The sequence below is a fragment of the Sandaracinaceae bacterium genome, assembly GCA_020633055.1.
Lineage (GTDB): Bacteria > Myxococcota_A > Polyangia > Polyangiales > Houyiibacteriaceae > JADJJE01.
In genome coordinates, this window is sequence record JACKEJ010000014.1 from 114,612 (window position 1) to 218,169 (window position 103,558).

Here is a 103,558-nt window from a genome sequence, read left to right on the forward strand (position 1 = left end):
GCTGCATCCTCCGGGGGGTGTCGCGCGTTGTAGGCACGGGCGGGATTGAACCGCCGACCCCTACCGTGTCAAGGTAGTGCTCTCCCACTGAGCTACGTGCCTGAGGGAGCGCGCTATCTAGCCCTGGTGCGTACGCGTGTCAAGCTCGGGTTGGGCATCTCACCTTGCCGTTTTGCGCCGCACGGACTCCCCTGGTAGGTGAGCACCGAGCGAATGACCGAGAAACGCGACGACACCCCGCTGAGGCCACTGCCCAGCGTCTCGACTCCGCTGTTGCGTGCGGACGTCGAGGCCGCCGAGCGCAAGCGGCGCATGCTGGTGCTCGTTGGCGCGGGGGCGCTCGTGGCCGGGGTCGCTGCGTTCATCCTGCTGCGACCGCCACCCGCGGACGAGCCCGCCGAGGCGCCCGAGGTGGTCCCCAACTACGTCGCTCCAGAGGGCTTGACCTGGAGCCCGGACGGCGTGCCGCCACCGCCCGAAGTGGTGGAGGTCCCCACCGAGCAGGCTCCGTCCACGGCGGTGGAGAGCGACGAGGCCCCCCTGCACGCCGCTGCCACCGTGCGCAGCGAGGCGCGCTTCGGCCGCGCCCGCGCCTTCCGCCAAGCCCTCGAGAACGCCGGGCTGGCCAACGAAGACTTCCTTGCCATCGAGGCCGCCGTGCGCGAGGTGCTGGACTTCCGGCGCTGCCGCTCGGACGACCGGCTGTACTTCGAGCGCGACGGCCAAGGACGCCTGGTGCGCTTCGAGTACCACCAGAGCCCCGAGGAGTTCGTGGTCGCGACGCGCGCGTCCGACGGCACCTGGTCGGGTCGCGTGCAGCAGCGCGAGATCGAGCGCCGGCGCATGGAGCTCGGCGGACAGGTCCGCACCACACTCGGCGAGGCCCTGACGCGCATCGGGCTCGCGTCGTCGCTGGTGGGCGTGTTCGTCGAGGTCTTCGACGGAAAGATGAACTTCTCGACGGGCGTGCGCGAGGGCGACACGCTGCGCGTGATCGTCGACGAGGAGCGCATCGACGGAGCGTTCCTACGCTACAGCACCCCGGTCGCCATCGAGTACGTCAGCGCGCGGGCGGGACGGCTGCGCGCCTTCTACTACGAACCCCGCGGCCAGCGCGCGGACTGGTACGACGAAGCCGGGCGTGGCTTCCGTGGAGGCTGGCTGCGGACGCCGCTGCAGTACGAGCGCATCTCGTCGCTGTTCGACCCGCAGCGCCTGCACCCCATCCTGCGGCGCATCGTCCCGCACAACGGCGTGGACTTCGCCGCAGCGACCGGCACCACCCTGTGGGCAGCAGCGGACGGTGAGATCACGTGGGCCGGCCCGAAGGGCCCCAACGGCAACCTCGTCTCCATCCGCCACGAGAACGGCTACGAGTCGCACTACGCCCACATGCACCGCATCCAGCGCGGCATCACCGTGGGCGCCCAGGTCACGCAGCGCCAGGTGATCGGCAGCGTCGGCACCACCGGCCGCTCCACGGGCCCGCACCTGCACTTCGGCCTCAAGCACCACGGCCGCTTCGTGGACCCCCTCCCCGTCCTCAACGGGCCCGGCCAGCTGCTGCCCCCAGGCCAGCTCGCAGGCTACCGCACCTGGGTCCGCGGCATCATCCGACGCCTCGAGCGCATCGACACGGGCGGAGACCCCGTCGTGCGCGAAGCCGTGCCCACGAGCGCCACCGCGAGCGACGAAGGCCTCGACTGACCCGCCGCAGGCGGGCGCAAAAAGCGCCCTCCGCGCCCAGCCGCGCCCCACGCGAGTTCCCGACGCGACCCCCGGACAACCCTCGCGCCCAGCTGCACCGCTCGCCCGGACAACCGGCGCGCTCCCCCCACCAGGCCCCGAGCGCACCCCACGAACAGTCGCGCTCAGCTGAGCCTTTCACGCCCCAACGCGGATCCCGCGAGTCCCACGGACCACTGTCGCGGTCGTCGAGCCGACCCGTCTCCCGCACGCGATCACGCCACCACCACCGCCACCACGCGCCCAAAGGACCCGCGAGCTCCGCCCGACGCGGGCGCTGGTGGACGACGCGCCTGTGCACGGGTAGCCTGCGCCCGCTCATGCAGTCGGCAAAACAGGAACAGGGCGTCGGCTACGCGCTCGTCGCGCTCTCGCTCTCGCTGCTCGTCGTGGGGCTCAGCTGGAGCGGCATCTGGGACCCGTGGGAGATCGACGTGGCCGAGGTCGCGCGCAGCTGGTCGGAAGGGACTGGCGCGCACGTGGACGGGTCTCCCCTCGGACCGTGGCTGACGAGCCTCGCCTTCGAGTCGCTCGGCGTGCGCGAGTGGAGCGGACGCCTGCCCCTCGCGCTGGCTGGTCTCATGACCCTGGGGCTGGTGTTCCTGCTGGGGCGCCTCGCAGGGGGGCGCGGCGTCGGCGTACTGGCCGTCGTGGTGTGCGCGACCTCGCCGCTCTTCTTGCTCAACAGCCGCATGATGCTCGGGGCCTCTCCGCACTTCGCGCTGCAGACGCTGGTGGCGCTGGCCTGCGCGTACGCCGTCTTTGCAGAGCATCGCACCGAGACGTCCCGTTGGGTGGCGACCGGCGCCGCGATGGTCGCCGTGGGGCTGGCGACGTGGGGCAGCGGCGCGCTGCTCGGCCCGCTGCCCCCGCTGCTCGGCGTCTGCGCGGCGACCCTGCTGGACCCCACGACACGCAAGCGGGTAACCGACGTCGTGCCCTTCTGGGTCGTGGCCGCGGGCATGAGCGCGCTCGTGTGGCAGGCCATCCGAGCCGACGCACCCGAGTACAGCGTCTGGTTGGGCGGTGGCGCGCGCGGCGGCGAGCCCCCCACCTTCGAGCGCGAGGTCGAGCGTCTGTTCCACAACTTCGCGCCGTGGTCGGCGCTGGTCATCCCCGCGCTCGGTGTTTTGCTCGCGCGCATGAGCGCCGCGGGGGACGACGACGTGGAGGAGAGCCGAGGCCCGGACGAAGAGGCGGTCGCGTTGGCGGCAGCTACGGATAACGAAGCCGGCGCCATCGAGCCTGCCAAGGACGACGTCGCCGAGGTCGCGTCGACGACGGCGGGAACCACGGGTCTGCTGGGGCCGTCGAGCACCGTGGTCACGCCGGGCTTCACGGTGTTCCTGATCATCTGGCTCGCCACTAGCTACGCGGTCACGACGCTCTTCGCCTCCCGCTACGGCAGCGCGCCCCTCTACGCCGTCGCGGCCGTGTCGGTCGCCGTGGCCATCACGCTCGCCGACCTGCATCGCTCGGGGCGCTCAGAGTGGCTCCTCGCGGCGCTGGCCGTGTTGTTCACGGCCCTCGTCATCCGCGACTACGCGATGTTCCCGGGCTCCCCCGTGACGGGCGTGCCTGGGACGCGCCCCAGCGTCCCCGAGGAGGGCTTCGACGCTCGCGTCCCGTGGGGTGTCGTGTGCGCCGTGTTCGCGTTGGGCGCGGCGCTGACGTTCCTCGGCGGACGCCCTTGGCCCGAGCCCTCGATCGCGAACATTCGCGCGTTCGCCCGCCGCCAGTGGCAGACCGGGGCTGCCGCGAAGACGTGGTGGTCCCTCCTGGCGTTGCTCGGGGTCGGCATCGTGGTCTTCGGCGTGTTGGTGTTCGTCGTCCCCGACCGCCTGAACTCGCTCGCGGTGCGTATCGGCCGCTATCTCTTGCTGCTCCCCCCCGTGCTCGCCGCACTGTTGTACGTGGTGCCGCGCGCGTTCAACGTCTTCGCGCGCCGACCCGCGCTGCGCCTGCTGCCCACCGTGTTCGCGGGCCTGTGCTTCGGCGCCTACTTTGCGTTCGGCTACATCCCCGAGCTCAGCCGGCACCTCTCCCCGCGCGACGTGTTCGAGACGTACAACGCGCTGCGTGGTCCCGACGACGTCCTGGGCGAGTACCAAGTGGGCGGTCGCGCGGGCTCGTACTACACGGACGGCGAAGTGGAGCCCATTCGGGACGTGCCGGGCATCGTGCGCTTCCTGACGGGCTCAGACACCGCGCGCACGTGGGCCGTGTTCCCGAGCGCCCAGCTGGTGGACGTCGACCTCCAGTTCCGTCGCGAGCGGGGCGAGCACCTGTTCGTGGCCGACGCGCGCAACGCCCGCATCATCCTCGCCACCAACCGCCCCATCGAGGGGCGCGACAACCAGAACCTGCTGGCCACGTCGGTCGTGCGCGAGCTCCCGCGCGAGCCACAGCACGTGCTCAACGTCCGCTTCGGCCAGAAGATCGAGCTCATCGGCTACGACCTCGAGCTCCCAGGCGGGACCACCGTGGGGCCCTCACAGTCCTTCGCGGTCACCTGGTACTGGCGCGCGCTCACGTCGAACATCGGCGGGTACAAGATCTTCCTGCACATCGACGGACACGGCCAACGCCTGAACGGGGACCACGACCCCGTCAGCGAGCACTACCCCGTCAGCCGCTGGCAGGAGGGCGACATCGTCATCGACCGGCAGGAGCTGGACGTGGCCGCCAACTACCCTCCGGGGGGCTACACCATTTGGATCGGCTTCTTCGCGGGCAACCACCGCCTGGAGCTGCGAGATCTGGGCGTGTGCTCGGGCCGCGTGCGCGAGCGCTGCAAAGACAGCGCGAACCGCCTGAACGCGGGAACGCTCCACGTCCGTTAGCATGGGGTACATTGTCGGGACGCCCATGCCCGCTGCCACACCTGGAACGCCCGACTCTCCCGCGGCGTGGCTGACCCACCTACCCAGCGCGAGCCCCTCGCTGCTCGCCCAACGCTCGCTCATGCAGCGTGTGGACACCAAGTTCGCGTTCCATGCGCGGGAGCTCGAGAGCGTCCTCACTGGATTGGGGGGACACTATGCGGTGGTCCGCGTGGGTACGCAGCCGATGGACCGCTACGAGACCACGTACTTCGACACGGCCGAGCTCACGCTCTTCCATCAGCACCTTCGCGATCGAAGACCGCGCTTCAAGGTGCGCGTGCGCCACTACCTTGGACGCCAGCTCAGCTATCTCGAGGTCAAACGCAAGGACGCCTCCGCGACCACCCAGAAGTGGCGCCGTCCGCTCTCGTTCGGCGAGGCCGAGTTGTCGCCCGAGAGCGCCCGCTTCCTCGGCGAGGTGTGCCCCGTCCCAGCGCACGAGCTTCGTGCGACCGCCTGCACCAACTTCGACCGGATCATGCTGGTGGGCACGGACACCCTGGAGCGCGTGACGCTCGACCTGCACGTCGACTTGGTTGCAGGAACCCGCGCGCGCCGCCTCGCAGACGTCGTCATCGGCGAGGTGAAGCAGGACCGGCAGCGCTGGCAGACACCCGTCATGGCGTGCCTGCGCGCTCACCACATCCGTCCCCTGTCCATCAGCAAGTACTGCGCGGCCACCGCGCTGCTGATCGACGGCGCGCGCGTGCAACGCTACCGCCCGCGCCTGCGTGAACTCCACCGTGTCGTTTCGAGGAGCGAGAGCCGTGCTTGACCACCTGGGCTTCCAAAGCTGGATCGACGTTGGCGACTTCGCCAAGCTGCTGTCCCGACTGGTCGTCGACGTCGTGTTCACGATGATCGTCGTGCACGGCGTCTATCGCCGCATCTACGGGCGGAACGAGTTCCCGTTCACCTACTACGCCCTGAACGTCATCACCTTCACGATCTGCTTTCTGCTGCGCAAGGTGCCCACCGACCTCGGCTTCGCGCTGGGGCTGTTCGCCGTGTTCGGCATCCTGCGCTACCGCACCGAACAGGTGGGCATCCGGGACCTGACCTACCTGTTCGTCGTGATCGGCATCGCCATCATCAACGCGACCGCCAACAAGAAGGTCAGCGTCGCCGAGCTGGGCCTCGTGAACGTCGCCATCGTCGGCATGGTGGTGGTCCTCGAGTTCGCGCCCGCGGGCAAGCGCGAGTTCACACGCCGCGTGATCTACGACAACCTCGAGCTGCTGCGCGCCGCAGACAAGCAGGCGCTGCACGCGGACCTGTCGGCCCGGCTCGGCGTGCACGTCCGGCGCGTGGGGGTGGTCCACGCCGACCTCCTGCGCGACACCGCGGAGCTGACCGTCTACTACGTGGACGACCCCCCTGCTCCCCCACCGGCGGATCAGTAGAACTTCGCCTCGTAGCCGTAAGAGAGCCCGAGGATGTGCAGCGTCGGGTCGGTGTCGTCGGAGAGCGGCACCTCGATGCGGTAGTACACGTCGAGCCCGTGTCGGCTGGTCTTGAGCTCGACCCCTAGCGTCCCGCGCCAGGCCCGCGCCACGGCACCGTCTCCGTGCCCCACGTCGGTGAACACCTCAGTGGACACGTAGGGCGTCGCGATGCTGTCGTTGCGAATGCCCACCCCGAAGAGGCCTCGTAGCGTGTGGCGCGTGGGCTGCTCATCACGCAGCGTCGCCTGGTAGCGCACGCGCGTGACCCAGGCGAAGGCGCCCACCTTGTCGGCGAAGCGCGCGTCCGCGTGCACCCGGTGCCGCAAGTCGGGGTTGTTGTCGTTCACCCACGTGAGGCGGTAGCCCAGCGACAGGCGCAGCACGTCCGTGACCCTCACGCCCAGCGTCAGCTCGGGGAGCACACGGCCTACGTGCGACACGTTGTCGTCCAAGCGCAGGCCCTGCTCGATGTCCAGCTGCACGCGCTGATGAAACCGTAGGCGTAGCTGGGCGCTGAGCCAGAGCTGGACGTCCGAGTCCGCCCTCGCGCGGGAAAGCCCGGGCCCGACGGACCACCACGAGAGACCCAACGCCAGTCCAACCAAGCACAGGCTCCGCCGCATCCTGCCGAAGCTAGCACGCGCGCGGCGCCAGCCCACATGCCAGCGCGCAGCGCACAGCGTCAGGCGCTGGTGGACGAGTCGGCCTCCTCAGCCTGGTCGATGCGTGTCACCCGCGCTCGTGGCGAACCAGCTGGACGCGGGACGTGGTAGAAACGCTGACATGACGGTCCGTCACCTGCCTTCCTGTTCCGGGGGCCGCCCGTGAACTGCATCGTCGTCGGCGGCGGGCTCGCCGGGCTCGCGTCGGCCGTCTGGCTCATCGAAGCCGGACACGAGGTCACGCTGCTCGAGCAGCGCGGCGCGCTGGGCGGTCGCACAGTGGCCATCCCGCAACCCGAGGTGGACGACATCCCAGACAATGGACAGCACGTGTTCGCCAGTGGCTACGAGCACCTGATGCGCTACCTCGAGAGCATCGGCACGCGCCAGCACGTGTGCTTTCCAGGGCAGATGTCGTTTCGCATGCCGGGCGGCGAGGTGCAGGTGTCCTCCTCGCACGGGCTCGCCGCACTGCGGCCCATGCTGGGCGACCTACCGGGCGTGACGGGCCTCGATCGCGTCCGGACCGCCATGGCGCAAGCGCGGCTCTTCTCGCAGTGCCTCCGCAAGCCGGCGGACCTCGACGACATCACGGCGGACGCGTGGTTCGACCGCCTCGGGATGCCCGCGTCGGCGCGCAAGGCCCAATGGGACGGCATCGTCATCGGGCTGACGGGCGACAAGCCCGACATCACCTCCGCCCGCGTGCCCGCCGAGCTGCTGGCCACCGGCATCCGCCGCGCGATCGCGACGCGCACGCCCGTCTCCATCGGCTATCCCACGGTCGACCTGGACACCCTCTTCCTGCGCCCCGTGCATGCGTTCTTCGACCGTCATGGAGCCGTGGTGCGTACGAGCGCTCGGGTGCAGAGCGTGGACGTCGACGGCTTCCGGATGCGTGGCGTGACACTGAGCACTGGTGAGCGTCTTGCGGCGGACGCGGTCATCTGCGCCGTCCCCGTGTGGAAGGTACGGGGCTTGTTGGACCAGGTACCAGGGCACGAGGACATCTATCGCGCGTGCGACCACCTCACCCCCGTCCCCATCGTGAGCGTGAACCTCTACCTCGACCGCTCCATCGAGATGGCCGACTGGGGCGAGATCCTGTACGGGGGCGAGGGGGTGCTGGAGCAAGTCTGGGACCGCCAGCGCATGCACGGGCGCGACCCGTCGCGGACCTGGTTCTACTCGACCACGGTGTCGGCGGCGTACGAGCTCGTGAAGCGCAGCAACGAGGAGATCGTGGACACCCAGATGGACGTGCTGCGCCGCTACTACCCGGCGGCCCGGGACGCCCGCGTGGTGCACGGCCACGTGGTGCGCATGCCCCGCTCCACGTTCGCGCAGCGGCCGGGCACGGCGGGGGTGCGCCCCTCGCAGCGCACACAGGTACGCGGACTGGCGATCGCCGGGGATTGGACCCGCACGGACTGGAGCACCACGATGGAGGGGGCCTGCCAGAGCGCGGCGCGCGCGGTCGACGCCGTGCTCGCAGACGCCGGTTGAGCGCCCCCCGCGACCAGCACCCATCGACCATTGAAGGTCGGGCCCGCCTTGCTACACCGTGGACACCCATGGCCAGCTCGCCTCCCAAGACCCGCCGCCTCCGCCGTGTCCTCGTCGGGCTGCTCGCGACCGTCGCGGTCCTGCTCGCCGCGTTCGCGGTGCTCTTCACGCGGGCGCCGCTACCACTGGGGGCGCCGCGCGGCTTCGATCTCAACCTCGTCCGCACCATCGCGCGCGGCACCGACGAAGCCCTGCCCAGCACCGTCGGCCGCTGGGTGGTCGCCAAGGCGCACTACCCGCGCGGCGCCGTGGCCGCCGGGTGGGACTACGTGACGCCCATCACGATGGTGTTCCCGGCCTTCCAGATCGCATGGGCGGACCGCTACATCGTCGTCGACGCCCCACACGAACGCGCGACGCACGACGAGCGCTTCGGCGGTGAGGACTACGATCAGGCGGCGTACGACGGTGTATCCGAAGCCTTGCTTGGCGCCGCACAGATCGTCTTCACGCACGAGCACCTCGACCACGTGCGTGGGGTCTCACGCTCGCCGCACTTCGCCGAGCTGGCCCCGCGCCTGCACCTCACCCAGCAGCAGCGCGACCACATGCCGGACGACGCGGGCTTCGACGCGCAGCAGCTGGACACTGTCGAGGGTCGAGCGCTCACGGAGCCCACACGCCTGGCGCCTGGCGTGGTCCTCATCCCCGCCCCTGGTCACACCCCCGGCAGCCTCTACGTCTACGTGGCGCTCGCCAACGGACAGGAGGTGCTGCTCGTGGGCGACGCTGTCTGGTCTCACCACAACCTCAACCGCGCCGCCGGCCGTCCTCTGGCGCTCTCCCTGTGGCTCCACGAAGACCGCGCAGCCACGCTGGACCAGGCGCGCTCGCTCATCATGCTGCGGGAGGCCCAGCGCACGCTCGCGGTGGTCCCCGCACACGACGACCTCACCGTGCAGAGCTACGTGCGCGACGGCTTCCTGCACGACGGGTTCGTCGAGGTGAGCGCGACCCCCTGAGAGGGACACGCGCTCGGGCTGGCGCGCGCGCCCGGCACGGTGCACACATGGGTCATGGCGCGGCCGGTACGACTCACCAAGCCCCTCGAGCGGGTCATCCACGAAGGGCACCCGTGGATCTACCGCGACGCGCTCGAGCCGCACGACGCGCAGCCGGGTGACACGGTCACGGTGCACGACAAGCGCGGGCGCTTCGTGTGCCGCGGACACGCCGACAGCGGTCCCATCGCGGTGCGCGTGTGGACCACCGAGGACGAGTCGCTGGCGCGTCTGTACTCCGCGCGCTTCTCCCAGGCCTTCGCGCTCCGCGAGCGGATCCGCCCCCCGGACAGCGACGCGTACCGGCTGGTTCACGGCGAGGCCGACCGCATGCCTGGCTGCGTGATCGATCGCTATGCCGACGTGGCCGTGATGCGTCTGGACGGAGACGGCGCGACGGCGCTGCGCGAGCCCCTGGTGCTGGCGGCGGAGCCGCACCTGCGCGCGCTGGGCATCCACACCTTGTTGTGGCGCGTGGGTCGGAAGCAGCAGGTGGAGGTCAACGCGGCCTTCGGTCAGCTGCCTACCGAGCACGTCATCGTGCGCGAGCGTGGCACCAAGCTGGTGGCAGACCTGCAGCACGGTCAGAAGACGGGGCTGTTCCTCGACCTGCGCGAGAGCCGCCATCGGGTCCGGCAGCTGAGCCACGGGCTGCGCGTGTTGAACCTCTACGGGTACACGGGCGGGTTCTCGGTGGCCGCCAGCCTGGGCGGCGCCGCGCACGTCACCACCGTCGACATCGCGCCCGAGGCCGTGAAGCTCACCGCCGACACGTACGCGGCCAACGACCTCGGCGGCGCGGCGCACGAGGCCGTGACCAGTGACGTCCCCCCGTACCTCGACGGGCTTCCGAGCGACGCCACCTTCGACTTGGTGGTGTGCGATCCTCCCAGCTTCGCGCCCAGCGAGCGTGCCTTGCCGGCGGCCCTCGACAGCTACCGGGGCCTGCACGAGCGCTGCATGCGACGCGTGGTGCGCGGCGGCTTGTACCTGGCCGCGTCCTGCTCCAGCCACGTGGACCGCGCGGCTTTCGAGGAGACGCTGCGCGAGGGCGCACGCCGCGCTAGGCGTGTGGTGCAGGTCCTCGAGCGCTCCGACGCGCCCGCCGACCACCCGCGCCTGCTGGGCTTCCCCGAGTTCGACTACTTGAAGGTCAGCCTGTGTCGGGTGCTCTGAGCACACGCGTCGCACCAGCCCGATGACCCGCACCGTCCAGCGCCACTACCGAGACCCCCTCGACCTCGTGTGGACCGAAGTGGCCCGCCGCGTGGGCTTCCGCGTGGAGCGCTCCGATGGCTGCTTCGCCAGCGTGGACCCGGCGGGCGTGATGACGCTGGGCTCCCCCGAGACCCTCGACGCCGACGACTGCCTGGCGCAGATGATCTTCCACGAGCTCTGCCACTCGCTCGTGCAGGGGCGCGAGGGCCTCGCACAAGTCGACTGGGGCCTCGACAACGAGAGCCCGCGGGACGTCCCGCGCGAACACGCCACGCTGCGCCTACAAGCCCACCTGGCCTCGCAGTACGGGCTGCGTCAGGTGCTCGCTCCGACGACGGACTTCCGCGCCTTCTACGACGCACTGCCGAACGACCCGTGGACGGGAGACCCCACCGAGGTCGCGCTCGCGCGCGCCGCGCTCGCCCTGGTGGACGAGGCCCCCTGGGGACCGCACCTGCGCGACGGCTTGGTCGCGACGCGCGCAATTGCAGACGCCGTCGCGCCCTTCACGGACACGACGGCGCTCTTTCACCGCGAGTGACCTACCCGCTCCCGCTCAGGGGCGCGTCGTGTCCACACGCAAGCTGTAGCTGCCCTGGTTGTTGCGGCTGAAGCCGTCCACGACGATGAAGTACGTGCCCGCGTCGAGCGTGGTCTCGATCAACGACTGACGCTGACCGTCGAAGTCGTCGTTGCAGGCCACCTCCGTGCTGGCGTCCGGGCAGTCGCGGCGGATGTGCAGCGCTCCGTCGAAGTCGGTGGTGGTCATGTGCGCGCGCACGGTCATGCGGCGTGTCAGGCGCAGCTGGTACACGCGGTCCGGGCTGGCGGCGTTGCCGGCGCAGCTGGCCTGAAAATTGTCCTGCTCACCCACGGTCGTCCCGTTCACGGTGCGGCCCGGGACGATGCGCGTGGCCGCGCGGCACATGCGCTCCATGGCGACCAGATCCTCGAGCTGCACGTCGAAGTCCGCCTGGCCGAAGCTGCTCGGATCCATGCCGTCCACCACCAGGTGGTACGTGCCCGGGGCGAGGACCGTGTCCAGGCCAGGCCCGCCAGGAGCGATCGGCTGACACGCGACCTCGCCGGTCGCGACGGCGCACTGGCCGCCCCGCACGTAGACCACCCCGTTGAACTCGCTGTTGAGCGCGTTGACGCGCAGCCGTGAGCGGGCGGCCACGTTGAGCGCCATGACGATGTCCGGCGCGCCCTGGCCGCCGCAGGTCCCCGCCAGATCGTCGGCCGCCTGGAACGTGTCCACCGCGAGGTTGCCCGTCTGCGACGGAAGCGGAGCCGCGCAGGTGTCGCCGTTCGCCTGGCCGCCGGTCAGCGGCGCGAGGTCGGCCACCAGCTCGTAGCTCCCAGCCGCCTGCGACTGACCACCGCTGTAGCCGTCGGAGAACACGAAGTACTCACCCGGCTGCAGCACCCCCGTGACCATCGACGCCGCCGTGGTGCCGTGGTCGTCGTTGCAGAGCAGCTCGGTGGACGCGGCGTCGCAGGTGGAGCGCACGTAGATGGCGCCATCGTGCCCCGGCGAAGACTGACGCAGGCGCACGCGCGAAGGCTGCGCGACGCTGAGGCGGTAGACGTTGTCGGGCGAGTGCGCGCCGCCCGCGCACGTGGCCTGGAAGTAATCGGCGCTCCCGGTCGTGTCGCCGCGCACCGGCACGCCCGGGGTCATCGGCGGGGCGGCTGCGCACACCTGGGCGACGTCCTGCATGGCGCGCGCCTGGATGGAGAGCGAGTAGGCGCCCTGGCTGGGCGACCCGTAGCCGTCGACCGCCACGTAGTAGGTCCCTGGGTCCAGCGTCACGTGCAAGCGCGAGTGGCTCGTGTCGGGGCTGTCGTCGTTGCACGCCAGCTCGTTCGAGCCGCAGTCGGTCATCAGGTACAGCGCCCCGTCGAAGGCCGACTCGAGCGCGATGTCGATCATGGCGCGCTCCGTCACGACGAAGGAGTACACGTGCTCGGGGGAGTTGCCGCTCTGCACGCAACTGCCCTGCATCATCGTGGGGCCGCCCGTGGTGTCGCCACGCACGGTCTCACCGATTCCGATGGACTGCGGGTCGGCGCACCCGCCACCGGCAGACCCGCGCTGGCCGCCGCCTCCGCTGCCACCGCGCGCGACGGCTGGCGCACCAGACCACGAGGTGAGCAGGTAGCTGCCGTGACCCGCCACCATGGTGACCACGACCTGATAGGTCCCTGCGCGATCGGGGCAGGCCTGGGCTGCCGCCTGACGGTCGTGCGTCAGGTCGCGCCCGAGCTCGTCGCCCGCCTCCGAGAGGATCTGCACACCCATGTCACGTGTGCCCGAGCCGCCGAGCGCAACGAACGTGTAGCACTGGCCACCGCTCAGCTCGACCTCGAGTCGGACCTCCTCGCCAGCGTCGAGCGAGCCCTCGCTGATGGCGCCCGTCTGCGCCAGCCCCATGGCGGTCATGGCGTTGTGGACCGCGACGTAGCGCGGCTCGAGCCCGGCCCCACCCGCGTGGCAACCCAGCGCAAGACCAGCGGACGCCAGCAGGAGCCAGCCCGGGAAAGAGCGAATGGGGCGCCTGGCTCGCGTGCGTCGCGAGGCCGTGTGGAGGAGGGTTCGGAGGGAGTGATGGTGCATGGGGGTCTTACCGGCGAGGGGTACGGAAGCTTGGTTCGCTTGGGTGCCGAGGCTCGGTCCAGACACTCGAACGAGGGCACCACGGGATTGTACGCGAACGCTCCCGAATACTCCCACCTTCCGAGACGTGCAGCCGCTGGCGCGTGCGCTATAGCCCTGCATGGTGTCCGAGCCCGTCTGCGCCGTGTGCAAGAAGCCTGTCCCTCGCCCCGAACGGGGGAAGCTCGGAGACTTCCCCTTCTGCTCGGCACGCTGCAAGGCGGTGGACCTCAGCCGCTGGCTCGACGGCGACTACGCCATCCCAGACGACGGGTGGAGCGACGCGCTCGCGTTCGAGCCCGACGAGCAGTGAAGGCCGTCGCCGGTGTGGGCGACGCGCTGCTACGCTGACCCGATGCGATACCTGCACTGCATGCTGCGCGTGCGCGATCTGGACGCGGCGCTCCGATTCTTCGTCGATCAACTGGGACTCGTCGAGGCCCGCCGCAGAGAGCACGACGCTGGTCGATTCACGCTCGTGTTCCTGCGCACGCCCGCCGACGCGAGCGCCGGTGACGAAGCGCCCGAGATCGAGTTGACCTACAACTGGGACCAAGCAGAGCCCTACGAGACAGGGCGCTTCTTCGGGCACCTCGCGTTCGAGGTCGACGACATTTACGCGACCTGCACGCGGCTGATGGACGCGGGGGTGACCCTCAACCGCCCTCCTCGAGACGGTCGTATGGCGTTCATCAAGTCACCTGACGGGCACTCGGTGGAGCTGCTGCAGCGGGGCGCAGCGCTCCCCGCGCGCGCACCGTTCGATCAGCTACCGAACGAGGGGAGCTGGTAGCGCGGCGTCGGGTTCCCGACGACGTCAGCGCGGGCGGACGCACCAAGCGTCCAAAACAATGCGCCCGCCGTCCCGGGGAGACTACCGGGAGGCGGGCGCGGCCCGCTGGGGGGAGCACCGGTCTACATCGGCGTGTACACGCGCCGAGAGCGCGACGGTGGGTTCTGCCGCTGACTCGGCTGCCGCGTCGTGGTCGTCGTGCGGGTGGTGGTCCGGGTCTGACCCGACGGAGTCTGCACCGTACGGGTCGTGGTCACCTCACGCTGGCGGGGCTGCGGCTGCGGTTGCACCACCACCGTGCGCTGACGCGGCTGCGGCTGCGGCTGCGGTTGCACCACCACCGTGCGCTGACGCGGCTGCGGCTGCGGCTGCGGCTGCACCACCACCGTGCGCTGACGTGGCTGCGGCTGCGGCTGCGGTTGCACCACCACCGTGCGCTGACGCGGCTGCGGTTGCGGCTGCACCACCACCGTGCGCTGACGCGGCTGCGGCTGCGGCTGCACCACCACCGTGCGCTGACGCGGCTGCGGCTGCGGCTGCACCACCACCGTGCGGTGCTGTGGCTGTCGTACCGTCACGCGCGTTGGCCGCTGGTAGCCCTGGACGTACACATAGGTGCTCCCGCGCTGCTCCCAGCGCGGTTGGACGTAGGTGTAGCCGGGCTGGGGTTGCACCCAGTAGCCGTCCACCCAGACGTACTGCGCGCCGTTCCACTGCCAGTGGCCGTTCACCCACACCGCGCCGGAGCGGGGCGGGCGCTGCTGGACCACCACCTGACGCGGAGGCGGAGGCGCCGTGTAGACCGTGTAGGTCGGCGCGGGCTCAGCGTAGACCGTGCCGTCTTGCGTGACGTACGTCACGGTGGAGGCCGGCTGCGCGCTGGTGTAGACCGGTGCGGTCTGAGCCTGGACCACCGTGTACTGCTGTTGCGGTGGCGCCGACGAGTACGTCACCGTCGCCTGGGAGCGCGTGGTGCTGGCGTAGCAGCCGCCGAGCCCGAGCGACACCGCGACCACCCCGCCGGACAGCAGGGCATAGCCCACTTGGCCGAGGGTCGAGCGTCGCGGCCGAGGGTGAGGAGGGGTCTTGGGCGTGGGGTCGGTCATGGTGGGTGTCTCCAGTGGCGCAGTGTGAAGGCTGGTCGAGCAGCGCTGGGCATGGTGTGACCGTGGCTTCACAGGAATCATACTCACAGTACGGTTGAGGTGGGGGAGTGCAACATGTCTGCCAATCGAGTAGAGCGAGTGTCCATGAGTGGTTCGAACGATGCTCTCGGGGATACGGACGCCCAGACCCGTGAATTTCTTCTGCGCTTCGGTTTCGATGCCGAGCGCCTCGCGGAGCTGCGAGCGCGGCTGCACGCCAGCGCGGCTCGCGCGGACAACCACGTGGTCGGCGAGCTCGAGCCCGTGGACGCCGAGGCGCTGCGGGCCCTGCCGAACCCAGGCAGCGAAGAACACCGCGAGCTGACCGAGGCTGGCGAAGCTGCGATCCGCGCAGGGCGGGTGGGCGTGCTGATGCTCGCCGGGGGAATGGCGACCCGCTTCGGCGCAGTCGTGAAGGCGCTGGCCGAGGCGTATGACGGGAAGTCGTTCCTGGACCTCAAGCTGGAAGACGCCGCCCGAGTTGCGTCTCGGCTCGACGCGCGCGTCCCCGTTCTCATCATGAGCAGCTTCGCGACCGACGAGGCGCTGCGCGCGGCGCTGGGGGACACGAACGTGGCGCTCCCGATCGAAGTGTTCGCGCAAGAGGTCTCGCTGCGCCTCACCCCGGACGGCGCCCTCCACCGCGACGCGGGGGGCGCCCTGTCCCCCTACGCGACGGGGCACGGCGACCTGACCTTCGCGCTGCGCCGTAGCGGCGCGCTGCGGCGCTTCGTCGACGCCGGCGGCGAGCTGCTGCTGATGAGCAACGTGGACAACCTCGTGGCCACCCTCGACCCGGCCGTGATCGGGGCACACCTCGTGGGCGGGAAGGTGGTGACCGCCGAGGTGGCGCCCAAGGTGCCGGGCGATCAGGGGGGCATTCCGCTTTCGGTGGACGGGGTGCCACAGGTGGTCGAGGGGTTCCGCCTGCCCCCCGGCTTCGACCAGGACAGCGTGCCCGTCTTCAACACGAACACCATGGTGCTCGACGCGCGCGCCATCGATCGGGACTTCGAGCTCGACTGGTTCGTGGTGAACAAGAAGGTGGACGGCGCACCCGTCGTGCAATTCGAGAGGCTGGTGGGACAGGTCACGGCCCACCTGCCCACCCAGTTCCTACAGGTGCCGCGTGATGGGAGCCGCTGCCGCTTCGCGCCCATCAAGGTGCCCGAGGACCTCGAGCGTCAGCGCGAGCTGATCGCGGCGGTGCTCAGGGGCTGACCAGCCGGCCGTCCGAGAAGCGGTAGCGGCGAGTGGACTCCGCCCACGGCAGCAGCAGTGGCGCGATGCCGTCGTCGGCGAAGCCGCTGAAGGGCCAGGTGGTCTGATCCCAGCCGCGGGCCTCCCCGGCCGCAATGCTCAGCGTGGCGGCGCGCCCACGTGTGCGCAGCTGCACCTGGTTGACGATGCGCTCCGCGTCGCCGTGGTAGCGCGCCACCTCCACGCGCAAGATGGGCTGGATGGAGCTCCCGCTGAATTGCAGCACGGTCAGGATGTCGCGCTGGAACTCGCCCAGGTTCTGTCGGACGGTGAAGAGGATCTCGTGCTTCCCGTCCCCCGTGAGGTCGCCGGTCTGCACGGAGAGCAGCTCGGACTCCTGGCTGGCCGCCTCGAAGTAGAAGTAGCCGCGGCCGCTCTGGAAGCCCGGGCCATAGACGACGATGGCGCCGCCCAAGGCAAGGACCTGCTCGGCTTCGCGCCCCTCGGCGACGTCGGCTCGGGTGCGGAAGCGGGGGGAGACGCTGGCGCCCACGTGGCGGTCCGCGCGGACGCGCGCGAGGATCTCGTCGTCCGACATGGTGCGCGGCGGGTCGGCCGCGGGGCGCGTCACCTGCGTGGACTGGGTCTGGGGCCTCTCGACGCCTGCAGTGGGCGGGACGTAGGCGTTGGGGTTGGGCTCGCTGGCCACCATCGCGAACCCGCTGCCGGTCCACTGATAGGTGCGCAAGCGCAGGGGCGCCCACGGCAGCAGGACGCTCTGCTCGTCGCTCGCGTCACCGCGGTAGGTGGCAGGGTCCAGGCGCTCGACACCGTCGCTGCGGACGTCGATGAACGCAGCGCCACGGCGCTGGCGGCGCAGCTCGACGCGGGCGCGGGCGATGCCCTGCCGGGTACGCTCGAAGACGGGGACGCTCAGCAGCTCGTCGATGCCCTCCCCGCGCGTCCCGAGCACCACCCAGTTGGCGCGGATGCCCGCGCGGTCGCGCTCACGCAGGCGCAGGATGATCTCGGCCTTCCCGTCGCCCGTGATGTCCTCGAGGCGCGCGCGCTGCACGTCCTCTGCGCCGCGGACCCCGAGCCGCTCGAAGTCGTAGCCGCGCCCGTCGCGATAGCCCTCGCCCACGACCACCAGCGCGCTGCCGACGATGAGCACCCGCTCCTCGCGCTCGTCCCCGGCCAGGTCGCCCCAGAACTCGAAGCGGACGGGGGCGTTGGCGAGCCCTTGGTCCCGACGAAAAGCGGCGACGGCGCTCGCCGGCCCGCTGCTGGCTTGGACCTCGGGGAGCTGGGCTGGATCGGTGACGTCACTGGGCACCGAGCTGACGGTGGCCTCGACCGTCGGGTTGGTCGCCACGTCCACGTCGACGAGACGCACGGCGGCGCGCATGGCGCTGGTGCGCGCGGGGTTGGGGACGAGCGCGAGCGGGAGGTAGGCCTCGAGCTCGTAGCCGCCGGGCACGGCCGCCTCGAGGATGCGCGCGCCGCGTGCGGGGCGCGGACGACCACCGGGCTCGGCCATGAGGGCCACGGCCGCCGAGGAGCCCTCCTCGCCCGCGTACAGCCAGAACTCCACGGCCTCGAGACCGCGCTCCCCCGGTGTGGCCAACGTGAGCACCAGCACGTCCTCGCGGTTGCCGGGGCGCCGCGTGCGGATCATTCGCTCGTCGCGCACCCGGGCGGCCACGTAGAGGCCCTCGGCGTCCTGCGCCATGGCGAACTCGAAGCTGGCGTCGTCGCCGCTGCCGAACGACTGCATGGCCACCGACGACCAGTCGCGAAGGGAGCCGTCCACACGGAACGTGTTGTGGCTGGCGCGCTGGGACTGGAGCGCGGTCTGTGCGCGGGCCGGGGCGGACGGGGACACGAGAGCGAGCGCGAGCAGCGCCGCGGCGGAACGGGAGAGAGCGCGGGGGTCCATGCGGGGCGGAGCGTAGCAGCCGGGCGGTTCGCTCGACTAGCGGGGCCCGACATGGGCAACACGAGCAGCGCACCTGGCGGGCGCGCCTCCCGTTGCTCGCAGCACCCACACGTCCTCAGCGCGCCTGGCGCTACGCGACCGGCAGCCGCCGGCGGCGGCCGTCGTCCCCGTGGTAGGCCAGCTGCCCGCACGCCGCCGCGATGTCGTCCCCGCGCGTCTTGCGCACGAACGCCGACAGGCCCCGCTCGAACAGCCGCGCGCGGAACGCCGCGACCCCGTCCTCTCGTGGGGCCGCCAGCGCGCTCTCCGCGATGGGGTTCATGGGGATCAGGTTCACCTTGGCCGGCACGCCGCGCAGCAGCTTCACGAGGGCGTCCGCGTCGCGCAGGTCGTCATTCACGCCGCGAATGAGCGTGTACTCGATGGTGATGCGACGGCGCTTCGGGAGCGGGTAGCGCTTGAGGCAGGCGACCAGGTCCGCGAGCGAGTGCTTGCGGTTGACCGGCATGATCGAGGAGCGCCGCTCGTCCGTGACGGCGTGCAAGCTGATGGCGAGCTGCACCTGCCCCTCGAAGTCCCGCGCGAGGCGGTCGATCTGTGGCACCAGCCCGCTGGTGGACAGCGTCACGCGGCGCTTGCCCAGCGCCAGGCCATCCGGGTGCGTCAGCAGCACGAGCGCGCGGGCGACGTTCTCGTAGTTGTGCAGGGGCTCGCCCATGCCCATGAGCACGATGTTGCGTAGGTGCTCGCGTTCCGTGGTCAGGCTGCGCCCCAGCAGCACCTGGCTCACGATCTCGGCGGCGCTCATGTGGCGCTTGAGCCCCATGACGCCCGACGCGCAGAACACGCAGCCCATGGCGCACCCCACCTGGCTCGAGATGCACTGCGTCACGACGGCGCCCGGCACCCAGGCAGGGCCGCCCTCCCCCGCGCCACTGACCTCGTCGTCGCCCTCCGCGTCGGGGTCGGCCTTCTCCAGCTGGGGGATGAGCACCGTCTCCACCTCCGACCCGTCGCCCATGCGCACCAGCAGCTTGCGCGTTCCGTCGCCGGACGGGTGCAGATGCGACACCGTCAGCGGCAACGCGAGCCCCTCTTCGCGCAGCCGCACCCGCAGCGACTTGGGCAGGTTGGTCATGGCGTCCGGGTCCAGCACGCCGCGCTGGTGGATCCACTGGAACACCTGTAGGCCTCGGTAGCGCGGCTCACCCCATGCGCCGAGCACCTCGGCCCACTCCTCGGGCAGACGCTCGAGGGGGTGCTGGGCGGGCACCAGGTCGGGGATGGGCAGGCTCATGCGCGTCGGGATGGCAGACGGCAGGCCCGGGGGCAACCTCCGCACGCCTGGGTCGAGGTCCCTCGGACCGCGGGCACGACTCAGACGCGTGTCGCAGTCCCGGTCGTCGGCGGCGCCTTGCCCGGGAGCACCAGGGCACACCCCAGCGCGCCCACGAGGGCGACGCCGAAGCACGTCAGCGCGCTCGTGTGGTCGTGGGCTGCTACGGCGCCCGTCGCGTCGTCGTGCAGCACGAGGCCCAGGAGGACGATGCCGAGAACACCTCCCAGGTAGCGGAGCGTCGCGAGCAAGGCGCCCGCCACGCCGCTCGACTCGCGCGGCGACGCCGTCATCGCGGAGGCCTGTGAAGGGGAAGACGACAGGCCCAGTCCGAGCCCGAGGCAGACCAGGCCGGGGATCAAGCGCGTGGTCTGGTCGACCGGCGTGACGAACAAGACGCCGAGCCCCGCGAGCGTGGAGAGGCACCCGGAGACCGCGATGGGTCGCGCGCCGAAGTGATCGGCCAACCTCCCCGCGATGGGAGACGCCACCACCATCGACACCATCAGCGCTCCCAGCAGCGGCCCGGGGTCCACCGGCTCGGGGCGGTCCAGCTTGCCGAGCATGATGGGCAGCTCGAACAGCAGCGCGTACATGGCGAGGTTCTGGAGCGCGACGACCATCCCCCCCGCCACGAACACGGGGCGCGTCAGGAGCGAGAGGTCCACGACGGGCTCGGGGTGGCGTCGCTCCCAGACGTAGAAGGCCATCACCCCGGCCCCACCGGCTGCGAGTGTGCCCCAGCGCAGAGCGCCCTCGAGGCGCGCGCCCACGACCACCGCGGTGAGCGCGGCGCCGAGCAACAACGAGCCGACACCGTCGAAGCGGAACCCGCGCAGTGAAGGCGAGGGGCCGTGGGGCGAGTGGCCGACGCGCGCCAAGCCTGCCGCGACGGGGAGGACGGCCAGGTTCACGAGGAAGGTCGCGCGCCAGCCGAAGTGCCCGGCGATGAAGCCACCGAGCGGGGGGCCGATGGCGGCCGACAACGCCATCGCGGACCCGAACATGCCGAACGCGCGACCGCGCTTGTCGGGAGGCAGCTCGAGGCGCAAGAGAGCGCTGGCGCTGGGGACGATGAGCGCGCCCCCGCTCGCCATGACCACGCGCGCGAGGCCCAGCCAGTTCTCCGAAGGGGCGATGAACGCCCCCAGCGAGCCCAGCAGGAACGCGAGCTGCCCGAGCCCGAGCGCGTGGCGGTGCCCGAGTCGGTCGCCGAGCTTCCCGCCGGGCGCCTGCATCACGATGCTGGTGATGAGGTAGCTCGTGACCAGCAGCTGGGTGAGGTAGGCGTCACCCGTATCGAACTCGCGACCGATGGGCGTCAGGACGACGCTCAGCATGGTGCTGTTGAGCGGTGACAACATGGCCGACAGCGCGAGCGCCGCGACGAGCGCACGGGGGAAGGCCCGCTCCGGTGCGTCGACCATCGCGTCAGCCACGGGTGATCGCGCGCCGCTGGAGGAGGTGCAGTAAGCCGTCCGCGAAGGCGAACTCGAGGTCCTGGGTGCCCCCGAAGACCTCCTCGCAGACCGATGTGAGCCCGTCGAGCGAGCGCAGCTGCTCGTCGCTCAGGCACAGCTGGGTCACGCGGTCACCCGCCACGTCGACCTCTTCGGTTCCCCCCGCGTCCGACCAACGGATCATGAGGTCCTTGTCGCCCGCGACGCGCTCGAGGACGTGGCCCCCACGCGCAACGCGAAACCGGTCGGGGGTCACGAGACCCTGAACCACCACCTCGCCGAGTCCCCACGCGGCCTCGATGACGCGCACGTCGGCGCCCGTGACGGGGTCGCGGCTGAACAGGACCCCGGCCGCATCGGCTCGGACGAGGCGCTGCACGACCACGCCCATGCAGCACGCGGCGTCGAGGCCCAGCTTCTCGCGGTAGGCCAACGCGGCTGGGGTCCCGGCCGAGTCGTAGACCTCGCGCAGCGCAGCGCGCATCCCATCGACGCTGCGCACCCCCAACACCGTGGCGTGCTGCCCGGCGAAGCTCGCGTCCGCGGCGTCCTCCCCCACCGCGCTCGAGCGGACGGCGACCAACCCGCCGAGCGCGTGGAGCATGTGCTCGAGGGCGGCGTCGCACGCGGGCGACGAGAAGTGCGCAGCCGCGTCGCCCGCGAGCGCGAAGCCTTGGGGAACGGGCAGCCCAGCGCGCGCCGCGGCACCGCACTGGACGGCCTTGCCGCCGAAGCGGCGCTCCTCGCGCGCATCTTCGAGCGGGACGTAGGGGTCGTTCGTCGTGGTCATGGGGGGATGCGGCTCGGGAGGTCAGTTGGGCTCGGACAGCAGGATGACCTCTCCCTTGGTCCCGTCCACCCGTACCCGCGCGCCGTCGGGGATGAGCGTGGTGGCCTCCTTGGTGCCGACCACCCCGGGGATGCCGTACTCCCGAGCGACGATGGCCGCATGACAGAGCTGCCCGCCGCGGTCCGTCACGATGGCCCCCAGGAGCGGGAGGACCACGTTGAAGTACGGGGCGGTCGCGCGGGTGACGAGCACGTCGCCCTGCTGCAGCCGGTCGAACTCGGAGGGGCTCGAGATGAGCCGCGCCGTGCCCTCGTAGACCCCCTCGTTCACGGAGAGGCCTCGCACGACGGTCGCGGTGGAGGTGGTCTCCGCTTCCTTGAACAGGTTTTGGATCACGATGTCCACCGCGCGCGCCGCACGACGGGCAGCTGGAGGGAAGACGCTCGGGTCGGGCGGCGGCGCGGGGACACCCCCGAGCGTGGGCGGCACGTCGGCGACGCTGTTGTTCGTGCGCCACGTGACGCGCGCGGCGACGTCGTCAGCGGTAGGACCTGCGTTGCCTGACAGCAGGGCAATGGCCTCGTCGAGGGCGAGATCCACGGCGTGATCGGGCGCATGCAGCGAGCCGCGCGCGACGAGTCGGCGGCCCACCTCGAGCACCGCGCGCCTCCCGATGCCGAGCGCGAAGCCGTCCGCGTAGATGCCTCGCTCGTCGCGCAGGCGGTTGATGTGGCGGGCCTCGGCGAGCAGCTCGTCGAAGTGGGCGCGGTGAGCCTCGGGCACCTTGGCGCGAATCGACGCGAGCTTGGCCGCCGCGTCCCCGGCCCCGTCGCCGACCGCGTCACCGCGCACGGCGGCGCGCACGGCGCCGACCAGCATCTCGGGCAGCTCCCCCGCCGCCTTCGAGGAGATCTCGTAGCTCAACGCGCGATGGCGAATGCCCTCGAAGAACTCTCGCGCGGCAGCCCCCGTGGCTCCGCTCAGGGCGCAGAGGGCGTCGACCACCTGCGCGGCGTCTTTCCCGGCGAGCACGTCGCGCCCCTCCTCGTCGGCCCGCAGCGCGCTCGCCAGCGCGTCGAGCTCCCCTGCGAGGATGCCTCTCGAGATGGGGGTGGTGCCACGCAGCATCGCCAAGATCGCGCCGGGCGCCTCGCCCGTCCAGTCGGACACGTGCATGAGCAGGTCGCCCACCGGCAAGATGCAGGTGACCGTGTAGTGATGGTGGAGCGCCACCATCTCCGCCACGTGGTCCACGACCGCGGCGAGGTGCTGCGAGAGCGCGTCATCGGAGAGCGTCGTCAGGTCGATGGCCAGCAACGCTTGGTGCTTGGCCAAGGCGGCGGGTTTGTCCTGCTCGTCCCAGCGCGCGAGGTCCTGACGCCAGAGCTTGTCGGCGAACGCTCGCTCCGTGGTGCGGATGCGGGCGCGCATGCCCGGGTGGAGCCGCGTCAGCAGCCACAGCACGGGGCCGGGCGGCGGGCCCTTCGCGCCCTTGGGTGCGCCGAACGCCACTGGCTGCTGGTACCAGAACCCGTTCACGAACGCCGTGTCGAAGTGGCTCAGCAGGAGCCCATAGCGCGCGGAGCTCGCGGCGAAGCCCTGCTTGAACGCCTCCTGCACGCGCTCCCGTCCGAAGTATGGAAGCGGCTTCGGGAAGTGCGCCGTCTCGGCTTCCCACGGCCCCGGTCCAGGTGCTTCCCAACGCAGCTCTCGAGTCATCGGCAACGCGCTCCCGAAAAAGATGACGATTCCGTCGCTCGCCGTGCATCACCCATGGCGGCGGTCGAACGTATCATGAGTGCGCCATCACGGACGGCCCGAAAGTGTCGAACTCGTGACCCATGCGGCATCCGGGAGTCTTTCGAGGGCGCGCACGTCACGGCTGGGTCGGCGGGAGCGCCGCGGGGTTGGGTCGAAAGGGGCTTGCGGCCACGGTGTCCGGGCCGAGGATGGGCGGATGTCGCTCAAAGGCACAGCCAAGGAGACGCTCGCGATCCTCGAGCGCGGCGAACTCGAACGGGCCGACGGCGCGCGGGTGTCGTTCGCGCGCGAGCTGCTCGCGTCGGTGAACGGTACGGAACACCTGACCCCGGCCGCGCTCGACCGCTGGCTCGCGGGTCCACCGTCTCGCGGCACGGGCGTGATGGACGTGCAGGTCACACCGGAGTCGACGCAGGTCGCGGCGCACCGTCTGGTGCATGGTGAGGGCGTCGCCGACCTCGTCCTGCTGAACTTCGCGTCGGCCAAGAACGCGGGCGGTGGGTTCCTGAACGGCGCGAAGGCGCAAGAGGAAGACCTCGCGCGGTGCTCTGCGCTCTATCCGTGTCTGCGCGCCGCGCCGGGGTACTACACGGCGAACCGCAACCCCGCCGTGTCGATGCTCTACACGGACCACATGATCTACTCCCCGCGCGTCCCGTTCTTTCGCGTGCGGAGCCGGGAGTTGCTGGACCACGTGTTCCTGGCGTCGGTCATCACGGCGCCCGCCCCCAACGCAGGCCAGCACCGCCGCCGAGAAGGCACCGAGGTCGAGATCGAGGCCGCGCTGAGGCGGCGGGCGGGGCTCGTCCTCGCCTTGGCGGAGGCTCGAGGGCATCGCTCGCTGCTGCTCGGCGCGTGGGGCTGCGGCGTCTTCCAGAACCGTGCCGCGCTGGTGGCCGACGCGTTCGGGACTTGGCTCGAGAGTGAGCGCTTCGCCCGGTCGTTCGCGCGCGTGTGTTTCGCGGTGCTCGACAAGCCGGGAGACACCCGCGCCGCGTTCGAGCAGCGCTTCGCGCGCCACGCGGGCTGAGGAGCCCGCGCTCGACGGATTGGTGTAGGGTCGCCCCCGACACCACACCCGAGATGGGAGCGAGCCATGAGTGAACAGCCGACCTCCGTGACGATCCGAGAAGCCCAAGAGGACGACGTGGTGGCCATCGCTGGCCTCTACCGGGCCTGCTACGGGGATGACTATCCGTTCGTGGAGTTCTACGATCACGCGTGGATCAAGCGTGGTGTGTACGACTCGGGGATCCGCTGGTACGTGGCGGTCGCCGACGACCTCGGGGGGCGACTGCTGGGCTCCGCGGCCATCATGCTCAACGCAGGCGATGCCGACGACCAGGTGAGCGAGATCGGCCGCTTGGTGGTGCACCCCGACGGGCGCGGGCGCGACCTGGCCACGCAGCTGGTGGAGCGGGTGGTGAGGGACGCCGACGAGCTGAGCGACTTCGCCTTCGCGGAGTGCCGCAGCGCCCACGCCGGCTCGCAGGTCATCTTCCATCGGCTGGGCTTTCACGTGGTGGGCGCGGAGCCGCTGGCGTACGAGCTGGGCGCCTACGAGACGGTGTTCTTCGTCTGCCGCCTGAGCGAGGGGGCACGCGTGCTGCGGCGAGGTGCGCCGCTGGTGGCCCCCGAGGTCTACGAGCTGGCGTGCCACGCGCTCCACAACTGCGGCATCGAGGTGGACGTGCGGGTGTCCCCCGACGCGCGCCCTCACCCGGTGGAGCGTGAGCGCGACGACCTGGTGCTGGAGGACATGCAGAGCCGCCAGCACTACCGCCTGCTGCGCATGGGACGGCAGCACTTCCTCGACCCCGACGTGTTCGGCTCGTTCCGCCTGGAGCACGGCAACCTCAAGCTCAAGCAGCACGCCGCACGCTACCTGGTGCTGCGCTCGGGCGAGGCCGTCGTGGCGGGCATCGGCTTCACGTGGGACGACGTGGACCGCAAGGTCAAAGTCTTCGAGCTGGTCGCCGCCGACGCACGCTACAAGGGCACGCTCCTCGAGCGTGCCATCGCGCACATCGAGGCCGAGCTGGACCCGCGCTACATCGCGCTCGACGTGAACGCGCACGCCACGGCCACCCAGGCCAGCCTGGTGCGCTTGGGGTTCGCGCCCTGCGTGTACGCGCCGTCGATGGTGTACGTGATGGGCGAGCGCTTCGACGTGGTGAAGATGGTGAAGCTGCGGCAAGAGCCGCGCCTCGACCACTGGGTGGTGATCGACGCCATGCGGCGCGCCGCCGTGCTGGTGAAAGACGCCGTCTGGGACACCGCGCGCGGCTCCACGGTGGACCGCATCACGCGCGAGCTCTCGCTCTTTCGCGGGCTGCGCGACGCGGACGTGCGCACATTGGGCGCGCGCTGCCGCGAGTTGAGCTACGCGCCCGGCGAGGTGGTGTTCGGCGAGGGGACCCAGGAGCAGGCCTTGTTCGTGGTCATCGAGGGCGCGGTGCAGATCGAGAGGCGCGCCGAGGACGGGTCTGCGGAGCCCGTGGCGACCATCGGCGAGCGTGGCGTGTTCGGCGAGATGGCCTTGGTGGAGCAGCTGCCGCGCAGCGCCACGGCGCGCGCCACGGCCCCCAGCCGCCTGCTGGTGCTGTCTCCTCGGGACTTCGACGCGTTCGTGCAAGAACGCCCAGAGGCGGGGGTCGTCGTGCTCCGCAACCTGGCGGTGGTGCTGAGCGAGCGCCTGCGCAAGGCGTCCGTCGCACCGCCAGCGGGCTGAAGCGCGAGCATCCATGGACCCCTCGACCAGCTGCTGCGTGCGCGGCGCTGCGAGCGGGGGGGCGTCGGTGCCGGGGCGCCACTGGACGCGGCAGCTAGGCGCGTCATCCTTGGGCCCATGGCCGACGCCCGCCGCCTCGAGAAGCTCCTCTATCGCAGCATGAAAGCGACCTGCGAGCAGTACGAGCTGCTCGCGCCGGGAGACCGCGTGATGGTGGCCATCAGCGGCGGGAAGGACAGCTACACGCTGCTGCACCTGCTGCACTTGCTGAAGCCGCGCCTGCCCTTCCCCATCGAGCTCGTCGCCGTGCACCTCGACCAGGTGCAGCCCGGCTACGACGGAGCGCCTCTCGAGGCCTGGCTCGCGGACAGCGGGTACCCGTACGAGATCCTGCGCGAGGACACGTACACGGTGGTGACCGACCGGCTGGACTCGTCACGCACGTACTGCTCGCTGTGCTCGCGCCTGCGCCGCGGCATCCTGTACACGGCGGCCGAGCGCCTCGGGTGCAACAAGATAGCGCTCGGGCACCACCGCGACGACGCGCTCGAGACCTTCCTGATGAACACGTTCTTCAGCGGGAAGCTGCAGGCGATGCCCGCGCAGTACACCACGGACGACGGACGCTTCCAGGTCATCCGCCCGCTGATCGAGTGCGCCGAGGCGCGCATCGCGGAGTTCGCGGCCGAGCAGGCCTTCCCCATCCTGCCGTGCAACCTGTGCGGCTCGCAGGACGGGCTCCAGCGCGAGCAGATGAAGGAGCTGCTGAGCGCGATGGAGGCCAAGCACCCCGACGTGCGCAACGTGATGCTGCAGTCGCTGCGCAACGTGCGCCCCACGCACTTGCTCGACCGGGACGTGCAGGCCGCGTGGGCGGTGCGGCCCGCGGGCATCCGCCCGGACGCGGAGCCGCTCGCGACGGTGCGGCACGCCGAGGCCAAGCCGCGCCTGACGGTGCTGCGTGACTGACGCGCCCGACGCACGTCGCCCAGCGGAGCAGGTCGCCTCTCGGGGCGCCACGAGCCACTCGGCCGCGAGCCCGGAGGACAAGGGCCCGGAGGCCGCCGCGCGCGCGGCGCTGCTGCGCTTCGGCGTGGTGGACGCGACGCTCACGCGCATCACGGTCGGGCTCATCAACCAGACCTGGCGCGTGGACACTGCCGACGGGCCGTTCGTGCTGCAGCGGGTGAACCCCATCTTCGGGCCCGCCGTGCACCGCGACATCGAGGCCATCACCGCGCGCCTTGCGGCCCATGGGGTGCTGACACCGCGCCTCGTCCGCACCACCGACGACGCGCTGTGCGCCGAGACCGCGCACGGGGTCTACCGGCTGATGACCTACATCGACGGTGAGGTCGTGAGCGAGCTGACCAGCCCCACGCGCGTGGCGTCGATGGCGCGCTTGGTGGCCCGCTTTCACGCGGCGCTCGACGGGTTTGCGCACACGTTCGCGTTCACGCGGCCCGGCCCCCACGACACGCCGCGGCACCTCGCGTTCTTGGAAGCCACGCTGCGTGAGTGCGCGGAACACCCTCAGTTCGGGCGCGTGCGGCCCGTCGCCGAAGCCATCCTCGCGCACGGCCGCGAGCTCCCCGCCTTGGGCCAGCTCCCGCGACGCATCATCCATGGGGACCTCAAGATCACGAACCTCATGTTCCGACACGGCACGGACGACGCGCTGGCCATCCTGGACCTGGACACCATGGCGCACGACACGCTGGCCGCCGAGATGGGCGACGCGCTGCGCTCCTGGTGCAATCCCGCAGGCGAGTCCGAGGAGCGCGCCGAGCTGGACATGGCGCTCTACCGCGCGGCGGTCGACGCCTATGTGGACGAGAGCGGCCCCCTGCTCCGCGACGAGGAGCGCGCCGCGCTGCCGGCCGGACTCGAGACCATCGCGCTGGAGCTGGCGTCACGCTTCTGCGCCGACGCCCTGCGTGAGTCGTACTTCGGCTGGGACGCGACACGGTTCACGACCCGCACGGAGCACAACCTGGTACGCGCGCGCTCGCAACTGTCCCTCGCAGCCAGCGTCCGCGGACGGCTGCGCGACACGGCGGACTGACGGTCCGACCGCACCGCCGCTGGCAGACGAAGGCGACCCATACGGCGCTCGATCTCGACGCCTCCTGGCCCGCACGGCGCGCTTCAGGGTTCTGCTCGCACAGGCCTGGTCCCGCCCTGGGGTGCAAAGCGCTGGGATGTGCAGCTATCCTCGCGGCCATGCGCCCGCCCCTGTTCCCGGTCCTGCTCCACTCACCCCGCCTCCGCGCCCTCGCGGTCTGCGCGCTCGCCGCAACGCTGTGCGCCACCGGGTGCTCGGACTCCACGCCCGCTCCAGTCCCTGCGCCCACCGAGGTGATGACGGCCTACGGACCGGTGCGCGGCGTCGCGGGCGACGGCTTCGTAGGGTACCTGGGGATCCCCTACGCAGCCCCTCCCACGGGCTCGTTGCGCTTTGCGCCCCCCGCTGCCCCCACCCCTTGGACCGCCCCGCTGGACGCCGACACGCGCCCGCGCGCGTGCCCACAGGTCATCCCCATCCTCGGCGCGCAGACGGAGGAGAACTGCCTCTTCGTGAACGTGCACGTGCCGGCCGAGGTGCCGCCCAGCGGCGCCCCTGTCCTGGTGTGGATCCACGGCGGGGGCTTCACGCTCGGTGAGGGTGTGCAGACCGACGGCGGCACGGTGGGTGACGTGTTGGCCCGCGAGGAGGGCATCGTGGTGGTCAGCATGAACTACCGCCTCGGTGCGCTGGGCTTCTTGTCGCACCCCGCACTGACCCGCGAGTCCGACGACGGTGTCAGCGGCAACTACGGCCTCCTGGACCAGGTCTTCGCGCTCGAGTGGGTCCGCGACAACATCCGCGCATTCGGAGGCGACCCGGAGCGCGTGACCATCGCTGGCCAGTCCGCGGGCGGCGTGAGCGTGTGCGCGCACCTCACCTCGCCGCGCAGCCAGGGGCTGTTCCACGCCGCCATCGTCGAGAGCGGACCCTGCGAGCGCACGATGACACTGGCGGAAGGCAGCGCGCAGGGGGAGCGCTTCGCCGCAGCGTTGCCGACGCCATGCGACACGGGTACCGACAGCGAGGTGCTCGCGTGCCTGCGGAGCACCAGCGCAGGCGACATCCTCGCCACGCTACCCAGCTCGCGCGACTTCCTCACGCGCACCGACGACACGGCCTTCTGGGGCCCCGTCGTCGACGGTGATGTGCTCCCCCAGTCCATCGGGGACGCCATCCGAGCAGGCAATGTGCCCGACGTCCCCGTCCTCGCGGGCTTCACCGAGAACGAGGGGCGCGTCTTCGCCGCGCTCAGCGAGGTCGTCATCGCGCCCGCGGACTACGAGAGCGCGCTGACGGACCTGGTAGGTGGCCCCGGCGCCGCTGCGGACGCCGTGATCGCCGCCTACCCGCTGGACGGCGAGGACCCCACGGTGCGGTACTTCGACGCGATCGGCGACCAGCTGCTGACCTGCGCTGCCCGCTCGAGCATCGTCGCGCTGGGAGCGCAGGTGGACCTCTACGAGTACTACTACCGTTACCCCGACGCGGCCTTCCAGCTGCCTACCGACTTCGATCTGGGTGCCTACCACGCGGCCGAGGTGCAGTTCGTGTTCGGGTACCGCGCGAACGCGTTCATCCGACGCTTCAACGAGGACGAGCAAACCATGCACGACATCATCCGCAGCTACTGGGGTGCGTTCGTGCGCGAGGGGCGACCAGACGCCACTGGGCTCCCCGCTTGGCCCAAATACAACGCCGCAGTGGACAACCACCTCGTGCTGGACCTCGCGGTCGAGACGGGGACAGGTGCCGCTGCGGCGCGGTGTGCGGTCTGGGACGCGCTCTGACGGGCGACTCGCCCGTTCACAGAGCAGCGTCGCTCAGCCCAGCTCGTAGCCCGGGAAGAAGTAGTTGATCTCGATGCCGGCGTTCTCGAGGCTGTCGGAGCCGTGCACGGCGTTCTCGCCGATGTCCTTGGCGTACTGCTTGCGGATGGTGCCCTCGTCGGCGTTCGCCGGGTTGGTGGCGCCCATGAGCGTGCGGTAGGCCACGACGGCGTTCTCGCCCTCGAGCACGCTGACGACCACCGGGCCGCGCGTCATGAAGTCCACGAGCTCACCGAAAAACGGGCGCTCCTTGTGCACGGCGTAGAACCCCTCGGCCATCGGGCGGCTGAGGTGCACCATGCGCATGGCCTTGATCTTCAGGCCGGCGCCCTCGATCATCGCGAGGATGTTGCCGACGTTGTTGGCCTCGACGGCGTCGGGCTTGATGATGCTGAAAGTACGTTCGGTAGCCATGGTCAGTCCTTGTCGTGGTTCCATCGCGGCCACCGGGAGGTAGCCAAAATCGGGCGCGTTTTAGCGCGCTTTGGCAATTCAGCAAGAAAATCGAGACCATCCGGGGTGAGCGCGCAGCGGGCGCGCCCCAGGTGCCCAACCGACCGGTCTCTGGGCCTCGCGCGGTGAGAGTCTGCGGAGCGGGATCCCAGCACAGAGAGGGCGGTCGCGGCTCGCCCTCCGTCCGCTGGACCCGTGGCCCCTACACCGTCTCGGACTCGCCCAGCAGCAACGCCGGGTCGTCCGTAATGATGGTGCGCACCCCCAGCGCAGCCAGCCGCGCGGCGCGCGGCACGTCGTTCACCGTCCACGTGTTCAGCTGCAGGCCGCCCGCGATGCACAGCTCGCCCAGCCCCGCGGTAATGAACGTGTGGTGCGGGTGCAGCGCGTTGCACCCGGCCGCCTGCGCCTGCGCGACCCACTGCTCCGCGTCGCCCGACCTCTCGATCAGCCAGCCCAGCCGCACCGCCGCGTCACGAGCCCGCACCACACGCAGCAGCTCGAGGTCGAAGGAGCTCACAAGCATGGCGCGTGACCCCGCGTGGGGATCACGGGCGAGGGCCGCCAACACGATGTCGGCCACCTGCTCGGCGCCGTGTGCCCGGCAGCCCCCGTCCGCGACCTTGATCTCCACGTTGAGCGGGATGTCCACCGCCGCCAGCAGCTCGGCCAAGGTAGGAACCCGCACCCCACGCCCCTCGAGCGGCGTCCCCACCGCGGCGTCCAGCGCCTGGATGGCCGCGAGCGACGACGCGGACACGCACCCGGTCCCGCTGGTGGTGCGGTCCAGGGTGTCGTCGTGCATCAGCACGGGCACGTCGTCCTGCGTGATCTGAACGTCGAGCTCCACCATCGCAGCCCCCTGCTCCACCGCGGCCACGATGGACTCGAGCGTGTTCTCCGGGAAGCGACCGCCCGGTCGCGTGGGGCCGAGGCCGCGGTGTGCGCAGACGATGGTCATGCCGCGAGGGTAGTGCTTCGGGACAGACGACCGCGAGCCCCATGTAGCGGTCCCTGCGCGGGCACGAGGGGGCCGACCTTGCCCAGCCCAAAGGCGGGCATGTGGTGGTAGAGCGACTCGTACTGCCCCGGCGGCACGATGTACGTCTCGTGCCAGATACCCATCGCACCGCCGAGGCCCCACGACTTGACCCAGCGGCGCCACGCGGGGACGTGGGCGCGCTCACGGTCGGACGCATAGCGCAGTAGGTGCTCGTGCGAGCGCCAGTACTGCACCGCGAGCGTGGTGCGGCCCACGTAGTTCTCGAACGCTAGCAAGCCTGCGGACGGGTCCGCCTGCAGCTCGCGCATCATGCGCCCCATCGCGCTGGCCACCCCCCACATCACGGGGAGCATCCACCAGCGGTTCACGCGAGAGCCGATCAGGAAGACGACGATGCCCTCGTCGCGGGACACGGTGAGACGGTCGGGATGCACGGTCATGAGGCTGCTCCTTGTGGCGGCGCGCCGCCATGTAGACAGCAGCACCATTGTTGTCACCGTCTACATATCGCATGTGTTGCCATTGTCAACATTGTTCCGCATAGTGCGTTTCATGGTCGCGAAACGCCGTGAAACAGGCGCCTATCACCATGGAGATCTGCGCGCCGAGCTGCTGACCGCGGCGGTGGCCCTCGCCGAGGAGCGCGGCATCGACGGGCTGAGCCTGCGCGAGTGCGCCCGGCGCGCGGGGGTCTCGCACGCCGCGCCGTACCGGCACTTCGAGGACAAGAACGCCCTCCTGAGCGCGCTGGCGGAGCAGGGCTTCGCGTGGCTGGCAGAAGCGGGGCGCGCGGCCATGGAGGGCATCGAGGACCCGCGAGAACGCCTCGACGCCTATGGTGTGGCCTACGTGCGCTTCGCCGTGGAGCACCCCATCCACTTCCGGCTGATGTTCACGCGCGCGCTGCCCGCGGGTCCTTCGGCCCCGGATGACTGCGTGGAGCAGCCCTCGCCCGACGACGCGTTCGCGCTGCTCGTGGCCACCGCCGGCGAAGCGCGCCGAGCCTCGGGTGAGCAGGCGCTGCTGGCGGGCGTGGCGTCCTGGTGTCTCCCCCACGGGCTCGCGATGCTGATCCTCGACGGGCGCATCCCCAGGGAGCGCGTGGCCACGCCAGAGGCTGTGTCGGTGTTGGCGCGCGAAGTGCTCGCGAGCTGGCGTGGGGCGGAAATACGCTGAACTCGTAGCGGTCGCCGCTAACATTCCGTAAGCTTTGGAATTGTGAACCCCGGGGGCCCACAGCGACAGCGCGAGCATGACCACGGCCCCCGTGAGAGTACGCTCGACAGCGCCCTCGACAGCGGGCACCTCGCGCAAGGGCCCCTCGACCCGGCGCTGCGCACCCAGTTGCGACGCTTGGTGGCGCGACCGCCGCTGTGGGTGCGGGTACCGGACGCGCTCGTCGCCAACTTCGAGGACCGACAGCGGGACGACCTCCGGCGCATTCTCCCCATCGGCGGGCTGTGCGGCGTGACCTTGGCGCTGCTGGTGGTCGCCGCACGCATGCTGTTCTACCGCGGCGTGGGCACCCCAGCCGACGAGCAGCTCTACGCCAACATCGCGGTCTTCAACTTCGCGGTCATCACCCTCACCGTCGCTGCGCTCTACGTCCCGGCCGTGTTCCGCCACTACCGCGTCGTGCTGGTGATGGGCGGCGGGCTGGTGCTGGCCTCCACCCACGCGGGCAGCCTGCTGATCACGGAGCGCCACCTCGCCATGTCCGCCACGTACGCCTGCATGTTCGGCGCGACGGTGGTGACCATCGGCTTCCGGCACGGGCTGTTCCACTCGGTGTTCACGTGCGTCGCCGGGATCGCTGGAGGCTCGTTCTACGCGGCCTCGCGGGGCGCCTCGCCCGACTGGGTCTCCGCGCTGTACGGGTTCGTGGGAGCCACGGCGGTGGGCGCCGTCATCTCGTGGCTGGTAGAGCGTCAGGACACGCTGCGCTACCTGCAGTCGCTGCTGCTGGCGGGCGAGATCGCGGAACGACGCCGCTTGAACGAACAGCTCACGGCGATGTCGCGCACGGACTCCCTCTCGGGGCTGGCCAACCGCCGCTCGTTCGACGACACGCTCGAGGCCGAGTGGGCGCGCATGGCGCGGGAGCGCACGCCCTTGTCACTCCTGTTCGTCGACATCGATCACTTCAAGCGCTTCAACGACGCCTACGGGCACCGTGACGGTGACGACTGCCTGCGGCGCGTCGGTCAGGTCATCGCGAAGGGAGCGCGGCGGCCGGCCGACCTCGCGGCGCGCTATGGGGGCGAGGAGTTCGTCATCCTGCTGCCCAACACGTCGCTGGCGGGCGCCGAGGAGGTGGCCGAGCGCGTGCTCGCGCTGGTGGACGAGCTCGGCATTCGCCACGCGGATTCGCCTACGGCGGGGCACGTGACCATCAGCGTGGGCGTGGCCACCGCGGATCCCGAGACGGACCTCGAGCCACGCCACCTGGTGGAGACCGCCGACGCGTGCCTCTACCGCGCCAAGAACAAGGGCCGTCACGGGTTGGTGTCGTCCTTGCTGCGGGGCGACTCCATCCGCCCCGCGCCCCGGTCCATCGCCGCGGGTGAAGCGCGCTGAACCCCGGGCGCGCCCCTGCGGAACGCTCCGTCTGACAACACCTACGCACGCGGATCCACAACGGGGTCCCAGACGCGAGGACGCCCGCGAACGTGAGCTCGCGGGCGTCCATCGGGGGCAACGTGGCGCTGCGCCTCAGAAGAGGTGCTTGACCGCGTCGGCCTCCTCCTGGAGCTCCTTCGCGGTGGCGTCCATGCGAGCGCGGCTGAACTCGTTGATCTCGATGCCCTGGACGATGCTGTACTTGCCGTCCTTGCAGGTGCAGGGGAAGCCGTAGATCAGCCCCTCGGGGATGCCGTAGCTGCCGTCCGACGGGACGGCCATGGAGACGGTGTCGCCCTCGGCCGTGCCGTGCCACCAGTCGTGGATGTGGTCGATGGCCGCGTTGGCCGCCGACGCCGCGCTGGACAGGCCACGCGCCTTGATGATGGCCGCGCCGCGCTGCTGCACCTCGGGGATGAACGTGCTCTCCACCCACGCCTGGTCGCCCACGACGTCGCTGGCGCTCTTGCCGTTGATCTTGGCGCTGAACACGTCGGGGTACTGGGTGGCCGAGTGGTTGCCCCAGATGGTCATGTTCTTGACGTCGCTCACGGCGCAGCCCGTCTTGGCGGCCAGCGCGCTCATGGCGCGGTTCTGGTCCAGGCGCACCATCGCGGTGAAGTTCTCGCGCGGGAGGTCCTTCGCGTTGTTCATGGCGATGAACGCGTTGGTGTTGGCGGGGTTGCCCACCACCAGCACCTTGCAGTCACGGTCGGCCACGGCGTTGAGCGCCTTGCCCTGGCCGATGAAGATGCCGCCGTTCTTCTCGAGCAGGTCCTTGCGCTCCATGCCCGGACCGCGCGGCATGGCGCCCACGAGCAGCGCCACCTGCGTGCCCGCGAAGCCCTTCATCGGGTCGTCGCTGGCCTCCATCCCGGCCAGCGTCGGGAAGGCGCAGTCCGCGAGCTCCATCATCACGCCCTCGACCGCCTTCATGGACGGCGGGATGTCGATGAGCTGGAGGATGACGGGCTGGTCCTTGCCGAGCATCTCGCCAGCGGCGATGCGGAACAAGAGGCCGTAGCAAATCTGACCGGCCGCGCCGGTGACGGCGACCTTCACGGGCTTCTTCATGTGACTCTCCTGCGCAGCGAGGAAGGCGCTGCGACGTGACGGGGATGGGCGCGCTCTTGCGAGAGCGCTCGCCAGACAACGGAGCGCTGCCGAGCGGCCGCGAAGGTAGCAGGCCCCAAGCCCCGATGCACCCTGCCCGGACGGCCCATACGAGTACGTGCGGACGCATGAGCACGGATCACTGCACGATCAGCAGCTCGACGCGCCGGTTCTCCTCGGCGTCGTAGGGCGGCTCGGCGCAGAGGCTCCCCACGGCGCGGAGCCGCAGGCGCTCGGGCGCGACGCCCGCCCGCACCAGTGCGTCACGGACCTGCTGGGCGCGGCGCCGACTGAGTCCGGCGTTGTGGGCCCGGGTACCGCGTGGGTCGGCGTGCCCCACGAGGATGACCTGGTCGATGTCCGGGTTGGACTGGAGGCGCTCTGCGATGCGCGCGATGGACGCCTCCGAGCCCGCAGGCAAGGTCGCGCTGTCGGTCTCGAAGCCAGACACGGTGGTGAGACCCGCGGTGTCGCGCAGCGCGCGGGTCTCTTCGGTCCCACAGAGGGCCCTTGGGCCGCATCCACGCGCGCTGGGGTCCGCTTCGCAGTGGTCCAGCTCTGGCGTGTCCGTCTCGTGGGGCTCGGGCGCGGGCGGGGTCTCGCTCGCGAGGACCTCCGCGACCGGGGGTTCGGGGTCGGGCGCCGGCTCCAGCACGGGCTCGGGCTCCGGTTCCGGCTGCACCTGTGCCTCGGGCTGAACTTCCGGCTCGGTCGGGACGTCCGCGCCCTCTCGGGGATCCTCGGCGCGTCGCCGCCCATGGGTCGGGGCGTAGGTCACGCTGGCGAAGAGACGGAACCGAGGGGTGGCAAGGCCGCCCAAGAACCCCGCGCCCAGCCCGCCGGACACCACCAGGGACTCGTTCATGTAGCGCAGCGAGGCCAGCGCCTCCCCGCGTGACGCGTTGCGCGTGTCTGGCGTTCGCACGGCCACGTCCGCGACCACCTCCACCACGGCGAACAGGTGGTTCACCACGGGCACACGCCCAGCGAGCCCGAGCGTGATGGCCTCGTCGAGTTCGTTCCCGATGACATGACGGTCTCCGCGGAGGCGAAAGCCCACGTTGAGCGCGCCCCCGAAACCGGTCTGCGTGGCGTAGTCGAGCGCCACGCGCGGCTCGACGGTCACGCCCTCGCCGGCGAGTCGGCCCGCCTGTCCCGTGGGCAGGGTCACGGGCAGCAAGAGCGCCAGCGCGAAGCCACGGCCGAAGTACGCGTCGGAGCTCGCACCCGCCTCGAGGGGCCGCGTCAACAAGGTGACCTTCGGCGTGAAGACGAAGTCACCGACGGCGGCGCGGTCGACGTCGGGGTAGTCGGGCAGGACGGCCGCGTCACCGTGGCGCGCGAGCACGAACGGCATCTGCACCCCGAGCCGCAACCGCTGCCCAATCGCGAACGCGCCGCCGAGTCGCAGCCACCCCTGCCCGGCCACGGCGCGCGCGGTCTCGCCGTTGCTGGTGTCCACCACCAGCGGCAACGCGTCGTAGCCCAGCGTGGCGCCGAGCTCGAAGTAGCCAGCGAGGCGCGACTCGCCGCTCTCGACGCTGCCGTAGTCGATGCGCGCGCTGCTCGCCGGACGGTAGGTCATGAGGTCGTAGCCCTCTTCGAACGCCTGCGCGCGCGCTCCGGTCGAGGGTGACGCCAGGGACAGCAACACGGCCCCGCTCACCACGGCCCGAGCGCGCACCTTTCGGCGGAAACCCAAGCCCAGCACGACGAGCAGCGCCAAGAACGCGGCGCCCGCGCTGCGGGTGCCAGGCGTGGCCGCGCAGCCGTCGCCCACCGGGACCACGCCAACCGCCACGCCACCGTCACCCGGGCGGCCGTCTCCCTCCCCTTGCTGGATCACGAACGTGCCCTCCGAGTCGGTCATGTCGGCGGTTACCACGACCGAACCCATGCGCGCCGTGCGGCCGTTCTCGCCGATGCGCAACGTGACCGTGTCGCCCGCGATGACGATGTCGGTGATGAAGTCGTCGGGGCTGCTTGCGCCGAAGGTACAGCCCGGCCCCGTCGCGACACTGAACGAGAGCTCCTGCCCCGCACCTGCGGCGGTGGCGCTGCCCGGCGTCAGCATGACCACGCAACCGCTGGCCTGCGATACGGTGAACGAGGCGGAGGACGCGCTTGTGTCACTGCTCACGGTGATGTCCGCGCTGCGCGCCGCGCCGTCCCAGGCCGTGGCAGTGTAGGTGACGCCCGTGCCCGTGACCGTCGCGCTCAGCCAAGCGTCGCTGCTGGCCGCCGTGTAGCTGCAGCCCGAGCCCATCTCGACGATGAAGTCGGACGTGCCACCTGCAGCCGTGACGTCGGCCGCGCTGACCGGCAGCGTGACCACGCAGCCATCGGTCTGCGTGAGCGTGAAGTCCTCGGCGTCGCCCGTGTCGGTGGTGACGGTGAGGATGCCGCTGCGTTCGACGCCTGTGTTGTCCCCGTAGCCGAAGCCGAACGCGCCTGGCCCGGTCCCGGTGAGCGGGACGGAGACGAGCCACGGCACCGCGTGGGTCACGGCGTAGGTGCACCCCGGGGCCGTCGTGACATCGAAGGACGCGGTGCCTGCGCTCTCGCTCACCGTGCTCGCGGCGGGCGCGATGTCGATGCTGCAGCCGCTCGCCTGGGTCACGGTGAGGGTCTCGCCCGCAACGCTCAGCGTGCCCATGCGCTCGGGCCCCACGTTGGCCGCGACGTCGTAGCCGATGGTGGCCGAACCTGAACCGCTCATGGTGTCGGGCGTGAGCCACGCGTCGTTCGCGCTGACCGTGTAGGGGCAAGCGGGGTCGGACATCGTCAGCACCACGCTCTCGGTGTTGGCGCTCGCATCGACGCTGATCGAGGAGGTGTCGAGGGACGCGGTGCACCCGTCCACCTGGTCGAGCGCGAAGTCCGCCGTCACCCCGGTGTCCACGCTGGAGACGCGGATGTTGCCGTTGCGCGGCAGCCCCACGTTGGCGTCGTAGGTCACGCTGACGGCGCCCGCCCCCGTGCCCGCGGGGGTCACGCTGGTGACCCAGGGCAGGCTCTCGCTGGTGGTGAAGACGCAGCCTGGGGCCGTGGCCACATCGAACGACGTCGTCCCTGCCGCGGCGCCGACGCTCGCGCCGGTGGGCGTGAGCACGAGCGCACAGCCGCTGGTCTGCGTCACGGCGAAGGGCTGTCCAGCGACCGTGAGCGTGGCGCTGCGCGCGGGACCGACGTTGGCGTCCACGGTGAAGCCGACGTTGGTGGAGCCCATGCCGCTCGTCACGAGCGGCGTCACGAACGCCTGGTCGCTGCCGACCGTGAACGGGCACGCGGCGTCGGACATGGTGAGCGCGACGCTGCTCGTGGCGCCGCCGGCACCGACCGAGGTCATGCTGGGCGCTATCGCAGCGCTGCAGCCATTGGCCTGGGTGAACATGAACTCGGCCGTGCTGGCCGTGCCGGTGGAGGCCACGCTGACGAGCCCACTGCGGACCAGCCCCGGGTTCGCCACGTAGTCGACGGTGACCGTGCCGGGCCCCGTACCGCTGGGCGTGACGCCGGTGACCCACGCGTCCAGGGAGGACGCCGTCCAGCCACAGCCGGGATCGGTCGTGATCGCGAACGTGGTGCTGCCCGCTGCGGCTCCCACACCCGCGGTCATCGGCGCGACCGCGACGCTGCAACCGCTGGCTTGGTTCACGGTGAACGTCTGCCCGCCGATCGCCACGGTGGCGGTGCGCGCTGGCCCCGTGTTGGGCGCGACGGAGTAGCTCACGGTGCCGTCGCCAGTGCCCCCCGCCGTGACGCCGGTGACCCATGGGGCGGATGCGACCGCAGTCCAGACGCACGCTTGGTCCGACAGCGCGATGCCGAGGCTGCCGCCGCCGCCGCCGGCCCCCGGGGACGCGCTGCTGGGCGTCAGCACCGCCGCGCAGCCGTTCGCCTGGGTCACGGTGAAGGGCAGGCCGCCGATGGTGATGGTCCCGCTACGTAGAGGCCCGACGTTGGCCGCGACCGTGTAGTTGACGACCCCGCTGCCCGTGCCGCTCGCGGTCACCGCGCTGATCCACGGCGTACTGGTCGACGCCGTCCACGGGCATGCCGGGTCGCTCATGCTGATACCCGCGCTGGTGGTGCCCGCACCGGCGGAGACCGAGGCGCTGCTGGCAGGGAGCGACGGCGCGCAGCCGTTCGCCTGGGTCACGGTGAAGGTCTGCCCTGCCACGGTGATGGTCCCCGTGCGCGCGAGCCCTGGGTTTGGCGCGACGGTGTAGCTGACGCTGGCGCTGCCCGTGCCGCTGGGTGTCACCGCGCCGATCCACGGCGTGCCGCTCGAGGCAGTCCACGGGCACGCCGGGTTCGACATGGTGAGGCCCACGCTGGCTACCCCGCCGACCGCGCCAGCGGACGCACCGCTGGACGCGAGCATGGCCGTACAGCCGCTGGCCTGATTCACGGTGAAGGTCTGGCCGCCCATCGTGATGGTGCCCGTACGCGCGGGACCCGTGTTGGCGGCCACCGTGTAGCTGACGCTCCCCGAGCCGGTCCCGCTGGGGGTCACGCCGCTGATCCAAGGGGTGGACGTGCTCGCCGTCCAGGAGCAACTCCCAGCCGTCATGGTGATGGTGGCGCTCGACGTCGTGCCAGCCGCCCCCACGGAGGCGCTGCTCACCGGGAGCGACGCCGAGCACCCAGCGGCTTGGTTCACGGTGAACGTGTTGCCTGCGATGGTGATGTTCCCGCTGCGCGCGGGGCCCGTGTTCGCCGCGAAGGTGAAGTTGACGTTCCCCGATCCGGTCCCGTTGGCGGTCACACCGGTGATCCACGAGACGGCCTCCGAGGTCGTCCACGGACACGCGCCGTTGGACATGACCAGCCCCACGGAGGACGAGCCCGCCGCCGCGCCCACGCTCGCGCTGCTGCTGGCGAGGTTCCCGGTACAACCCGATGCTTGGTTGAGCGTGAAGGATGCGCCGCCTGCGTTGATGGTGCCCGAGCGCGCGGGCCCAGTGTTGGCGGTGAAGCTGTAGCTCAACGAACCCGAACCCGAGCCCGACGCGCTCGTCGTCAACCAGGCCGCGTTCGAGTTCGCGCTCCACGAGCAGGAGCTGGTAGCGGTCATGGTCGCCGTCCCGCTCCCCGCCGACGCGGTGCGGCTCGTCGACGTGGGCGTGAGCGCGTAGCTGCACGACGCCGCGGCTTGCCGCACCGAGAACGAGGTCGCGCCGATGGAGATGAACGCGTTGCGCGCTGAACCGGTGTTCGCCGCGACGGTGTAGTTGAGGGTGGTCGGCCCGCTCCCGGACGCTGGAATCCCCGAGATCCAGGCGGGCGCGCCGGAGCTGGTCCACCCCCCCTGGCAGCCCAGGTCCGAGCCTGGCGAATAGGTCGCCGAGAACGCCCCCCCAGACGCGGCGACCGACTGGATGCTCGGGGCCACCGAGCCCGTGTTGAAGCACACGGGCGTGATCGCCGCGGGCCCCGTCACGGTGACGGTGAAGTCGGCGGCGTCGGTCGCGTTGGCGCCGCTCACGACCATCTCGAAGAAGTAGGTGGAGCCCGTGCAGGTCGCGCAATTGGTGAAGACGCGCGAGACCGAGTTGGTGCCCTGCACACCGGTGAGGTTCCACCGGTTGGAGCAGGGGAAGTCCTGCTGGAACGTGGGCTGGTAGAAGTCCATCGCGATGGGACCCCCGCCCGTGCGCGTGGCCGTGACAGTCCAGTTGCCAGCCGCCGGGAGCGTCACCCGCAGCGTGTTGAACGTGCGGACCGTCGAGGGGTTCGGATCGAGACCGTTGCACGCGCCGTTCGGACGGGTCCAGGTGTTCGGGAGCTCCGTGCGGGGGAAGTGCCCCGTGAAGGTCTGAGCGCTCAAAGGTGCGGCTGCCGCCAGGGACAGCAAGAAGCACGAGAGCGCGGCGGAGACACGGGACCGGGGGACGATGCGTACGTTCACGCTCCCAACGTACGCTCAATGTGGACATGGCGCACGCAGCGTTCGAGAACGTCACCTAGGTGAATTGTCCAATGTTCACGAGGCTTTCTCGTGATCTTCGAACAGGATCGGGTGGGGTGTTCGGGCACGCGACACGAGAACGCCGCCGCGCGCTCCTGCCTCAGCGCCGGGATCGCCCCAGCTGCGCCCGCTGCGCCAGCGCGCCGAGCTTGGCCAGCGCGGCGTCGGTGCGGTCGTCGAAGGGGCTCGCGCAGTTGATGCGGACGAAGCCTCGGTGCCGCCCCGTGGCCGAGAACAGCGGTCCGGGCGCGACACCCACGCCTTGCTTCAGCCCCTTGCGGTAGAGGTCGATGGCGTCCACCCCCTCGGGCAGCTGGACCCACAGCACGTGCCCGCCGAGCGGGCGGGTGCAGCGGGTGCCTGGGGGGAAGTGGCGCCGTACGGCGAGACCCACCGCCATGACCTGCTCCCGATAGGCGTCGCGCAGACGCCGCAGGTGGGTGTCGTAGCCGCCACTCTCGAGGTAGCTGGCGACCACCAGCTGGGGCAGGCTCGCGCTCGCGAAGGACACGGCCAGCTTGGCGTCGAGCACGGCGTCGTAGAAGCGCCCGGGGACGACCCAGCCCACCCGCAGGCCAGGGGCGAGCACCTTGCTGACCGAGCTACACAGCAGCACCCAACCGCTTCGGTCGAACGACTTGAGCGTGGTCGGGCGGTGCCCGTCGTGGGCGAGCTCGCCGTAGATGTCGTCCTCGATGAGGGGCACCTTGGCGCGGGTACAGAGCCCGACGATGCGCTGCTTGGCGCGGTCGGACAGCAGGCTCCCGCACGGGTTGTTGAAGTTGGGGACCAGCACGCACGCGGCGGGGCCTTCCCCCAGCAGCTGCTCGAACGCACGCAGGTCCACGCCCTGCTCCGGCGTGCTCGGCACCTCCACCGGCACGCGCCCCATGAACTGGATCTTCTCGATGATGCCGAAGTACGTGGGGGACTGGACCAGCACGCGGTCCCCCGGGCGCGTCGTCGCGGCGAGGCAGAGGTACATGCCCTCCATCACGCCCGTGGTGGTGATGATGTCGCTGGGCTGGAGCGTGGCCCCGCCATCCGCCGCGTGGGCGGCGAGGACGCGGAGCAGCTGCGGGGGGCCTGGCGGCAGCGCATAGCCGAAGGCCAGGTCGGGCTGCTCGCGCGCCAGCTGCGCGGAGAGGCGCGTGAGCGTGCGCATGGGCAAGTGCACCGGGTCGGGCAACGCCGTGCCGAGCGCCACGAGGTCCGGCGTGGCCGTCTCGCGCAGCACGGAGAGGCCGCGCAGGCGCTCGTCCTCGGGCAGCGGGGCCGTGGGCTCGGGCGCGGGCAGCCACAGGCGCGGCGTGTCTCGCACGAAGTAGCCCGAGCGTGGTCGCGCCTCCACCAGCCCGCGCGTCTCGAGCACCCGGAAGGCGTGCTGCGCGGTGGCCACGCTCACGCCCCAGCGGTCGCGCAGGTGCCGCACGGAGGGCAGCCGGTGCCCGGGAAGCAGCGTTCCGTCCTGAATCAAGCGCTCGAGGCGCTGCGCGACGTCTTCGTAGAGCATGACAGTTGGTGTCCGCGGGGGCAGTACAGATGGTTCTCGATCCATCTGTACCTGTCAAACTGTCTAGACACTGCATCTGTGCCTATCCGCGTGTGCGGGCCAGGCTCTGTGCATGCCCAGTCAGACCCACGCGCCGCTCGTCCTCGAGCCTCCCCTCTCCTCCACCCCCGCGCGCCGTGACACCGCTGTCGGACTCGCCCTCGGCCTGTGTGCCGTCGCCGCCTTCAGCCTGACCATGCCCATGACCCACCTGGCGCTCGAGGGCTTCACGCCGCTCGCGCTCGCGCTCGGTCGTGCCTCGATCGCGGCCGTGCTCGCCGCCCTGCTGCTCCGAGCACGCAGGGCCCCCTGGCCGGGTACCCGTCTCGCGCTGCGCTTGGCAGGCGTCGGCCTGAGCGTCGCCGTAGGCTTCCCGATCACCATCGCGCTCGCCATGCAAGAGGGCAGCGCCTCCCAAGCGGGTGTGATCTTGGGCTTGGTGCCCATGGCCACCGCCGGCTGGGCCGCGCTCCGCTATGGCGAACGCCGCCCTGCCCGCTTCTGGTGGATGTCCCTCGCGGCGACGGCGACCGTGGTGGTGTTCGCACAGCGTCAGGGCGGCGGGGCCCTCCGCGGCTCGGACTTGCTGCTGCTGCTCGCGGTGGGCTTCACGACGCTGGGCTACAGCCAGGGCGCGCAGCTCACGCGGCAGCTCCCCAGCGTGGACGTCATCGCATGGGCCGTGTTGCTGGTGGCGCCTTTGACTGTCCCGTGGGCCGCGCTCGAGCTGCGGGCCATGACGGCGTGGCCGAGCCCCGCTGCGCTCGGGGGGCTCCTCTACGTGGGCACCGTGTCGCAGCTGCTCGGCTTCATCCCGTGGTACACGGCGCTCGCGCGTGGTGGGGTCACGACGGTGAGCCAGGTGCAGCTGCTCCAGCCGTTCTTCACGTTCCTGGCGGCGGCGTGGCTCCTGGGCGAGGCGCTGCCACCCGAGCTGTGGGCCGTGGGCGCGACCGTCGCGGTGTTCGTCTGGATCGGCCGCCGCGCTTGAGCACGCACTCTATGGGGCAGCGCAGGTCTCGCTCAGCGTGCTGCCGCTCACGCTCGGGTCTCCGGAGGCCAGCACGAAGATACCCGGATACCCGTTGGTCTCGAAGCCCAGGCTCTCGTTGTCGCACAGCGTGGAGCGGCTGATGCGCATCGCCCCCGTGCGGTTGTTGCTGACGAAGAAGATGCCGCCACCGCCCTCGTTGGCGACGTTGTCGTGAAGCTCGCTGCCGCACAGGCTGAGCGTGAAGCGGTTGCCGTCGTTCGCGATGGCGCCACCGTTGCCGCCTCCCGGCGTGCCTGGGCGCATGGGGTTCGCGCCGTTGCCGGTCGCCTCGTTGTGCGTGAAGACCGAGTTGATGACCGTGAACGACACGCCGATGCTGCCCAGCGCCCCGCCGTTGGAGCAGTGGTTGCCCAGGTCGCTGGCCCCACCGAAGGTGCTGTTGACGATGTAGATGGGCTCGTCGCGGTACTGGTCGAAGGCGCGGATGGCGCCCCCCGCGTTGTCCTGCCCGACGGCGTCACACGCATTGCGGAAGAAGCGCGAGTTCACCACGCGCAAGCGTCCGCCACGCACGAAGATGGCGCCGCCTCCGTCCGGGTCCTCCCCGCTCGCGTCGCCATCGACGAAGGTGATGTTCTGGATGCTCAGCCGCGGGTGGTCCTGGTCGTTGCAGTGGCTGGTGGTCCACACCTGGGCCTGGTCGCACGTGTTCATGTACAGGATGCGCCGCTGCCCGCCGCCGCTCAGCGTCACGAGACCACCGCCGTCGATCACGATCTCCGGGCCCGTGTCGTTGAACACCTTGGCGGTCTCCTCGAGCGTGATGGTGACGGGGTCCGGGCCGCAGTCGAAGGTGATGACCCCACCCGCCGCGACCGCGTCGACGAAGGCCTGCGAGGTGCAGCTGCCCGGCGTGCCCGTACCGACCACCGTGCGGGGAGCGCTGACGTCCAGGGGGGCCCCATCCGCGGGCACCGGGCAGGCGGCGTCTTCCGTCCCTGCTGGCGGACCCGACGCGGGGTCGGCAAGCAGGTTGGGGAACGACACACCGCCGCCTCCACCGCAGGAGAGCGAGGGCGCGAGGGCGCACGCGAGCACGAGCGACGCGCCGCGGAAGCGCGGGCGAACCGGGGTCGGGGAGAGGCTCATGCCGCACAGCGTATCGCGGGTCGAGCGCGCATTCAGCGTCCCCATCCATGGGCAAGGGGCTCGGGCACAGCTTGGTCGTGCCGTGGCGCGTGAACCGCTCGACGAGACCGGCGCACTTCAGAGGGACGACGCCGCGAACGAGACCCGTCAGGGCTCTTCGTACGGGAAGCGCTCCATGTGCTTCTGGATGCGCGCCACCTCGCTCGACATCTGCGCGCGCCCCCAGGCCACGGCTTGGTCCATCTGCTTGGCGCTGGGCAGCAGCGTCACGGGCGAGAGCGTGGGCCGGAACGCGACGCGGCGGTGCATGTAGCGCTTGTTGAGCGCGACCTGCAGCTGGAGCACCCGCTCGCCCACGTTCATCCACGCGTGCCCGATGCTCATCTGCGGCGACAAGCAGTCGAAGGCCAGGTAGTAGCAATTGCGCGTGCCGATCTTGCCGGCGTGCACCTGACGCCAGGCTGTGCGCGCCGGGACGTTGTTCGCGACGCCGCCATCCACCATGGCGTCGATCTCTTCGCGCTCCATCAGCGCCGCCGCGATGGAGTGCATGCTCGGGTCGTCGCGCGCGATGTCGTAGTGGAGGATGCCGGGGATGGCCGCCGAGAAGCCCGCGGCGTCGATGGCGTCGAAGTTCGCCGTGAGCGTGTCCCCACCCAGCACGACCTCCTTCACGACGCGTGGGTTCACGAAAGACCACATGCGCACCATCTGCGTCGCGACGCGCGCGCGCAGCTCGAGCCGCCCGGGGCGTCGGTCCTGCGGCAGGTGGTGCGAGATGGCGTAGGCCTCGGGCGACTCCTCGAGGGCCCCGCGCCGCACGCCACCGACCACGGCCTCGAACGGGATCTGCAGGTCCGAGAGGCGCATGGGGCTGCCATCCGGGTTGCGGAAGCCATCCTGCAAACCGTGGTGCAGGTACAGGCGGAAGATGCCCGGCAGCCCGTAGCGCGCACGCATGGAGATGAAGCGGAAGACCTCGTCGCGGCGCAGCTTCTTCGCGCGCTCGAGGTGCTCGGCGTAGTCCCCCTCGCGCTCCTTCGCACGGAACAGGCCAAGCACCGCACCGATGGACGACCCGATGATGTAGCCCGGGATGAGCCCCCCGCGCTGCATGACCTCCCACGCCCCAATGTAGACGTAGCCGGCCCCGCCACCGCCGCCCGCGATGCTGACGAGGGTCTTGATGCCCACCTCGTCGTCCAGTTCCTGCGCGGAGAAGTCGTTGACGTGCGCGTCCAGCACGGCACGCCTCGTGGCGGGCACCCGGTGCGCGATGGTCTCGTAGGCGCGGTTCACCTCACGCAGGCGCTTGTCCGTGTCGCGCGTGTGCAAGAGGGGCCGGCTCATGACGCCCACCACCATGCGCCGGTAGTCGTCGAGGGCCGGGATGACCACGGGCACGTCGCGGCGCCCGCTGAGGCCCCCCTTGGCGGCCGCGCCCGGCTGGAAGCGGTGCAGTCCCGCGAACGACAGGGCGTAGCGGAGCTCGTGCTCGCGACGCCGGGAGATGGCGCCGGGGTGCTCGAACAGCGCGTCCACCAGCTTGGACTCCATCCGCTGGAGGGTGAGGAGGGTCTCGACGTCAGCAGAGCTCATGGGGGGTGCCGTGACCGTACCAGACGCGCCCGAGGCAGCGAAGAACGAGGCTGATGTTCGCGCTATGGGATGCGCCGAGAGCGACACTCCGCTGTTGAACCTTGACGGTGTAGGTCGCGGTACGCCACAGTGCACGCCTATCCGGGTTGTTTGTGGTCCAGACGACCGAAGGGGAGACGATGAGCGCACACGACCAGGACGACCCGGCAGATCAGGCGCGTGACGCGGCCACCAGCGGGGCAGTACAGGTGGCGACGGCTGCCGCCCAAGACCCGTCCTCCGCGGGCGCGGCTGCGCAGGCGGCAGGTACCCAGGCGGCGGCGCAGGGCGCGCAGGCCGGGCTGGCCGAGGCGGGGGTCCCGACCGAGGTCGCGCAGGGGGCCACTTCCGTCGCTGCGGGTGCGGTGTCCGGGGGAGCGGCTGGCGCGGCCCAGGCCGGAGCGGGCGCGGCCGGTTCCGCTGCGGGGTCTGCGCTATCCGACGCCGGGGTGCCCCCCGCGGTCGCGGGAGCCGTCACCAGCGCCACCACGCAGGTGGCGGGCGCGGCCATGGCGCGCGCCGACGCGAGCGTCCAAGGCGGCGGCGGTGGAGGTTCCTCGGGCGCGTCGTCGGGCTCCTTCCCCGGCGACATCGCGCGCCTGGCGGAGCAGCTCTCCGCGGCCGTCCTGAGCAACGTCGACGACACGGCGCAGGCGGTGTTCCACTTCGAGTGCCCCGGCAGCGACGTGACGTGGGTCGTCGCGTCGGTCGACGCCCAACAAGCCATGAACGAGCCGTATCGCGTGGACATCGACCTGCGCACGGACGACATGACGGTCGAGGGCGGGCAGCTGCTGGGACAGTCGTGCGCGCTGCTCATCGAGCGCGGCACGGTGCAGCATCGCCTCTCGGGCGTCGTGGGCTCGGTGCGCACGGGCAGCACGGCGCGCGACCAGGTGTCCGTCCACGTGCGCGTGGTCCCGGCCCTGTGGGGCCTCTCGCAGCAGCGGGACACGCGCATCTTCCAAGACCTGCCCGTGCCCAAGATCCTCGCCACCGTCCTCGAGGCGGCGCTGCAGCCCTACCAGCGCAAGGTGGTGCTGGAGCTGGAGCGCGCCTACGCGGTCTGCGAGTACCGCGTTCAGTACGACGAGACCACGCTCGACTTCGTGACGCGGCTCATGGAGGAAGAGGGCATCGCCTACTGGTTCGACCAAGAAGACGACCACGAGGTGATGGTGCTCTCGGACTCGCCGGCCAAGTACCGCGAGCTGGTCAGCCTGCACGATCGCGAGCTGGACTTCGTGTCCCGCGACAACGCCGTGGAGGGCAAGGAGAACGTCCGCGAGTTCCACATGCTCGCGCAGATGACGCCCAACGCCGTGGTCACGCGGCACTTCGACTGGACGCACCCCTCGCACCCCGTGTCGGCCACGGCGGAGGCGTCCGCGCCGGCCGAAGGTGACCCCGTGCACGGCGCCGTCGTGGGGCCTCGCCGCGAGCTCTACGAGCACGACACGCGGCCGCTCACCTTCTCCGAGTATAGCGACGGGAACGGCTTCGGCGCGCACGACTCCGAGCCGCAGACCGGCTTGCGCTACGAAGCGCACTTGGTGCGGGCGCACGTGGCCTCCGGGGTCTCGACCGCCATCGGCATGATGCCCGGCGTCGCGTTCGAGCTGCTGGGTCACCCCATGCCCGAGCTGGACGGGCGCTACGTGGTGCTCACCGTGAAGCACCACGGCCTGGACCGCGATGGCGGCGCGCAGCGCGAGGCGTACTACAACGAGTTCACGTGCATGCTGGCCGAGCAGATGGCGCGGCCCGTGCGCAGGACGCCCAAGCCCCGCGTGCTGGGCATGCAGACCGCCACGGTGGTCGGTCCGGCCGACGTCGAGATCCACACGGACCCCCACGGCCGCATCCGCGCACAGTTCCACTGGGACCGGCTGGGAGAGCGTAACGAGCACAGCTCCTGCTACATGCGCGTCATGCAGCCGTGGGCGGGCGCGGGCTGGGGCTTCATGTTCCTCCCGCGCATCGGCATGGAGGTGACCGTCACGTTCTTGAACGGCGACCCCGACCAGCCGCTGGTCACCGGCACCGTCTACAACACGGAGAACGCGCCGCCCTACCCGCCCCACGAGGAGCTCACGAAGAGCACCATCAAGACGCGCTCCAGCCCCACCCCCGCGGACGAAGAGGAGTTCGGCTACAACGAGCTCACCTTCGAGGACAAGAAGGGCGCCGAGGAGATCATCCTCCACGCGCAGATGGACCTCAACGAGACGGTGGAGAACAACCACACCACCACCGTGCACGGGAGCCACACGAACACGGTGGACGGCGGTGACAGCGAGTCGGTGGGTGGGGACCAGTCGCTGAGCGTGTCCGGCAACCGCACCAAGACGGTGTCCAAGGACGAGACCATCACCGTGACCGGCAAGCGCACCCAAGAGGTGACGGGCGCGGAGGAGGTCAAGCTCCACAACACCTACTCGCTGACGGTCGACCAGACGTCGTCCACCACGGTCACGGGCGCGGTCTCCGAGAAGTACCAGGCCGGGCGCACCACCACGGTCACCGGCAAGGACGTCGAGACCGTCAGCGACGGGAAGTCGGTGTCGGTCACGGGAGGCGCGCTGTCCATGGACGCCAGCGTCTCCGCCAGCATCACGCACGCGGGGGCGCACACGCTGGCGCTGCAGGACCGGGTGGACCTCAGCACCAGCACGGACTTCACGGTCACCAACGGCTCGTCCAGCATCTCGTCGTCGGGCGGCACGCTCACGCTCAGCGCCACCACCATCGAGCTCACCGTGGGCGGCGCGTCCATCGTCATCGGCGCGGACGGAATCAGCATCGCCGGCCCCAAGGTCGCGGCCACTGGCCAAGGCAGCACGTTGGAGCTGACGCCATCGGGCGCGGCGCTGAGTGGCCCGAAGATCACCTCCAGCGCCATGGGCACGCACGAGATCACGGGCGGTCTCGTGAAGATCAACTGAGGGCCGCCGTGAACCGCGCCATCCAGCGAGTGAAGGCAGAGCTGCAAGCGTTCGTGGACCAACGCGACGACTTCGTGCAGGTCATCCACGCCTTGGACACGGAGTTCGCGATCATCCTGTCGGCCCTGAAGGCCGTGGAGGACGAGACGCCTTCGGACATCTTCTTGCAGTTCGCCGTGCCCTGCACGGGGCTGGACGACTACGTGGAGTCCATCTTCGTGCGCGTGGAGGCGTGCCTGGCCGAGGCCGACAAGGTCCGCGCCGAGGATGGCGAAGCGCCACTGCCCAGCCTCCCGGCCGTCTGTCGGGACGCGGGTGTCCATGTGATCGACCGTCTCCGCGCGATGATGGCGCACGTGCGCACGCTCGCTGGCGACCCCCTGGACCGGCACGTGGTGTTCGCGTTTCTCCCGCTCGAGATTCGCGACAAGGCGGCCTACGCCACGGTGGTCTCGGGGTTGTTCCCGCGCGTCGGACACGAGCCCTGGATGCAAGGCATCCGCATCTTCGTGCGCGACGACGCGGCCGCGCCCTTCATCGTGCCGTACCTCGGGCGGGAAGGGATCGAGGACTTGCGGGTGCTCGAGGCCGACTTGTCCTTCCACGCGCTCGCGGACGCCATCGCGGACGAGACGGCCGACCCGAACGCGCCCATGCAGCAGCGGGCGATGGGCCTGATCCAGCTGGCGGGCATCGACATCGCGCACAAGCGCCTCCCAGAGGCCGCGAGCAAGTTTCGCGCCGCCTACCAGTACTTCGCCAGCTCCGGGAGCGTCCCCTACGCCGCGCTGTGCCTGCACGGGATGGGGTTGGCCGCGGAGCGCGGCGGCGTCTTGGAGCGCGCCAAGTCCATCTATCAGCAAGGACTCGCCGTGGCGGGGCCGGAGTTGCTCGCGCTGCCCATCTCGCTGCTGTTGACCACCAGCCTGGGCGACGTCTGTCACGCGCTGCGGCAGCACGAGGAGGCGCTGGGCTACTACGAGCTGGCCGACCAGGTCGCCAGCAAGCTGACCAACCTGTCCGCCAAGATCGACGTCATGACCAAGCAGGGGGACGTGCACCGCGACGCGCGTGACGTCGCGCGCGCCCAAGCGCGGTGGATCGCCGCCGCGAGCCTCTGCAAGGAGTTCCGCATGTTCCATCAGTGGCGGGAGCTGCTCACGCGGCAGCACGCGCTGTGCAAGCGCGAGGGGCTGCGCGAGCGGCTGCGCGAGATCGAGGACGAGCGTCGCGTGGTGGACGAGCTGGAGAGGAGCACGGCAGCATGAGCCCGCAACCGCCACACCCGGCGCGGACGGCGACGGCCAACCAACAGCGGCTCGCAGCGGCGCGCCCCGAGGGGCGACCACGCGCGCTGACCGTCCCCGAGGTCGCGCGCCCGACGACGCAAGCCGACGCCAACATCAACATGCTGGTGGCCAGCCTGAACACGAGCACGGCGGCCGTGGTGACGCCCCCCAACCCCGAGCACGGGGCGCTCGGCGTGGCGCAGTCCGTGTTGGGCGGGGTGCTGGGGTTGGTGGGCGCCCCCTTCGACCTCATGGACACCGGCATCGCGATGGCCGCCAACGCGGTGTTCGGCAACGGCGTGGCGCTGCCTGCGCTGACGCTGGGCGCCATGCACGTGGGCAGCATGCACGGGCACCTGCACCCGCCCAGCCTGATCCCACCTGCGCCCATGGTGCCCCTGCCCAGCCTCGGCGTCGCGCAGCTGGCCTCCTGCGCGTCCGTGCTGATCGGCGGCATGCCCGCCATCCGGGCCGGGGACATGGGCGTGGCGCTCACGTGCGTCTCGCTCGCGCCGGTGTTCGAGATCGGGACGGGCTCCAGCAACGTGTTCATCGGAGGCGCCCGGGCGGGTCGCGCGATGGACCTCACGCTGCACTGCAACCCGATGGGCGGGGGCGCGTTCATGATCGGCATGGCCGTCGCAGGCGCCGCGCTCGGCGTGCTGGGGGCCGCGACCTCCGCGATGGACTCGTCCGCGTCGAGCGACGCCGAGGCAGCTGCGTCGGCCGCCGGAGACGCCGCCGCGGCGGAGGCTGCCGGCGCGGCCGCGGCAGGGCAGGCGCTGGGGGCGGCGACCAGCGCAGCCCAAGCGGCGCTGGACGTGGCGGCGCTCGCGTTGATGCTGATGTGCGGCAAGGACCCGGGCGTCGGCCCTGGCATCGGCATGATGGTCCCGCTGCAGGCGAACGTCCTGATCGGCGGGGTACCCATCCCCAACTCGCTGGACATGGCCAAGGACCTGTTCAAGGCGGCGCGGCGCCTCGCTCGCGCGGCTCGGGGGCGCGTGCGTCGTCGAGCAGGACACGGGGAAGACGCCACCACTCACGGGCACTGCGACACCTGCTGATGTCTGCGCCTTCCAACAAGCCAGGCTGCGCGTCGTTGGGACCAAGCTGGGTCGGCGACCCGGTCGACGTCATCACCGGCGAGATGCGCGACGAGGCCACGGAGTTCCGTCTCCGAGGCCCTGTACCGTTCGCGTGGGTGCGCCACCTCAGCACGGCGTGGGTGCTCGAACAGCGCCAGAACGGATGGGGGCACCGCCACGCCTTCGACCGCTGCCTGCGCTTCGACCTCGACGGCGTGCGCTACGAGCGACCCGACGGCCCGACCGTCGAGTTCCACGTGCTTTCGCAGGTTGGTGCGCGGGATGCTCGGCAGGGCCACGTGCTGGAGCGCGTGGGCGAGGACCTGTACCAGGTCCGCAAGGTTGGCGAGCCCATCTACGAGCTACGACGGGCGTTCGGGCGCAAGCGCCGCGAGGCCAAGCTCGTCCGCATGGTCGACGGGCTGCACGAAGCGCACTTCGACTACGACGGGCAGGAACGACTGGTGGGCGTCGTGGACTACGCACACCGCACGCTGCGGGTGGAGTACACGCGGGAGGGGCTGCTGCGGGCCATCGTGTGGCTGCGTCCGGAGGGGCAGGTCACGTGCGTGGAGTACGAGTACGACCGCCATGGGTTCCTGCTCGGGGGGCGGGACGCCTACGGGAAGGCCTTCCGCTACGACTACGACGATGCGGGTCGCGTGGTCCGGAAGGTGAACCGACGCGGAGTCGCGTTCGAGTACGTGTACGACGACGCGGGGCGCTGTGTCAGGGCGCGAGGCGAGCACGGGGAAGTCGGGATCACGCTCGCGTACCGTCCAGAGGCGCGGGAGACCACGGTCACCCACGAGTCGACGGACGCACAGTGGATGTACCGCTACGAGCCCGAAGGGACGCTGCGGGAGATCGAGGCGCCGGACGGTGGCATTCACACGTTCGTCCTCGCGGATGATGGGCACGTCGTCGCCGAAGTGGACGCCTCTGGGCAGGTCTGGCCCTACGCCCGAGACGGCGCAGGGCGTGCCTACGGCAAGCGAGATGGCTACGGGTACCTGCGCCCGCTGGACGCGGAGCCGCACCGCGTGGCGCCGGCCCTCGCGCACCGAATGGCCGAGACTGCGTTGGGGTGGGAACATGGTGGACTCGAAGCGCCAGGCTTCGAGGTGCCGTGGGCTACGTCGCTGCCGCCTCAGCTTCCGCTCGAGGCACGGCAGGCGCTGGTGGGCGCCGAGCACACCGGTGTGGAGCGGGAGGTGCGGGACGACTTCGACACGCTCGTGCGCGTCGAGAAGTCGATGTCGGGGCAGGAGGTGCGGCGGACGTATCGCTACGACGGCACCGGCAACACCGAGCGCTTCACGGACTTCGACGGGGGCACTTGGCAGTACGTCTACCGGGAGTGGACACAGCACGTCGAGGAGGTGGACCCACTCGGCGGAGTGACGCAGCTGGAGCACACCCCGTGGGACCGGCTGACGCGGGTGGTGGACCCCGGGGGCACGGAGAGCGCGTACACCTATGACGCGCAGCACCGTCTGGCCGAGGTGCATCGGCATGGGCGGATGCGTGAGCGCTACGTCTACGACCCCATAGGACGGCTGATCGAGAAGCAGGGCCCAGAGGGCAGCGCGCTGGTGCGCTACAAGCGCGGCCCGGGCAGCGTGCTGATGAAGCGCGAAGGCCACGACGGCACGTGCGAGGTGTTCGAGCGGGACGCGCATGGGCGCAAGACCAGCGCCACCAACGCGCAGGCCGCGTGCACGTTTGCGCACACCTACGGGGGACTGCGCACGGCGGACCTGCGCGCCGACGAAGGCGTGCGCACGCGCTTCCTGGGGCGCGAGGCGCTCGAGGTAGAGACGCTCGGGGTGCGCGTGCGCTACCTGCGGCCGCAGGCGGACACGCTGCTGGTGGTGGACCCGACGGACCGCGTGCACCGCGTGCAGCGGCTGGGCGCGGGGATTGTGCGGCGGGAGCTGGCGAGCGGGACCACCGAGGTATCGCAGCACGACGGGCGCGGACGCTGCTGGGGCAAGACGAGCTACTGGGACTCGGGGAGCAAGCGGCCGTGGACGCGCAAGTTCTGGCGGTCGGGCGAGGGCGACCTGCTGGCGCGCGAAGACTCGCTGCGGGGGACATCGCGCTACACCTACGACGCCGCCCACCGGCTGACCAGCGTCACCGACGCCGACGGGCGACAGGGCGAGTACGCTCACGATGCCGCCGGCAACCTGCGCAAGAAGCCGGGCCTGGCCGACGCGCATGTGGGCGGGCGGGACGACGGGCTGGTGCAGGTGGACCGTGGCAACCGGCTCTACCGCGCGAACGGCGACCGCTTTGACTACGACACGCGTGACCACGTGCGTGCGCGGCACGGCGCGTGGGGCAAGCTCGGCTACGAACACGACGCGCTCGACCGCCTGCGACGCATCACGTTTGCGGCGGCTGAAGCGGGCGAGACGTACCCACCCGGGCACCCGGCCTACGGCCTGGAGCTGCACCGCTACGGAGCGCCCGAGACCGTCTGGGAGGCGGACTACGACCCCCTCGGCAGGCGCACCGAGACACGCGTCTACGGCGCTCCCGACGCTACAGGCGAGCGCGCCTGCGCCCGCTCCCGCTTCTGGTGGGACCGGGACCGGCTCGCCGCCGAAGAGGGCCCGGACGGCGCGCTGCGCGTGTACGTGTACGCCGACGTCGAAGCGCTGGTGCCCTTCATGTGGGTGGACTACGCGTCACGCGAAGAAGCCAGCGAGCGCCCTCAGGACGGCGAGCGCTACTATGTCTTCACCGATCACCGCGGCTGCCCCGAGCGCGTGGAGGACGACGGCGGCGAGGTGGTGTGGGAGGCCACCATCCACCCCTACGGCGAGTGCGAAGTGCACGTCGGCGCGGACTTCCACCAGCCCCTGCGCTTTCCTGGGCACTATCACGACGCTGCCACCGGCCTGCACTACAACCGCTTTCGGTACTACTCGCCCGAGCTCGGCCGCTACCTCGAGAGCGACCCCGTTGGCATCGCCGGTGGGCTCAACCTGTACGGCTACTGCAGCGACAGCAACCCGCTGCGCGATGTGGACCTCCGTGGGCTCACCAAGCGCTGCCCGCGCCAGCGCAGTGAGGACGGTGCCGCGGAGGAAGGTGCGGATGCAGAGAGCGCTACACAGCGGCGAGAGACGCTGCGGCAGGTAATCGAAGACATGGGCCTGGACCGAAGCCGTCGAGACGATCGAGCAGTCATCGACATGATGCTCGAAGGCACCGGCATGTCCCGAGCGGATCTCGACGTGACCCCACGCCGTGAGCATGGCGATTCAAGAGCGCTCGGAACCGAGATACGCGATCGGGAACGCACATCTGATCCAACCTACGAACACCCTCCCGACCACGCGGCCCACCACGTCATCCCCGCAAGCGTCGACCGCGACCACCCGATGACCCGCCGAGCACGGGACGAAGGAATCCGGGGCAGACCGCGCGCGGCAGGTGACGCTACCCCGCAGCGGGACGGTGTCGACAGGGCGAATAACGGAATCATGCTGCCCAGTGAGGCGGCGTCCCCGGCAGCGCGCTCCGAACTACCAACCCATACCAGAGGTGGGAGCCGCGATCATCCAGCTTACAACAGGCGCGTCCGCGAGGCGATGGATCGGCGGATGGAGCAATTACCAGGATATGATACATACCCTGACGGAACCCCAGACCTTCGAGGGGTCGACCGCGCTGACCTTGATGCAGCGATCACAGACGTCGAGAATGACCTGCGTGGCATTATTCAGGACTCGGGTGGTCAACACTTGGACGACGTGACAGCGATCGATGATCTTTACAACGACTAACGTGATGGAAACCGCGACATGCCGATAATGTATCCACTTCGACTCGAGACGAACCGCTTTGCCGATGCAGCCGAAGTGTACGACGCCGTCTTTCTCGGCAAACATCGACTCGATGGCAGTCCTCTGGAGTACGCAGCGAACTTCAGTACTGCACTGCGCACCGACTTTATTCATACACCAGAGAATAGAGTCATCGTTTCACGTGACATTGCGGACGCCCTCGCTCAAGTCGGACCCGACGCTAAACGCACGGACGTGATACTCATAGACTCTGACATCGAAACGCGAAAGCCACGCCACGGTGCGCGGGTCTGCCATGACTTCGTAGCCATTCAGATTCCAAATCTGACCGACTCTCTCGACTATACGCGCGTCACTGCGACGCCTAAGACCGTTCACACCACAAAGCCGACGCCCGACCCTGTTCTGGCGTGCGACGACGACATGCCACCCCTCTTTTACTACGGACGCCGCAAGCTGCATGCGTCTGCGGCGGCGCGGCAGGTGTTCGAGAACGCCCGTGAGGTATCCGTTCTGGCGGGCTACGGTCGGAGACGGGACGAAGGTCGCACGCAGGAAATGCAGAAGGTGCTCGACACTAACGCTCCCAGCGACGGTCTTTCACTTTCAGATATCTCGCGAGTGGACGCTCATGGGTTCGACATGCTGTTTTACGCAGCCGAGGTTGGCAATGAAGCCTGGGCAGACGCTCTCATCGCAGCGGGTGCAAACGTCAATCGGCGCAACGCACGCGGAATGACTCCCTTGATGGTGGCAGCGTATCACGGACATGAACACGTGTTTGACCGGCTCACGAGCGTCGGTGCACAGCTCGAAGCGCAGGACCATGCCGGTTGGACTTCTGCTCAATGGAGCGCCTATTGCGGCCACGACGACCTCGCGGTCCGACTACGCAAGATCGTCGGCGCGAGCGACGTACCAGATGTGTTCAGTATTGCTGTCCGGCGTCCGTCGCGAACACTCCTCGCACGATTGGTCGAGACCGGTGAGTATGAAGGTGCGCTTACTTCAGCGTTGGGAGATGCGCACGAATCCTATCAAGCGGTCATTGGACGGAAAGAAGATTATACGGACATTGCTGCGGATTTGATTCGGTACGGCGCTAGTGTTCAATCTTCACTCATTCCATCGAGTGAGTTCTTGCGAATGGCCACGAGTTCGCCGCACCTAGAACTCCTTTCATGGTTGCTCGAGCATGGCGTTCCTGCTGACTCAGCAAGGCACCATGGAGAGACAGCGCTTGCCCGTCTTGCCGGGTGGCCGCCCGAGCTCTCTGCGAAGGCACACCCGGCCATGGTCCTACTTCTCCAGCATGGTGCCGACCCGAAGATCTCGGACAAGTACGGGAACTCGCCAATACACAATGCGCAGCGAGTGGTCGAACGAGCAAAGCAGGACCCCTACGCAAGCGCGGTCGAGATGGATGCGGCGGAGAGGAACCTTACACTTCTACTAGATCATTCCATAGAATATCTCTAACTCTCCAACACAACCGGCATGACACGCGCACTTCAAATCGCTGAAGACTACGGGGTGTGATCCATGGCCCGGTCAGGCAGCCAGTTGAAGGGGCTGCGCGCTGGGGTCGGATTCGGATGGCGCTGGCGCTGGCTTGAGTGTGCGCGTCGCGAAGGCGCCGACGAGTAGCGAGGAGATGTCGTCGTGTCGCCAGAACTCATCCCAGCGACCGCAGAGGCGGAGCATGCGCAGGTTGAAGACGGCCTGGGAGGTCTCTGGCAGGCAGCGGATGCCCGCCACCTTGAGGCGCGTCTGGCTGCCGGTGCGGTGCAAGGACTCCATGGCGCCGGAGCCGATTTGGTAGCCGCGCGGGCGCCACTGCTCGTAGTCGATGCGGTCAGCGTTGTGTTCGATCGCGTTGACCAGCCTGTCGTGTTCCTCCTTGGCGCGCTCCGGAACGACGCCTTCGGCAATGAGCTTCAGGAGTCGGTCGGCTGCGGGAGCGCGCCTACGTCGACGAGCATGAGGCGCATCGTCGGGAGGCATCGTCGGGTCGTCGATGGGCGCGGACGGGCGCTTGCGGTGGCCTCGGCGGGGCTTGGGCGTCCTCGGCTTCTTGCCGCGGCTCTTGCCGAAGAGGGCATCCAGCGCGCGTTGATAGAAGCGCTTGTTGGAAGCCGTGCCCGCCAGGAAGCGCGCGGTGGCGTACTTCGCGAGTGCCTCGAGCAGATGGTAGGCGTCGAGCATCACGACGGCCTTGGGGAAGAGGGGGACGATGCGCTCCTTGATCCACGGCGCACCGTCCGTCACCAGCACCACCTGCACGTTCAGCCCGTTCGCCATGCGGCCATCCGCTGGCACTCGGCCTGTGTCGCGGAGCCACTCGAAGGTCTCCTGGACCTTCTCGCAGTCGCCCCACGTGTACTCGCCTCCGAGGTGAACCGTCGCGCCGTTGTGCCGGTCGATGCACCACACGCGAACGCCGTTGGCCATCTTCCACTGCGCGTCCCAGGTGTCGTCCACGTAGCTGCGCAGCGCGTGCGCGTCGGTCGACGCGTACAGCAGTGGCCGGCCCGTCTTCGGGTCGCGCGTCGCACGGGTCAGCAGCAGCTCCTCGATGTCCTCCGCCGTTCGGTACGTCCACTCTCGGCTCACCAGGGCGCCCACCGTCACCATGTGGCGCGCGATGGTCGTGTCCTCGCGACACGCCGCGCCGTGCGTGAAGAACGACAGCGCCTCCTGCGCGTAGCGGAAGGGGTGATCGCTTCCGAGTCGGCTCTCCCACTCCAGCAGCAGCTCCGACGAGCGACAGTGCTTGAACAAGGGCAGCACTACCGCCTTGGCGGGTGTGTGGGTCACCGTCGCCGCCGCGCTTCGGTCTCGGTACGCGAACCACGGGAACGTTACTGGACCCAGCGTCGTGCTCAACGTGCCGTGGTAGTCGCGGTCGAGCCGCAACGTGACCTGCTTCGCGTCGAGACCGCGCTCCTCGACGTCTCGCTCCGTCGCGCGAGCACACATGCGGCTCAGCCCCGCAGACATCAGCGAGCGTCCGAACTCGATAGAGGTCTTCCACACGTGCTCTTCGAGCGCGCGGGCCGTAGCGCCGTCGTCCACCGCGCGGAGCATCGTCACAAGAGCTTGCTGGACAGCGGCGGTGGCCTCCTCCTTGACCGCCTGATCTTCCGGAGCGTACAACATCGGCTGGTGGCGCCTTCTGAGGCGTGGTGCCTCGGTGGGGTTACGAACGCCACCTCCTACCAACTCCCCCCGGTCACGTCGATCCCCTCAGACGGCCTCCGTGACCGGGTCATGAATCACGCCCAAGACTACGTCCGCGCTATCGCGAATGGTGACAAAACGACAGCAACTTCGCTTCTATACCGCAGTTCCCTGGAGAATCACCCGCTTTTGGCGGGGGCACAGTTGGAGAAGCGTCGGAAGATCGTTGGGGTGACTTGGCAAGACCGTGCGGAGCGTCTCGAGCAGGAGTTCGCAGAGGAGAGCGCGTTCTGGTCGCACGCTCGAATCGTCGATTCCACGACTAGGGTGGTAGAGCCTGGCGCCAGCGAAGAAGCCTACTTCCTCATCGAGCATCCTTCGACATCGGAGCCCGAATGGCGATGCATCGTCATGCGCATGGGCGATTCGGAGTGGCAGGTCGATGAGAAACAACGCACTCACACGGGGCGTATCGTTGCGTACATACCCGATGCTCCCTGTCTCTTCTCGGACGCCTGGTTGAAGGCGTATGAGGATTTGTTCTCAGGTCGCGCAGAGTCACGTGAACCTTCGGAGCTCGTGGTTCCGGTACGCGTATTTGCAAAGGAGCACGAGAGAGAGGTGCGTTTGTGCAACTACTCTGTGCTGAGTAACGAAGCGCGAGTGGTCGTGGAGAATCATGTTTCCGTTCTGGAGGTCGCGACGTCGCTGAACAAAGACGTTGGCGTTCGGCTGGCACAGATCGCAGCATTTGGCAGAGTTCTGCTTACGTTTGCGGAGTTGGGTGCTCCCGTGGTCTATCTTCCGACCACCAACGTGATGGTCGAGAGCGCCCAACTCCGTTGTTTTCTCGCGCGACGCGACGCGGCGGCGGACGAGTTGGGTGCCGTGTGGGTGTCGTTTCAGAACGACGGCGAGCAGTACTATACTCGTGGCATGAGCATATTCGGATTCTCCGAGATTGAAGTTCCGATCGAGGACGACTTGGAAGGCGCTCGTGATCTTTGCGCGAACATCGCGATCTACTGTCTTCAATCAATGACAGGCGTTCGGCCAGGCGACACGCTCGGGTCCTCGGGTGGACCTACGCTATGCGCACGGCACGGTCGTCGAGGGCCGAGCGACAACGAAACATATGGGATTCACGGGTCTGTTCGCATTGAACGAAGTCGTTAGAACACGCGTGAGCGGCGCGGCGGCAACGATGCGATGTCCGCACGACGGTGCGCCGCGTCACAACCTCCCCACGCCCCGACCGCGCACTGACCCTGCGTCGCTCGCGCCAGCGCTGCGCTCCCAACGCATGTCGGCCACTGCCCGCTTTGACAACTGAAGAGGTCTGACGCCGGCCCGTTCCCGCCGACGATCGGGCGGATGCGGGCCCACCTTGTAAACGGGCCGACCTGGTCCGCACCGTTCGCGTGGGACGCCGGCTACATGACCCGCAAGGTCAACCGGCGCGGGCACGCCTTCGAGTACGCGTACGACGGCGCCGGGCGTTGCACGCGGGCGCGCGGCGAGCACGGCGAGGTGGCGCTGCTGCTGACGTACCTGCCCACGAAGCAGTGCACGCTGGTGACGCACGAAGAGAACGGCGCGCAGTGGTGGTACCGGTACGAGCCCACGGGGACGCTGCTGGAGATTGAAGACCCGTACGGCGGCATCCGGTCGTTCCAGCTCGACGAGCGCGGGCAGCCGGTCGCGGAAGTGGACGCGACCGGACAGGTGTACCCGTACGTGCGCGACGCGGCGGGTGCGGTGCTCGGCAAGCGCGACCCCACGGGGCACGTGCGCCCGCTGGACGCGGCTCCGCACGAAGTGGCTGCGGCGCTCGAGTACGAAGGCCCCGAGGTGGCGCTCGAGTGGGAGCACGGCCGGCTGGTGCCGTTGGGCTTCGACGTGCCGTGGTCGGGCTCGTTGCCGCCGCAGGTGCCGGCCGCGGCGCGGGCCGCGCTGGCGGGGGCGGAGGTGGCGGGGGTCGAGCGGGAAGAGCGCGACGCGTTCGACACGCTGGTGCGCGTGGAGAAGTCGATGGGCGGCGAGGTGCTGCGGCGCACGTACCGCTACGACGGCACCGGGAACCTCGAGCGCTACACGGACTTCGACGGGGGCACGTGGGAGTACGTGTTCCGGGAGTGGACGGCGTGTGTCGAGGCGCACGACCCGCTGGGCGGGGTGACGCGCTTCGAGCGCAGCGGCTGGAACGACCTGCTGGGCGTGGTGGACCCCGGCGGCACCGAGAGCCGCTACGAGTACGACCTGAAGCGGCGGCTGGTGACGGTGCAGCGCCACGACAAGGTGCGCGAGCGCTACACGTACGACGCGGTGGACCGGCTGAGCGCGAAGCTGCGTGAGGACGGCACGCCGCTGGTGCAGTACACGCACGGCCCGGGCGCGTTGCTGAAGAAGCGCACCACGTGCGACGGGCAAGAAGAGACGTTCGAGCACGACGCGCGGGGGTACAAGACGCTCGCCGCGAACGCAGCCGGCGAGTGCCGCTTCGAGCACACGGCGGGGGGCCGTCGCAAGGCGGACCTGCGCGACGACGAGGGCGTGCGCGTGCGCTTCGCGGGCGAGCGCGTGCTGGGCATCCAGACGCTGGGCGTGGGGGTGCAGTACCACTACCCGAGCGGCGACACCGTGCTGGTGGTGGACCCGACGGACCGGGTGCACCGCGTGCAGCGGCTGGGCGCGGGCATCGTGCAGCGGGACCTGGCGAGCGGCGTGACGGAGGTCTCGCAGCACGACGGGCGCGGGCACTGCCTGAGCAAGACGCGCTTCCGCGGTGGGGCGGACCGCGTGGAGCGCCCGTGGACGCGGCGCTTCTGGCGCTCGGGTGAAGGAGACCTCCGAGCGCGGGAGGACTCGCTGCGCGGGACCACGCGCTACGCATACGACGCGGCGCACCGGCTCGCGACGGTCACGCACGCGGACGGCCGGGAAGAAGCGTACACGCACGACACAGCCGGCAACCTCCGCCAGAAGCCGGGCCTACGCGACGCGCACGTGGGCGGGCGCGACGACGGGCTGGTGCAGCTCGACCGCGGCAACCGGCTGTACCGCGCGAACGGGGACCGGTTCGAGTACGACGAGCGGGACCACGTCCGGTCGCGTTCGGGAACGTGGGGCAAGCTGGTCTACGAGCACGACGCGCTCGACCGCTTGCGGCGCATCTCGTTTGCGGCGGCAATGGCGGGGGAAGCGTACCCGCCCGGGCACCCTGCGTACGGGCTGGAGATACACCGCTACGGCGCGCCCGAGACGGTGTGGGAGGCGGACTACGACGCGCTCGGCAGGCGCACCGAGGTGCGTGCCTACGGTGTGGGCGCGGATGGCCAGCGCGTGTGCGAGCGCAGCCGCTTCTGGTGGTACGGGGACAGGCTCGCCGCGGAGGAAGGTCCGACGGGGTCACTGCGTGTGTATGTCTACATCGACGAGCGCGCGCTGGTGCCGTTCATGGCGGTGGACTACGCGTCGCGCGAAGAAGCCACCGAGCGCCCGGAGGACGGCGAGCGCTACTACTACTTCACCGACCACCGGGGCTGCCCCGAGCGGGTCGAAGACGACGATGGCGAGGTGGTCTGGGAGGCGACCGTGCATCCGTACGGCGAGTGCGAGGTGCACGTCGGCGCGGACTTCCACCAGCCACTGCGCTTTCCGGGGCACTACCACGACGCGACCACGGGCCTGCACTGCAACCGGTTTCGGTACTACTCGCCCGAGCTCGGTCGGTATCTCGAGAGTGACCCCGTCGGCATCCAGGGCGGGCTCAACCTGTACGGCTACTGCGCCGATGGGAACCCGCTGCGGGACGTGGACCTCCGTGGGCTTGCGTGCCCGGACGATTGTCCTCCTCAGGCGACGCCGGAGGGGGGCGCGGACAGCGAAGGAACGCTAACGGGTAACCGTCCCGGCGAAGTAGGGGGCTACGGCGAACTCACGGACGCACGAGCCAGTACCCGCCGCGGCGACGCGGAAATGGTCGCATTGGACATGGACCACATTCCCTCATTTCGCGCATGTCAGGGCGCGATGGAGGCTGTGCTCGGACGCCCGCTAGAGCCCCACGAGCTCAACGTTCTCCGTGATCACCTCAGTGCGGTGGCTACCCCGCGAGACGTTCATCGCGGGGACAGTCCGACCTACGGAGGGCGCAACCGCAGCCGGGAAGTGCCTGGCGGCGCACGGCTCCACGAGAGCGACTCTGGCGACCTTCGAACGGCGGCAGAGCGAGATCTGGGCGCTCACCGTGCCGCCATGGTAGAACGTGGTCATTCGACTGATGATGTTGACGCTTCAGTGAATTCACTTCGACAACGAAACGATGACATAGGAACCTACGACATGCCGCGGATGGCTCGCGATCTTGGTTTTATTGAAACGGACGATGACTAGGCAGAAACCCATGAACAAAGACGACATGCTCGATCTAGCACTCGAAGTCATTGGCACACCAGGAAAGTCTCCCAGGGCAGAGATGGCGCGTTCCACGTTTTCACCAAAGATTGATATATCCGAAGATAGAATCCACGAATCATACGACTCACTCGGCATGAGCATGATGACCGATCGCGACGAAGAGATGGTGATATCCATTTCATTCTACGGACGAAAGATGAATCGTTGGCAGGGTGAGCAATACACAGGCAATCTCCCGAAGGGGTTGGCATTCGGAATGCTACCCGCTGAAATACACTCCCTCCTCGGAGCACCTCTCCAGAGGGGTGTAAACTGGGAAAAGTGGGATTTCGGTGACTACACGCTCCGCACCGAGCACAATAGTAAGTGTGAAGGCCCGCTTCGCGTCGTGACGTTGGGGCTGAGCTAGGCACGATGCCGGTGTGCCTTCAAGCTCAACTGCTGTGGGAGCGTGATGGCATGCCATCGCTGAAGGCGCTCGTGCAGCACCTTGAGGAGACCGGGATCCCTGCGACCTTCGTCGCGCGGACTGCACATACGCGGCACAAGATAGAAACGTCATCTCTGGATGCGTTCAATCCCCGCACCCACGTGATTCGTCTGACGCGAGTTCTTGCGCCAGCCTACGAGCTGCAGGTCTCTCACTTTGACCTCGGCAATGTGGTGTTCACGACACGATCCGCCATGGTCGAGGCAGACCAGACGAGAGAGTGCGCCGAGAGTATGGAGATGCTCGCGCTGCGTACGGATGTCGAGTTCGCGTACATCCAACGAGACGACAGCGTTCCACCCCTTCTCGCGGATGTCTACTTGATGAAGGGGCCGTATCGGAGCGGCCAGACCACCATCTTGGGGCCACGGTTGCTGAAGGCCATCGGTGATGGCTCGGAAGCGGAAGGAGTGCGGCGTGTGAGGGCGCTTGGGGCAGAGAGCGTTGTCTCGAGTCCTCCCGCACTGCTGCTCCATCTGGACCACTCAGAGTGTGGCAGAAGGTTTGATTCTTTAGGGCTTTTTGGAACCTTGGATGCCAACGGTGGCGTCGTCGCAGCTGCGAACTGGGAACGCCTCCGACCCCCGAACTGACTCGCGCTGGTGCGCCGCGTCACAACCTCCCCCCGCTCCAACCGCGCAAAGTGCGCGCAGAATGCGCGCAAAGCATGAATCAAGGGGGTTCCTGTTTCGGCGAGCAGTGTGGACCGCGACCGCTCAGCCGTCGACCGCCTCCCCTCTCGGGGTCGTGCGGCCAGGTCCGCCGTAGCCTCCGCAGCTGGCCCGAGCCGGTTGAAAGGGACGCGCTCGGCACATGCTCAAGGACGAGCGTCGCGTGGTGGACGAGTTGGCGAGGAGGACGGCAGCATGAGCCCCTCACACCCGGCGCGGACGGCGACGGCCAACCAACAGCGGCTCGCGGCGGCGCGCTCTTCCACATCGACGCCGAGTCCAAGCGCGCAGGCGAGTCCTTCGCCAAACGCCACGAGCGACGACAAGCCGAGAGTCGACCGGCTTCGCTCGAACTCAGAGCATGGGTCGACCGACAACGACCCCTCGTCGAGCCTCGCTCCGAGCTCGGCAAGGCGCTCGGCTATCTCCATCGGCAGTGGGACCGCCTCATGCGCTTCCTCGACGACCCCCTCATCGAGCTCACCAACAACGAGGTCGAGCGCGACCTGAGAACCCACGTGCTCAACCGCAAGACCTGGTACTTCTGCGGCGACGACGAGAGCGCGCGCCGCATGGCCAACGCGCTCACCCTGATCGTCACCTGCCGCAAGCTCGGGATCTCGCCCCGCGCCTATCTCCGCGACGCGCTCACGCGCCTCCTCCGCGGCGACAAAGATCTCGACGCCATGATGCCCGACGCCTTCGCGCGGCGGTTGCGCGCTACCAAGCACGACGTCCCCGAAGATCTCGCCGCGTAGCGCCAGGCGACTGCGGCCGATCACGACACCGGCGCCCTGTCAACCAAGCGGGCGCCCCATTCGGACGTCCCTGACGGAGGGGATACGCTGCAGGCGAACGTCCTGATCGGCGGGGTACCCATCCCGAACTCGCTGGACATGGCCAAGGACCTGTTCAAGGCGGCGCGGCGCCTCGCTCGTGCGGTCGGTGGACGCGTGCGTCGTCGGCCGGGACACGGCCCAGACAGCCCGGAGCGGGCTGGCGGAGCACACACGTGTCCCCGGTGATGCGAGACCGCTTCGCCCTGGCGTCTCGCGCCTGGCGGCTCTCGCGGGAGACGCCGTGGACGTAATTACCGGCGGTATCCCCTCCGTGATCGACGTCTGAAAGGACCTGGACGATGGGCTGTGGGTGGGCTGACCTCAGCGGATGTCAAAGCAAGCAGGTTCGCAGGGTCGAGGTAGTTCAGGGCGAGGTGGCTGGCGGCGTTGGACGCCGGAGGATGGGGCGGACGCGGTCGCTCGGTGGCGCGCGTCTGGGCTGACGGCGAAGGAGTTCGCGGCGCAGGAGGGGGTGTCTGCGCAGCGGCTCCATCGGTGGTCGAAGCAGCAGGTCGACACGAGCTCGCCGCCATTATCGACACCGTCCCCCGAAGCCGCCGCAGGCCTGGGGTGAACAAGCGGTGCCGTTCGTGCGGGTCGCGACGCCGGCGGCGTCGGCGACGAAGCATCGGCACCCTGCGGGTGGAGCACCTTGGGGGTGTCGGTGGTGGTGCGGGAGGATCTCCCGGTGGCGCGGCTGGCGGACGTGGTGCACGCCCCTGCGCGCCAGGGGCGTCACGTTGCTGACGCTGCCACCGGGGTGCGGCTCTACCTGGCGACGGTGCCTGTGGACGGGCGCAAGGGTATCGACGGGCTCTCGAACGTGGTGCGGCACGCGTTCGGTGCGGACCCGTTGTCGGGCTCGATGTTCGTGTTCTTCTCGAAAGAGGCGTGACCGGGTGCGGGTGCTGTATTGGGACCGCGACGGGTACGTGCTGGTGACGAAGCGTCTGGAGGTGGGGCGGTACCGCCTGGAGGCTATGCGGAGGATCCCCACGCCCCGGTCGAGGTGGAGCCGCGGAGCTGCTCCCTGCTGCTGGAGGGCATCGACGTGTCGACGGCGCCGCGGCGACGTCGTTGGTCGCCGACGCCGGCTGGTGGCTGAAAAAGCGCAGAGGATTCTCGGCGCCGGGGATTTTGTCAGACGAGCCTTGTTTCTAAAGCTCGATGACGACAGCAGTGCCGCCCGTCGCCAGCGCCCTCTCGCCGGACCTCGTGAAGGTCCGAGTTCATGGTGGAGAGCCGTGGCGGCGGGCACGGTAGAAGCCGATGGTGGACGCCGTGATCCACCTCCTCGCCCGCATGCGCGACGTCAACCACGAGGCTCGTCCGCCGCGACATGGCGCGGCGACGCGCAAGCCACCATCGAGACGTCGCGGAGGCTGCAGCAGGAGCTGCTCTTCTCCATAGCGCCGGCGGCGAACGAGAACAGCACCGCCGAAGCCGACGAGGGCGAAGCAAAGCAAAGCGGCGAGCGAGCGACGGGGCGCCAGACGGCGCCGAGAACTCGGCCGCGCCGAACAGCGCAGCAGCCAAGGCTGCCGAGCTGCTGAGGCCCAAGCGCAGGCCCAAGAGCGCGACGAGCACGGCCGCGGTGAGCTGCCGCGCACCTCGAGCGTGTGCCGAACGAGTGTCTGGTCTCGGGCGCCGAGCGCACCTGCCCGCACTGCCACGTGGAGGCCGAGCGCGTGGCGTTTCGCGCGAGCAGGTGCTGGGCTCTCGCCCGCACGGTTCATCGTGCGACACGACCTGATCGAGACCGTCTCGTGCCCCGGGTGTCAGGAGTACATCGTGAGCGCAGGAGCGCCCGAGCATGATCGTCCCGCGCGGCCTGCTCGGTCCCGACCTCGTCGTGCAGGCCATGGTCGAGCACTACGGCGAGCGGTGTCGTACGTGAGCGGATGGGCAGCGCGCCGAAGAGCAGGGGTGCCGCTGCGCGCGAACACGCTCGCGCGAAACGTCAGCCGGCTGGTGGACCTCCTCGACCCCATCGTCGACGAGATCGCGCGGCGTGTAGGCCGCTCCACCGACCTCGCGCTCGACGCGACCAGTACGCGGGTGCTCGACCCCGCACACCCGCTCGGCATCCGCCACGCATCCCTCTGGTTGCTCACGGGCGACCACGAGTACGCGCTCTTTCGCTATGCGCCGAAGGCCGACGCGGAGGCGTTGATGAACGCGTTCAAGGACGTGGTCTTCGCGAACGTGCGCCTGACCTGTGACGCCTCCCCCACCATGAACTGCCTCGAGCGTGAGGGCGCCATCCGCGCGGGCTGCAACGCTCATGGCCGCCGCGGCCTCGTCGCCGCGCTGCGGGGCGGCGATCTCCGCGCCGCCGAGGGCATCGCCCTCTACGGCACGCTCTTCCACATCGACGCCGAGTCCAAGCGCGCGGGCGAGTCCTTCGCCAAACGCCACGAGCGACGACAAGCCGAGAGTCGACCGGCTTCGCTCGAACTCAGAGCATGGGTCGACCGACAACGACCCCTCGTCGAGCCTCGCTCCGAGCTCGGCAAGGCGCTCGGCTATCTCCACCGGCAGTGGGACCGCCTCATGCGCTTCCTCGACGACCCCCTCCTCGAGCTGACCAACAACGAGGTCGAGCGCGACCTCAGAACCCACGTGCTCAACCGCAAGACCTGGTACTTCTGCGGCGACGACGAGAGCGCGCGCCGCATGGCCAACGCGCTGACCCTGATCATCACTTGCCGCAAGCTCGGCATCTCGCCCCGCGCCTATCTCCGAGACGCGCTCAGGCGCCTCCTCCGCGGCGACAAAGATCTCGACGGCATGATGCCCGACGCCTTCGCGCAGCGGTTGCGTGCTGCCAAGCACGACGTCCCCGAAGATCTCGCCGCGTAGCGCCAGGCGACTGCGGCCGGTCACGACATCAGCGCCCTGTCAACCGAGCGGGCGCCCCATTCGGACGTCGCTGACGGAGGGGATACTAATTACCGGCGAGGTACGGGACAAGGCGATCGAGTTCTCGCTGCGCGGTCCTGCGCGCTTCGAGTGGCGGCGCTACTACGGCACGCTCCACGTGAACGACCAGCGTGGCAACGGCTGGGGACACCGCCACGAGTTCGATCGACTGTTGCGCTTCGATCTGGACGGAGTGCGCTACGAGAGACCGGACGGCGTCGTCGTGGAGTTTGGTCACCTCGAACACGTCGGGGACCGCGACACCCGTCAGGGCCACGTGCTGGAGCGCGTGGGCGACGACCTGTATCAGGTGCGCACGGCCGGCGCGCCCGCGTACGAAAGTTCCGCCGCGGGGCTTCGGCCCCAAGCGGCGCGTGGCGCTGCTGACGCGGATGTACGAGGGGCTGCACGAGGCGCGCTTCGAGTACGACAGCCACGAGCGGCTGGTGGGCGTCGTGGACTACGCGGAGCGCACGCTGCGTGGCGTGGGACCGCGAGGGGCTGCTGCGCTCTGTGGTGTGGCTGACGCCCGAGGGACAGCGGCAGCTGCTGGTGTACGAGTACGACCGCTACGGGTTCTTGCTGGGCGGCAAGGACGCTTACGGCAAGGCGTTTGCGTTCAGCTACGACGACGCCGGCTACATGACCCGCAAAGGTCAACCGGCGCAGGCACGCCTTCAGTACGCGTACGACGGCGCCGGGCGTTGCACGCGGGCGCGCGGCGAGCACGGCGAGGTGGCGCTGCTGCTGACGTACCTGCCCACGAAGCGGTGCACGCTGGTGACGCACGAAGAGAACGGCGCGCAGTGGTGGTACCGGTACGAACCCACAGGGGACGCTGCTGGAGATTGAAGACCCGTACGGCGGCATCCGGTCGTTCCAGCTCGACGAGCGCGGGCAGCCGGTCGCGGAAGTGGACGCGACCGGACAGGTGTACCCGTACGTGCGCGACGCGGCGGGTGCGGTGCTCGGCAAGCGCGACCCACGGGGCACGTGCGCCCGCTGGACGCAGCTCCGCACGAAGTGGCTGCGGCGCTCGAGTACGAAGGCCCCGAGGTGGCGCTCGAGTGGGAGCACGGCCGGCTGGTGCCGTTAGGCTTCGACGTGCCGTGGTCGGGCTCGTTGCCGCCGCAGGTGCCAGCCGCAGCGCAGGGCCGCGCTGGCAGGTGCGGAGGTGGCGGGGGTCGAGCAGGAAGATCGCGACGCGTTCGACACGCTGGTGCGCGTGGAGAAGTCGATGGGGGCGAGGTGCTGCGGCGCACGTACCGCTACGACGGCACCGGGAACCTCGAGCGCTACACGGACTTCGACGGGGGCACGTGGGAGTACGTGTTCCGGGAGTGGACGGCGTGTGTGGAGGCGCACGACCCGCTGGGCGGGCGGTGACGCGCTTCGAGCGCAGCGGCTGGAACGACCTGCTGGGCGTGGTGGACCCCGGCGGCACCGAGAGCCGCTACGAGTACGACCTGAAGCGGCGGCTGGTGACGGTGCAGCGCCACGACAAGGTGCGCGAGCGCTACACGTACGACGCGGTGGACCGGCTGAGCGCGAAGCTGCGCGGGGACGGCACACCGCTCGTGCAGTACACGCACGGGCCGGGCGCGCTGCTGCAGAAGCGCGCGACGTGCGACGGGCAAGAAGAGACGTTCGAGCACGACGCGCGGGGGTACAAGACGCTCGCCGCGAACGCCGCGGGCGAGTGCCGCTTCGAGCACACGGCGGCCGGCCGTCGCAAGGCGGACCTGCGCGACGACGAGGGCGTGCGTGTGCGCTTCGCCGGCGAGCGCGTGCTGGGCATCCAGACGCTGGGTGTGGGGGTGCAGTACCACTACCCGAGCGGCGACACGGTGCTGGTGGTGGACCCGACGGACCGTGTGCACCGCGTGCAGCGGCTGGGCGCGGGCATCGTGCAGCGGGACCTGGCGAGCGGCGTGACGGAGGTTTCGCAGCACGACGGGCGCGGGCACTGCCTGAGCAAGACGCGCTTCCGCGGTGGGGCCGACAGCGTGGAGCGCCCGTGGACGCGGCGCTTCTGGCGCTCGGGTGAAGGAGACCTCCGAGCGCGGGAGGACTCGCTGCGCGGGACCACGCGCTACGCGTATGACGCGGCCCACCGGCTGAGCGCCGTGACGTACGCGGACGGCCGGGAAGACGGCTATGTGCATGACCCCGCCGGCAACCTCCGCCAGAAGCCGGGCCTACGCGACGCGCACGTGGGCGGGCGCGACGACGGGCTGGTGCAGCTGGACCGCGGCAACCGGCTCTACCGCGCGAACGGGGACCGGTTCGCGTACGACGAGCGGGACCATGTGTGTGCGCGGCAGGGGGCCTGGGGCAAGTTGGTCTACGAGCACGACGCGCTCGACCGCTTGAGGCGCATCTCGTTTGCGGCGGCGACGGCGGGGGAAGCGTACCCGCCCGGGCACCCGGCCTACGGGCTGGAGATACACCGCTACGGCGCGCCCGAGACGGTGTGGGAAGCGGACTACGACGCGCTCGGCCGGCGCACCGAGGTGCGCGCCTATGGACGCGACGCGGACGGCGCGCGGGTGTGCGAGCGCAGCCGGTTCTGGTGGTACGGGGACAGGCTGGCCGCGGAGGAAGGTCCGACGGGGTCACTGCGTGTGTATGTCTACATCGACGAGCGCGCGCTGGTGCCGTTCATGGCGGTGGACTACGCGTCGCGCGAGGAAGCCGCCGAGCGCCCAGAGGATGGCGAGCGCTACTACTACTTCACCGACCACCGGGGCTGCCCCGAGCGCGTGGAGGACGACGGCGGCGAGGTGGTGTGGGAAGCCACCGTGCATCCCTACGGCGAGTGCGAAGTGCACGTCGGCGCGGACTTCCACCAGCCGCTGCGCTTTCCGGGGCACTACCACGACGCGACCACCGGCCTGCACTGCAACCGGTTTCGGTACTACTCGCCCGAGCTCGGGAGGTACCTCGAGAGCGACCCGGTCGGCATCCAGGGCGGGCTCAACCTCTACGGCTACTGCGCCGATGGGAACCCACTGCGGGACGTGGACCTGCGTGGGCTCAACAAGCCCTGCCCTGGGAACTGTCCGCAGCAGGCCACGCCGGAGGAGGGGGCTGGCCGGGAGGGGACGGCAGACGATGGCGCACCCCAACGCACAACTCGCCAACGGAGCGCAAGCCCTGAAGCTCTCGCCGAGGCACGTGCCAAGGTTGCAGAAGCTCAAGCGATTCATGCAGACCTCCCTAGAAGTCTGCAGGCCAAGACTGTAGCGGCAAACGGAGGACCGCACCTTAGTGGGTACGACACCGAGTCTCAAGGAACCCGTACTGGCTTCTCCTCAGAGGGCAGAGACCCGCGGACCAATCTTGCGTACGAACAACAGATTGGGCATCAATCGCCAGCGAATGCATCCGTGGACCCACGGCAGACCCGACGAGGGACCATTGTAGGCGCGCAGGGAGACGGCGAGACGTTGCCCGGTGGCGCCGCAGCGACGCACGCCGAGCGACAATCGGTCGTTGGTCAGAACCACGCCGGAACGAACGACCCCATCGGAGTCTCTCGAGAACAATGTGGCGATTGCCGTAGTCAATTTCGACAGCACGCAACTAGCCCTGACCGCCCGCACTACCCGGCTCCCGTCATCGTCGCGGATCCTGCCCACACACGGGTCTACAACGCAGACGGGACCGTGGACGTCTACAGGCCTACTTCCGATGGAGGACACGAGCTTGTCCGAACCGTGCCATCCTCGGAGGCTCCCAGTGCCACTATTGTCAACTATGAAGGAATAGACTGGTGACAGAAGCTACGCGCGAACTACGTATGGCCCTGGATGCATGTGCCAAAGCTGTTGATGATGACGACGGCGCTCGAATGCCTTTCGCGCTCCGGCGAGCGATGCTGCGAGCACTAGGCCCTCAAGAGCTCGACGAAAGAGGATTCGGCACGGTGTTGGTTCCTGGCAAAGTGCGACGTCTTCAATTGGCTCTGAACGTGTGCCATAGGGTTGCGCCTCTGTGGTTCGCGGCGTTCGGCACGACAGTTGTTTCTGACCTTCTGGTGAGCGCCGAACGCTACATGCATGGAGAGATTGATCTCAGCACGGTGCGCGCTCGTACCAATTCGCTACAAGGTCAGTTGATGAATAGCCACCAAGGCCACGTCGAGGCATACCTCGCTGGACGTGCTGCAGCCGCGTGTGGGTGGGTGGCCGTTGGAGACGAACTCTTGGTGCCGGATGATGGGGTTTCTCAGGCCCAACTAGATGACCCAGACGACGACGCGCTTTGGGATCCGGCATTTTTCGCAGCCGGGGCAGAGGCTGGAGGGATGCCTTGGGAAGGCACACACAACACGTCCCGGTACCGAAACTTCTGGAGATGGTATCTCGAAGAGGCCGTTCCCACGTCCTTTTCAAGCGTCTAGTGTGCTGAATTGTGCCACGGTCCTCGGGTTCGATCCGAAGATGACCATGACACTTCATCTGACCAACGACAACGATACCGTATTTCCAGCCGAGCTTGGTCTGGCGCGCGTCCCGCCGTCCTTTCGTGGAGACTGGATGTGAAGCTAGATCTCAACGCGTACGACGAGTCTTTCTTCGAGGCCTTTCGAGCACTCGATGGACGGCTCCGAGTCAGCTATTGCTGCGCGGCTGGCGCGCGGTACCTCCCTCTCTACAAGGCATACCGTGTCGGTACTGACTGGAAGGCGCTCGAACCTGTGCTGAAAGAAGGAGAAGCGTTCGTGCGCGGAAAGAAGGCGAAGACGCCCAAGCGACTCTGGGACGGCGTCGGCGACCTTGTGTCGCACTACTACGAAGAAGGGCAACCGTTGCTCCTGTACGGTGTCTCCTCGGGTGTTGACGCTCACGCTATTCCACCGGGGATCTCTCACTTCGATTGACGGTTCCACCGCCTGAATCTCCCGGAGTGCGAGCCCATGTCCGCCAGGTGGACGGAATGCGAGAGGCCGGCTCGGTCGGGTGACCGTGCCGGCCTCTCGGCGTGTTGGTTGCGGTGCTACGCGAGTTCGTCGAGGGCGGCGTGCACGTGTTCGGTGGTGACGTTGCTGGCCTTGGCGACGGCGGCTGCGAGGAGTGCGTGGTGGGCGAGGAGGTTGGTGCGCCTGGGGAGCCCGCTGGTGGCCTGGTAGATGGCCTCGATGGCCGGGGCCTCGAAGACGGGGTGGTTGCAGCCGGCGAGGCGCAGATGGTGCTCGAAGTAGGCGGTGGTCTCGGCACGAGAGAGGCCACGCATGTGGGCGCGCACGACGATGCGTTGTGCGAGTGCATCGAGGGCGGCCATGTTCAGGCGTCTACGCAGCTCGGGGTGGCCCACGAGCTGGATGCAGAGGCGGTTGTCGGAGTCCATGGCGTAGTTGGTGAGCAAGCGCAGGTCCTCGAGGACGTCGGTGCGGAGGTGGTGCGCCTCGTCGACGATCAGCACCGGCCGCAGCCGGTTCTCGTGGCAGAGGCGCGACACCTCGTCACGGATGCTGCGGAAGAGACCGGCGCGGTTGCGTTCGGCGGTCAGCCCGAGCTCCCACGCGATGGTCTTGTAGAGGTCCATCACGTTGCCAGTGGTGAGGGTCACGTAGACCACGCGGTAGAGCCCGGTGTTCAGCGTGGACACGATCGACCTGCAGGAGGTGGTCTTCCCCGAGCCGCTCTCCCCTGTGACGAGGCCGATGCCACGCATGTCGAGCAGGTGCTTGATGCGCACGCTCACCTCGGAGAGCGCCTCGGACTCGAAGAGCTCGTCTTGCATGAGCCTCTTGTCGAAGGGGAGGCGCGTCATGGCGAAGTGTCGGCAGTACATCAGAAGAGCCTCGCGTCGTCGTCGTCCTCGAGGTCTCGCAGTGAGATTCCGACGGGCACCGGCTCGGGGGCCGGCCCCTGCACGATGGTCTCGCCGTGCGAGTTGTGGCGCTTCACGAAGCAGTTGGCGAGGGTGTCGAGCGGGCGCACGTGCTGGACGTGCTTGCCCTGGTAGAGCACCTCGACGGGACGCTCTTTGGGCTTGCGGGAGGCGTCGAAGCGAAGCGTGACGCTCTGACCGATGAGGGCTGCGTCGACCTCGTAGGCCACTCCATCGAGCGTCACCGTGCGGTCGCGCGCGACCTTGCGCTTCACGTCGATGCGGAAGCACTCGGCCGCGTTCGGTGGCGCCACGCGCACCCCCTGTGCGGTGGCGGACCAACGCGTGAGCGGCGTGTCCCCACCGAGGCCGCGATGCGGCGCGCGGTGGTACTCACCCTCGACCCAGCCCGCGAGACGTCGATTGAGCGTCTCGAGGGAGCGCAGGTCGTCGGGCTGGAGCATGGGCAGGAACTGGAGCCGGACGGTGCGGAACCAGCGCTCCATCTTGCCCTTGCCCTGGGGGGAGTAGGGGCGCGCGTGGATCAGGACGATACCCAGCTTCGCGCACGCCACCTGCAGTTGGTGCGAGCGGAAGGCGGAGCCGTTGTCGACGTAGAGGCGCTTGGGCAAGCCGCGCCTGAGGATGGCCTGCTCGAAGACCGGCAAGAACGCGGCGACACCCTCGGAGAGCTTGAACTCGGCGTGCGGGATCACGCGCGTGGCGTCGTCGATGAATGCGATGAGGTACGCCTTCTGCTTGCGGCCGTCGTGCGTCACGCGCGGGCCGTGCATGACGTCGCACATGAAGAGGTCGCCCGCTTCGCGGAAGGCGAAGCGTCGACGGTCCTTGGCCGTGGGCTCGTCAGTCGGCTTCTGCATCAGGCCGCGGCGCGCGAGGACGCGGTGCACGGTCGACGGTGGTAGCGGCAAGTCCGGAGAGACCTGCTCGGGATACTCCTCACGCACCGTCTTGATGAGCATCGGGATCGAGAGCTCCGGCCGGTCTTCCTTGGTCTCGCAGAGGAGGTCCACCACGGTCGCGGGGATGGAGCGCGAGCTGCCGATGTCGGCGCGCGGACGCGGCTTGAGCGCGTCGAAGCCACCACGTCGGTAGTCGCGCACCCAGCCACGGATGGTCTCCGTGGCGATGCGCTGACGCCTGGAGCCGGGGATCTCGTATTCGCGCTGGGCCTTCTCGACCATCATCGCGTGCAGGCCCGGCGTGCCGGCCGGCTGCTGCACGATCTCGGCGATCACGCCGTAGCGGAACACGGCGACGCGCTGTCGCAGCTCCTCGTGAACGGTGCTCTGAAAGGTACTTGGGGTCGTCATGAGTCAGTCCTGTCGTGTGCCGCACCGGTCCATCCGGGGGCGCGCACGAAGGTGCCGAGTTACTCGTCGGGCCGATGCCCACGGGTCGTGTGGGAGTCAGAACGCCGCGTCTCTCACCTCCTCCCCTGTGAGGCGAAACCGACTGGGGCGGGCAGCGCCTGCACGTGATCGATGGCCATCTCGCGCAACGTCCTCAGCGCGGACGTGGTCCCCAGTCGCGCCCGCATCGCCGCGACGGTCGGCGCCGTGCCATGCAGCACCGGCAGGAGCGTGCTCAGCGTCGTGAGCACCCGACGCACCCACGCCACGCGACGCACGAGTAACCGCTGCATAAACCCGCTCTCGTCGAGCGTGGAGGACCGCCTCACACTGGGCTCATGCTTCCGGCGACCAGCTCGACGCGCTCAGGCGCGGTCCTCCGCGGGCGACTCTTCGCCCGGGCGGCGCAGCGGAATCGGGTCGGGCACGGTGATCCATCCGACCTCGGCCGCGAGCTCGGCGGGATCCAGTCGGGCGCGCGTCTGGTTCCAGAAGAGCGGCGCGAGCTCGAGGTAGCGGTCCTCGGGCCAGCAGGGGAGGACGCGGATCAGGTCACGGATGTACTCGCGGGGGTTCAGGTGGTGGAGCTTGGCGGAGGCGATGAGCGTGAGGTGCGCCCCGGCGTTCTCGGCGTGCTTGGTGCTCCCGGCGAACAGGGCTGCGTCGCGGATGCGGACCACCTTCCGCAGCTCGCGTTCGCTCCAGTTGTTGTCGATGCGCAGCCGTCCGTCAGCGAGCACTGCACGGAGAGGACCCTCCTGACGGACGACGTACCCCAGCGCAGCGCGGGCGGGGCCGCGGCGCTTCTTCTCGCGCTCGTAGTGCTGCTTCGCGAAGTCGACGAACTCGTCGATCAAGGGCGCGAGGTGCTGCAGGCGCCGCGCCTTGACTGTGGACGGGGGAGGCTTGCCGGCACGGCAACGCCGCTCGACCTCGAAGATCTTGTGCAGGTACACAAGCCCCTCGCGCCCTATCGCCAGCTTTGCGAACGCGGCTTCGAAGAACTTTCTCCGCGCATGCGACCAACACCCCACCTCGGTGGGCAACTCGTCGTCGGGCGCGTCGGGATCCGCCGGGCGAAAGAGCGCGTTGTACACGCTACACGCGTCGGCCTGGATGTGACCGCCGTAGCCTTTGAACAGCGTGACGACGTCTTCGCTGCGCTGGCGCTCCGTGAAGTTGAACAGGATGTGGTCGCGGTCCGCGATGCGCACGAAGTAGTGGCCCTTGCGACAGGGCCGCCGTGGGCCGTCGTCGAGCTTGCCCGGCTGCACCGCGAAGCCCGTGGCGTCCGTGGCGATGCAGAAGGCGCTCTCCATCGCGTCCCGCTCCATGGCGGCGACGATGGTCTCGTTGAAGCGCGAGCCGAGCTGGTCGAGCCAGCGGCACATCGTGCCCCGGTCGATCGAGACGCTCTCGAAGAGCAGCTCTTGCTCCTGCCGGTAGAGCGGGAGGCCTTTGCTGAACTTGTCGGTGATGACCTCCGCCAGCATCGACGGCGCCGCGAGGCAGCGCGGCAGCAGCTCGGGCGGCATGTCCGCCGTGAACATCTCGGTGCGCCCGTTCTCGTCAGGGGACGTGGCGTAGGTCGTACGGAGGATCTCAACGTGGATGTACTCGGCAGGCTTGCGCCCAAGCTTGTGGCTGACCTCTGGCTCCGGCAGGCGACGGGCCAGCCCGGCCTCAACGAGCTTCTCCATGTGAGGATCCGTCAGCGACACAGTCTCCTTGCGCAGCCCCATCTCCTCTACCCGGCGACGCCCGGTCGACTTCGACCGGCGCTTCTTCTTCGCCTCCGGGTCGTTGCTGTCACCGCTCTCGTCGCTCGGGTCACCGTCGCTCTCGGACGGGTTGCCCATGACGCCCGCGAGCGCGTCCAGCTTCTGCGTCAGCGTCTCGAACTCGAGCTGCAGCTGCGTGGTGTCTGCACGCTCCGCGGACGCGATGAAGATCTTGCGCTTGAGTAGCTTCAGCTCCAGCTGCAGCTGCATGTACGCCTCGCGCAGCGCCTCATACTGCGCGGCCTGCTTGGCGATCTGCACCGCCGCGGCATCGAGCTTGGCCTCGCGCGCAGCAAGTGCCGCGTCGCGTGCGGCGAGTTCGGCGTTGCGCTCCGCGAGCGCGGCCACGAGCTTGTCCACGAGCTCGCCGCGCTCTCCGGTCAACGACTCGAGGTCTGCCTTCGTCGCCATCGCTGGGTCGACTCATAGGATCTAGGATCCCGCTTGTCCATAGCCAGATCCGAGATTCTTCACGCACGCGCACGCTATCGGATCAATGCACCGACGGAGTGGTGTTGCGCTTCGCACGCGCGCGCGGAGGAGGCAGCTCTATGCCGTCTAGCAGCACGTCCAGCTGGTCCTCGCTCAGCTCCACCACGCGTCCTTCGTCGATGGGCTCGGGGAGCTGGAAGCGTCCACGGTCGAGGCGCTTGTAGAAGATGCAAAGGCCCGTGCCGTCCGCGAAAATCGCCTTGAGGGCGGTGCGCCGACGGTTGAAGAAGATGAAGAGTCCACCGGTGCGCGGCGAGCGGCCGACGCGTTCCTGCACCTCGCCTGCAAGGGTGTCGAAGCTCTTGTGCAGGCTCACCGGGTCGAGCGCGACGAACACCTCGATATCGGCCGGGATCATCGCACCACCTCCGGGCGCTCGAGCACCGCGAGCACGCGCGACAGCGTCTCCTCGTCAAACCCGCGCTCCACCTCCACGCGCACCGCCCCAACCGACAGCCGCACCCCGGTGCCGCGCGTCACGGACGTGGCCGTCACCGTCGGCCGCGTCGGACGCACCAGAGCCATCCGAATCTCCGCGCCTGACTTCGCGATCTTTCGCGCCGCCTTCTTCTCGTCCTGCATCCGCGCCGACCACGACCAGAGCCTGTTCACGTTCAGGCCGTGCGCCGCGCAGTACGCACGCGCCGTGTCTCCGCTCGCTCGCCACGCACGCACGTGATCGGGCCATTCACCCTGGAGTCTCTTCATCCCCCGAGCGTGGGGCTCGCTCCGCATCTCGTGAAGAGCGGGTCCATGCAGCGGTTACACGCACGAGCCAGCGGAGCGCCGCGGGCAGCGTGACCGCGTCTTCGGCGTCGCCAGGGCGGAGCTCCTCGACGGCCTCCTCCCAAGTGCGAGCCCCCTCGGCCACCGCAGCAGCCTCCTCGATGTCGTCGAGGGTCCCGGTCACGCGGCAGGCCAGGAAGCTTGGCAGAAGGCTGATCGTGCCTCCGCGCGTCGCGCAGAGAAAGCGCGGGACCCGCATACCCGGAGGGCTCACCCGCCCATAGCTCCCGTGCCCGACCACGTTGCAGCCCGCCCCTGGGTGCAGGGGGCACTCCACCAAAACTGCGTGCTCCCAAGCGCGACCTGCTACGTATCCGGCGTCGGGTACTTCCCAAGGCTGTTGCATCCGACACGAGCCCGCGCGAGGACCAGTCGCGCGGGCTCATCCCTTTCGTGGCCCCCAGTCTCCCGCCCACCCACCGGAGACCGCGACTTTCTGACCGGCCCCCTCCCGGTCACGGCCAACATCTCACGCACTTCCACGGGGACGCACTGCGGGATGAACCTGACGGTGGATCACGAAACTACGTGGGCGCCCACACTCGGGCACAAATATCCTTCGATCGATAGCGCAGAACGACGCCGACTACTCTGCAACGTGTGCAGCGCGATGCGCGCGCCTGTCGACACTCGTGGGTGAGGAGGTCGACGCCACGCTCGCCGACGAGGGTATCGCGCTGCACGAGAGCGCCGTTGCCGAAGAGACCCGATGGCGTGCCTCCACGCTTGCTGCATTGGCGCAGGGACCACTGCCTTCACCCACAGTCGATCTGGATGACCCCGCGACGCTGCCAGGATGGTGAGATGCACTGAAGCAGTGCAAGACACCAGTGCGGCGGCGGAGCCTCAAGGAGTAACAGCGCGATGGATAGCATCCACGAGTTTCAACAGGCCCTTGCCGGCCTATCGGACAGAGCCCTAGCGGCGTTGATGTGCGCATCCGCGGAACGGCTGTTGCCTGTCTATGACGCCGCCGGAAGCGGAGACCCCGACGTACTCCGAGAGGCCGTTACAAAGGCCTGGCTGTGGGTTGACGGTGGCGCTCTCCCAGACGTGGAGGATTGCTACGGGACGCTCGATGAATACGCCGAGGCGCACTACTCAGATGGTGACGAGATTCTCGGAGGCATCTGCGCGAGCGTGTTGGCCGCCCTCGACGCCGTTCGTCGTCACGCCAGTGCTGAGGCTTGCCGCGATGCCGTTGCGCGAGGGTTGTTGGGAGCAGCCGAAGTTGCCAGACATGTGGATGCGGCCCTCGAGGACGCAGGCGATGAGCCCGTCGCGGAGGTTGAAGACGACTCGTGGCGCGCTGCCGCACTCGCACTGGTGCACGCGACCTCCGCCGAGCCGTGGGGACAGCGCCTAGCGGCCCTCCGCGGCGCGCCGCCGTGGGTGCAGACCTACTTGGGCGGGTGCATGGAGGCATGAACACCACCAACGTGATGCTCGTCGACACGGGGCGGTGGAGCCTGACGACGTGAACAATGCTGGGCGCCGAGCAGTTCCCGTGGTTCCCGTGAGCGGAACCGCTAGTCACCATCACCACACTCTCGGTCACTCAAGTGCGAACTCGGTCCGCACACGCGTCTCGCCCGCAACGACTACCCCGGTGACAACCGGCGCGATGGCAACCGCGCCCACCTTCGCGAGCGCGAAATCGACGAACGAAGGCGCCAAGACACACAGGCGCGCAACGACGCCCTCGTGCTCGCCGACGAGCTGACGGCGCAACCTTCGCGACCTCCGGGCGCGGGAGGAGTCGCCGCGTGGGACCACGCGCTACGACGCCGCGCACCGGCTGAGCGCTGTGACGCACGCGGACGGCCGGCAAGACGGTTTGTGCGCTGCGAGCAGGCGCGCATTGAGAACTGAATAGGGCGAGCGAACTGGGCTAAAGCGCGGGACGCTGGCGGCGCGTACACGCAGGCAGCTGCGACCAGGAGTCTGACCCTGCTCGAGGGAGCGGCTGGTGGGCGTCGTGGACTACGCGGAGCGCACGCTGCGCGTGGCGTGGGACCGCGAGGGGCTGCTGCGCTCTGTGGTGTGGCTGACGCCCGAGGGACAGCGGCAGCTGCTGGTGTACGAGTACGACCGCTACGGGTTCTTGCTGGGCGGCAAGGACGCTTACGGCAAGGCGTTTGCGTTCAGCTACGACGACGCCGGCTACATGACCCGCAAGGTCAACCGGCGCGGGCACGCCTTCGAGTACGCGTACGACGGCGCCGGGCGTTGCACGCGGGCGCGCGGCGAGCACGGCGAGGTGGCGCTGCTGCTGACGTACCTGCCCACGAAGCAGTGCACGCTGGTGACGCACGAAGAGAACGGCGCGCAGTGGTGGTACCGGTACGAGCCCACGGGGACGCTGCTGGAGATTGAAGACCCGTACGGCGGCATCCGGTCGTTCCAGCTCGACGAGCGCGGGCAGCCGGTCGCGGAAGTGGACGCGACCGGACAGGTGTACCCGTACGTGCGCGACGCGGCGGGTGCGGTGCTCGGCAAGCGCGACCCCACGGGGCACGTGCGCCCGCTGGACGCGGCTCCGCACGAAGTGGCTGCGGCGCTCGAGTACGAAGGCCCCGAGGTGGCGCTCGAGTGGGAGCACGGCCGGCTGGTGCCGTTGGGCTTCGACGTGCCGTGGTCGGGCTCGTTGCCGCCGCAGGTGCCGGCCGCGGCGCGGGCCGCGCTGGCGGGTGCGGAGGTGGCGGGGGTCGAGCGGGAAGATCGCGACGCGTTCGACACGCTGGTGCGCGTGGAGAAGTCGATGGGGGGCGAGGTGCTGCGGCGCACGTACCGCTACGACGGCACCGGGAACCTCGAGCGCTACACGGACTTCGACGGGGGCACGTGGGAGTACGTGTTCCGGGAGTGGACGGCGTGTGTCGAGGCGCACGACCCGCTGGGCGGGGTGACGCGCTTCGAGCGCAGCGGCTGGAACGACCTCTTGGCGGTGGTGGACCCCGGCGGCACCGAGAGCCGCTACGAGTACGACCTGAAGCGGCGGCTGGTGACGGTGTCGCGGCACGACAAGGTGCGCGAGCGCTACACGTACGACGCGGTGGACCGGCTGAGCGCGAAGCTGCGTGAGGACGGCACGCCGCTGGTGCAGTACACGCACGGCCCGGGCGCGTTGCTGCAGAAGCGCGCGACGTGCGACGGGCAGCAAGAGACGTTCGAGCACGACGCGCGGGGGTACAAGACGCTCGCCGCGAACGCCGCGGGCGAGTGCCGCTTCGAGCACACGGCGGCGGGTCGTCGCAAGGCGGACCTGCGCGACGACGAGGGCGTGCGTGTGCGCTTCGCGGGCGAGCGCGTGCTGGGCATCCAGACGCTGGGCGTGGGGGTGCAGTACCACTACCCGAGCGGCGACACCGTGCTGGTGGTGGACCCGACGGACCGGGTGCACCGCGTGCAGCGGCTGGGCGCGGGCATCGTGCAGCGGGACCTGGCGAGCGGCGTGACGGAGGTCTCGCAGCACGACGGGCGCGGGCACTGCCTGAGCAAGACGCGCTTCCGCGGTGGGGCGGACCGCGTGGAGCGCCCGTGGACGCGCCGCTTCTGGCGCTCGGGTGAAGGGGACCTCCGAGCGCGGGAGGATTCGCTGCGCGGGACCACGCGCTACGCGTACGACGCCGCGCACCGGCTCGCGACGGTCACGCACGCGGACGGACGGCAAGAGGCGTACACGCACGACGCGGCCGGCAACCTGCGCGCAAAGCCGGGCCTGCGCGACGCGCACGTGGGCGGGCGCGACGACGGGCTGGTGCAGCTGGACCGCGGCAACCGGCTGTACCGCGCGAACGGCGACCGGTTCGAGTACGACGAGCGGGACCACGTCCAGTCTCGGTCGGGAACGTGGGGCAAGCTGGTCTACGAGCACGACGCGCTCGACCGCTTGCGGCGCATCTCGTTCGCGGCGGCCGAAGCGGGCGAGGCCTACCCGCCGGGACACCCTGCGTACGGGCTGGAGATACACCGCTACGGCGCGCCTGAGACGGTGTGGGAAGCGGACTACGACGCGCTCGGCCGGCGCACCGAGGTGCGCGCCTATGGACGCGACGCGGACGGCGCGCGGGTGTGCGAGCGCAGCCGGTTCTGGTGGTACGGGGACAGGCTCGCAGCGGAGGAGGGTCCGGCGGGGTCACTGCGTGTGTATGTGTACATCGACGAGCGCGCGCTGGTGCCGTTCATGGCGGTGGACTACGCGTCGCGCGAAGAAGCCACCGAGCGCCCAGAGGATGGCGAGCGCTACTACTACTTCACCGACCACCGGGGCTGCCCCGAGCGCGTGGAGGACGACGATGGCGAGGTCGTGTGGGAAGCCACCGTGCATCCGTACGGCGAGTGCGAAGTGCACGTCGGCGCGGACTTCCACCAGCCGCTGCGCTTCCCCGGGCACTACCACGACGCGACCACGGGCCTGCACTGCAACCGGTTCCGATACTACTCGCCGGAGCTCGGTCGGTACCTCGAGAGCGACCCGGTCGGCATCCAGGGCGGGCTCAACCTGTACGGCTACTGCGCCGATGGGAACCCGCTGCGTGACGTGGATCTGCGCGGGCTCAACAAGCCCTGTCCTGGGAACTGCCCGCAGCAGACCCCGCCTGAGGAAGGCGCCGCGGCCGAGGGCACGGACCCACCACAGGCGGGCGGCGATGCGAGTGCGCCTCGTCGGACGGATGATGAAGCGCTCGGGTCGGACGACCACCTCACGCCAGAGCAGCGACGGCACTTCCGCCGTCGCATTATCGCTGCGCAAACCGCTGGCGACGCAGCCGGCGCCCGACAGGCGCGCTATGACCGCAACTGCACATCGCGTGACAATCGAGGAATGCCGCACCGTGACCCAGCCGCATGGCAAGCTGACGCCACCCGCGCACAAGCCAACCGTGACGGCTCTCGTGGACCCGAGCGAGATGGTCGCGAGGCGCTGGGGCGGCACTTGGGTGCGGAGATCGGCGACAACAACTCCGGTACAACCGACCGCACAGGCGGCACCCGTCCCGACGGTCTCGGACGCCGCCCCGATGGGACACCGATCATCCATGACCACAAGCACTCCCGCACCGACAACCCAAACAACCCGCAGGCCGTATCGAACACGCCTCAGATGGACGCTCAGCGCGGATTGGGGGGCGAGCATCACGTCACGCTCACCAGCGACCATCCCGACCTAGGTGGGACCCCACCTCGACCCCGCCCGACTGGCCCGCTGGCAAGCGGCGGCACCAACGTGCACTACGTGGAGACTGCTCCGCCGCCAGGTGGCGGCGATCCGATCCCGACGGTGACCCACTCATGGAGCGATGGTCGGGAAGGACGACCGCTTGGTTGGCAACCCGTCACGCACGGCACCGGCGCCAGCCGCGTTGAGTGGAACGCCGCCTCCCGCCAGTGGGTCCCTGCACCCGAATGACGCTCACCATCTTTCACTTCCGACTCAACCCAACGCACTCATGACCATTGCGCAAATCATCCTTCAGGGGCCACCCGTCCTCCGAGACCCCAACACCCTCACTACGCTGCTCCAGTGCCTAGCCGACGCAGGGTGGGAGCCGACGAAGTGGTCCGCGACGGAGCGCGGCGGCGTGCCCTACGTGTTGGACGACGCTGTTGCGAGGATGCGAGCTGGCGCCTACTCTCTCTACTTCAAACGGAACCGCGCCCCCAAGTGGGATGGATACTTCAACACTTCAGGACCTACATCTATCCTCGTCCTGGAGCCCGCCTCGGTCCCTCTCGGCCGCATGACCGAACACTGGGCTCTTGGAGACGCGCTGGCCAACATCCTCACCCCTGACTTCGGCGATGTGGCCGCGCTCCCCTGGGACCCGGTTCCGTTTCCCACGACGGTCGAGGAATACACCGACCCTGACTCAGCCGCGCTGAGACTCATGCGGGGCTGCGCTGGCGGCTTCTTTCAAGGAGGCATCATTGCGCTCTCCACGCGCACGTACTTCGGGCCAAACTACATCGCGCAGTTTGGACGTGAGTTCTTGCTTGAAACGCCGGCGATCGTGACGGAGCTTCCCTGGGGCGGCATCCGCATCGACCTGCATGAGCGGCCCTGGGAAGCGACCCAGCAGGAGCTTCTCGCGGTTTACCACCCCGCGATGACACACCTCCGGCGCTCGCCAGTGGTTACGACGTTCAAGGCACGAACACGGGCAGATGGAACACTCGCAGTCGACGTGAAGAAGGGCCCCGCCTTCAAGATGGTGGACTACCGAAAGCCGGCCCCGCATGTCTGACGCCTCCTTGGTTCCGGACCCGGCTGCGGTCGCGCTGCTGAACCCTGCAGTGGGCGCGGACAATCCCGTGGAGGAGCTCTCTTTCGCGGACGCGCAGCTGCCGATGTCAGCGCTGCCGCGCCTCAACCTCCGCTACTCGGGTGGCAGCGGGGTCGACTTCCGCGGCTCGGACCTGACCGAGAGCCAGTTCTGCGAGTGTGGCTTCCCGGCGAGCGACTTTCGCTGGGCCGTGCTCGACTTCGCGTGGGCGTTCGACACCTCGTTCGCCGAGTCCAAGTTCGACGAGGTCGAAGCCGCCGGTCTAGAACTCGTCAGCTGCGACCTACGCGGCTCCTCGTGGACCGCAGCACAGCTCGCTGGTGCACGTTGGCGCTGGTCCCTGGCTGACACCTACCCCCACGTCGAGCGCGCCGACTTCACGGGCGCCGACTTCACCAAGGCCGAGCTCACCGGCGGGCGCTTCGGGGGGGCATCGTTCAAGGACGTCACCTTTGTGGACGCGACCCTCGTCGACTGCGACTTCCGCGGCGCGTGCATAGATGGTGCGTGCTTCGACGGTGCGACCCTCCAAGAGGTGAAGTTCGACCCAGGTCGAGGGCCCACCAGCTAGCGGACTTCACGCTCCAGCGAGCGCATGGCATGCGATCCCGCAGCAGCGTTGACAACCGAAGCGGACTGCGACCTCCCCCGCTCCAACAGCCCAGATGCGTGCACAGGAAGAATCAAGGGGTTCCTGATCCGGCGAGCGGTGTGGACCGCGACGGATCAACCGTAGACCGCCCCCTCTCGAGGTCGTGCGGCCAGGTCCGTCGCAGCCTCCGCAGCTGGCACGAGCCTGGTTGAACTGAACGCGCTCGGCACATGCTCGAGGACGAGCGTCGCGTGGTGGACGAACTGGAGAGGACCACCCACGACGAGGATGTCGACCAGGGTCTGGTTCAGGACCACGCGCGCTGACGGTCCCCGAGGTCGCGCGCCCGACGACGCAGGCCGACGCCAACATCAACATGCTGGTGGCCAGCCTGAACACGAGCACGGCGGCCGTGGTGACGCCGCCCAACCCCGAGCACGGGGCGCTCGGCGTGGCGCAGTCCGTGTTGGGCGGGGTGCTGGGGTTGGTGGGCGCCCCCTTCGACCTCATGGACACCGGCATCGCGATGGCCGCCAACGCGGTGTTCGGCAACGGCGTGGCGCTGCCTGCGCTGACGCTGGGCGCCATGCACGTGGGCAGCATGCACGGGCACCTGCACCCGCCCAGCCTGATCCCACCTGCGCCCATGGTGCCCCTGCCCAGCCTCGGCGTCGCGCAGCTGGCCTCCTGCGCGTCCGTGCTGATCGGCGGCATGCCCGCCATCCGGGCCGGGGACATGGGCGTGGCGCTCACGTGCGTCTCGCTCGCGCCGGTGTTCGAGATCGGGACGGGCTCCAGCAACGTGTTCATCGGAGGCGCCCGGGCGGGTCGCGCGATGGACCTCACGCTGCACTGCAACCCGATGGGCGGGGGCGCGTTCATGATCGGCATGGCCGTCGCAGGCGCCGCGCTCGGCGTGCTGGGGGCCGCGACCTCCGCGATGGACTCGTCCGCGTCGAGCGACGCCGAGGCAGCTGCGTCGGCCGCCGGAGACGCCGCCGCGGCGGAGGCTGCCGGCGCGGCCGCGGCAGGGCAGGCGCTGGGGGCGGCGACCAGCGCAGCCCAAGCGGCGCTGGACGTGGCGGCGCTCGCGTTGATGCTGATGTGCGGCAAGGACCCGGGCGTCGGCCCTGGCATCGGCATGATGGTCCCGCTGCAGGCGAACGTCCTGATCGGCGGGGTACCCATCCCCAACTCGCTGGACATGGCCAAGGACCTGTTCAAGGCGGCGCGGCGCCTCGCTCGCGCGGCTCGGGGGCGCGTGCGTCGTCGAGCAGGACACGGGGAAGACGCCACCACTCACGGGCACTGCGACACCTGCTGATGTCTGCGCCTTCCAACAAGCCAGGCTGCGCGTCGTTGGGACCAAGCTGGGTCGGCGACCCGGTCGACGTCATCACCGGCGAGATGCGCGACGAGGCCACGGAGTTCCGTCTCCGAGGCCCTGTACCGTTCGCGTGGGTGCGCCACCTCAGCACGGCGTGGGTGCTCGAACAGCGCCAGAACGGATGGGGGCACCGCCACGCCTTCGACCGCTGCCTGCGCTTCGACCTCGACGGCGTGCGCTACGAGCGACCCGACGGCCCGACCGTCGAGTTCCACGTGCTTTCGCAGGTTGGTGCGCGGGATGCTCGGCAGGGCCACGTGCTGGAGCGCGTGGGCGAGGACCTGTACCAGGTCCGCAAGGTTGGCGAGCCCATCTACGAGCTACGACGGGCGTTCGGGCGCAAGCGCCGCGAGGCCAAGCTCGTCCGCATGGTCGACGGGCTGCACGAAGCGCACTTCGACTACGACGGGCAGGAACGACTGGTGGGCGTCGTGGACTACGCACACCGCACGCTGCGGGTGGAGTACACGCGGGAGGGGCTGCTGCGGGCCATCGTGTGGCTGCGTCCGGAGGGGCAGGTCACGTGCGTGGAGTACGAGTACGACCGCCATGGGTTCCTGCTCGGGGGGCGGGACGCCTACGGGAAGGCCTTCCGCTACGACTACGACGATGCGGGTCGCGTGGTCCGGAAGGTGAACCGACGCGGAGTCGCGTTCGAGTACGTGTACGACGACGCGGGGCGCTGTGTCAGGGCGCGAGGCGAGCACGGGGAAGTCGGGATCACGCTCGCGTACCGTCCAGAGGCGCGGGAGACCACGGTCACCCACGAGTCGACGGACGCACAGTGGATGTACCGCTACGAGCCCGAAGGGACGCTGCGGGAGATCGAGGCGCCGGACGGTGGCATTCACACGTTCGTCCTCGCGGATGATGGGCACGTCGTCGCCGAAGTGGACGCCTCTGGGCAGGTCTGGCCCTACGCCCGAGACGGCGCAGGGCGTGCCTACGGCAAGCGAGATGGCTACGGGTACCTGCGCCCGCTGGACGCGGAGCCGCACCGCGTGGCGCCGGCCCTCGCGCACCGAATGGCCGAGACTGCGTTGGGGTGGGAACATGGTGGACTCGAAGCGCCAGGCTTCGAGGTGCCGTGGGCTACGTCGCTGCCGCCTCAGCTTCCGCTCGAGGCACGGCAGGCGCTGGTGGGCGCCGAGCACACCGGTGTGGAGCGGGAGGTGCGGGACGACTTCGACACGCTCGTGCGCGTCGAGAAGTCGATGTCGGGGCAGGAGGTGCGGCGGACGTATCGCTACGACGGCACCGGCAACACCGAGCGCTTCACGGACTTCGACGGGGGCACTTGGCAGTACGTCTACCGGGAGTGGACACAGCACGTCGAGGAGGTGGACCCACTCGGCGGAGTGACGCAGCTGGAGCACACCCCGTGGGACCGGCTGACGCGGGTGGTGGACCCCGGGGGCACGGAGAGCGCGTACACCTATGACGCGCAGCACCGTCTGGCCGAGGTGCATCGGCATGGGCGGATGCGTGAGCGCTACGTCTACGACCCCATAGGACGGCTGATCGAGAAGCAGGGCCCAGAGGGCAGCGCGCTGGTGCGCTACAAGCGCGGCCCGGGCAGCGTGCTGATGAAGCGCGAAGGCCACGACGGCACGTGCGAGGTGTTCGAGCGGGACGCGCATGGGCGCAAGACCAGCGCCACCAACGCGCAGGCCGCGTGCACGTTTGCGCACACCTACGGGGGACTGCGCACGGCGGACCTGCGCGCCGACGAAGGCGTGCGCACGCGCTTCCTGGGGCGCGAGGCGCTCGAGGTAGAGACGCTCGGGGTGCGCGTGCGCTACCTGCGGCCGCAGGCGGACACGCTGCTGGTGGTGGACCCGACGGACCGCGTGCACCGCGTGCAGCGGCTGGGCGCGGGGATTGTGCGGCGGGAGCTGGCGAGCGGGACCACCGAGGTATCGCAGCACGACGGGCGCGGACGCTGCTGGGGCAAGACGAGCTACTGGGACTCGGGGAGCAAGCGGCCGTGGACGCGCAAGTTCTGGCGGTCGGGCGAGGGCGACCTGCTGGCGCGCGAAGACTCGCTGCGGGGGACATCGCGCTACACCTACGACGCCGCCCACCGGCTGACCAGCGTCACCGACGCCGACGGGCGACAGGGCGAGTACGCTCACGATGCCGCCGGCAACCTGCGCAAGAAGCCGGGCCTGGCCGACGCGCATGTGGGCGGGCGGGACGACGGGCTGGTGCAGGTGGACCGTGGCAACCGGCTCTACCGCGCGAACGGCGACCGCTTTGACTACGACACGCGTGACCACGTGCGTGCGCGGCACGGCGCGTGGGGCAAGCTCGGCTACGAACACGACGCGCTCGACCGCCTGCGACGCATCACGTTTGCGGCGGCTGAAGCGGGCGAGACGTACCCACCCGGGCACCCGGCCTACGGCCTGGAGCTGCACCGCTACGGAGCGCCCGAGACCGTCTGGGAGGCGGACTACGACCCCCTCGGCAGGCGCACCGAGACACGCGTCTACGGCGCTCCCGACGCTACAGGCGAGCGCGCCTGCGCCCGCTCCCGCTTCTGGTGGGACCGGGACCGGCTCGCCGCCGAAGAGGGCCCGGACGGCGCGCTGCGCGTGTACGTGTACGCCGACGTCGAAGCGCTGGTGCCCTTCATGTGGGTGGACTACGCGTCACGCGAAGAAGCCAGCGAGCGCCCTCAGGACGGCGAGCGCTACTATGTCTTCACCGATCACCGCGGCTGCCCCGAGCGCGTGGAGGACGACGGCGGCGAGGTGGTGTGGGAGGCCACCATCCACCCCTACGGCGAGTGCGAAGTGCACGTCGGCGCGGACTTCCACCAGCCCCTGCGCTTTCCTGGGCACTATCACGACGCTGCCACCGGCCTGCACTACAACCGCTTTCGGTACTACTCGCCCGAGCTCGGCCGCTACCTCGAGAGCGACCCCGTTGGCGTCGCCGGTGGGCTCAACCTCTACGGCTACTGCTGCGACAGCAACCCGCTGCGCGACGTCGACCTCCGCGGGCTGACCCAGAACTGCCCGCGCCGGCGCGGTGAGGACGGTGCCTCCGAGGAAGGTGCAGACGCCGAGCAGGCCACCAACGCAGATGGGGATGCAACGCAACCGTCACCAGAGCCGACCCCTGCGAGACCCCGAAGACCAACGGAACGCGAGCGCCACGCAGACACTCGTGATCGGCAAGGACGGGCATTTGACGACCTCTCGACTCAAGAACAATCTGACCGGCGGGCGGCTCACCGCGCCTACACAGATGGACTCCCCACGATAAACGGTCGAAGAGCCCGCTCACCCTCCGTGTTTGATATGAACTGGGACCCTACAACTCGCCGCTACCACCTACCCGAAGACACCTCCGCTGGGCGTCAGGCCCGAGAACGAGGAAGAGACCACGTCCAGTACGATGATCAGGGGAACCCTAACCTTGCACCGTTCAACCATCCAGACCTTGGAGGGGAACCAGTCCCGTTCTCCGGATTTTCGTCAGACCGCGACGCAAACATGCGCGGATTTCGGGACGGCGCACGAGAGGATCTTGGAGACGGGTGGCCTCCACATCCAAGAAACGCGTCTGGCACAGCCCCACAGGGGTGGACGTGGCATGAAACCCGGAATGGCGATGGATACTTGGTACCGACCGACCTACACGACGCCGTCCCGCACACCGGCGGTGTCTCCGCCGCACAGGAGATCTAGCCATGCGAATTGCTGACCTTATCGAGTTGAGCACTGCTCCTGCAAGCGAAGGAGAGATCATGAAGTTCGAGAGCGAGTACGCTACAAAACTTCCAGAATCCGTGACCAATGCCCTTCGCCGCACCAATGGTGGACCGTTCCTACCCGGCGCAGTGCTTCGGGTTCCCGACGGAAGTGTCTCTGGGTCCCTCTATATGCTGCCGATTGAGCAATTTGGCGCTACAACCAAGTCGCTCGTAGGGCTCGTGAGTGGCACATCCGTGTGGGCCCGTGACGGAAGCGGTAACGCGATCGTTTTTGTTGACGAGGACCATTTCTTCTGGGACCACAATACCGACGAGATGATCCCGCTGGGCATTGGGGAAGACGGCTTTGTGTCGTCGATGGAAGTGCGGAAGGTACAACAAGATCCGCGGCGTCAGTCTCTGGAGGACGCACTCACGAGCGGTCGTCATCTCATCGAACTCGTTCAAGATGGCACCGCTGGCGATATCGACAAGGCGGTGAGTTTCGCAATCTACCACGGCTACAGCGATCATGTACGTGAGGTGGTGGAGCGCGGCATTGCGCTATCACTGGAGCGCGCACTGCATCACGCATCACGTGCCGGTGAAGTTGGTCTGATCGAGTACCTCGTTGGTGCAGGGGCAGACATTGATGGACGACTTCGAGCGAATACGCCCCTCATGTCGGCTGCTAGCGCCAACCAGCTCGAGAGTGCGCGACTGCTGGTGAGGTTGGGAGCCAACCTTTCGATCGTGTCGAGCCAAGGAGATACCGCAGCGAGGATTGCTCGCGTCACTGGCAACACGAAGTTGGCCGAATTCCTCGAAGGTGCCGGCGGCGCGTAAGCGTGCGGGCCCGCGAGCTCGCGCAGACCGTGCAGAACTTGATGGACACCTGGTCCCGAGAGTGTCGCGACGCTGAAGGCTTGGAGCGAGCGCTCGCGTTCGTCCAGTCCGCCTGCGCGCGAGCAGCGAACCTGCAGAAGGGGGGTGCTGTTCTTCGCGCTCTGACGCGCGCGTGTCGGCCTGCGTGCCCCCTTTGACAACTGAAGAGGCCTGACGCTTCTGCGACGACGGGCGTCCAGTCGCGTTCGGGAACGTGGAGCAAGCTGGTCTACGAGCACGACGCGCTCGACCGCTTGCGGCGCATCTCGTTTGCGGCGGCTGAAGCGGGCGAGACGTACCCGCCCGGACACCCGGCCTACGGGCTGGAGCTGCACCGCTACAGCGCGCCCGAGGCCGTGTGGGAGGCGGACTAGGATCCCCTCGGGCGCCGCAACGAGACGCGCGTCGTGGGCCGTGGGGAGCACGCCGGGCGCGTGGAGCGCTCGCGCTTCTGGTGGGACCGCGACCGCCTGGCCGCCGAGGAGGGCCCGTCGGGTGCGCTGCGGGTCTACGTGTACGAAGACCCTCACGCCCTGGTGCCCTTCATGTGGGTGGACTACGCGTCCCGCGACGACGCGCGAGACCACCCGGGCGAGGGCGAGCGCTACTACGTGTTCACGGACCACCGCGGCTGCCCCGAGCGCGTGGAGGACGACGGCGGCGAGGTGGTCTGGGAGGCCACGATCCACCCCTACGGCGAGTGCGAAGTGCACGTCGGCGCGGACTTCCACCAGCCCCTCCGCTTCCCAGGTCACTACTACGACGACGCCACCGGGCTGCACTACAACCGCTTCCGCTACTACTCCCCCGAGCTCGGTCGGTATCTCGAGAGCGACCCCGTCGGCATCGCCGGTGGGCTCAACCTCTACGGCTATTGCTGCGACAGCAACCCGCTGCGTGACGTCGACCTCCGTGGGCTGACCAAGCGCTGCCCACGCCGGCGCAGTGAGGACGGTGCCGCTGAGGAAGGTGCAGACGCCGAGCGGGCGGCGATGGAGGACGCCTTCCGCCAGATGGACCTGAGCGACCCCGACGACCGCGCAACGGCGCGCATGAACCTCGAGGAGCACGGCATCGACCCCGAGGGGATTCTCACACCAGCCCGCAACCTCGACCCGAACTGCGTCGCTCAGCTCAACGATCCCTCCCGCAGACCCGTCGTTACCCGGCGTACGGACGGCGCTTTGGTCGCAACTATCAGCCACGGCCCGAGGGCCGGTGAGACCACCACGGTCATCCGCGGCCACGATGCGGGAACCACGCGGGACGGTGTCACGCGTGATGACAACGGATTCGTCGTCTTGAACAGCCGCTTCGACACTGTGCTGGACGACTCTCATCTGGGCTCTGGGAACGCGCAGAACCGAGGCGGTCACTTCGAGGCCGCAAACCAGAACCTCGCGAACGCCCTTCGCGCCGACCCTGGCCTCGCCGACCGAATCGGTCTATCAGAAGCTCAAGCCGCCCACTTCCTCAGAGAGCCTACACCAACTGACCTCCCATCAGACATGACGTGGCATCACCACCAGGACGCTGGCCGAATGCAACTCGTCTCGAGAGCCGAACACCGCGCGGCGTGTCCGCACAGCGGTGGCATGTCAATCTGGGGCGGAGGCTATGACAATTAGACTAACGGAGAGACATACCGATGGGAGAAAACGTCAACTGGATCAGATACGCTGATGTTCAACCTGCAACGAGTGACGAAGTTCAACGTGCTGAAGCCCTTCTTGGAGTAGAGTTTCCGCACTCCGTATCAGAGCTTCTGATGAAGCATCAGGGCATGAAGGTCGACCCGAGTATCGTGACTACCAGGCGAGGTCGACGCGTGTCAGTCGGCAGCTTGGTTTACGTATCCTCGCCGAACGAAAGCGATGCTCAACTCACACTTCAAGCATGGGTCGAGACGATGAGACGTGGCGGATATCCGAGGCTTGTGATCCCCATCTTCGACACGGGAACACAGTCTCACGTTGCACTAGACTACAGGGACGATCCATCCTCTCCGACGATCGCCTATGTATACCCGGATGGAGACGCAGTCGAGACCGGATACTGGCGCATCGAACAGGTTGCCGAATCATTCGATCAACTAATGGACAACCTCGACTACGATCGATAGGTTGAGGTGGCAGCAACGCGCACATGAGGCGTCACTCTAAGGCAACGTGAACGGGTGTACCTCACAGTATGACCCCGAATCTGACCCATGAGTGGCACGCTGACCATCGCAGTTCATGCGCTACGAGCGCTGCGAGCGGGCGCGCATTGAGAACTGAATAGGGCGAGCGAACTGGGCTAAAGCGCGGGACGCTGGCGGCGCGTACACGCAGGCACCTGCGACCAGGAGTCTGACCCAGCTCGAGCGAGCGGCTGGTGGGCGTCGTGGACTACGCGGAGCGCACGCTGCGCGTGGAGTGGGACCGCGAGGGGCTGCTGCGCTCTGTGGTGTGGCTGACGCCCGAGGGACAGCGGCAGCTGCTGGTGTACGAGTACGACCGCTACGGGTTCTTGCTGGGCGGCAAGGACGCTTACGGCAAGGCGTTTGCGTTCAGCTACGACGACGCCGGCTACATGACCCGTAAGGTCAACCGGCGCGGGCACGCCTTCGAGTACGCGTACGACGGCGCCGGGCGTTGCACGCGGGCGCGCGGCGAGCACGGCGAGGTGGCGCTGCTGCTGACGTACCTGCCCACGAAGCAGTGCACGCTGGTGACGCACGAAGAGAACGGCGCGCAGTGGTGGTACCGGTACGAGCCCACGGGGACGCTGCTGGAGATTGAAGACCCGTACGGCGGCATCCGGTCGTTCCAGCTCGACGAGCGCGGGCAGCCTGTGGCGGAAGTGGACGCGACCGGACAGGTGTACCCGTACGTGCGCGACGCGGCGGGTGCGGTGCTCGGCAAGCGCGACCCCACGGGGCACGTGCGCCCGCTGGACGCGGCCCCGCACGAAGTGGCTGCGGCGCTCGAGTACGAAGGCCCCGAGGTGGCGCTCGAGTGGGAGCACGGCCGGCTGGTGCCGTTGGGCTTCGACGTGCCGTGGTCGGGCTCATTGCCGCCGCAGGTGCCGGCCGCGGCGCGGGCCGCGCTGGCGGGGGCGGAGGTGGCGGGGGTCGAGCGGGAACATCGCGACGCGTTCGACACGCTGGTGCGCGTCGAGAAGTCGATGGGCGGCGAGGTGCTGCGGCGCACGTACCGCTACGACGGCACCGGGAACCTCGAGCGCTACACGGACTTCGACGGGGGCACGTGGGAGTACGTGTTCCGGGAGTGGACGGCGTGTGTGGAGGCGCACGACCCGCTGGGCGGGGTGACGCGCTTCGAGCGCAGCGGCTGGAACGACCTGCTGGGCGTGGTGGACCCCGGCGGCACCGAGAGCCGCTACGAGTACGACCTGAAGCGGCGGCTGGTGACGGTGCAGCGCCACGACAAGGTGCGCGAGCGCTACACGTACGACGCGGTGGACCGGCTGAGCGCGAAGCTGCGCGGGGACGGCACACCGCTCGTGCAGTACACGCACGGGCCGGGCGCGCTGCTGCAGAAGCGCGCGACGTGCGACGGGCAAGAAGAGACGTTCGAGCACGACGCGCGGGGGTACAAGACGCTGGCCGCGAACGCAGCGGGGGAGTGCCGCTTCGAGCACACGGCGGCGGGCCGTCGCAAGGCGGACCTGCGCGACGACGAGGGCGTGCGTGTGCGCTTCGCGGGCGAGCGCGTGCTGGGCATCCAGACGCTGGGCGTGGGGGTGCAGTACCACTACCCGAGCGGCGACACCGTGCTGGTGGTGGACCCGACCGACCGGGTGCACCGCGTGCAGCGGCTGGGCGCGGGCATCGTGCAGCGGGACCTCGCGAGCGGCGTGACGGAGGTCTCGCAGCACGACGGGCGCGGGCACTGCCTGAGCAAGACGCGCTTCCGCGGTGGGGCGGACCGCGTGGAGCGCCCGTGGACGCGCCGCTTCTGGCGCTCGGGTGAAGGGGACCTCCGAGCGCGGGAGGATTCGCTGCGCGGGACCACGCGCTACGCGTACGACGCCGCGCACCGGCTCGCGACGGTCACGCACGCGGACGGACGGCAAGAGGCGTACACGCACGACGCGGCCGGCAACCTGCGCGCAAAGCCGGGCCTGCGCGACGCGCACGTGGGCGGGCGCGACGACGGGCTGGTGCAGCTGGACCGCGGCAACCGGCTGTACCGCGCGAACGGCGACCGGTTCGAGTACGACGAGCGGGACCACGTCCAGTCTCGGTCGGGAACGTGGGGCAAGCTGGTCTACGAGCACGACGCGCTCGACCGCTTGCGGCGCATCTCGTTCGCGGCGGCCGAAGCGGGCGAGGCCTACCCGCCGGGACACCCTGCGTACGGGCTGGAGATACACCGCTACGGCGCGCCTGAGACGGTGTGGGAAGCGGACTACGACGCGCTCGGCCGGCGCACCGAGGTGCGCGCCTATGGACGCGACGCGGACGGCGCGCGGGTGTGCGAGCGCAGCCGGTTCTGGTGGTACGGGGACAGGCTGGCCGCGGAGGAAGGTCCGACGGGGTCACTGCGTGTGTATGTCTACATCGACGAGCGCGCGCTGGTGCCGTTCATGGCGGTGGACTACGCGTCGCGCGAAGAAGCCACCGAGCGCCCAGAGGATGGCGAGCGCTACTACTACTTCACCGACCACCGGGGCTGCCCCGAGCGCGTGGAGGACGACGATGGCGAGGTCGTGTGGGAAGCCACCGTGCATCCGTACGGCGAGTGCGAAGTGCACGTCGGCGCGGACTTCCACCAGCCGCTGCGCTTCCCTGGGCACTACCACGACGCGACCACCGGCCTGCACTGCAACCGGTTTCGGTACTACTCGCCCGAGCTCGGGAGGTATCTCGAGAGCGACCCCATCGGCATCCAGGGCGGGCTCAACCTCTACGGCTACTGCGCCGACGGGAACCCGCTGCGGGATGTCGACTTGCGCGGGCTCAGTGGTTGCCCGGACGATTGTCCTCCCCAGGCCACTCCGGAGGGGGGCGCGGACAGCGAGGGAACGGGTGCGGACCAGACAGCGACATCCAGCGATGTTCCCCCGTCGAGGCGAAGTCTCGATGACATGGGCGAGGCCGAACTCCAAGAGCACTGCCGAGCTCGGGCCGACGAATTACGAGCAGAAATCGAACGTCAATACGACGCTCGAACTGCGAACAATTGCACTGTTTGCGTCGCTGTCGTCGAGCCATCCAATGGTGGACGACGGCGAGTGGTCGTGACGACAAGTCGCGACGACGGACGACTTCCCCCGCGTGCACGTGGCGCCCTCCAAGACGGTGAATCGAACCCACCAACGCGCCCGGCGCTTCGCGAGCGCCAGGGGCAGCTAGTTGAAGTAGACCCCGACACAAACGATACCATTGGGGGATACACGCGTGGAAACGCAAACAACGACTACAGCGGAGACACTCGGCACCATGGCGAGCAGCGCGCCCTCTACGGCGGTGCTATGAGCGAGGGAGAGCGCGTCGTTGCTGCATCGCACAGCAACTTGGGCGGATGCTGCCCAGGCTGCCGTCGCGCGATGGGAAGCGATGCAGATGTCATTGATCCGGCGCGCCGCTAGTAACCAGGAGAAGAACGAACATGGATCAAGTCAACCCGACCGCCCGATTGACGCCGCGCAATGAGTTGGCGTACTTGGTATGTGCGGTAGAGCACGTCCTCATAGCCGCGGACGCCGTCGAGAGTGTTCCCCGCGAACTTAGGTTGGGTCTGTTTCAGCAGACGATGCAGCTGGCTAGAACGTTCATCGAGCAAGACGTCTGGAATGACGACGAGGCACAACGCCTGACAAACTCTCTCAACGAAGCGTGGGAGAACATACGCGCGCAAGCTACGTCTTCACTGCTTCATCTCGTCTCGGCAATGTCCATTCTCCTGGAACGTAATGGAGGGCGCCATCCGCGGTCTCGCAACGTTCTGAATCATCTGGAGGCCTACGTAGAGTTGGTCGACCCGGACGACGAGGGCGCCGGTGAGGAGGGGGAATGGCAAGAACGGGTCCTTGCTCTATTTATTCAGGAGACGCCCGGAACAGGTGTGGTGAACGCCGAGTCAATGGTGCGTGAGAAGCTTCCATGGATGGATCGCTATGCGGACGACTATTCACGCTAGAGCAGTGCCGACGCAGACACTTCTGGGTGCTCATCGACCCTGGACGACACGTCCTGTTCGAGTACACGAGGAACCACACCAACGACACCGTCGACTCGCTTCTCGCGGGCTATGAGGGCCATCTCGTCGCCGACGCGCACGTGGTCTACGACCACCTCTACGACCGAGGTGATGTCGTCGAGGTGAACTGTTGGGCGCACAGCCGGCGATACTTCTTCAAGGCGATGGCGTCGGACCCGGAGCGCGCGGGCGAAGCACTGCGCATGCAGGGGCTGCTGTTCAAGATCGAGCGCAGCATCAAGGACGCCCCGCGCAAGAAGCGTGAGGCCATCCGCGCGAAACACTCCGCACCCGTCGTCGAGCGCTTCTTCTCCTGGTGTGACGCCGAGTGGGAGCGTGCGCTCGAAGACACGCCGATGTACGCCGCCCTGCGCTACGCCCGCAACCGACGCCGCGCACGTGAACGCCTCCTTCACCTCCCTGACCGCGAGCTGTCGCATGGTCGGCGTCGAGCCGTGGGAATACCTGCGCGACCTCTTCTGCCTGCTCCCCAGCTGGCCCGCGCACCACGTGCTGGACCTGGCGCCCGTGCACTGGGCGATGACCCGCCAGCGCGAAGATGTCGCCGCGCTCCTCGCGGCAGATCCGTACCGCGCCGCTACCCTCTGACCGACCGGTCGGCCCCGACGGGTCACGAGCGGTCCGTCAAGGACCCACGGCGGGACGATCACGCGAATCGTACGAAGGAAATCCCTGGTAAGAAATGGCATCTCTCCAAGAAATTCAGGCATTTGCACTTTCAACACTCGATACAATGACGAATGGGCGTATCGACGTACACATTCGCCAACGAATGTGGGCGTCTCTCGGACCCGTCACGGATGAGAAGCGTCTCAAGACGGCTGCGGACATGACGCTCGGCCACCGTGCCAGAGCGTGGCTGATGTGCGAGTGTCTCCGCAGCGCTATTCCGGAATGGGATTCGGACAAGGCGCGAGCGAACGGCGAGGTCCTTCTGGATCCTCGGGACGAGCCCGCATCAGCCATACGCTACATCGAAGAATGGATGGCGGGTCGCATGCTTCGCGAAGACTTCGTTCGACACGTGGAACGATTCCAAGACCTCAGCTTCTATCTCTTTGAACTCCATGAGAAATATCCGAATGCCGAGCTTATCGCTCACGCGAGCCGCAGCGCTCTATGGGTTGCAGCTTGGGATCAGGCGTCCGACTACGAAGATGAGTATCGCGAAGAGGACAACGAGGTGTTTCCAGCCGACTTCATGATTGCGTGGTTGAGAGCGGGAACCGCACCCTGGGATCCAGATCTTGGAGCAGCCGCACGGCGTCGAGCGTACTGGAGATGGTACATCGAAGACGCGTTTGCCCAGGCATGGTCCATCGCGTACCCGAACGGATGACGTCCGGACGCAAAACGTCACGCGAAGGCTTGACGGGTTGCTTGCCAAACTGGACGTGCATTGACAACCGAGTAGATCGGGTAGGACACCGAGACGCGCATGGTGGTGGGCGGGCAGCACGCCGGGCGTACGGACGCGCGATAGCCGGCGGCTGCGAGCCGGCGTCCGAACAGCCGGGCGCCTCTAGGCCGACCTCCGAAGCAGTGCACGCTGGTGACGCACGAAGAGAACGGCGCGCAGTGGTGGTACCGGTACGAGCCCACGGGGACGCTGCTGGAGATTGAAGACCCGTACGGCGGCATCCGCTCGTTCCAGCTCGACGAGCGCGGGCAGCCGATCGCGGAAGTGGACGCGACCGGGCAGGTGTACCCGTACGTGCGCGACGCTGCGGGTGCGGTGCTCGGCAAGCGCGACCCCACGGGGCACGTGCGCCCGCTGGACGCGGCCCCGCACGAAGTGGCTGCGGCGCTCGAGTACGAAGGCCCCGAGGTGGCGCTCGAGTGGGAGCACGGCCGGCTGGTGCCGTTGGGCTTCGACGTGCCGTGGTCGGGCTCGTTGCCGCCGCAGGTGCCGGCCGCGGCGCGGGCCGCGCTGGCGGGGGCGGAGGTGGCGGGGGTCGAGCGGGAAGAGCGCGACGCGTTCGACACGCTGGTGCGCGTGGAGAAGTCGATGGGCGGCGAGGTGCTGCGGCGCACGTACCGCTACGACGGCACCGGGAACCTCGAGCGCTACACGGACTTCGACGGAGGCACGTGGGAGTACGTGTTTCGGGAGTGGACGGCGTGTGTCGAGGCGCACGACCCGCTGGGCGGGGTGACGCGCTTCGAGCGCAGCGGGTGGAACGACCTGCTGGGCGTGGTGGACCCCGGCGGCACCGAGAGCCGCTACGAGTACGACCTGAAGCGGCGGCTGGTGACGGTGCAGCGCCACGACAGGGTACGCGAACGCTACACGTACGACGCGGTGGACCGGCTGAGCGCGAAGCTGCGCGGGGACGGCACGCCGCTGGTGCAGTACACGCACGGTCCGGGCGCGCTGCTGCAGAAGCGCACCACGTGCGACGGGCAGCAAGAGACGTTCGAGCACGACGCGCGGGGGTACAAGACGCTGGCCGCGAACGCAGCCGGCGAGTGCCGCTTCGAGCACACGGCGGCCGGCCGTCGCAAGGCGGACCTGCGCGACGACGAGGGCGTGCGCGTGCGCTTCGCGGGCGACCGCGTGCTGGGCATCCAGACGCTGGGCGTGGGGGTGCAGTACCACTACCCGAGCGGCGACACCGTGCTGGTGGTGGACCCGACGGACCGGGTGCACCGGGTGCAGCGGCTGGGCGCGGGCATCGTGCAGCGGGACCTCGCGAGCGGCGTGACGGAGGTCTCGCAGCACGACGGGCGCGGGCACTGCCTGAGCAAGACGCGCTTCCGCGGTGGGGCGGACCGCGGGGAGCGCCCGTGGACGCGGCGCTTCTGGCGCTCGGGTGAAGGGGACCTCCGGGCGCGGGAGGACTCGCTGCGCGGGACCACGCGCTACGCGTATGACGCCGCGCACCGGCTCGCGACGGTCACGCACGCGGACGGCCGGCAAGACGCGTACACGCACGACGCGGCCGGCAACCTCCGCCAGAAGCCTGGGCTGCGCGACGCGCACGTGGGCGGGCGCGACGACGGGCTGGTGCAGCTGGACCGCGGCAACCGGCTGTACCGCGCGAACGGGGACCGGTTCGAGTACGACGAGCGGGACCACGTCCGGTCGCGGTCGGGAGCGTGGGGCAAGCTGGTCTACGAGCACGACGCGCTCGACCGCTTGCGGCGCATCTCGTTTGCGGCGGCGGAAGCGGGCGAGGCGTACCCGCCCGGGCACCCTGCGTACGGGCTGGAGATACACCGCTACGGCGCGCCGGAGACGGTGTGGGAAGCGGACTACGACGCGCTCGGCCGGCGCACCGAGGTGCGCGCCTACGGTGTGGGCGCGGATGGCCAGCGCGTGTGCGAACGCAGCCGGTTCTGGTGGTACGGGGACAGGCTGGCCGCGGAGGAGGGCCCCACCGGGTCCCTGCGCGTGTACGTGTACATCGACGAGCGCGCGTTGGTGCCGTTCATGGCGGTGGACTACGCGTCCCGCGAAGAAGCCACCGAGCGCCCGGAGGATGGCGACCGCTACTACTACTTCACCGACCACCGGGGCTGCCCCGAGCGCGTGGAGGACGACGATGGCGAGGTCGTCTGGGAGGCGACCGTGCATCCGTACGGCGAGTGCGAAGTGCACGTCGGCGCGGACTTCCATCAGCCGCTGCGCTTCCCCGGGCACTACCACGACGCAACCACGGGTCTGCACTGCAACCGGTTCCGGTACTACTCCCCCGAACTCGGTCGGTACCTCGAGAGCGACCCTGTCGGCATCACGGGCGGACTCAACCTGTACGGCTACTGCGCCGACGGGAACCCACTGCGGGACGTGGACCTCCGTGGGCTCAACAAGCCCTGTCCTGGGAACTGCCCGCAGCAGGCCCCGCCTGAGCAGGGGGCTGGCCGGGAGGGGACTGATCAAGCTAGCAACACGGAGAGAGAGCATGGTCCCGAAGAAGTTAGTGTTGAGACGCTTCAGCGGGCTAGAGAGTTGCAGGCCGAATCGGAGCGGCTACAGAGGGAGATGCCCGAGCGGTTTGATCCCGATAGCCGCACAGTCGCGACCGACGGCATTACCGTAATGAACGGCCAAGCCCGTGATCAACCGCCAGGTTTCACTGGTCGAGAGGGTCCGCTTACGGGTCAGGCCATGGTGGACTATACGAGGTCCATGGGCGAGCCGACACCGGGTCACTTCGCTGACGGCGAGGTGCCGGGCCAGACCAACGCGTCCCACGCAGAACGGCTCGTTGCGCGTCACCACTCAGCCGAGGCGTCAGCCGGCGGCACACCCACCATCGAGAGACCAATTGGCGTATCACGCGACACGTGCGGCGACTGCCGATCCTGGCTACGCACCGAAGCGCAGCACAGCGGCTCGACGCATGTGGTCGCAGACCCATCATTCACTCGTGTCTTCCACCCAGACGGCACCGTAGATGTCTATGACCCGTCGGGCAGCCGCGTCACCCGCATTGGCCCAGATGATGCTACGTCTCAGCGTTCAACACGGAGAAACTACGCAGGAATCCCATGGTAGACCAACATCATGCAACACTTGAAGCTGCGGTCCTACGCGCAAACCGAAACCTTGCGAATTTCGGTCCCCACTTGTCCCTGGAGCACCGTCAAGAACTCTGGGACTCTCTCGGTCCACGGAATGACGCTGCCAAGAACGGCGAGGTCACGCCGGCCCACCGCGGCCGAACTCACCTGATGCGGCTCTGCGTCGAACGCGTGATCCCCATCTGGGAGCAGGCTGAGGACCGTGGGGCCGAGCTTCTAGCTCCAGCCGATCGGCCACAGGCAATGCTCGAGGAGGCAGCTCGCCGTCTCTCAGGTGAGGACTCGTGGGAACACACGTCGACATCAATTCGACGTTTTTCGAGCCTCGTGAACTATCTATACGAGCTTGACGAGATCGACACTCGCCTTCATTTCATTGTACGCGCTGCGATGAGCGCCGTATCTATCGCGCTTCGCGATATCGCGGACTACCCACATGGATGGAGCGAGCTCGCGAACGAGTCGTTCGTAGCTGACGCTCTAGCATCCTGGGCATGGTGCGGTGCCACACCGTGGGCACGAGGCCTCTCGGAGGATTCCGAGCGACGAAGGCGCGAGTTCTGGCAGTGGTATGTTGATGAAGCCTTTCCCCTCGCTTGGAACGAGGCTCGAGGCTGAACGTTACAGGGCTAGCGCATGGGACCTCCCTACCCGACGCGCGCCGAGCGCGAAGCGGTGGCTGAAGTGAGATCGAGACGAGTTCGGCAGAAGGGCCACCCTTCTGAGGCGGGCGGGATAGTTCGTTGCGGCGTCCCCGTCGCAGTCTAGTCTCCGCAGCACGAGCCCGGTTGAAGTGGACGCCCTCGACGCATGCTCGACGGAAAGCCGCGCTGAGTCGCCCGGGGAGGTCCATCTCGCGCCGAAAGAAGACCACATCGCTTGCGCGTCGGCCGAGGGCTGCGTGGGGGATCAAGACGTCGTGGTCCTCGACAGTGCGCCGCGTCACAACCTACCCCCGCTCCAACCGCGCAAGTGCGCGCACAGCATGAATCAACGGGGTTCCTGATTCGGCGAGCAGTGTGGACGGCGACCGCTCAGCCGTCGACGGCCTCCCTTCTCGAGGTCGTGCGGCCATGTCCGTCGCAGCCTCCGCAGCTGGCACGAGCCTGGTTGAACTGAACGCGCTCGACACATGCTCGACAGCGAGCCGCGCCGAGTCGCTCGGGGAGGTCCACCTCGCGCCGGAAGAAGACCTCATCGGGTGTGCGCCCGCCGAGAGCGGCGCGGGGGACCAAGGTGTTGTGGTCCTCGACAAAGGTCGCGACGAGCGCTTGCAGCGCAGCGACG

General features: G+C 69.1%; 78 protein-coding genes, 1 tRNA gene and 1 pseudogene. 55 read left to right on the forward strand and 25 right to left on the reverse strand.

Going from position 1 to position 103,558, the window contains the following annotated elements; genetic code table 11:
- Window positions 1–30: 30 nt before the first annotated feature.
- Window positions 31–102 (reverse strand) — tRNA-Val (locus tag H6726_29520).
- 111 nt (window positions 103–213) lie between these two features.
- Between H6726_29520 and H6726_29525 the strand changes: the two genes are divergently transcribed.
- The 4 genes from H6726_29525 (at window position 214) to H6726_29540 (ending at window position 6,034) form a co-directional block, all read left to right on the forward strand.
- Window positions 214–1,707, forward strand: coding sequence for a M23 family metallopeptidase (locus H6726_29525; protein MCB9661817.1), 1,494 nt, complete (start codon window positions 214–216; stop codon window positions 1,705–1,707).
- Window positions 1,708–2,066: 359 nt separating this feature from the next.
- Window positions 2,067–4,589 carry a glycosyltransferase family 39 protein gene (locus H6726_29530; protein ID MCB9661818.1) on the forward strand — a complete coding sequence of 841 codons (2,523 nt, stop codon included), beginning with the start codon at window positions 2,067–2,069 and terminating at the stop codon, window positions 4,587–4,589.
- 25 nt (window positions 4,590–4,614) lie between these two features.
- Window positions 4,615–5,406, forward strand: coding sequence for a polyphosphate polymerase domain-containing protein (locus tag H6726_29535; GenBank protein ID MCB9661819.1), 792 nt, complete (start codon window positions 4,615–4,617; stop codon window positions 5,404–5,406).
- On the forward strand, window positions 5,399–6,034 hold the full coding sequence (locus tag H6726_29540; protein ID MCB9661820.1) for a DUF4956 domain-containing protein: 636 nt from the start codon (window positions 5,399–5,401) through the stop codon (window positions 6,032–6,034). Before H6726_29535 ends, H6726_29540 begins: the two co-directional genes overlap by 8 nt.
- On the opposite strand, the gene H6726_29545 is transcribed toward H6726_29540, so the two are convergent.
- Window positions 6,028–6,699 carry a DUF2490 domain-containing protein gene (locus H6726_29545; protein ID MCB9661821.1) on the reverse strand — a complete coding sequence of 224 codons (672 nt, stop codon included), beginning with the start codon at window positions 6,697–6,699 and terminating at the stop codon, window positions 6,028–6,030. The genes H6726_29540 and H6726_29545 overlap by 7 nt on opposite strands.
- A gap of 201 nt (window positions 6,700–6,900) precedes the next feature.
- Between H6726_29545 and H6726_29550 the strand changes: the two genes are divergently transcribed.
- From H6726_29550 to H6726_29565, 4 genes are all read left to right on the forward strand, one after another.
- Complete coding sequence (locus H6726_29550) at window positions 6,901–8,244, forward strand: FAD-dependent oxidoreductase (GenBank protein ID MCB9661822.1); 1,344 nt, start codon at window positions 6,901–6,903, stop codon at window positions 8,242–8,244.
- Window positions 8,245–8,312: 68 nt separating this feature from the next.
- The gene (locus tag H6726_29555) at window positions 8,313–9,266 is read left to right on the forward strand and encodes an MBL fold metallo-hydrolase (GenBank protein ID MCB9661823.1); all 954 of its coding nucleotides are present in this window, start codon (window positions 8,313–8,315) and stop codon (window positions 9,264–9,266) included.
- A 54-nt stretch (window positions 9,267–9,320) separates the two neighbouring features.
- On the forward strand, window positions 9,321–10,481 hold the full coding sequence (locus H6726_29560) for a class I SAM-dependent rRNA methyltransferase (protein ID MCB9661824.1): 1,161 nt from the start codon (window positions 9,321–9,323) through the stop codon (window positions 10,479–10,481).
- A 22-nt stretch (window positions 10,482–10,503) separates the two neighbouring features.
- Complete coding sequence (locus H6726_29565) at window positions 10,504–11,064, forward strand: hypothetical protein (protein MCB9661825.1); 561 nt, start codon at window positions 10,504–10,506, stop codon at window positions 11,062–11,064.
- Window positions 11,065–11,079: 15 nt separating this feature from the next.
- Here H6726_29565 and H6726_29570 read toward each other — a convergent pair whose 3' ends face one another.
- Window positions 11,080–13,143 (reverse strand): PPC domain-containing protein, encoded by a 2,064-nt coding sequence (locus tag H6726_29570; protein MCB9661826.1) that lies wholly within the window; start codon window positions 13,141–13,143, stop codon window positions 11,080–11,082.
- A 160-nt stretch (window positions 13,144–13,303) separates the two neighbouring features.
- Here H6726_29570 and yacG point away from each other — a divergent pair, with 160 nt between their 5' ends.
- Together yacG and H6726_29580 are read left to right on the forward strand one after the other, a co-directional pair.
- Window positions 13,304–13,495 (forward strand): DNA gyrase inhibitor YacG, encoded by a 192-nt coding sequence (gene yacG / locus H6726_29575; GenBank protein MCB9661827.1) that lies wholly within the window; start codon window positions 13,304–13,306, stop codon window positions 13,493–13,495.
- A gap of 42 nt (window positions 13,496–13,537) precedes the next feature.
- The gene (locus H6726_29580) at window positions 13,538–13,975 is read left to right on the forward strand and encodes a VOC family protein (protein ID MCB9661828.1); all 438 of its coding nucleotides are present in this window, start codon (window positions 13,538–13,540) and stop codon (window positions 13,973–13,975) included.
- A gap of 122 nt (window positions 13,976–14,097) precedes the next feature.
- Here H6726_29580 and H6726_29585 read toward each other — a convergent pair whose 3' ends face one another.
- On the reverse strand, window positions 14,098–15,081 hold the full coding sequence (locus tag H6726_29585) for a YXWGXW repeat-containing protein (protein ID MCB9661829.1): 984 nt from the start codon (window positions 15,079–15,081) through the stop codon (window positions 14,098–14,100).
- 144 nt (window positions 15,082–15,225) lie between these two features.
- Between H6726_29585 and H6726_29590 the strand changes: the two genes are divergently transcribed.
- Complete coding sequence (locus H6726_29590; GenBank protein ID MCB9661830.1) at window positions 15,226–16,341, forward strand: UTP--glucose-1-phosphate uridylyltransferase; 1,116 nt, start codon at window positions 15,226–15,228, stop codon at window positions 16,339–16,341.
- Here H6726_29590 and H6726_29595 read toward each other — a convergent pair.
- The 5 genes from H6726_29595 to H6726_29615 all read right to left on the reverse strand — a co-directional run bounded on the left by H6726_29595 (window position 16,331) and on the right by H6726_29615 (window position 23,564).
- Window positions 16,331–18,259: a hypothetical protein gene (locus tag H6726_29595; protein ID MCB9661831.1), complete on the reverse strand. Its 1,929-nt coding sequence runs from the start codon at window positions 18,257–18,259 to the stop codon at window positions 16,331–16,333. The genes H6726_29590 and H6726_29595 overlap by 11 nt on opposite strands.
- Window positions 18,260–18,389: 130 nt before the next feature.
- Window positions 18,390–19,556 (reverse strand): 23S rRNA (adenine(2503)-C(2))-methyltransferase RlmN, encoded by a 1,167-nt coding sequence (rlmN, locus tag H6726_29600; GenBank protein ID MCB9661832.1) that lies wholly within the window; start codon window positions 19,554–19,556, stop codon window positions 18,390–18,392.
- Between the two features lie 80 nt (window positions 19,557–19,636).
- A complete protein-coding gene (locus tag H6726_29605) occupies window positions 19,637–21,022 on the reverse strand; it encodes an MFS transporter (GenBank protein ID MCB9661833.1) in 1,386 nt (461 codons plus the stop codon).
- Window positions 21,023–21,026: 4 nt separating this feature from the next.
- Window positions 21,027–21,845 (reverse strand): PEP/pyruvate-binding domain-containing protein, encoded by an 819-nt coding sequence (locus H6726_29610; protein MCB9661834.1) that lies wholly within the window; start codon window positions 21,843–21,845, stop codon window positions 21,027–21,029.
- Between the two features lie 21 nt (window positions 21,846–21,866).
- Window positions 21,867–23,564 carry a hypothetical protein gene (locus H6726_29615; protein MCB9661835.1) on the reverse strand — a complete coding sequence of 566 codons (1,698 nt, stop codon included), beginning with the start codon at window positions 23,562–23,564 and terminating at the stop codon, window positions 21,867–21,869.
- Between the two features lie 238 nt (window positions 23,565–23,802).
- On the opposite strand from H6726_29615, the gene H6726_29620 reads away from it, so the two are divergent.
- From H6726_29620 to H6726_29640, 5 genes are all read left to right on the forward strand, one after another.
- A complete protein-coding gene (locus H6726_29620) occupies window positions 23,803–24,636 on the forward strand; it encodes a TIGR02452 family protein (protein ID MCB9661836.1) in 834 nt (277 codons plus the stop codon).
- 66 nt (window positions 24,637–24,702) lie between these two features.
- Window positions 24,703–26,337, forward strand: a complete 1,635-nt coding sequence (locus H6726_29625; GenBank protein MCB9661837.1) for a GNAT family N-acetyltransferase — start codon at window positions 24,703–24,705, stop codon at window positions 26,335–26,337.
- 117 nt (window positions 26,338–26,454) lie between these two features.
- Window positions 26,455–27,306, forward strand: coding sequence for a tRNA 2-thiocytidine(32) synthetase TtcA (ttcA, locus tag H6726_29630; GenBank protein MCB9661838.1), 852 nt, complete (start codon window positions 26,455–26,457; stop codon window positions 27,304–27,306).
- Window positions 27,299–28,402 carry a phosphotransferase gene (locus H6726_29635; GenBank protein ID MCB9661839.1) on the forward strand — a complete coding sequence of 368 codons (1,104 nt, stop codon included), beginning with the start codon at window positions 27,299–27,301 and terminating at the stop codon, window positions 28,400–28,402. The genes ttcA and H6726_29635 overlap by 8 nt, the downstream gene beginning before the upstream one ends.
- A 158-nt stretch (window positions 28,403–28,560) precedes the next feature.
- Window positions 28,561–30,192: a carboxylesterase family protein gene (locus H6726_29640; protein MCB9661840.1), complete on the forward strand. Its 1,632-nt coding sequence runs from the start codon at window positions 28,561–28,563 to the stop codon at window positions 30,190–30,192.
- A 33-nt stretch (window positions 30,193–30,225) separates the two neighbouring features.
- Here H6726_29640 and ndk read toward each other — a convergent pair whose 3' ends face one another.
- The 3 genes from ndk to H6726_29655 all read right to left on the reverse strand — a co-directional run bounded on the left by ndk (window position 30,226) and on the right by H6726_29655 (window position 32,127).
- The gene (ndk, locus tag H6726_29645; GenBank protein ID MCB9661841.1) at window positions 30,226–30,645 is read right to left on the reverse strand and encodes a nucleoside-diphosphate kinase; all 420 of its coding nucleotides are present in this window, start codon (window positions 30,643–30,645) and stop codon (window positions 30,226–30,228) included.
- 241 nt (window positions 30,646–30,886) lie between these two features.
- Window positions 30,887–31,645, reverse strand: a complete 759-nt coding sequence (gene ugpQ / locus H6726_29650; protein ID MCB9661842.1) for a glycerophosphodiester phosphodiesterase — start codon at window positions 31,643–31,645, stop codon at window positions 30,887–30,889.
- Window positions 31,642–32,127, reverse strand: a complete 486-nt coding sequence (locus H6726_29655) for a DUF4188 domain-containing protein (protein ID MCB9661843.1) — start codon at window positions 32,125–32,127, stop codon at window positions 31,642–31,644. Before H6726_29655 ends, ugpQ begins: the two co-directional genes overlap by 4 nt.
- Window positions 32,128–32,239: 112 nt before the next feature.
- Here H6726_29655 and H6726_29660 point away from each other — a divergent pair, with 112 nt between their 5' ends.
- Together H6726_29660 and H6726_29665 are read left to right on the forward strand one after the other, a co-directional pair.
- Window positions 32,240–32,863 (forward strand): TetR/AcrR family transcriptional regulator, encoded by a 624-nt coding sequence (locus H6726_29660; protein ID MCB9661844.1) that lies wholly within the window; start codon window positions 32,240–32,242, stop codon window positions 32,861–32,863.
- Between the two features lie 42 nt (window positions 32,864–32,905).
- The gene (locus H6726_29665; protein MCB9661845.1) at window positions 32,906–34,264 is read left to right on the forward strand and encodes a GGDEF domain-containing protein; all 1,359 of its coding nucleotides are present in this window, start codon (window positions 32,906–32,908) and stop codon (window positions 34,262–34,264) included.
- Window positions 34,265–34,399: 135 nt separating this feature from the next.
- Here the strand turns inward: H6726_29665 and H6726_29670 are convergent, their stop codons facing one another.
- The 3 genes from H6726_29670 to H6726_29680 all read right to left on the reverse strand — a co-directional run bounded on the left by H6726_29670 (window position 34,400) and on the right by H6726_29680 (window position 42,906).
- Entirely contained in the window at window positions 34,400–35,380 is a 981-nt protein-coding gene (locus H6726_29670; GenBank protein ID MCB9661846.1) for a malate dehydrogenase, read from the reverse strand.
- 178 nt (window positions 35,381–35,558) lie between these two features.
- Window positions 35,559–41,333: an OmpA family protein gene (locus H6726_29675; GenBank protein ID MCB9661847.1), complete on the reverse strand. Its 5,775-nt coding sequence runs from the start codon at window positions 41,331–41,333 to the stop codon at window positions 35,559–35,561.
- A gap of 160 nt (window positions 41,334–41,493) precedes the next feature.
- Window positions 41,494–42,906, reverse strand: coding sequence for a PLP-dependent aminotransferase family protein (locus H6726_29680; protein MCB9661848.1), 1,413 nt, complete (start codon window positions 42,904–42,906; stop codon window positions 41,494–41,496).
- Between the two features lie 112 nt (window positions 42,907–43,018).
- Between H6726_29680 and H6726_29685 the strand changes: the two genes are divergently transcribed.
- On the forward strand, window positions 43,019–43,936 hold the full coding sequence (locus H6726_29685) for a DMT family transporter (GenBank protein ID MCB9661849.1): 918 nt from the start codon (window positions 43,019–43,021) through the stop codon (window positions 43,934–43,936).
- 9 nt (window positions 43,937–43,945) lie between these two features.
- Here H6726_29685 and H6726_29690 read toward each other — a convergent pair whose 3' ends face one another.
- Together H6726_29690 and H6726_29695 are read right to left on the reverse strand one after the other, a co-directional pair.
- On the reverse strand, window positions 43,946–45,088 hold the full coding sequence (locus tag H6726_29690) for a hypothetical protein (protein ID MCB9661850.1): 1,143 nt from the start codon (window positions 45,086–45,088) through the stop codon (window positions 43,946–43,948).
- Between the two features lie 147 nt (window positions 45,089–45,235).
- Window positions 45,236–46,687, reverse strand: coding sequence for a patatin-like phospholipase family protein (locus tag H6726_29695; protein ID MCB9661851.1), 1,452 nt, complete (start codon window positions 46,685–46,687; stop codon window positions 45,236–45,238).
- A 179-nt stretch (window positions 46,688–46,866) separates the two neighbouring features.
- Between H6726_29695 and tssI the strand changes: the two genes are divergently transcribed.
- From tssI to H6726_29720, 5 genes are all read left to right on the forward strand, one after another.
- Window positions 46,867–49,671 carry a type VI secretion system tip protein VgrG gene (gene tssI / locus H6726_29700; GenBank protein MCB9661852.1) on the forward strand — a complete coding sequence of 935 codons (2,805 nt, stop codon included), beginning with the start codon at window positions 46,867–46,869 and terminating at the stop codon, window positions 49,669–49,671.
- An 8-nt stretch (window positions 49,672–49,679) separates the two neighbouring features.
- Complete coding sequence (locus H6726_29705) at window positions 49,680–50,939, forward strand: hypothetical protein (GenBank protein MCB9661853.1); 1,260 nt, start codon at window positions 49,680–49,682, stop codon at window positions 50,937–50,939.
- Between the two features lie 350 nt (window positions 50,940–51,289).
- Window positions 51,290–52,027, forward strand: coding sequence for a PAAR domain-containing protein (locus H6726_29710; protein ID MCB9661854.1), 738 nt, complete (start codon window positions 51,290–51,292; stop codon window positions 52,025–52,027).
- Window positions 52,027–55,848, forward strand: coding sequence for an AHH domain-containing protein (locus H6726_29715; GenBank protein MCB9661855.1), 3,822 nt, complete (start codon window positions 52,027–52,029; stop codon window positions 55,846–55,848). The genes H6726_29710 and H6726_29715 overlap by 1 nt, the downstream gene beginning before the upstream one ends.
- Before the next feature lie 18 nt (window positions 55,849–55,866).
- A complete protein-coding gene (locus H6726_29720) occupies window positions 55,867–57,348 on the forward strand; it encodes an ankyrin repeat domain-containing protein (protein MCB9661856.1) in 1,482 nt (493 codons plus the stop codon).
- 72 nt (window positions 57,349–57,420) lie between these two features.
- Here the strand turns inward: H6726_29720 and H6726_29725 are convergent, their stop codons facing one another.
- On the reverse strand, window positions 57,421–59,028 hold the full coding sequence (locus tag H6726_29725) for a hypothetical protein (protein ID MCB9661857.1): 1,608 nt from the start codon (window positions 59,026–59,028) through the stop codon (window positions 57,421–57,423).
- A 111-nt stretch (window positions 59,029–59,139) separates the two neighbouring features.
- Between H6726_29725 and H6726_29730 the strand changes: the two genes are divergently transcribed.
- From H6726_29730 to H6726_29800, 15 genes are all read left to right on the forward strand, one after another.
- Complete coding sequence (locus tag H6726_29730) at window positions 59,140–60,225, forward strand: hypothetical protein (GenBank protein MCB9661858.1); 1,086 nt, start codon at window positions 59,140–59,142, stop codon at window positions 60,223–60,225.
- Window positions 60,226–60,486: 261 nt separating this feature from the next.
- Window positions 60,487–63,444: an RHS domain-containing protein gene (locus tag H6726_29735; protein ID MCB9661859.1), complete on the forward strand. Its 2,958-nt coding sequence runs from the start codon at window positions 60,487–60,489 to the stop codon at window positions 63,442–63,444.
- A 10-nt stretch (window positions 63,445–63,454) separates the two neighbouring features.
- On the forward strand, window positions 63,455–63,877 hold the full coding sequence (locus H6726_29740) for a hypothetical protein (protein ID MCB9661860.1): 423 nt from the start codon (window positions 63,455–63,457) through the stop codon (window positions 63,875–63,877).
- 50 nt (window positions 63,878–63,927) lie between these two features.
- Window positions 63,928–64,551, forward strand: coding sequence for a hypothetical protein (locus H6726_29745; GenBank protein MCB9661861.1), 624 nt, complete (start codon window positions 63,928–63,930; stop codon window positions 64,549–64,551).
- A gap of 74 nt (window positions 64,552–64,625) precedes the next feature.
- Window positions 64,626–65,387, forward strand: coding sequence for a transposase (locus tag H6726_29750; protein ID MCB9661862.1), 762 nt, complete (start codon window positions 64,626–64,628; stop codon window positions 65,385–65,387).
- A gap of 409 nt (window positions 65,388–65,796) precedes the next feature.
- Window positions 65,797–66,042: a transposase gene (locus tag H6726_29755; GenBank protein ID MCB9661863.1), complete on the forward strand. Its 246-nt coding sequence runs from the start codon at window positions 65,797–65,799 to the stop codon at window positions 66,040–66,042.
- A 78-nt stretch (window positions 66,043–66,120) separates the two neighbouring features.
- Window positions 66,121–66,363 carry an IS66 family insertion sequence element accessory protein TnpB gene (locus tag H6726_29760; protein MCB9661864.1) on the forward strand — a complete coding sequence of 81 codons (243 nt, stop codon included), beginning with the start codon at window positions 66,121–66,123 and terminating at the stop codon, window positions 66,361–66,363.
- A 4-nt stretch (window positions 66,364–66,367) separates the two neighbouring features.
- The gene (locus H6726_29765) at window positions 66,368–67,021 is read left to right on the forward strand and encodes a hypothetical protein (protein MCB9661865.1); all 654 of its coding nucleotides are present in this window, start codon (window positions 66,368–66,370) and stop codon (window positions 67,019–67,021) included.
- Between the two features lie 184 nt (window positions 67,022–67,205).
- Window positions 67,206–68,330, forward strand: coding sequence for an IS66 family transposase (locus H6726_29770; GenBank protein ID MCB9661866.1), 1,125 nt, complete (start codon window positions 67,206–67,208; stop codon window positions 68,328–68,330).
- Window positions 68,331–68,870: 540 nt separating this feature from the next.
- Window positions 68,871–69,242, forward strand: a complete 372-nt coding sequence (locus H6726_29775) for a hypothetical protein (GenBank protein MCB9661867.1) — start codon at window positions 68,871–68,873, stop codon at window positions 69,240–69,242.
- A 61-nt stretch (window positions 69,243–69,303) separates the two neighbouring features.
- Window positions 69,304–69,486 carry a hypothetical protein gene (locus tag H6726_29780; GenBank protein ID MCB9661868.1) on the forward strand — a complete coding sequence of 61 codons (183 nt, stop codon included), beginning with the start codon at window positions 69,304–69,306 and terminating at the stop codon, window positions 69,484–69,486.
- 152 nt (window positions 69,487–69,638) lie between these two features.
- Entirely contained in the window at window positions 69,639–69,776 is a 138-nt protein-coding gene (locus H6726_29785) for a hypothetical protein (GenBank protein ID MCB9661869.1), read from the forward strand.
- Window positions 69,773–72,169, forward strand: a complete 2,397-nt coding sequence (locus H6726_29790) for an RHS domain-containing protein (protein MCB9661870.1) — start codon at window positions 69,773–69,775, stop codon at window positions 72,167–72,169. The genes H6726_29785 and H6726_29790 overlap by 4 nt, the downstream gene beginning before the upstream one ends.
- Complete coding sequence (locus H6726_29795) at window positions 72,166–72,795, forward strand: hypothetical protein (protein ID MCB9661871.1); 630 nt, start codon at window positions 72,166–72,168, stop codon at window positions 72,793–72,795. Before H6726_29790 ends, H6726_29795 begins: the two co-directional genes overlap by 4 nt.
- A 138-nt stretch (window positions 72,796–72,933) precedes the next feature.
- Window positions 72,934–73,275: a hypothetical protein gene (locus tag H6726_29800; protein ID MCB9661872.1), complete on the forward strand. Its 342-nt coding sequence runs from the start codon at window positions 72,934–72,936 to the stop codon at window positions 73,273–73,275.
- A gap of 116 nt (window positions 73,276–73,391) precedes the next feature.
- Here H6726_29800 and H6726_29805 read toward each other — a convergent pair whose 3' ends face one another.
- The 7 genes from H6726_29805 to H6726_29835 all read right to left on the reverse strand — a co-directional run bounded on the left by H6726_29805 (window position 73,392) and on the right by H6726_29835 (window position 78,784).
- Window positions 73,392–74,189 (reverse strand): ExeA family protein, encoded by a 798-nt coding sequence (locus H6726_29805; protein ID MCB9661873.1) that lies wholly within the window; start codon window positions 74,187–74,189, stop codon window positions 73,392–73,394.
- Complete coding sequence (locus H6726_29810) at window positions 74,189–75,562, reverse strand: DDE-type integrase/transposase/recombinase (GenBank protein ID MCB9661874.1); 1,374 nt, start codon at window positions 75,560–75,562, stop codon at window positions 74,189–74,191. The genes H6726_29805 and H6726_29810 overlap by 1 nt, the downstream gene beginning before the upstream one ends.
- Before the next feature lie 113 nt (window positions 75,563–75,675).
- Complete coding sequence (locus tag H6726_29815; protein ID MCB9661875.1) at window positions 75,676–75,894, reverse strand: hypothetical protein; 219 nt, start codon at window positions 75,892–75,894, stop codon at window positions 75,676–75,678.
- A gap of 72 nt (window positions 75,895–75,966) precedes the next feature.
- Entirely contained in the window at window positions 75,967–77,793 is a 1,827-nt protein-coding gene (locus H6726_29820) for an IS66 family transposase (protein MCB9661876.1), read from the reverse strand.
- An 82-nt stretch (window positions 77,794–77,875) separates the two neighbouring features.
- The gene (gene tnpB / locus H6726_29825) at window positions 77,876–78,232 is read right to left on the reverse strand and encodes an IS66 family insertion sequence element accessory protein TnpB (protein MCB9661877.1); all 357 of its coding nucleotides are present in this window, start codon (window positions 78,230–78,232) and stop codon (window positions 77,876–77,878) included.
- Window positions 78,229–78,582 (reverse strand): hypothetical protein, encoded by a 354-nt coding sequence (locus tag H6726_29830; protein MCB9661878.1) that lies wholly within the window; start codon window positions 78,580–78,582, stop codon window positions 78,229–78,231. The genes tnpB and H6726_29830 overlap by 4 nt, the downstream gene beginning before the upstream one ends.
- Complete coding sequence (locus H6726_29835; protein MCB9661879.1) at window positions 78,563–78,784, reverse strand: hypothetical protein; 222 nt, start codon at window positions 78,782–78,784, stop codon at window positions 78,563–78,565. Before H6726_29835 ends, H6726_29830 begins: the two co-directional genes overlap by 20 nt.
- A gap of 740 nt (window positions 78,785–79,524) precedes the next feature.
- Between H6726_29835 and H6726_29840 the strand changes: the two genes are divergently transcribed.
- From H6726_29840 to H6726_29915, 16 genes and pseudogenes are all read left to right on the forward strand, one after another.
- On the forward strand, window positions 79,525–80,088 hold the full coding sequence (locus H6726_29840) for a hypothetical protein (protein ID MCB9661880.1): 564 nt from the start codon (window positions 79,525–79,527) through the stop codon (window positions 80,086–80,088).
- 331 nt (window positions 80,089–80,419) lie between these two features.
- Window positions 80,420–80,536, forward strand: a pseudogene (locus H6726_29845) (hypothetical protein).
- A 93-nt stretch (window positions 80,537–80,629) separates the two neighbouring features.
- Window positions 80,630–84,073, forward strand: a complete 3,444-nt coding sequence (locus tag H6726_29850) for an RHS domain-containing protein (protein ID MCB9661881.1) — start codon at window positions 80,630–80,632, stop codon at window positions 84,071–84,073.
- A 40-nt stretch (window positions 84,074–84,113) separates the two neighbouring features.
- Window positions 84,114–84,908 (forward strand): hypothetical protein, encoded by a 795-nt coding sequence (locus H6726_29855; GenBank protein MCB9661882.1) that lies wholly within the window; start codon window positions 84,114–84,116, stop codon window positions 84,906–84,908.
- The gene (locus H6726_29860) at window positions 84,901–85,518 is read left to right on the forward strand and encodes a pentapeptide repeat-containing protein (protein ID MCB9661883.1); all 618 of its coding nucleotides are present in this window, start codon (window positions 84,901–84,903) and stop codon (window positions 85,516–85,518) included. The genes H6726_29855 and H6726_29860 overlap by 8 nt, the downstream gene beginning before the upstream one ends.
- 607 nt (window positions 85,519–86,125) lie before the next feature.
- Window positions 86,126–86,863, forward strand: a complete 738-nt coding sequence (locus H6726_29865) for a PAAR domain-containing protein (protein ID MCB9661884.1) — start codon at window positions 86,126–86,128, stop codon at window positions 86,861–86,863.
- Complete coding sequence (locus H6726_29870; GenBank protein ID MCB9661885.1) at window positions 86,863–90,624, forward strand: HNH endonuclease; 3,762 nt, start codon at window positions 86,863–86,865, stop codon at window positions 90,622–90,624. The genes H6726_29865 and H6726_29870 overlap by 1 nt, the downstream gene beginning before the upstream one ends.
- Window positions 90,625–90,683: 59 nt before the next feature.
- A complete protein-coding gene (locus tag H6726_29875; protein MCB9661886.1) occupies window positions 90,684–91,475 on the forward strand; it encodes an ankyrin repeat domain-containing protein in 792 nt (263 codons plus the stop codon).
- Window positions 91,476–91,921: 446 nt separating this feature from the next.
- Entirely contained in the window at window positions 91,922–93,142 is a 1,221-nt protein-coding gene (locus H6726_29880; protein ID MCB9661887.1) for an HNH endonuclease, read from the forward strand.
- A gap of 20 nt (window positions 93,143–93,162) precedes the next feature.
- On the forward strand, window positions 93,163–93,636 hold the full coding sequence (locus H6726_29885) for an SMI1/KNR4 family protein (protein ID MCB9661888.1): 474 nt from the start codon (window positions 93,163–93,165) through the stop codon (window positions 93,634–93,636).
- A 263-nt stretch (window positions 93,637–93,899) separates the two neighbouring features.
- Window positions 93,900–97,112: an RHS domain-containing protein gene (locus H6726_29890; GenBank protein MCB9661889.1), complete on the forward strand. Its 3,213-nt coding sequence runs from the start codon at window positions 93,900–93,902 to the stop codon at window positions 97,110–97,112.
- A gap of 20 nt (window positions 97,113–97,132) precedes the next feature.
- A complete protein-coding gene (locus tag H6726_29895) occupies window positions 97,133–97,663 on the forward strand; it encodes a hypothetical protein (protein MCB9661890.1) in 531 nt (176 codons plus the stop codon).
- Window positions 97,664–97,689: 26 nt separating this feature from the next.
- Entirely contained in the window at window positions 97,690–98,481 is a 792-nt protein-coding gene (locus H6726_29900) for a transposase (GenBank protein MCB9661891.1), read from the forward strand.
- The gene (locus tag H6726_29905; protein MCB9661892.1) at window positions 98,427–99,083 is read left to right on the forward strand and encodes a hypothetical protein; all 657 of its coding nucleotides are present in this window, start codon (window positions 98,427–98,429) and stop codon (window positions 99,081–99,083) included. The genes H6726_29900 and H6726_29905 overlap by 55 nt, the downstream gene beginning before the upstream one ends.
- A 213-nt stretch (window positions 99,084–99,296) precedes the next feature.
- Entirely contained in the window at window positions 99,297–102,245 is a 2,949-nt protein-coding gene (locus tag H6726_29910; GenBank protein MCB9661893.1) for an RHS domain-containing protein, read from the forward strand.
- Between the two features lie 71 nt (window positions 102,246–102,316).
- Window positions 102,317–102,889, forward strand: coding sequence for a hypothetical protein (locus H6726_29915; GenBank protein MCB9661894.1), 573 nt, complete (start codon window positions 102,317–102,319; stop codon window positions 102,887–102,889).
- Window positions 102,890–103,558 lie beyond the last annotated feature (669 nt).

Excerpts from the sequence above, each read along its gene's own strand:
- H6726_29525 (MCB9661817.1), top strand. The coding sequence starts at position 214 with ATGACCGAGAAACGCGACGACACCCCGCTGAGGCCACTGCCCAGCGTC.
- H6726_29530 (MCB9661818.1), top strand. The coding sequence starts at position 2,067 with ATGCAGTCGGCAAAACAGGAACAGGGCGTCGGCTACGCGCTCGTCGCG.
- H6726_29535 (MCB9661819.1), top strand. The coding sequence starts at position 4,615 with ATGCCCGCTGCCACACCTGGAACGCCCGACTCTCCCGCGGCGTGGCTG.
- H6726_29545 (MCB9661821.1), bottom strand. The coding sequence starts at position 6,699 with ATGCGGCGGAGCCTGTGCTTGGTTGGACTGGCGTTGGGTCTCTCGTGG.
- H6726_29555 (MCB9661823.1), top strand. The coding sequence starts at position 8,313 with ATGGCCAGCTCGCCTCCCAAGACCCGCCGCCTCCGCCGTGTCCTCGTC.
- H6726_29560 (MCB9661824.1), top strand. The coding sequence starts at position 9,321 with ATGGCGCGGCCGGTACGACTCACCAAGCCCCTCGAGCGGGTCATCCAC.
- H6726_29565 (MCB9661825.1), top strand. The coding sequence starts at position 10,504 with ATGACCCGCACCGTCCAGCGCCACTACCGAGACCCCCTCGACCTCGTG.
- H6726_29570 (MCB9661826.1), bottom strand. The coding sequence starts at position 13,143 with ATGCACCATCACTCCCTCCGAACCCTCCTCCACACGGCCTCGCGACGC.
- yacG (MCB9661827.1), top strand. The coding sequence starts at position 13,304 with ATGGTGTCCGAGCCCGTCTGCGCCGTGTGCAAGAAGCCTGTCCCTCGC.
- H6726_29580 (MCB9661828.1), top strand. The coding sequence starts at position 13,538 with ATGCGATACCTGCACTGCATGCTGCGCGTGCGCGATCTGGACGCGGCG.
- H6726_29585 (MCB9661829.1), bottom strand. The coding sequence starts at position 15,081 with ATGACCGACCCCACGCCCAAGACCCCTCCTCACCCTCGGCCGCGACGC.
- H6726_29590 (MCB9661830.1), top strand. The coding sequence starts at position 15,226 with ATGAGTGGTTCGAACGATGCTCTCGGGGATACGGACGCCCAGACCCGT.
- H6726_29595 (MCB9661831.1), bottom strand. The coding sequence starts at position 18,259 with ATGGACCCCCGCGCTCTCTCCCGTTCCGCCGCGGCGCTGCTCGCGCTC.
- rlmN (MCB9661832.1), bottom strand. The coding sequence starts at position 19,556 with ATGAGCCTGCCCATCCCCGACCTGGTGCCCGCCCAGCACCCCCTCGAG.
- H6726_29605 (MCB9661833.1), bottom strand. The coding sequence starts at position 21,022 with ATGGTCGACGCACCGGAGCGGGCCTTCCCCCGTGCGCTCGTCGCGGCG.
- H6726_29610 (MCB9661834.1), bottom strand. The coding sequence starts at position 21,845 with ATGACCACGACGAACGACCCCTACGTCCCGCTCGAAGATGCGCGCGAG.
- H6726_29615 (MCB9661835.1), bottom strand. The coding sequence starts at position 23,564 with ATGACTCGAGAGCTGCGTTGGGAAGCACCTGGACCGGGGCCGTGGGAA.
- H6726_29620 (MCB9661836.1), top strand. The coding sequence starts at position 23,803 with ATGTCGCTCAAAGGCACAGCCAAGGAGACGCTCGCGATCCTCGAGCGC.
- H6726_29625 (MCB9661837.1), top strand. The coding sequence starts at position 24,703 with ATGAGTGAACAGCCGACCTCCGTGACGATCCGAGAAGCCCAAGAGGAC.
- ttcA (MCB9661838.1), top strand. The coding sequence starts at position 26,455 with ATGGCCGACGCCCGCCGCCTCGAGAAGCTCCTCTATCGCAGCATGAAA.
- H6726_29640 (MCB9661840.1), top strand. The coding sequence starts at position 28,561 with ATGCGCCCGCCCCTGTTCCCGGTCCTGCTCCACTCACCCCGCCTCCGC.
- ndk (MCB9661841.1), bottom strand. The coding sequence starts at position 30,645 with ATGGCTACCGAACGTACTTTCAGCATCATCAAGCCCGACGCCGTCGAG.
- ugpQ (MCB9661842.1), bottom strand. The coding sequence starts at position 31,645 with ATGACCATCGTCTGCGCACACCGCGGCCTCGGCCCCACGCGACCGGGC.
- H6726_29655 (MCB9661843.1), bottom strand. The coding sequence starts at position 32,127 with ATGACCGTGCATCCCGACCGTCTCACCGTGTCCCGCGACGAGGGCATC.
- H6726_29660 (MCB9661844.1), top strand. The coding sequence starts at position 32,240 with ATGGTCGCGAAACGCCGTGAAACAGGCGCCTATCACCATGGAGATCTG.
- H6726_29670 (MCB9661846.1), bottom strand. The coding sequence starts at position 35,380 with ATGAAGAAGCCCGTGAAGGTCGCCGTCACCGGCGCGGCCGGTCAGATT.
- H6726_29680 (MCB9661848.1), bottom strand. The coding sequence starts at position 42,906 with ATGCTCTACGAAGACGTCGCGCAGCGCCTCGAGCGCTTGATTCAGGAC.
- H6726_29685 (MCB9661849.1), top strand. The coding sequence starts at position 43,019 with ATGCCCAGTCAGACCCACGCGCCGCTCGTCCTCGAGCCTCCCCTCTCC.
- H6726_29690 (MCB9661850.1), bottom strand. The coding sequence starts at position 45,088 with ATGAGCCTCTCCCCGACCCCGGTTCGCCCGCGCTTCCGCGGCGCGTCG.
- H6726_29695 (MCB9661851.1), bottom strand. The coding sequence starts at position 46,687 with ATGAGCTCTGCTGACGTCGAGACCCTCCTCACCCTCCAGCGGATGGAG.
- tssI (MCB9661852.1), top strand. The coding sequence starts at position 46,867 with ATGAGCGCACACGACCAGGACGACCCGGCAGATCAGGCGCGTGACGCG.
- H6726_29710 (MCB9661854.1), top strand. The coding sequence starts at position 51,290 with ATGCACGTGGGCAGCATGCACGGGCACCTGCACCCGCCCAGCCTGATC.
- H6726_29715 (MCB9661855.1), top strand. The coding sequence starts at position 52,027 with ATGTCTGCGCCTTCCAACAAGCCAGGCTGCGCGTCGTTGGGACCAAGC.
- H6726_29720 (MCB9661856.1), top strand. The coding sequence starts at position 55,867 with ATGCCGATAATGTATCCACTTCGACTCGAGACGAACCGCTTTGCCGAT.
- H6726_29725 (MCB9661857.1), bottom strand. The coding sequence starts at position 59,028 with ATGTTGTACGCTCCGGAAGATCAGGCGGTCAAGGAGGAGGCCACCGCC.
- H6726_29730 (MCB9661858.1), top strand. The coding sequence starts at position 59,140 with ATGAATCACGCCCAAGACTACGTCCGCGCTATCGCGAATGGTGACAAA.
- H6726_29735 (MCB9661859.1), top strand. The coding sequence starts at position 60,487 with ATGACCCGCAAGGTCAACCGGCGCGGGCACGCCTTCGAGTACGCGTAC.
- H6726_29740 (MCB9661860.1), top strand. The coding sequence starts at position 63,455 with ATGAACAAAGACGACATGCTCGATCTAGCACTCGAAGTCATTGGCACA.
- H6726_29745 (MCB9661861.1), top strand. The coding sequence starts at position 63,928 with ATGCCATCGCTGAAGGCGCTCGTGCAGCACCTTGAGGAGACCGGGATC.
- H6726_29750 (MCB9661862.1), top strand. The coding sequence starts at position 64,626 with ATGAATCAAGGGGGTTCCTGTTTCGGCGAGCAGTGTGGACCGCGACCG.
- H6726_29755 (MCB9661863.1), top strand. The coding sequence starts at position 65,797 with ATGTCAAAGCAAGCAGGTTCGCAGGGTCGAGGTAGTTCAGGGCGAGGT.
- H6726_29805 (MCB9661873.1), bottom strand. The coding sequence starts at position 74,189 with ATGTACTGCCGACACTTCGCCATGACGCGCCTCCCCTTCGACAAGAGG.
- H6726_29810 (MCB9661874.1), bottom strand. The coding sequence starts at position 75,562 with ATGACGACCCCAAGTACCTTTCAGAGCACCGTTCACGAGGAGCTGCGA.
- H6726_29815 (MCB9661875.1), bottom strand. The coding sequence starts at position 75,894 with ATGCAGCGGTTACTCGTGCGTCGCGTGGCGTGGGTGCGTCGGGTGCTC.
- H6726_29820 (MCB9661876.1), bottom strand. The coding sequence starts at position 77,793 with ATGGCGACGAAGGCAGACCTCGAGTCGTTGACCGGAGAGCGCGGCGAG.
- tnpB (MCB9661877.1), bottom strand. The coding sequence starts at position 78,232 with ATGATCCCGGCCGATATCGAGGTGTTCGTCGCGCTCGACCCGGTGAGC.
- H6726_29830 (MCB9661878.1), bottom strand. The coding sequence starts at position 78,582 with ATGAAGAGACTCCAGGGTGAATGGCCCGATCACGTGCGTGCGTGGCGA.
- H6726_29840 (MCB9661880.1), top strand. The coding sequence starts at position 79,525 with ATGGATAGCATCCACGAGTTTCAACAGGCCCTTGCCGGCCTATCGGAC.
- H6726_29855 (MCB9661882.1), top strand. The coding sequence starts at position 84,114 with ATGACCATTGCGCAAATCATCCTTCAGGGGCCACCCGTCCTCCGAGAC.
- H6726_29860 (MCB9661883.1), top strand. The coding sequence starts at position 84,901 with ATGTCTGACGCCTCCTTGGTTCCGGACCCGGCTGCGGTCGCGCTGCTG.
- H6726_29865 (MCB9661884.1), top strand. The coding sequence starts at position 86,126 with ATGCACGTGGGCAGCATGCACGGGCACCTGCACCCGCCCAGCCTGATC.
- H6726_29870 (MCB9661885.1), top strand. The coding sequence starts at position 86,863 with ATGTCTGCGCCTTCCAACAAGCCAGGCTGCGCGTCGTTGGGACCAAGC.
- H6726_29875 (MCB9661886.1), top strand. The coding sequence starts at position 90,684 with ATGAAGTTCGAGAGCGAGTACGCTACAAAACTTCCAGAATCCGTGACC.
- H6726_29885 (MCB9661888.1), top strand. The coding sequence starts at position 93,163 with ATGGGAGAAAACGTCAACTGGATCAGATACGCTGATGTTCAACCTGCA.
- H6726_29895 (MCB9661890.1), top strand. The coding sequence starts at position 97,133 with ATGGATCAAGTCAACCCGACCGCCCGATTGACGCCGCGCAATGAGTTG.
- H6726_29905 (MCB9661892.1), top strand. The coding sequence starts at position 98,427 with ATGGCATCTCTCCAAGAAATTCAGGCATTTGCACTTTCAACACTCGAT.